The sequence below is a fragment of the Pseudomonas linyingensis genome, from assembly GCF_900109175.1.
Lineage (GTDB): Bacteria > Pseudomonadota > Gammaproteobacteria > Pseudomonadales > Pseudomonadaceae > Geopseudomonas > Geopseudomonas linyingensis.
Window position 1 is genome coordinate 1 of the sequence record NZ_FNZE01000009.1, and the last position, 109,490, is coordinate 109,490.

Genomic DNA, 109,490 nt, shown 5'->3' on the forward strand with positions numbered 1-109,490 from the left:
GCGCTGATGGAGCTGACCGAGAAGCTGACCCACCGCGGCATCACCGTGAAGTACGCCATCCACCCGGTGGCCGGGCGCATGCCGGGGCACATGAACGTGCTGCTCGCCGAGGCCGAGGTGCCCTACGAGCAGGTGTTCGAGATGGACGACATCAACGCCGAGTTCGGCCAGACCGACGTGGTGCTGGTGCTCGGCGCCAACGACGTGGTCAACCCGGCGGCGAAGACCGATCCGCACTCGCCGATCGCCGGCATGCCGATCCTCGAGGCGTACAAGGCGCGCACCGTGATCGTCAACAAGCGCTCGATGGCCAGCGGCTACGCCGGTCTCGACAACGAGCTGTTCTACATGGACAAGTCGATGATGGTGTTCGGCGACGCCAAGAAGGTCATCGAGGATATGCTCAAGGCGGTGGAGGCCTAGCCGGCTGTCTTGATAGCAGGGTGATCGCATGAACACCTGACAGTTTGAGTGCCCGTACTCCTCGCAGGCATCCTGAGCATATTTCGATTCGGGATGTCCTGCGCTGCGCCGCCATCTACCGATATCCGATGTACTGGTATCCATCAACGGTCCCCGTCAACAAACCAAGGTTCGTCACGACACGAGCTCATCGGATGCTTGGTGCAACATAGACAACAGCGCAGCCTTGTCTACCGATCCAAGCGGTGGGCAATCGCTGCGCGGGACCGCATGCATTACTGGCGAGAGCGGCCTTCGTCCGGCCACATCTGACGAATGACCGGCGGGTGGGCCCATGCCGGCCGGCGACCTGACCTATCTTCAGTAGTCGTCCAGTGACACAAGTGCCGGGCTCCGTACCTCGCTGAGCGGGGAGTTCATCCCTCACCCGAAGCCCCGACTCCCGGCATCGCTGCAACCCGCCCGCAAACGGGCGATCCCTCGCCAGGAGGTCACCATGAGTACTCCCTACAAGCGCCTCGACAAGAACCAGGCCGCCGTTCTGCTGGTCGATCACCAGACCGGTCTGTTGTCGCTGGTCCGCGACTTCGATCCGGACAAGTTCAAGAACAACGTGCTGGCGCTGGCCGACCTGGCCACCTACTTCCAGTTGCCGACCATCCTCACCACCAGCTTCGAGAATGGCCCCAACGGTCCGCTGGTGCCGGAGCTGAAGGCGCAGTTCCCCGATGCGCCCTATATCGCCCGGCCGGGACAGATCAATGCCTGGGACAACGAGGACTTCGTCACGGCGGTGAAGGCCACCGGGCGCAAGCAGCTGATCGTCGCCGGGGTGGTGACCGAGGTGTGCGTGGCCTTTCCTGCGTTGTCGGCCATCGCCGAAGGCTTCGAGGTGTTCGTGGTCACCGATGCCTCCGGCACCTTCAGCGAGGTGACCCGGCAAGCGGCCTGGGATCGCATGACTGCAGCCGGGGCGCAGCTGATGACCTGGTTCGGCGTGGCCTGCGAGCTGCACCGCGACTGGCGCAACGACGTCGAGGGGCTGGCGGCGCTGTTCTCCAACCATATTCCGGACTATCGCAACCTGATCAACAGTTACACCACCTTAACCGGCGGCAAGTAGGCTGGTTCGCTAGCCGCTGCCCTCAGGGAGAACGCCATGAGCACCCACGAATCCTCGTCCCGGCTGTCCTCGTCCTATGACTGCCCGCTGCGCGGCGGCGAGCGGCTGATCCAGCGCGTCGATGCGCGGGTGGCGCAGATCGGCGGTGGCATCCCGGTGAATCGCCTGCTGCCGTCGCGGCAGCGGCGCATGATCGGCGCCTGGTGCTTCCTCGATCACGCCGGTCCGGCGCGTTTCGAGCCGGGGGAGGGCATGCGCGTCGGCCCGCACCCGCACACCGGGTTGCAGACCTTTACCTGGATGATCGAGGGCGAGGTGCTGCATCGCGACAGCCTGGGCTCGGAGCAGGTGATCCGCCCCGGTCAGGTCAACCTGATGACCGCCGGCCGCGGCATCAGCCACAGCGAGGAATGCCTGGCCGACGAGCGCGTGCTGCACGCGGCGCAGCTATGGATCGCGCTGCCCGCCGCCGACAGCGAGTGCGCGCCGGCCTTCGACCACCATCCCGAGCTGCCGCGCTGGGAGCGCGATGGCTGCGGCTTCACCCTGCTGGCTGGCCGCTTCGACGCGCGGCTGGCGCCGGCCAGACTGTACTCGGCGCTGCTCGGCCTCGAGCTGCACAGCCCGGACGGCGCCCATCTGGATCTGCCGCTGGAGAGCAGCTACGAATACGGCGTTCTGCCTCTGGAAGGCTCGCTGCAGATCGGCGCCGAACAGTTCGCTGCCGAACAGTTCGCTGCCGACCAGTTGGCCTACCTGGGACGCGGTCGCGATCGCCTGCAACTGCATCTGGCGCCAGGCAGCCGGGTTCTGCTGCTGGGCGGCGAGCCGTTCGCCGAGGAAGTCCTCATCTGGTGGAACTTCGTCGGCCACAGCAAGGCGCAGATCGCCCAGGCCCAGCGCGACTGGGAAGCCGGCAGCCCGCGCTTTGGCGGCGTGCCGGCCTACGACGGGACGCCGCTGGTGGCACCGCCGTTGCCCTGGCGGGACAGCTGACCCACACCGCGGCTAGTGGCCTGTGCGGCTAGTTTGTTAACTCAAGTTCGGATGCCCGAGGTTCCGAGACAAGGCGCCGCGACGAGTCATAGCAGGGCTATGGCGAGGAGTGGCAACGCAGTATCGGGGCCGCGGGCGCCGAAATTGACTAACTGAACTAGCCAAACAGGCCACTAGTGATGGCTCTCGGCATGCAGGGCGATCTGGTCGGTGCGCGCCGCCATGATGAAGTCGTTGCGGTGCAGGCCGCGGATCTTGTGGCTCCACCAGGTCACGGTGACCTTGCCCCATTCGGTGAGCAGCGCCGGGTGATGGCCTTCCACCTCGGCGATGGCGCCGACCGCATTGGTGAAGTTGAGTGCGCGCTGGAAGTCGGGGAAGCTGAAGATCTTCTCCAGTTGCATGACGCCGTCACGCACCTCGATGTTCCAGTCGGGGATCTGCCGGATCAGCTCGGCCAGTTCGCTTTCGGACACCTGCGGCGCATCGGCGCGGCAGGCTTCGCAGTGGTCTTGGGACAGGGGGTTCATGGCAGGGCTCCTCCGCTTTCGCTGCCCACTGAGTGTAGGGCGCTCACGGCGGATTGCCGCCGCCCGCCGATGAATGCACCGGTGGCGTGGCGGCCCGCCAGGCCGCCACCACGATTCAGATGTCGGCGAGGCTGGCGACCAGGCTGGCGAAATCCGGCCGCTGGTCGATCCGCTCGCTCAGGCACTGCTCCTGCAGCTGGCGCAGACGCTGCTGGCGGCCGAGATCTTCGTCCTCCGGGCAGCGTTGCAGCAGCTCCTCCAGCAGACAGCCGAAGGCTTGCGCCTCGATGCGCTGCAGCGCCCGACCGCTGGCACTGTCCGGGTCGAAGAACGAGGCGGCGCCGAAGTCGCCGAGCAGGCAATCACCCTCCGGGTTGACCAGCAGGTTGTGGGCGTACAGGTCGCCATGCAGGATGCCGCGTTCATGCAGGTGCGCCACTGCGGCGGCCACGCCACGGGCAATGTGCAGCGCCTCGTCGACGACGAAGCGTCGTGCGCTCGGGTAGCAGTCGCGGGTGCAGCTGGCCAGCGACGGCGGCTCGGCCAGCGCCTGGAAGCTCGGGGCGATCAGCTCCAGCAACAGCCCCGGCGGGGCATCCGCCTGCGGGGCCAGCGGTCCGGCGACGCTGATCAGGTTGGGATGGGCGCCGGCGGCGATGCAGGCGGCCATCTCGCTGTGCGGCAGGCCGTCGCTGGTGACGTTGCCCTTGAACAGCTTGGCGGCCATGGCATGGGCCGGCTGGTCGTCAATACGCCAGTCCGCGCGGCGGATGACGCCGGAGGCGCCCTGTCCCAGCACCTCGCCCAACTCGATGCTGTCGCGGGCGATCGGCGGCAGCGGATGCTCGGCCAGTACCTGCGCCTCGCGGGTGTCGCTGAACGGGTTGCCGGCGAAGGCCAGCCAGGTCAGCCGCGGCAGTTGCAGGAGCATCTCTGGCAGTCGTTCGAGGCGGTTGGCGGCGATGCGCAGCAGCTCCAGGCTCTGCAGGTTGGCCAGGCTGTCCGGCAGGGCGCGCAGGCGGTTGCCGGACAGCGCCAGCTTCTGCAGGCGGGTGCAGTTGCCCAGCTCGGCGGGCAGGCTCTCCAACTGGTTGTCGGTGAGGATCAGCCAACGCAGCCGCGCGGGCAGGGCGGCGGCTGGCACCTGCTGCAACCGACATGACTTGAAGCCGACCATCTCCAGCTTCTCGCACTCGCCGAGCACTTCCGGCAGGCGGGTGAACGCATTGTCCGAGCAGAACAGCACGCGCAGCTTGCGCAGGCGCGGCAGGTCGGCCGGCAGGTCGCTCAGGCGGTTGCCGGAGAGGTTGAGCACCTCCAGGCTGTCGGCGAGGGTGAAGATCTCTTCGGGAAATTCGCTCAGTTCGGCGGACAGGTCCAGGCGGCGGATGCCGGCCAGTTCGCCGCGGCGCAGTTGTTCGAGAGTGTGCATGGATGTCTGGTAATGGGACCGGGGGAGGGGGCGTCAGTCGGCCTGCAAGCCCTGCTTGCGGGCTGCGAGTCGGACGAGAATGCCCTGGGTGATCGGGATGATGACGAACACCATGCCGACGATCATCTGCGGCACGATGATGGCGGCCACCTGCCACTCGGGCAGGCCGGCGATCACCGGTCGCCACAGCTTGAGCAGCAGGGTGATCAGCAGCCAGGCCGGCAGCATGATGGCGGCGGCCAGCCTGGCGCGGGCGAGAAAGATGCTCACGCTCAGATCGCCCGCTCGAAATAGGTGGCGGTCTCGGTCAGCCGCGCCACCTCCTCGACATAACCGCGCACCGCCGATGGGAAGGCCAGGCCCTTGACCATGCTCAGGTTGCGTAGGCCGGGGTAGAGCAGCACGTCGTCCCAGCCCAGGGTGTCGCCATGGGCGCTGGGCAGCGGGAGTGGCGGCAGGCTGGCCAGCATCGCTTCGACCACGGCCCGGTGCTCGGCGCTCTCCGCCAGGGCCTGGGCGAACGGGCGCTGGATGATCTGCTCCTTCTTGGCCTGGAAGTAGTCGCGGGCGGACTGGGTGGCGAACTCCGGCAGGCCGAGGGCGATGTCGCGGGGGAACAGCAGGCACAAGTTCGCCAGGCGCACCTGGTTGATGTGCTCCTGGCTCGGCAGGTAGTCGCCGTGCGGGCGGATCAGCCGTTGCGGGTTGCCCAGTTCGTCCAGCTTGCGCGCGATGTCCAGGCTCTCGCCCATGGCGCGGCCGTCGTCGAACTGCAGGATCGGCAGCTGCTTGGCGCCGATCAATTCGATGCAGGTCGCCTCGTCGTCATTGAGCAGGTAGACCTGCTCGACCGGCACCTGCTTGTAGTGGGCGACCATCTCGGCGCGCACGCAGAACGGACAGTGGTCGTACAGATAGAGCTTCATGCAGCCTCCTTGGTCGGGACAGGCTGCGGAGTTTAACCGTTCATTCAGCGCTTCAGCTTCTCGATGTTGTGCTTCATGACCTCCCTTATCGCTGCGGTCATCACCCCGGTGGAGATGCCGAGCATGAGCACGCCGTTGCCGGCCTCCAGCGCGCCGAGCAGGCGCCAGCGCTCGGACAGCACGATGTCGCCATAGCCCAGGGTGGCGAAGGTCACCCCGGAGTAGTAGATCGACGTGGCGAATGCGTCGAACTCGCCGAGCAGCATGAACAGCGCGGCCCACAGGGCGACCTGCACGAAGTAGCCGAGCATCATCAGCAGCATCACCAGGGCCAGCACCTGGAAATCCCACAGGAATCCCTGGCGTTGCGCCACGGTCTGGGCGGCACGGATGTTGTAGCGCACGTAGTAGCGTAGGCACTGCGCCACGATGAGCGCCTCCATGACCAGGCAGAGCAGCATCACGGGAAGGCCAACCAGCAGATTGAGCAGCATGGGTAATCTCCTCAGCAACCAGGCTGGCGCAGGTGGCGAAGCTGGCGGTAGCGGTCGAGCAGGTAGACCATCAGGCAGGCATACAGGCTGATGGCGATGAACAGGCCCATGCGCATGGCGAAGGCGCTGTAGACATCCTGGCCGTTGGCGCTGTCCTGCACCGACAGGCCGAGCAGGATGGTCATGGTCACCAGGCTGTTCAGCCAGAAGCCGGGGCTTTGCCGGGTCGGACTGAAGCCGTAGAGCTTGCGCGCCACCAGCAGGCCGAACAGCAGCATCCACAGGAAGAACATCCACAGGTGCACGAACAGGCCCAGCGCCCACCAGAACAGCACGGCCAGCAGGCCGCCGAGCAGGGTCGAGCCGATCAGCTCGCGCGCGGCAGTGCGCGCCGTGGCGCTGCAGCTCTGCTGGCCGAGGCCGACCGACTTGAGGATGATCGCCATGTAGCTGGCCGGATCGATCAACGCCAGCAGCCAGGCCGGCAGCACCACCAGCGCGGCGCGCAGCGCGACCCAGCCGGCCTCCGCCGTGGACAGGGCCGGCTCGGCGGGCAACGCCTGGGCGCCAGCCGGCTCGGGAAACAGCCAGTGGCCGACGGGCAGCATCAGCACGGCGAGCAGCAGGTTCTGCACCAGGGCGTTGATGACCAGCAGCGCCAGGCCGAAATCGGCGGTGCCGGCGGCGGAAATCATGGTCAGGCCGATCACCAGGAAGGTGGTGACCAGGCCGTTGCCCCCCGTCAGCCCGTGGCGGAAGGCCAGGAACAGGCACAGGCCCACCAGCAGCACGCCGCTGACCGCGGCGTAGCGCAGCAGAGGGATCAGCAGCAGGCCGCTGCCGGTGGTCAGCAGCACCACCAGGGTGAGGCCCAGCCCGGCCTTGAGCGACAGTGGGCGATTGAGCTTGGCGAGCAGGAACAGGGCGAACAGCGGGGCAATGAACGGCAGCGGCAGCCCCAGGGCGTAGCTGACCGCCAGGCACAGCGCGGTACCGCTGGCCAGGCGCAGCGCGCGCTGGGCGCGAGGCTCACGCCGGGTGGCCATGGCCGCGCTCAGTAGGCATAGGACAGCCAGCTCATCAGGTACAGGAACAGGCGACCGAGCGGATTGAGCGGGTTGCCCTTGCTGGGGAACGCCATGACATCGGCCTGGCCGCCGACGCGGATGCCGCGCAGCCTGGCCAACCGGGCCGCCTCGCCGGGGGCGAACTCGACGATCACTGGGAAGCGCTGCGCCGGGCGCAGCCAGTCGCGGCTGTTCTCGACGTTGGGCAGGGTGCCGGGAGCGGTGCTCTGGCCGACGCTTACGCCGTAGCCGACGCTGCGCACCCTTCCGGCGAACACCTCGCCGGGCAGAACGTCGAGCACGATGGCCACCGGGGTGTCGGGCTCGACCCGGCCGAGATTGTTCTCGGTCATTTCGGCATTGATCCACACATCCTGGATGGTGATCAGGGTCATCACCGGATTGCCCGCCACGGCGAACTGGCCGACATCGGTGCGCAGATCGGTGATCAGCCCGGCCGAGAGTGCGCGCACCTTGGTATTGGCCAAATCCAGTTCGGCTTTTGACAGGGCGGTGGCGGCGCTGCGCAACAGGGCGTTCTGCTCGTCGCTGCCGCCCTGCTGCTCGCGCGCCCGCTGCACTTCGGCGCGGGCGGCGGCGACCTGACTGATGGACTGCACATGGGTAGCCCGCGACACCTCGAGACGGCGCAGGGAAATGGTGCCCGGGTCCTCGCGGTACAACCGCTCGAGGCGATCCCGATCCTGCTGCGACTTGAGTTCGTTGGCCTCGGCGGCGCGCAGGGAGGCCAGCGCCGAGTCGATGCCGGCGGTGCTGGCGGCGATCTGCCGGCGGGTCGACTCGAGGTCGGCGCGCGCCCGCTCGACGGCGATCCGGTACTGCTCGGTATCCACCTCGAAGAGCACTTCGCCGGCCTCGACCATCTGGTTGTCGCGCACCAGCACCTTGGTCACCCGGCCGGCCACTTCCGAGGCCACCGGCACGACGAAGGCCTGCACCCGCGCCTGTTGCGTGTAGGGGGTGAAGCGGTCGGCCAGCAGGTACCAGAGCAGGCTGATGACGATCAGTCCGATTGCCCACCTCACGCCCTTGTTGACGGGGTCGGCGGGCGGCTTGGGCGCCGGGGGGGCCGGAACCGGGGGCGCGGGCTGCTCTGCGTCACTCATCTTGGCTGTCCTTGTTGGCATCGGGCGCCGGGGCGCTGGCCGTGGGCTCGTCGAGCAGGCCGCCCCAGTCGGTGCGCTGCTGCATCTGCGCGCGGCTGGCCGGATCGACCCGCGGCTGGGCGCTGTGCCAGCCGCCGCCGAGGGCCTTGTACAGGGCGATCAGGTTGCTCACCGCACTGTTGCGGGTGACCAGGTAGTTGTCCTGTTGCACCAGCAGGGCGCGCTGGGCATCCAGCACGCGCTGGAAGTCGGCGTAGCCTTCGCGGTACTGGGCGCTGGCCAGGGTCAGCGAGCGCTCGGCGGAGATCGCCGCCTCGCGCAGGATGAGTTCGCGCTCCAGCGCCTTGCTCAGGCCGCGGGCGGCATCGTCGGCCTCGCGGGCAGCCTGGCGCACGCTGTCGCGGTAGACCTCGATCAGTTGCTGCAGGCGGGCGTCCTGCACGCGCACGTTGTTGCGGATGCGGCCGTAGTCGAACAGGTTCCAGCGCAGGCTGGGGCCGCCGACCAGGTCGAGGGTGTCGGGCGCGCCGTCCAGCGAACTGGTGGACCAGACGATGCTGCCGAGCAGGCTCAGCGAGGGATAGAGATCGGCCTCGGCCACGCCGATCAGCGCCGACTGGGCGGCGACGTTGAGTTCGGCGGCGCGGATGTCCGGCCGGCGCCGCAGCAGGTCGGCCGGCACGTCCTGCAGCACGGCGCGGTCGACCAGCGGGATCAGCCCTTCGCGCTCGACCAACTCCGGCAGCGGGCCGGGCGGGCGGCCGACCAGCACGGCCAGGGCGTTGCGGGTGCGCGCCACCTGGTCCTCGAACTCGGGGAGGCTGCTCAGGGTGCCCAGGTACTGGGTCTTGGCCTGTTGCAGGTCGAGTTCGTCGCTCTCGCCGCTGGTGAACAGCCGCTCGGTGATCTCGAAGCTGCGCTTCTGCTGCTCGGCGTTCTCGCGGGCGACGCGCAGGCGCGCCTCGGTGGTGCGCAGGGCGAAGTAGGTATCCGCCACCTGGGCGCGCAGCAGCACCAGCACGTCCTCGTAGTTGGCTTCGGCGGCGAAGTAGGCGGCATCGGCCGATTCGATGGCGCGGCTGAAGCGGCCCCAGAAGTCCAGCTCCCAGCCGATGTCGAAGCCCAGGCTGTGCTGCCAGAAGTGGCTGTCCTGCGGGTTGCGCCCGCCGGACTGGTTGCGGTCGAGGTAGACGCTGTCGGCGGTGGCCTGCTGCAGTTGTGGGTAGCGGCCGCTCTGGGCGATGCCCAGCTGGGCACGCGCTTCCATCACCCGCAGGCCGGCAATCTTCAGGCTGGCGTTGTGGGCGTCGGCCTCGGCGATCAGCCGGTCGAGCAGCGGATCGTCGAAGACCCGCCACCATTCGCGGATGTCCAGCCCGGCGCGCTGCACGCTGGCCTGCGCGATGGCGGGACTATGCCACTGTTCGACCCAGGCCTCGCCGGGTGGCTGGAAGTCCGGGCCCAGGCGCACGCAGCCGCTCAGGCCCAGTGCGCCGAGCAGCAGCCAGTGAGCAGGGGACGCCGCGGGGGCCATGGGGCCGCTCAGGTTCGCTTCTCGGCGCCAGCCCCGCCGTTGCCGGGCTGGTCCCTGACCCACTGCCAGAACAACTGGTAACCGACCGCCAGCACCACCGGGCCGATGAACAGACCGATGACCCCGTTGGTGACCATGCCGCCGAGGGCGCCGATCAGCACCACCGGCATCGGCACATTGACGCCACGACCGAGCAGCAGCGGCTTGAGCACGTTATCGGCCAGGCCAGCGATAAAGACGTAGATGGAAAACACGATGGTCGCCGTGCTGGCCCCTTCGGTGGTGAAGACGAAGGCGATCACCGGGATGGTGATCAGGGTGGCCGGCAGCTGCATGATGCCGAGCAGCAGTACCGCCAGGGCGAGCAGGCCGGCGCCGGGGATGCCCTTGAGCACGAAGGCGACGCCGATCAGCAGCATCTGGATGAAGGCGATGCCGACCACGCCCTGGGCCACCGCGCGGATGGTGGCGGTGCACAGCTCGGTGATTTGCGATCCCTTGTCCGGGCCGGAAAGCCGCGAGGCGATCTCCACCGCGCTGCGGCTGCCGCCCTCGCCATAGGCCATGAAGATGCCCGCGATGATCAGGGCGACGATGAACACCAACAGGCCCATGCCGAGGCCGGCGAGCTTGCCCAGCAGGGTGAGGGTGAGTTCCCTGATCTGGGGGGTGAATTTCTGCGCCACGCCGGACAGGTCGGTGGAGGCTTGCAGCCAGAAGGCATGCAGCGGCTTGCCCACCAGCGGCCAGCTGGCTACCGATTCGGCCGGTGGACGAATATGGAAAGCGCCGCTCTTGACCGTGGTCAGGGCCTGCTCAACCGAGTCGGCCAACGAGGCGCCCAGCAGGTAGATCGGCACCATGAGGATGGCGATGGCTACCACCACGATCAGCGTCGCGGTGCGCCCCTCGCTGTTGCTCAGCATGCCCCTCAGCTTGAGGTGCAGCGGGTAGAGGGTGATCGCCATGATCAGCGACCAGAGCATCAGGTTGAGGAACGGGTGGAAGATCTGGAAGCAGAACATCACCAGTACGGCGATCAACCCGGCACGAATCAGGACATCGAGCAGGCCGCGAGACAGCGCCTTGTCGGAAGTGGGGGTGGGCTGCATCGATTCTCTCCTTGCCGGTGGCAACAACGCTGCGCGGGATAAGGAAACACTGAAGAAGTCATCACCCCCGCGCATGCGGGACAGCGGCTTCATCGCTGAACAGCGCTTGCGCTGGCCCGAAGGGGAATCATCCACAAGGCCGTAGCACCTAGGCTGCCGCCTTCGTGGGAGCGACGGTAAGTGGCTTGTTCAGGGTTTCCACAAGCCCAGCATAGTTACTCCTTTGGCAGTGGAGGGTTGCAATGGAGCCAGAAGTTGCTTTGCGCGATGAACACGGCTGTCTCCGTCCGGTTCTGAAACTGCGGCATCTTGTTCGTCAGCTTTGAGGCGGGGAATGCGCGACCTTGATTTTGATCATGATGGCTGGCGATTTATTGGCTGCCGTCTGCTTGTCGATTGGCCGTTCACTACTACCCTGCAAGATACCGGCATATAAACGGAGCATTGGGATGTCGCTTGCTATATCTGCGGCAGTCGTTCGACTGCCGCTATCCAGGGACGTGTGCTGCGTTTCCGGAAATGGATGAGAGCGCGGCTGCCTCGAATACCTGCTGCCACCGCGTACAAGAATGGCGACTGCCACTTCTGGTGCCTGAATAAAAACACGTGCAATCCCTGCCGCGCGCATGTCCTTGGCGACAGCCGCGGTCAGTCTTCAACCAGGTAGCAGGAGTTCCTCAATGAGTCACTCGCCAACGCCGTTGCCCCCGTCCCTCGCACAGCGCTACCCGGTGCTGATTGTGGCCAGCACCCTGGGCCAGGAGGGCAGCATCGTCACCCACAGCGCCCAGGATGTCGTGCGTGCTCTGCATGACCATGAGCTGGACGTGGAGCTGACCGCTTCCCTGGCGGACGCGGAAATCGCCTTCCGCGCCGGTCCCGCCTACTCCTGCGTGATCCTCGGCTGGGGCCTGTGCGAGCAGGATCTCGACAAGGCGCTGCAGGTCATCCGGCTGATCCGCCAGCGCACCGCCCAGCTGCCGATCATGCTGGGCATGAGTCAGGCTCACCAGAGCCGCGTCCCCCTGGAGTTCGTCGAGAACATCGACGGCTTCATCTGGCTGCCGGAAGACAGTCCCGAGTTCATCGCCGGGCGCATCGCGGCGGCTGCCAGCCGTTACCTCGACACCATCCTGCCGCCGTTCTTCGGCGCCCTGGTCAACTTCGCCGACACCCACGAATACTCCTGGCATACCCCCGGCCACACCGGCGGCACTGCCTTCATGAAGACCGCGGTGGGGCGCAGCTTCCTCGACTTCTACGGCGAGCAGATGCTGCGCTCCGACCTCAGCGTGTCGGTCGGCGAGCTGGGCTCGCTGAACGACCACTCCGGTCCGGTGGCTGCGGCAGAAAGCTACGCGGCCCGGGTGTTCGGTGCCGACTACACCTTCTTCTCGGTCGGCGGCAGCTCGGCCAGCAACCAGATGGTCCTGCACTCGGCGGTGACCGACGGCGACGCCGTGCTGGTCGACCGCAACTGCCACAAGTCGCTGAACTACGCGCTGAACCAGTCCGGCGCGGTGCCGCTGTACCTGCGCCCGCGGCGCAACGCGCGTGGTCTGATCGGCCCGGTGCCGCAGAGCGAGCTGACCCCCGAGGCGGTGGCCAGGAAGCTCGCCGAGAGTCCGCTGGCGCGCGACAAGCAGGCCCGCCCGGTGTTGGCGGTGCTGACCAACTCGACCTACGACGGCCTCTGCTACAACGTGCAGACCACCACCCGCGAGCTGAGCAAGAGCGTCGACCGCATCCACTACGACGAGGCCTGGTACGCCTACGCGCGCTTCAATGCGCTGTACGAGGGGCGCTACGGCATGCACCGCGGCGAGCGGCATGCCGACGACGCCACGGTGACCGTGACCCACTCGACCCACAAGCTGCTCGCCGCGCTGTCGCAGGCTTCGATGATCCACATCCGCTCGGGCAAGGTGCCGGTCAAGCCGGCGCTGTTCAACGAAGCCTTCATGATGCACACCTCGACCTCGCCGCAGTACAGCATCATCGCCTCCATCGATGTTTCGGCGAAGATGATGGACGATGCCGGCGAGTACCTCACCGACGAGTCGATCGGCGAGGCCATTGCCTTCCGCCAAGCCATGGTCCGCCTGGGCAACGAGATGCGCCTGCGTGACACCACTGACTGGTGGTTCGGCGTGTGGCAGCCGGACGAGGTCGATGGCGTACCGTTTGCCGATCTGGATCCGCTGGTGTTGCACCGTGGCGATGCCTGGGTGCTCAAGCCCGCCGCCAAATGGCACGGCTTCGGCGACCTGGGCGCCGACTACTGCATGCTCGACCCGATCAAGGTCACCGTGCTGACCCCGGGGCAGACCCTGGAGGGGGCGATGCAGGACAGCGGCATTCCCGCGCCGCTGGTGTCCTCCTTCCTCTCCAGTCGCGGCATCGTGGTGGAGAAGACCGAGCCGTACTCGATCCTGCTGCTGTTCAGCGTCGGCGTGACCAAGGGCAAGTGGGGTTCGCTGGTCGCCGGCCTGATGGAGTTCAAGAACCACTATGACGACAACACGTCGCTCGAGCAGGTGATGCCTGACCTGGTTGCTAGCCATGCCGAGCGCTACGCCGGCATGGGGCTGCGCGACCTGGCCGAGGAGATGCACCAGGAGATGCTGGCTTCGCAGTTGCTGCACAACATGGATGCGGCCTTCAGCCTGCTGCCCGATCCGGTGGCCTCGCCGCGCGCTACCTACGCAAGGCTGGTGAAGGGCGAGATCGAGCAGATCGCGGTGCGCGACATGCAGGACCGTACCGTCGCCGTGCAGATCGTCCCCTATCCGCCGGGCATCCCGCTGATGATGCCGGGCGAGAAGGCCGGCGCCGACAAGCGGGCCATCGTCGACTACCTGCTGGCGATGGAGCTGTTCGATGGCCGTTTCCCCGGCTTCGGGCATGACAACCATGGCATCGAGGTCGAGCGCGATGCCCAGGGGGGGATCACCTACAGGGTCTATGTGGTCAAGCAGTAACACCTGATCGGCCCGTCCGGCGGCGTGTGCTGCAGATCACCGGTTGCAGGGCCAGCATCGCGAACAGCGCAAGGAGTCTGGTATGGCTGATTCAAGCAAGAAAATGAGCCTGATGGGGCTCACCACCTTGGTGGCGGTGAACATGATGGGCTCGGGCATCATCATGCTGCCGGCGAACATGGCGCAACTGGGCGCAGTCTCGCTGCTGTCATGGCTCATCACCGCGGTAGGCTCCATGGCCATCGCCTACTGCTTCGCTCAGTGCGGCATCTTCTGCAATCGCTCGGGCGGCATGTCGGCCTACAGCGAGGAGGCCCATGGCAAGTCGGCGTTCTTTCTCTGTTCGTTCCTCTACTTCCTGTCGCTGGCGATCGGCAACGTGGCCATCGGTATTTCTGCGATCGGCTACATGTCGTCGTTCATCCCCTGGCTGAGCAGCGGCGCCATTCAGCTGTGCATCGGCCTCATCGTGCTGCTGTGGCTGACTACCTTCGCCAACTTCGGCGGGCCGGGCATCACCGGCAAGCTCGGCGCGATCACCGTCTGGGGGGTGATCATCCCGGTGGCCGGCCTCAGTGTGATCGGCTGGTTCTGGTTCGATCCGAAGATATTCAGCGCCGCCTGGAACCCGAACAACATCGCCGTCAGCGATGCCATCACCCAGAGCATCCCGCTGACCCTGTGGGCCTTCCTCGGCATGGAGTCGGCGGCGCAGAGTTCGGATGCCGTGGAGAATCCCAAGCGCGACGTGCCGCTGGCCTGCCTGTTCGGCACCCTCGGCGCTGCGGTGGTGTATGTGCTGTCGACCACGGTGATCCAGGGCATCGTGCCGAACGCCGAACTGGCCAACTCCTCGGCCCCGTTCGCCTACGTCTATGCCCAGATGTTCAACCCGCTGGTCGGCAACATCATCATGGCGCTGGCGGTGATGGCCTGCCTCGGCTCGCTGCTCGGTTGGCAGTTCACCCTGGCGCAGACCGCCAAGATGACCGCTGACCAGGGCATGTTCCCCAAGCTGTTCTCCAAGGTCACCGCGGCTAATGCACCGATCATCGGCATGATCGTCTGCGGCGTGCTGCAGACCGTGATGGCGCTGTCGACCATCTCGCCCAACGCCAGCGAGCAGTTCGGCAAGCTGGTCGGCCTGGCGGCGGTGACCAACCTGATTCCCTACGTAACCGCGCTCACCGGCCTGCTGGTGATCATGCACAAGGCCAAGGTCAGCCCGGCGGTCTATACCCGCAACGTCGCGGCGCTGTTGGTGGCGATGGCCTACTCGTACTACGCCATCTATGCCTCCGGCAAGGACGCGGTATTCGGTGCCACCATCGTCCTGGCGATCGGTTATCTGCTCTACGGGTTCATTGCCAAGAACTTTGTCGACGAGCGACCCGCTGCCGTGGCCGCAAGGTCCTAGGTGTTGCCTACCGGATTGCCAAGACCTCTGAATGTAGGGATCAGGATATGAACATGAAGCCGTACAAATCCGTCAGTCTGCTGCTCGCCGGCCTGTTCGCGCTGCTGCCGATGCTGGCCGGTGCCGACACGCTTGAGCGCGTGCGCACCAGCAACACCTTCACCATGGGCTACCTGCCCGACCTGGCGCCGTTCAGCAGCGAGGAGGGCGGCAAGGTCAGCGGCTACGCGATCGACCTGTGCCTGAAGATAGCCGACAAGGTGAAAACCGGGCTGGGTCTGAGCGACATGCAGGTGAGCTACAAGGCCCTCGAAACTGACACGGCCGTCGTCGCCATCAGTGCAGGCGAGGTCGACATCCTCTGCACCCCGACGCCGGAAACCCTGGAGCGACGCAAGTGGGTGAGCTACTCGCTGCCGGTGTACACCGCCGGTCTCTCCGTCGTGGTCCGCAAGGACGCACCGCCGTCGCTGGTGAACGCGCTCAATGGTGAAGCGGTGCATACCGGGCCGACCTGGCGGGCCACCATCAACCAGGGGCTGGCCAGTCACACCTTCGCGGCACTCAAGGGCAGCGTCACCGAAGACTGGCTGCGCGACAAGATGCGCAGGCTCGGGGTGATCGCCACCCTGGTCCAGGTCGACGACCACCAGCAGGGCATGCAGATGGTGGCCGAGGGCAAGGCCAGTGCGTTCTTCGCCGAGCGCATGCTGCTGGAGAACGACGTGCAGGAGCACCAGGCCGCCGCGCAGATGATGGTGCTGGATCGCATCTTTGAAATTGCCCCGGTGGCCATGGCCTTCGCACGGGGCGACGAGGAGTTCCGCCTGCTGGTGGATACCGTGCTCAGCGAGCTGTACCGCTCGCCCGAATACGAACAGCAATACACGAAATACTTCGGCGCGCCCGGCGATATGGCAAAGCTGCTGTTTCATGTCTATGCCTTGCCATAGCCAGGAAGTCCGGACAGCGGTGGGGATAATGCCGCCAGAGGCGTCATGCCTACCGCGCCATCCAGGTCCTCGGCGACTTCATCACCCTGGCATTACCGATCGACTCGTCAATACACAGGAGCAACACCATGAAGCGTTCCAGCATTGCCGTCACCGGGCTACTGTTTTCCGCACTGCTGCTCGGTGGCTGCGCGTCGCAAGTCACCAAGCCGGAGCAGTACTCCGGCTTCCTCTCCGATTACTCGCGCCTGCAGCCGGCCACGTCCCCCACCGGCCAACCGGTCATGCGCTGGATGGCGCCTGGCGTCAAGCTGGACAACTACCAGCACGTGATGGTGCAGTCGATTGGCTTCTATCCTGCCCCGACTCCGTCCGAGCAGATCGGCGCCCCGGCCCTGGCTGACTTGCAGGCGTACACCTCCGAGCAGATCAAGGCTGCCTTCGGCAAGCGCTTCCAGGTACATGAGCCGAGCACCACGCCGAAGGGCTCCCTGCCGGGCCCGCAAACCCTGGTCCTGCGTGCCGCCATTACCGGCGTGGATACCAAGGCCGAAGGCCTCAAGCCCTACGAGGTGATCCCGATCGCTCTGGTCACGGCCGCTGCCACCACCGCCAGCGGTGCACGCGACCGCACCACCGAGCTGTTCGTCGAGGCCGAGTTGCTCGACGCCAATACCGGCCAGCCGGTACTGCAGGTGGTGCGCAAGGGCTATGGCAAGGAGCTGGAGAACAAAGAGGAGCAGGTCACCCTGAATACCCTCAAGGGGGTGATCGACGGCATCGTGCGCGATATCGAAAAGTTCGAATAGCGCCGCCACGGCGTGCATGCCGCGAGGGAACGCTGAGGAAGTCGTCATTCCGGCGAAACCAGGTTCATGAGCGCGCCGTGGTTTGTCTGCGCGTCATTTGTGTGGCCGAGCCGAACGTTAACGGAAGACATCATGGCAAAGACAAAGCACTCACTCCTGTTTCTCGGCATGACTTTCGCTCTGGTGCAGACGCTGCTCAGTGGCTGCGACAGCAAGGCGCCGCCGGCGGCGGCCGTGCTGGAGGTGCCATTCGTCACCGTCGCCGCGCGTGACGTGAGCATTCCGCTGGATCTGATCGGCGAGACTATCGGCTCCACCGACGTGACCATCCGCGCGCGGGTCGACGGCTTTCTCGACGGCATCCACTTCAAGGAAGGCACCTTCGTCGACAAGGGGGCGTTGCTCTACACCATCGACCCGCAGCCGCTCCAGGCCAAGCTCGCCCAGGCCCGGGCGATGCTGGCGCAGGCGCGCACCAGCCTGGTCAAGACCAAATCGGATCTGGATCGCATCCGTCCGCTGGCCGCGATGAACGCGGTCAGCAAGCTGGATCTGGATGCCGCGGTGGCCAACTACGAGGCGGCGAAAAGCTACGTGGATGCGGCCAACGCCCAGGTCGAGCTGGCGCAGATCGAGCTGGGCTACACCCGCATCCACGCGCCCGAGCGCGGCCTGATCGGCCTGTCCGAGGCCGAGGTGGGCGACTTCGTCAGCCAGCGCACCAATGGCGGTCTTCTCAACGTGATCTCGCGCACCGATCCCATCGCGGTGCGGGTGTCGATCACCGAGCGTGGCTACCTCGATGCCGCGCGGCGGCTGGCCGACCAGCAGCAGGGGGGCCGATCCGCCGATGGCAGCATCGCGACCGCGAACCAGCGTCCGCTGTCGCTGATCCTCGCCGACGGCAGCCTTTACGAGCAACGCGGGGTGCCGACCAAGGTCGACCGCAACATCGACCCCACCACCGGCGCGCTGACCATCGAGGCCGAGTTTCCCAACGCCCAGGGCCTGCTGCGTCCGGGCATGTTCGCGCGCATCCGCTTCGATGCCGACCAGATCAAGGGCGCGCTGCTGCTGCCGCAACGGGCGGTCAGCGAATTGCAGTCGGTGCACCGGGTGTTCGTCATCAAGGCGGACGACACCGTCGAGGTGCGTCAGGTCCAGGTGGGGCAACGCCTGGGCAGCGACTGGGTGATCCAGTCCGGGCTGCAGCCGGGTGAGCGGGTCGCGGTGGCCGGGCTGCTGCGCCTGCGCCCGGGCATGACCGTCAAGCCGCACGAGGCCAACGCCAGCGAGCTGCCGCCGGCGGCCGAGGGCGGCAAGAATGGGTGAATTCTTCGTTCGCCGGCCCATCTTCGCGATGGTGATCTCGATCATCATCGTCATCGTCGGCCTGGTGGCGATGGGCAGCCTGCCGATCGCGCAGTACCCCGACATCACCCCGCCCGAGATCAAGGTCGAGGCCACCTACGACGGCGCCAACGCGGTGAACGTCGAGCAGTCGGTGGCCACGCCGCTGGAGCAGAAGGTCAACGGCGTCGAGAACATGCTGTACATGAAGTCGACCAACGCCGGCAACGGACAGATGACCCTGTCGGTGGCCTTCGAAGTCGGCTCGGATCTCGACATCTCCAACGTGCTGGTGCAGAACCGCGTGTCGGAGGGCTCCGCGCAACTGCCCGAGGACGTCAAGCGCCGCGGGGTGAAGGTCAAGAAGGCGCTGGCCTTCCCGCTGATGCTGGTGACCCTGCGCTCGCCGAACGGCAGCTTCGACGCCGACTTCCTCACCAACTACATGTCGATCAACGTGCTCGACGAGATCGCCCGCATCCAGGGCGTCGGCCAGGTGACCCTCTTCGGTGGCGCCGACTACGCCATGCGCATCTGGATCAAGCCCGACCAGCTCAGCCGGCTGGGGCTCAGCGTGCCGGACATCGTCACTGCCGTGCAGCAGCAGAACGTGCTGACTCCGGCCGGCAAGCTCGGCGGCCCGCCGGCCGCGCCCGGTACCGAGTTCGCCTACGCGGTGCAGACCCGTGGTCGCCTGGAGACGCCGGAGCAGTTCGGCCAGGTGGTGGTGCGCTCCAATCCCGACGGTTCCCAGGTGCTGCTGCGCGACGTGGCGCGCATCGAACTGGGCGCCGAGACCTACAACCAGATCGGTGCCTTCGGCTCCAAGCCGTCTGCCGTGCTGGCGGTCTACCAGTTGCCCGATGCCAACGGCCTGGAGGTGGCGGAGAACATCCGCGCCGCCATGGAGCGGATGAAGGAGCGCTTTCCGCAGGACATCGAGTACGTGATCTCGCTGGATACCACCAAGCCGGTTTCCGCCGGCATCGAGGAGATCGTCCACACGCTGTTCGAGGCCACCCTCATCGTCACCGTGGTGGTGTTCATCTTCCTGCAGAACGTCCGCGCCACCCTGATCCCCACCCTGGCGGTGCCGGTGGCGCTGATCGGCACCTTCGCGGTGTTCCCGCTGCTCGGCTTCTCGATCAATACCTTCTCGCTGCTCGGCCTGGTGCTGGCCATCGGCATCGTGGTGGACGACGCCATCGTGGTGGTGGAGGGCGTTTCGGAGAAGATGGAGCGGGGCATGCCGCGCCGCGAGGCCACCGTCGAAACCATGAAGGAGGTCAGCGGCCCGGTGATCGCCACGGCGCTGTCGCTGATCGCGGTGTTCGTGCCGGTGGCCGCCATGTCGGGCATCACCGGCCGGCTCTACCAGCAGTTCGCCATCACCATCGCCATCTCGGTGGGCCTGTCGGCGATAGTCGCGCTGACGTTGAGCCCGGCGCTGTCCAGCCTGCTGCTGCAACCCCCCGAGCACGGCAAGAAGGGCATGCTGTCGGGTTTCTTCACCCGCTTCAACCGCATCCTGGAGAAGGTGACCGATCGCTACATCGGCCTCACCAGCCGCTTCACTCATCGGCCGCTGCGCGCGCTGGGCGTGCTCGGCGTGCTGGTGGTGGCGCTGGTGCTGCTGTTCCGCACCGTCCCCGGCGGTTTCGTGCCGGAGGAGGACCAGGCCTACCTGATGGCCAACCTGCAGCTGCCCGACGCCGCCTCGCTGGAGCGCACCCACGCTGCCGCGGCCAAGGTCGAGGCAATCCTTGCCGCCGATTCGGCCATCGAGTCCTACACCACGGTGACCGGCTACAGCTTCCTCTCCGGCGCCTCGTCGACCAACAACGCGTTCTTCTTCATCCAGCTCAAGGACTGGGATGAACGCCCCGCGGCGCAGGACAAGGCGACCAACGTGGCGCACCGCCTCAACGGCAAGCTGGCGGCAATCAACGAGGGCATCGCCATCGCCTTCGGCCCACCGGCCATTCCGGGCCTGGGCACAGGTTCGGGCTTCTCGATCATGCTGCAGGACCGCGTCGGCAACAGCCCCGACTACCTCGCCGAGCAGACCGCGGCGTTCATGCAGGCGGCAGCCAAGCGTCCGGAGATCGCCGGGCTGTACACCACCTACCGGGCCACGGTGCCGCAGATCTACCTGGACGTGGATACCCAGAAGACCATGAAGCTCGGCGTCGCCCCGGCGGACGTCAACCAGACCCTGGGTTCCTTCCTCGGCGGCGCCTACGTCAACGACTTCAACCGCTTCGGCCGGCTGTACAAGGTCTACGTGCAGGCCGAGACCGACTACCGCAAGGACCTCGCCGACGCCTCGCTGTTCTATGTGCGCAACAGCGCCGGGGCGATGGTGCCGATGAACACCCTGCTCACCGACGAATCCACCAACGGCCCCGAGTTCACCTACCGCTTCAACATGTTCCGCGCCGCCGAGGTCACCGGCCGCCCGGCGCCGGGCTACAGCTCGGCGCAGGCGCTGCAGGCGCTGGAGGAGGTGGCGGCCGAGGTGTTGCCCAGCGACATGTCCTACGCCTGGAACGCCATGTCCTACCAGGAGAAGGCCGCCGAGGGCTCCGGCAGCATGGTGTTCGTCATGGCGCTGGTGTTCGTGTTCCTGATCCTCGCCGCGCAGTACGAGAGCTGGTCGCTGCCGTTCGGCGTGCTGTTTGGCACGCCGATCGCCATCTGCGGGGCGATGTTCGGCCTCTGGGTGGCGCGCTTCTTCAGCACCAGCTACGAGAACAACGTGTTCGCGCAGATCGGCCTGGTGATGCTCATCGGCCTGGCGGCGAAGAACGCCATCCTGATCGTCGAGTTCGCCCGCACCGAGATCGAGAAGGGCAAGGGGCCGGTGGAAGCGGCGTTGGCGGCGGCGCGACTGCGCTTCCGGCCGATCCTGATGACCTCGCTCGCCTTCATCCTCGGTGTGATTCCGCTGATCCTCGCCAGCGGCGCCGGCGCCGAGGCGCGCAAGATCATGGGCATGACCTCCTTTGCCGGCATGCTGACCGCGACCCTTGTGGGCGTCGTGCTGGTGCCGGGGCTGTTCGTGATCGTCGAGAAGTATCTGAGTGGCAAGAAGAACAAAGCGGCTGCAGCGGCCAGCGGCGAGGAGGCCAAGCCATGAAGGGATTCGCCAGGCGACCGCTGGTGACGGCCATGCTGTTGTCCGGGTTGCTGCTCGCTGGCGGCTGCATGGTCGGCCCCGACTACCAGCGCCCGCAGCTCGATGTGCCGATCACCTACAAGGAGCCGGCGTCGACCGACGCGGCCTTCGCCAACCTCGACTGGTGGAAGTTGTTCTCCGACGAAAAGCTCAAGTCTCTGGTCCAGGAAGCACTGGACTACAACCGCGACCTCGGCGTGGCGGTCTCGCGCATCGCCGAGGCGGCGGCGATCCTGCGCATCGAGCGGGCCAATCAGTACCCGTTCCTCGACGCCGAGGCTGGCGCCGGTCGCTCGTCGCAGAGTCGCAATATCCTGCCGACAGCCGAGACCGAGAGCAGCTACTACTTCAACGGTGCTGCCTCCTTCGAGGTGGACCTGTGGGGCAAGCTGCGCCGCTCGACGGAGGCGGCACGGGCGGAGTTGCTGAGTACCGAGGAGAGCGCGCGCAACGTGACCATTTCGTTGATCGCCGCCGTGGCCACCACCTACTTCCAGTTGCTCGACCTCGACGACCGTCTGCGTATCTCCATTCGCACGCTGAAGTCGCGTGAAGACGCGCTGGCCATCATCAAGGCGCGTTACGCCAAGGGCACGGTGCCGGAACTCGACGTCAACCAGGCCGAGATCGAGGCCGCCGATGCCCAGGCCTCGGTAGCGACCTTCGACCGCGCGGTGCGCCAGACCGAGAATGCCCTCAGCGTACTGGTCGGTTCGCGCCCGCGGGACATCGAACGGGGCAGCGAGCTGGCGCAGCAGGCCATGCCGGTCGAGGTTCCTGCAGGGCTGCCGTTGACCTTGCTGGAGCGTCGCCCGGACATCCTTGCCGCCGAGCAGCGGCTGGCCGCCGAGACCGCGCGCATTGGCGTGGCCCGCGCCCAGCGCTTGCCATCGCTGTCGCTGACCGCCAGCTTCGGATACGCCAGCCGCGATCTGAGCGACCTGGTCGAGGGCGACAGCGAAAACTGGGGCCTGTTCGGCGACATCCTCGCGCCCATCTTCAACGCCGGTCAGCTAAAGTCGGTGGAAGAGGCGCAGCGCCAGCGCGCCGAGCAGGCGCGTCTGGGCTACGAGCAGGCGGTGCTGAACGGTTTGCGCGACGTGGACGATTCGCTGACCGGCCTGCGCACTTCGCGTGACGAGCACATCGCCCGTCAGCGCCAGCTGGCGGCCGCGCGTAGTGCCGCGCGCCTGTCGCGGGCGCGCTACGACGGTGGCTTGGTCAGCTACCTGGAGGTACTGGACTCCGAGCGCAGCCTGTTCCAGGCCGAACTGCTCGAGTCGCAGACCCGCCAGCAGCAGCTGAGCGCGGTGGTCAGTCTGTACCGGGCGCTGGGCGGCGGCTGGTCGGCGGTGCAGGAGCAGACGCAGACGCAGGCGCAGTGAACCAGGTACGCATGAACAGGGTGGGCGGGGCTAGGGGGCGTTGTCCCTTGCGATGAGGTAGCCATGCTCGAGCGCTGGCGATTTGTGCTGGCCCTGACGTGGCTTGTGGCTGCTTGGCTGGGAGACGCCCAGGCGGGCGAGGTCATGGACAGCGTCAAGGCCCGCGGCGCGTTCTGGCTGACCCGCTAGTCGGAGGGCATGCGTGATGAAAGGAGTCCCGGTGGCGGCACTCGGTGTGGCAGCGATCTGGCTGGCCTGCGCTGGCTGCACGAGTATCGGGCCGGGTACGGTGGCGCGCGACCGCCTCGACTACTCGGTGGCCGTGGGCGATTCGTGGAAGAGCCAGATGCTGCTGAATCTGGTGAAGATCCGCTACGCCGACGCACCGGTGTTCCTTGAGGTCGGGCAAATCGTCGCCGGCTACTCGTTCCCGCGCAGTTTCGGCGCGGCTGCAGCGGTCAATCAAACTGACGGCACCCCGGTCATCACCAGCTCCGCAGGCTTGTCGGCCGGGGCCACCTTCAACGACAGCCCGACCGTCACCTACGCGCCAATGAGCGGCGAACGCTTCGCCCGTTCGCTGATGACGCCGATTCCCCCCGCGGTGCTCCTCAACATCATCCAGGCCGGCAACCCGGTGGAGGAAGTATTCCGCACCTCGGTGCAGTCGGTGAACGGCATCGACAACCGACGAGTCGGCCGCCTGTTCGTGCGCCGGGCCAACCCCGAGTTCTACGCCCTGCTGCCGAGCCTCGAGCGGCTGCAATCGTCGGGCGACATCGGCATGCGTCTGCAGCAGGGGGAGGGCGAGCCCAAGCTGCAGATGATCTTCCGCCCGAGGACCGCGGCCGCCGAGGAAAGCGCACTGCGCCATGTGGCGCAGCTGCTGGGCCTGGATTCCAGCGCCCGGGAGTATCAGGTCATCTACGGCACCGTGGCCAGCCACGACCGGGAAATCGCCCTGCTGACCCGCTCGATCTACGAGATTCTCGTCGACATCGCCTCGTACATCTCGGTGCCCGAGGCGCATGTGGCGGAGAAGCGGGTGCGGCCGACCGCGGAGGGCGATATCGGCCCCAGCGGGGCGATTCCTCCGCTGATCCGGATCGGCAGCTCAGCAGAACCTCCCGTCGACCCCTTCGTGGCAGTGCCCTATCAGGGCTACTGGTTCTACATCGACAACCGGGATATCCCTTCCAAGCAGATCTTCTCGTCCATCATGTTTCTCTTCACCTTCGTGGAGACCCGAAGCAATGAAGCGGCGCCAATCCTGACGATTCCGACGACCCGTTGAGGCGACCAAAGGAGAGCGCAAATGCGGTGCAGGCCTGCAATAGCGATGCTGCTCATCCTGCTGCTCCTGGCGGGGCAGGAAGCGGTGCGCGCCGGACCGCGGTCAACCGTTCGCGGCGCGCTGCCGATCAGCATCGGTTTCCAGTCGAACACCGACTGGCTGCTGCTGGTGGCCAGGGATCTGCACTTGTTCGAGCGGGTAGGCCTGAGGCCGAATTTCGTCAAGTTCGTCGCCGGGCCGCCGATGATCGCCGCGGCGCGGGAGAAGCGTATCGACGTGGCCTCCATCGGTAGCGTGCCCTTCATCGGTGGGCTCAGCCAGGGGGTCGACTGGGTGGTCGTCGGGATCAACCCGGAAAATGCCTATGGCGAGGGCCTGGTCGCCGGCGATGGCAGTGGCATAGCAACGGTCGCCGACCTGGCCGGAAAGCGCATCGGTTTCTTCCGCGGCTCGACGGCCCACTTCGGACTGATGATGGCCCTGCGCCAGCTCGGCATCCGCCGCGATCAAGTCGAGCTGTTGGGCATGACTCCGGCCGAGCAACTGAGTGCCTTGGCCGGCAAGCGGATCGACGCCGCCATGGTCTGGGAGCCTTGGCTGCAGAAAATGGTGCACGAAGCCAAAGGTCGACTCATCGTGACCGAGGGGGCGATGGGCATCTACACCTCGGTGTCGGTCTACGCGGCCCGCCGCGAGTGGCTCGGAAGCAACCGCGAAGCGGCGGTGCGCTTTCTGCGCGCGCTGCTGCTGGCCAGCGAGGTCATGCAGGAGAATCCGGAGATTGGCATCCGGTCGCTGGCTCGGGAGATGGGCATCAAGGAGGAGTGGGCCGAGGCAATCTACGAAAGCTCACCGCCGCCCGATCTGTCCCTCTGGGTGGACTCTCGCTATCGCTATTCGCTGGTCAAGAACGCGGAGTTTCATCGCCGCCTCAGCTATCTGGTGACCTTCCTGCTCGAAGAGGAGGTCATCGCCGAGGAAGTGGATGTACGCAACATCCTCGATGTATCGGTGATCGGCGAGGCCCTGCAAGCGCGGGAAGCCGGCCGCTGAGGCTTCGCTCGAAACGGTTTGTCGTGGCGAGGAACTACTCCTCCTCGACCAGCGCCTGCAGTCGTCCGGAGTTCACGGCCTCCACGAGGGCGGCGTGGTCCTTTTCCGTCTGGTCCGCGTAGGCGACGGCGAAGTCGCCCAGCGCCTCGTTGAAGTTGTCCGCCTTGCCCAGGTAGCCGCTGATGGTCGCGGCATCGCCGGCCTTGGCGTGGGCGCGGGCCAGGGTCCAGCCGCAGACCTCGGCGTAGCGCTTGAGCTGCACCGCGCTGCAGCCCTCGACCGGCAGGGAGAACTTCATGTCGCGCAACTGGCGCACGTAGAAGTCGTGGCCCTGCTTGCCGCGTGCCCAGCCGAGGAAGATGTCGCTGGACGACTGCATCAGCCGCTGGCCGGTCACTACCCGCTGGCCCTGCAGCTCGTAGCGGCTCTTGCCGGCATAGGGCTCCAGCACCGAGGGGCAGGCCTCCTTGAACTGTAGGAGCAGGGGATGGTTCTCCTCGGAGAAGAACAGGGCGACGAAGCAGCGGGTGCCGACGCTGCCGATGCCCACCACCTTCATGGCGAAGTCGTGCAGGCGATAGCGGTCGAGCAGCACGCGTCTCTCCTCGGGTAGCGACATCCGGTAGTCGGCCAGCCCTTGGCGTGCCCGTTCCTCGAAGTCCGCTTCGTTCACATGGAACAGCAGCGGTGGCTGGTCCATCAGCCGGTGCTGACCGGCCACCTGGGCGACGATCTTGGGAAAGATGTTCTCGTCGACCCGCTCGTGGGCCTTGTCGGCCAACTGCTGGCGCAACTTGCGGGCCTTGTCGTCGGGCGCCATCTCGATCAGCGTGTCCACGTCCAGGCGCGAGTACCACACCTCCAGCGGACTCATCTTCGAATATTCGCGCAGGTTTTCCCGGTAGGCGCGCACGCATTCCACCGCGGCATCGCGGGCCTCTTCGTCGGACAGCCGGTTGTCGCGCCCGGCGACCACGAAGCTGGCGGCCAGGCGCTTGACGTCCCACTCCCAGGGGGCGGGGAGGGTCTCGTCGAAGTCGTTGATGTCGAACACCAGGTTGCGCTCGGGGGTGGCGAAGAAACCGAAGTTGAGCAGGTGGCAGTCGCCGCAGGCCTGCACGCGGATGCCGGTGCTGGGCATGGTCGCCAGGTCGTGGGCCATCAGGCCGGCCGAGCCGCGCAGGAAGGTGAAGGGGCTGCGCAGCATGCGCCCGTAGCGGATCGGCACCAGCTCCTTCAGGCGGTCCTTGTTGGACTTCTCGAGGATGGCGATGGGGTCGCGGCCCTTGGCCGGCGGTTGCCAGGCGGCATGCTCGGCCCGTGGGAATTTCTCGCGCAGCGCACGCCCGGCGGCGATGCGCTCGTCGCGGGAGCGAAAGACGGGCGCCTCCTCTGCATCATGTTCGGCGTGGTGTTTGCTCTTGTCGCTGGCTTTTTTCTTGTCCGCCATGTCCGCCTCCTGTGTTGGTAGGGTGTTGCTGATCGATGCTCGCAGCCACCTAGTACGGTAGACCCAGATAGAAATAGAAGCTGTCGTTGCCGTCTTCCGCACGCCCGTAGCCCAGATACACCGGACCGAGCGGGCTGTCGGCGGCGATGAAGACGCTGGCGGATTTCAGCCAGTCCTCCGTGTTGCCCGGGACCAGCGGATTGCCGATCTGGGAGGCCTCGAGGGAGAACCCGCTGTAGGCGCCCTCGAAGATGCTGCCTTCGAGGATGCGGTGGTAATACATCACCCGGCCGAATTTCAGTTCCTCGCCCACTAGTTGGCCGGTGGCGTAGCCCGAGCCAACCAGGAAGCCGCCCCACTGGAACTGGTCGTAGCGCGGCAGGGGATTGCTGCCGGCCTTGTCGCCGACCTTCACGGCGAAGTTCAGGGTGTGGTTACCGAACGAGTAGACTGCACTGGCGTCGGCATCCCACTTGGTGTACTCGTCATCCGCGCCGAGCGAGTCCCTGGAGTCGAACACGAAGGCACCGGCGCGCCAGCCCGAGCGAGGGAAGCGCACGCTGTCGAGCTGGTCGAGCTTCAGCCGGGCGCGCAAGGCCCCTTGGGTGATGCGCGACTCGCCGGGCGACAGGCTTTCCGGCCCGGTGTCCAGTTGCGGCTTGAGGCGCCCGCCGACTGCACCGAGGCGGAATTCGCCGTAGCGGCTGAACTGGCTGCCCACATCCACCCCGCCGAGCATGGAGGTCATCTCGTAGCTGGCCACGCGGTCGTCGTCGCGGTAGAGGTCGGCGGTGCGTCGCTCGACGGCGGCATGCGGGGCGACGAAGAAGCGGCTGGTGGCGCTGAAGGGCTGGTAGAGCTCGGTATACAGGCCGCTGGTGTGGCCGAGCTGCACGTCGGTGCGCCACTCGGCGCCGCGCTCGTTCAGCCAGGTCTTGCGGTAGCTGCCGAGGATGTTGAAGAAGGCGTCGCCGCTGAAGTCGCTGGACAGGCCGAGGCCGAAGCGCAGGTAGTTGGGCCCCCAGGATTTCTCCACGGCGTCCACGGCGAGGATGCGCTTGCCAGGTTCCTCGATGAAGCGGTAGTTGACGTGCTCGAAGTCGCCGGTGCCGTAGATGCGGCGCATGTCGCTGTCGAGGGTGTCCTGCTCGATCTTCTCGCCGGGCTTGGTGTCCATGGCCGCCTGGGCGGTCTTCGGGTTGACGTGCTTGAGATTCTCGAAGCGGATCTCGTCTACCGGACGCAGGTCGGGCGCCACCGTGACCGTCTGGCCCTGGCGCAGCGCCGCGTATTCACCGGCCGGCAGGGATAGGCGGGCCAGCCGGTCGGCGACCTGGCGCGCCGCCGCCTCGCCGATCGGGGCGATCTGCTCCAGATGGTCGAAATCGCCGGTGGAGAAGTCGCCGAGCTCGGGGGAGATGAGGATGTCCTGCGGCTGCAGGGTGGCGAGCGAGGCCTGCACGTTCTGCTCGGTGAGGATGCTGAGCATCTGTCCGGTGACGCCGAAGATGCCGCTGAGCTGCTCGCGGGTAAGCAGGGGGGTGCCGACGTTCACCGCGATGACGATGTCGGCGCCCATCTCCTCGCGGGCAGTCTGGATCGGCAGGTTGCTGGTCAGCATGCCGTCGACCAGGATCATGCCGCCGAACTCCGCCGGGGCGACCGCGCCGGGCACCGACATGCTGGCACGCATCACGTTGGCCAGCTCGCCGTCGCGGAACACCACGGCCTTGCCGGTGACCAGGTCGGTGGCCACGGCACGGTAGGGAATGGGCAGGTTGTCGAACTGGTAGTGGCCCTTGGCCTTGCTCAGCCGGCGAAGCACGGTCTCGAGCTGGACGCCGGTGACGATGCCCTTGCCGAACTTGACCTGGCCGTTGTCCAGGCCGACCTCGGGGGTGAACAGGATGCCGTAGTCGTCCTCCTTGCGACGCATGGCGCGCTCCTGGCGCGGCGGGTCCTCTTTGAACAGCAGCTCGGTGGAGATGGTCTTGAGGATGGTGTCCATTTCCGCCGTGGAGGTGCCGGTCGCGTAGGAGGCGCCGACCAGGGCCCCCATGCTGGTGCCGGCGATGCAGTCGATCGGCACGCGGTACTCTTCGAGCACCTTGATCACCCCGACATGCGCCGCGCCCCGCGCGCCGCCGCCGGAGAGAACCAGGCAGATCCTTGGCCGTTTGAGACTGCCTGCCGATGGGGATGGGACAACGCTGTCCGCCGGTACGGCCATGGCAGGTGACATGGCGGACAGCGCCAGTGATAAGACGACAAGGGCAAACCGATCACGAAATTGCATCCCCATTACTCCCTGTTTGCGCTGGTCGCGAATGGTGCCGCTCACTGCTCTGTATCGATGTCGTCGCCGGCTACGTTGGCGGGTGACGGGGCAATCTCCTCGCGGATGCGCGTGGAGAAGTCCGCTGCACGATCCGCGGCCTGGGCGCGGGCGTTGACGTGTACCCGCTGCTGCAGTTCGGCGAACGGCAGGCCGTGGGTTTCCAGGCGCCCCTGCTCATAGAGGTATTCCGGTAGATAGCCGCTGGCGAGAATCTTCCAGTCGAAGGGCAGGTGGCTCGGGTTGACCCGGGTGTTCATCCAGATGACGGTGGTGCAGTTGGTGGTCAGGGTGTTGTAGAACTCCGGGCGCTCGTGCAGCGCATTGATGCGCTTCATGTACTCGAGGAACAGGCGCCGGCCGTTCTCGAGATCGCCCTGCAGCCGGTACAGGTAGACATCTTCCGGTGGGTCGCGGCGATAGTTGGTGCGCAGGCGGATCACGTCGCGCTCGTCGGCCACCACGTAGTACAGCTCGTACTGGCGGAAGAAGCCCTTGAGGGTGGAGTAGCCTTCGCCCTTTTCCTTGCGCGTCTCGATGGACACCGCCAGGTGATCACCGCCACCAAAGTCGAAGCTGAGGAAAATGTGGGCGATGGCGGGGCCCATCCAGTAAACGGCGACCAGGTCCACCCCTTGCAGCTTGCGCAGGTCGAAGCGCTTGTCGTACCAGGCGGGGGTGTAGTCGGTTTCGCTGCGGTACTCGAAGTTGCGGATGTTGTGCACCGTGATCATGTCGCCTTCGATGGAGGCATGCGGCAGCTCGGCGACGTCCGCCAGCCAGTCGCGCTGGTTGGAAGGCTCGATGCCGTGCCACCAGACGCCCAGCACCACGAGCACGGCGAGGTAGCTGCCCAGGGCGCGCCAGCGCCAGCGGCGCAAGGCCAGGGCCATCAACGTGGCCAGCGAGGCGAGGCCGAAGGCCGCAGCCAGGCCGTTGCGCAGTGTCTCGTCGGGTGGCCCCGAAAACAGGATGGCCAGCACGCCCCAGCACCCGACAGCAACAATCAGCAAGCCGAGCAGCACCAGGCCGACGATGATGACGCTGCGGATCCGAGCTTTTCTCATGAACGGCCTCCGCCGTGATGGTAGGTGCATTATCCACTGCTGGTGATCTGTACGGCTCAGGGTAGTGCGCTGGCGTGCGCGCATGAATCTAAATGGACTAATCGAACCCACGAGACAGGCCACTACTGACTATTGGAAGTCTGGCGGGTTTATGTGGCATGTCCAATCGCGGACTGCAGTTTTGGTGGCTGGAGGCTGGGCGGTGGCCTCGGAAGCACTGTCGAAGGCAAGACGAGCGGCGCATATCGTCGTTCCCGTCCACAGCGGCGAGAGGGTTCGCCTGATCAGCTCGGGTTCCAAACGCCTGGACTATGCTTTACCAGTTAGGAGTTGGCCTCGCCAAACCCGCTACAACCGAAGTGGTGCCTGCCATGAAAAAATTCTTCGTCCCCTGCATAGCCGCGCTCTTCCCGATGGTGTGTCTTCCCGCCGCTGCCGAGACGGTGACACCGCTCCAGGGTCAGTCTCCCGAGACCATCCAGCAGGACATCAGTGCCTGCCAGTCCCAGGCCGGCAGCACAAGCAGCAGTACGACGAGCCCGCAGACCGGGGGACGTGCCCGTGGCGCAGTTGCCGGCGCGGCTGCAGGTGCGGCAGCCGCCGAAGTGCGTGGACGCCAGCATGAGGAGGTGTATGACCGCGTCGACGAGGACATCCAGCAGGAGTACCGGCAGAACCAGGCCAGGGAGACGGCGGCAGCTGGGGCGGTAGTCGGCGGCTCCCGGCAGCGCCGGGATCGCCGCGAAGATCGCCGCAATGCCGAGCAGAACAGTGCGGCAGCTTCCTCTGCCTATACCAGTTGCATGCAGCAGCGCGGGTATCAGGTGACCCCCTGAGCTGGCGCTTTGCCGTGGGCTATGGGCGCTCTGGGTACTGCGGCAGCTCGTCGAGGATCTCGCACCACTCGGCCTTGGAGCCGACGAAGATGTGCGCGGTCGGCCGGCCCTCGATAGGGGTATCCAGAGTGCCGATACGCAGACGCAGCAGCTCCGGCATGGCCGGCCGGCGGCTGTACAGCGGCGAGCCGCACTTGCCGCAGAACACCCGGAACACGCCCGGCGAGGACTGGTATTCGGCAAGCGCATTCTGGCCGTGGATGAGGTGGAAGTCGGCGGCATTCACCGGGGCATTGGTGGCGAAGGCCGAGCCGTTGGCCTTGCGGCAGCGGGAGCAGTGGCACATCACGATGGGGCCAAGCTCGCCGTGGATTTCGTATTGCACCGAGTTGCACAGGCAACTGCCTTTCAGCATGGGAGCACTCCTTGGGTTGGACGTTGCGGGCCGGCTCCCGCCGACTGCGGGAGATCCCTGAGGAGTTTGCTTATAACGCAGTTCTATCGGCCAATACCAGACCGGAAGGATCGGGCAATGGCCGGTGCCAGGGTGGCGGTGGGATGACGCGTCGGACTGTCTCACTCGTTGCGGCGGATATCGCGGAGCAGGCGCATGACGGTTCCTTGTCGTGTGGCGGTATTCCCAAGCCCGCCATGCGCGCTTGCGGATTACCGGGCTGGTTCAGGCGCGATCACGGCAACACCGCCAATTCCTCGACCCAGACCAGCTCGCAGGCGCCACTGCCGGTGTCCTCTCGGCTCAGGGAGCTGACCCAGCGGAAGCCGTCATCGCCGTCGACGCGCACCAATTGGCCGGACAGGCGGATGCGTGCGCCTTCCTGCAGGCTGTCCAGCGTGGCGGCTACTGCGGCGCTGGCCGGGATCATGTGCATGTTGGCGCTGTGTCTCTCGATTTCCCGTCGCGGGATTGGCAACTCGTCGGCCCACCAGTAGTACCAGCGGTTGCTCTGGCGGATCTCGATCTGTCGGGATATGCCCAGGTCGGCCATGGGTCCCCAACCCAGCGCCAGATCGGTGGGCGAGACCTGTGCGCCGCGGTCGAAGCGGTAGTCCTCGCGGCCCAGCACCAGGGCCTCCTCGAGCTGGAAGGGCTGCAGTGCCTGCAGGCGATGATTGCCGAGCTGCAGCTGGCCGCCAGCCAGGTCGCCGTTCACCTGGGTCGTTTGCGGCGAGGGAGTCAGCACGATCCACGCCAGCCACAGGCCGGCCAGCCATACGGTCAGTTTGAAAAGGCGCTGCAGGTTCATGGCTCACGGGGGCGTGGAGGAGGAGGCCGAGTTTAACCGCGGCAGCGCAGCGAGAGCAGCGACTTCGTGCTATGTTCCGCGCCTTGCAACGTGCTCTGGAACCACCGATGAAATTCATTCACCAACGCGAGCAGCTCAACGAGGGCGACCTGATCGTCATCGAGAGCTCGCAACCCTGCAACATCCGCCTGATGAACGACTCCAACTTCCGCTCCTTCAAGAACGGCGCCCGGCACAACTACATCGGCGGTCACTTCGATCGCTTCCCGGCGAGGATCAACGTGCCGAGCAGCGGCTTCTGGAACATCACCCTCGACACCGTCACCCGCCGCCCGATCAGCGTGACGCGCAAGCCGAAGCTGGAGTATTCGATCAAGATCCGGCGGGCCAAGACGGATCACTGAGCAGCAGACAGCGGCTCGATGTGACCTGCCCAAATACAATGAGACCCGCTCTGGCGGGTCTCATTGTTTCTGCCGGGCGGTACGTCAGTCGTCGTAACCCAGATTCGGCGCCAACCAGCGCTCGGTCACGCTGAGCTCCTGCTCCTTGCGCTTCGAGTAGCTCTCCACCTGGTCCTTGTCGACCTTGCCCACGGCGAAGTACTGCGCCTGCGGGTGAGCGAAGTACCAGCCGCTGACGGCGGCGGCGGGGAACATGGCGTAGTGCTCGGTGAGGGTCACGCCACTGGTGCCCTGCGGGTCGAGCAGCTGGAACAGGGTGCCTTTCTCGGTGTGGTCCGGGCAGGCCGGGTAGCCGGGGGCAGGGCGGATGCCCTTGTACTGCTCCTTGATCAGCTCCTCGTTGGACAGCTGCTCGCCCTTGTCGTAGCCCCAGTAGTGGGTTCGCACCTCTTTGTGCAGCCACTCGGCGCAGGCTTCGGCGAGGCGGTCGGCCAGCGCCTTGACCATGATCGAGTTGTAGTCGTCGCCCTTGTCCTGGTAGGCCTTGGCCAGTTCCTCGGCGCCGATGCCGGCGGTGACGATGAAGCCGCCCATGTAGTCGGTCACGCCGGACTCTTTGGGCGCGACGAAGTCGGCCAGCGACAGGTTGGGCTTGCCGTCCGGCTTGATGGTCTGCTGGCGCAGGTGGTGCAGGCTGGCCAGCTTCTCGCCGTTGGCGCCGTAGACTTCCAGGTCGTCGTCCTGCACCTGGTTGGCCGGCCAGAAGCCGAACACCGCCTTGGCCCTGATCAGCTTCTCGTCGATCAGCTTCTTGAGCATCGCCTGGGCGTCGGCGTACAGCGCGGTGGCCGCCTCGCCGACCACCTCGTCAGTGAGGATGCGCGGGAACTTGCCGGCCAGGTCCCAGGAGATGAAGAACGGCGTCCAGTCGATGTACTCGGCCAGGGTGGCGAGATCGATGTCGTCCAGTTCCTTGACGCCGGTGAAGGAGGGCACCGGGGCCTGGTAGCCGGTCCAGTCGAACTGCGGCTTGTTGGCCACCGACTTCTCGTAGCTCAGGCGCTCGGTGCGCGAGCTGCGCGCGGCGGTGCGCTCGCGCACCTCGGCGTATTCCTCGCGCAGCTTGGCGACGTAGGCCGGCTTCATTTCCTTGGACAGCAGGGTGGTGGCCACGCCGACGGCGCGCGAGGCGTCGGTGACGTAGATGACCGCGTCGTTGCTGTACTGCGGGTCGATCTTCACCGCGGTGTGCGCCTTGGAGGTGGTGGCGCCGCCGATCATCAGCGGCAGCGAGAAGCCCTGGCGCTGCATTTCCTTGGCGACGTGGACCATCTCGTCGAGCGACGGGGTGATCAGGCCGGACAGGCCGATGATGTCGCACTTCTCTTCCTTGGCGACCTGGAGGATCTTCTCCGCCGGCACCATCACGCCCAGATCGACGATGTCGTAGCCGTTGCAGCCGAGCACCACGCCGACGATGTTCTTGCCGATGTCGTGGACGTCGCCCTTCACCGTGGCCATGAGGATCTTGCCCTTGGCTTCCGGCTTGTCGCCCTTTTCCGCCTCGATGAAGGGGATCAGGTGGGCCACCGCCTGTTTCATCACCCGGGCGGACTTGACCACCTGGGGCAGGAACATCTTGCCGGCGCCGAACAGGTCGCCGACCACGTTCATGCCGCTCATCAGCGGGCCTTCGATGACCTCGATGGGCCGCGCGCACTGCTGGCGGAACTCCTCGGTGTCCTCGACGATGAAGGCGGTGATGCCCTTGACCAGCGCGTGCTCGAGACGCTTGCCGACCGGCAGGCTGCGCCACTCCTCGGTTTCGGCTTCCTTGACGCTGCCGTCGCCCTTGTACTGGTCGGCGATGGCCAGCAGCGCTTCGGTGGCGCCGTCGTTACGATTGAGCACCACGTCCTCGACCGCATCACGCAGCTGCTTGGGGATCTCGTCGTAGATCTCCAGCTGGCCGGCGTTGACGATGCCCATGGTCAGGCCGTTCTGGATGGCGTGGAACAGGAATACCGAGTGGATCGCCTCGCGCACCGGGTTGTTGCCGCGGAACGAGAACGACACGTTGGACACGCCGCCCGAGGTCAGCGCGTAGGGCAGGTGGTCGCGGATGTAGGCGCAGGCCTCGATGAAGTCGACCGCGTAGTTGTTGTGCTCGTCGATGCCGGTGGCCACGGCAAAGATGTTCGGGTCGAAGATGATGTCTTCCGGCGGGAAGCCGACTTCGTTGACCAGGATGTCGTAGCTGCGCTGGCAGATCTCGCGCTTGCGCGCGGCGGTGTCGGCCTGACCGGCTTCGTCGAAGGCCATCACCACCACCGCGGCGCCGTAGCGCTTGCACAGGCGGGCGTGGTGCTTGAACGCCTCGACGCCTTCCTTCATGGAGATCGAGTTGACGATGCCCTTGCCCTGGATGCACTTGAGGCCGGCCTCGATCACTTCCCACTTGGAGGAGTCGATCATGATCGGCACGCGCGAGATGTCCGGTTCGCCGGCGATCAGGTTGAGGAAGGTGACCATGGCCGCCTTCGAGTCGAGCATGCCCTCGTCCATGTTGATGTCGATCACCTGGGCGCCGGCTTCCACCTGCTGCAGGGCGACTTCGAGGGCCTCGGTGTAGTTCTCCTCGCGGATCAGGCGGGCGAACTTGGCCGAGCCGGTGATGTTGGTGCGCTCGCCGACGTTGACGAACAGCGAGCTGCGGTCGATGGTGAACGGCTCGAGGCCCGACAGGCGGCAGGCCTTGGGGATGTCGGGGATGGCGCGCGGCGGGTACTTGGCCACCGCTTCAGCAATCGCCTGGATGTGCGGCGGGGTGGTGCCGCAGCAGCCGCCGATGATGTTCAGGAAGCCGCTGGCGGCGAACTCCTCGACCACCGCGGCCATCTGCGCCGGGGTCTCGTCGTACTCGCCGAAGGCGTTGGGCAGGCCGGCGTTGGGGTGGGCGGACACGAAAGTGTCGGCCTTGGTGGCCAGCTCTTCCAGGTACGGGCGCAGATCCTTGGCGCCGAGGGCGCAGTTGAGGCCCACGGAAATCGGCTTGGCGTGGCGCACCGAGTTCCAGAACGCTTCAGTGGTCTGCCCGGACAGGGTGCGGCCGGAGGCGTCGGTGATGGTGCCGGAGATCATGATCGGCAGTTCGACGCCTTCCTCTTCGAACACCTGCTGCACGGCGAAGATCGCCGCCTTGGCGTTGAGGGTGTCGAAGATGGTCTCGATCAGGATCAGGTCGGCGCCGCCCTCGATCAGGCCGCGGGTGGCTTCGGTGTAGTTCTCCACCAGCTCGTCGAAGGTGACGTTGCGATAGCCCGGGTTGTTGACGTCCGGGGACAGCGAGCACGTGCGGCTGGTCGGGCCGAGCACGCCGGCGACGAAGCGCGGCTTGTCCGGGGTCTCGGCGGTCTTGGCGTCGGCCACTTCCCGCGCAAGGCGCGCACCTTCGACGTTCAGTTCGTAGACCAGCGCTTCCATGGCGTAGTCGGCCTGCGACACGCGGGTGGCGTTGAAGGTGTTGGTCTCGAGGATGTCGGCGCCGGCGTCCAGGTAGGCCTTCTCGATGGCCTGGATCACGTCCGGGCGGCTGAGCAGCAGCAGGTCGTTGTTGCCCTTGACGTCCTGCGGCCAGTCGGCGAAACGCTCGCCACGGTAGTCCTCTTCTTCCAGCTTGTAGCTCTGGATCATGGTGCCCATGCCGCCGTCGAGGATCAGGATGCGTTCCTGGAGGGCGTGCTGGAGGGCCTGGAGGCGGGCGGCGCGATCGGACATGGGGACTACCTGGAGAGGGTGGATCGTAAAGGCGGGAATGATAGCAAAGCTGCATGGTTCTGGAGCGGCAGGGGCTTGGCCATGAATTTTCTTCAAGTTGGGGCTGCTCTGCAGGCGCAAATTCATTCGCGACCGGCCGCCAGGGTCGCGAATGAATTCGCTCCCACAGGTAGTGGCCTTAGAATGCTCCATTCCCTGCCACGGACAGCCCCATGCCCATTTTCTTCCTGCTGCTGGCCAGCCTCCTGCTCAGCCTGCCGCTGTCCGCTGCGCCGGTGTCGTATTCCCGTGAGGTGCAGCCGATCCTCACCCAGAAGTGCGTGGCCTGCCATGCCTGCTACGACGCGCCCTGCCAGCTCAACCTCGGCAGCGCTGCAGGTGCCCAGCGCGGTGCCACGTCGGTAGCGGTCTACAACGGCAAGCGCATCGAGGCGCAGGCGACCACGCGGCTGTTCGTCGATGCGCGGACGGAGGAGGGCTGGCGCGCCAGCGGCTTCCATTCGGTGCTGGCTGGCGGCGATGCCGCGCTGGTGGCGCGCATGCTCGAGCTGGGTCGCGCCCATGCGCCCGTGCCTGGCGCCCGGCTGCCGGATGACCTGGATATCGGCATCTACCGCGACAACCAGTGCCCGACGCCCGAGCAGTTCGACGACTTCGCCCGCCGCAATCCCGGTGCGGGCATGCCCTTCGCGGTCAGCGGGCTGAGCGATGCCGAGTACGCCACCCTGCGCCGCTGGCTGGCCGAGGGCGCGCGGCTGGATGGCGAGCCGGTGCTCGCCAATGCCTCCGAGGCGGCGCAGATCGCCGAGTGGGAGGCGCTGTTCAATCGCCCCGGCGCGCGCGAGCAACTGGTGGCGCGCTGGCTCTATGAGCACCTGTTCATCGCGCACCTCTACTTCGATGCCGGCGCCGGTGGCCGGTTCTTCGAGCTGGTGCGCTCGCGCACGCCCAGCGGCGAGCCTGTGGACGTGATCGCCACCCGGCGGCCCAACGACGACCCGGGGGCGCGCTTCTTCTATCGGCTGCGTCCGGTGCAGGGCGTGATCGTCCACAAGACCCATATCACCTACGCCCTGAGCCCGCGCAAGCTAGCGCGGGTCGAAGAGCTGTTCTTCGCGGGCGACTGGACGACGGATGCCGTGCCCGGCTACGGTCCGCAGCGCCGCGCCAATCCGTTCGAGACCTTCGCCGCCATCCCGGCGCAGGCGCGCTACCAGTTCATGCTGGATGACGCCGAGTACTTCGTGCGCACCTTCATCCGCGGCCCGGTGTGTCGCGGGCAGATCGCCACCGACGTGATCCGCGACCACTTCTGGACGCTGTTCCAGGCGCCGGCTCACGATCTCTACCTGCTGGATGCCGACTACCGCGAGCGGGTCACGCCGCTGCTGGCGTTGCCGGGGCAGGAGGATGACCTGGCCCGCCTGCCAATGGTCTGGCACGACTACCGGCGCAAGCTGTCCGCCTACGAGCGGGCGCGTAGCGAGGCCTACTCGCACCAGCCCTGGCCGAGCTGGTCGCATGTCTGGGCCGGCAACGACAATGCGCTGCTGAGCATCTTCCGCCAGCACGACAGCGCCTCGGTGCGCAAGGGCCTGATCGGTGCAGTGCCGCAGACCCTGTGGTGGCTGGACTTCCCATTGCTGGAGCGCACCTACTACCAGTTGGTGGTCAACTTCGACGTGTTCGGCAATGTCTCCCACCAGGCGCAGACCCGGCTGTACTTCGATCTGATCCGCAACGGCGCCGAGCAGAACTTCCTGCGCCTGATGCCGCCGGACGCGCGCCAGGCGATCCTGCACGATTGGTACCAGGAGGGTGGTCTGCTCAAGCTGTGGCTGAACTACGAGCGCATCGATGCCGAGACCCCCACTGGCCTGCGTCTGCCGTCTGACGACCCGAAGGGCGCCTTCGCCGCGCTGCTGCTGGAACGCTATGGCACCCTCAATGCCCGTCCCGATCCGCTCAACCGCTGCAGCAACGGGCGCTGTTATCGAGCCAAGGCCGCCCCCGCCGTGCGGCAGATCGACCAGCGCCTGAGCGCGCTGGCAGCCAGGCCGCTGGCCGAGCTGCCGGCCATCGAGTTCCTGCCCGAGGCGACCTTGCTGCGTGTCGAGCTGGATGGCGGCGAGCGCGAGGTCTACAGCCTGCTGCGCAACCGCGCGCACAGCAACGTGGCCTTCATGCTCGGCGAGTCGCTGCGCTACCAGCCGGAGAAGGACACCCTGACCCTGTACCCCGAAGTGCTGAGCAGCTACCCCAACTTCCTGTTCAGCCTGCGCGAAGGGGAGGTGAATGCCTTCGTGGCCTCGCTGCAGCAGGCGCGCAGCGCCGCCGACTTCGACCTGATCGTGCAGCGCTGGGGCGTGCGCCGCAGCGATCCGCGCTACTGGAACCTGTTTCACGACCTGAGCGCACACATCCGCGAAACGCAGCCGGTGGAGACGGGGGTGCTGGACATGAACCGCTATCAGAACCTGTAGGCCCGGTCGGCCGCAGGGTGCGCGCACCGACGGGTCTGCGGCTTATTCCTACTAAAACGCTGGGACTTTATCCGCGCCCCGGCATGGCGTACACTGCGCCCATATTTGCGAGGAGTCGCCATGAGCAACATCATCATCACCGAATCGGCTCAGGAATACCTGGCCGATCTGCTGCAGAAGCAGAACACCCCAGGTATCGGCATTCGCGTTTTCATCACCCAGCCGGGCACCCAGTACGCCGAGACCTGCATCGCCTACTGCAAGCCCCACGAGCAGAAGGCCGAGGACACCCCGCTGGCGCTGAAGGACTTCACCGCCTGGCTGGATGCGGTGAGCGTACCCTTCCTCGAGGATGCCGTGGTCGACTACGCCACCGACCGCATGGGCGGCCAGCTGACCATCAAGGCGCCGAACGCCAAGGTGCCGATGGTCAACGAGGACAGCCCGCTGCCCGAGCGCATCAACTACTACCTGCAGACCGAGATCAACCCGGGCCTGGCCAGCCACGGCGGCATGGTTTCGCTGGTCGACATCGACGACGAAGGCGTGGCCATCCTGCGCTTCGGCGGCGGCTGCCAGGGCTGTGGCATGGTCGACACCACCCTCAAGGATGGCGTCGAGAAGACCCTGATGGAGCGCATCCCCGAACTGAAGGGCGTGCGTGACGTCACCGACCACAGCAACAAGGAAAACGCGTACTACTGAGTGACGCCCATTCTTGATTCGGGATGCGAAGGGCGGGCCGCTGCCCTTCGTAATTTCGTTTATCAGGAAAGCATCTAAGTCGGTCTTTCGCGGTTTGCTAGTTTCATCTGTGCAACGCCAATCTTCCTTCGGGACGTATTAGCGAATAACCAGGATGGAACATGCACAAGTCAATGCTTCGTCGACTACTCGCCGTCGACCTTTCCGATGAATTGAATCCCCTTCTTTCCGAAATTCAAAACGCCGGCTGGGAAGTCGAGACCTGCTCCCTGGACGAGGCGTTAGCGCGTCAGGCCGATGTCGGGCTGATACGCCTGGGACCTTGTCTGGACACGATTGGCGAACTGTTGCGGCGTACGCCGACGCAATGGATCGCCGCCCTGCCGCCGGATACCTCGCTGGACGGCAGCCTTGGCCTGTTCGTTGGCGAGTGGTGCTTCGATTTTCACACGTTGCCGTTCGACCGTACGCGGCTGCTGAACTCCCTGGGCCACGCACTGGGCATGGCTTCGCTGCGCCGTGCGGAGCAGGTCGAGGGCGATGACGAGTTGCTGGGCAGTTCATTGTGCATGAGCGAGCTGCGCAAGCTGCTCGGCAAGCTCGGACCGACCGATTCGCCGGTATTGATCCGCGGCGAGAGCGGGACCGGCAAGGAGCTGGTGGCCCACGCCCTGCACCGCCTGTCGCGTCGCGCCGAGCAGGCCTTCGTGGCGATCAACTGTGGTGCGATTCCCGAGCAACTGATCCAGTCCGAATTGTTCGGTCACGAGAAGGGGGCCTTCACTGGTGCCCACCAGCGCAAGATCGGTCGGATCGAGTCGGCCCATGGCGGTACCCTGTTCCTCGACGAGATCGGCGACCTGCCGCTGGATCTTCAGGCCAACCTGCTGCGCTTCCTGCAAGAGGCGCAGATCGAGCGGGTGGGCAGCAACCAGCCGGTCGAGGTCAATGTGCGGGTGCTGGCGGCTACCCACATCGATCTCGAACAGGCGGTTGAGCGCGGGCGTTTCCGTGAGGACCTCTATTACCGGCTGAATGTCCTGCAGGTGCATACCAGCCCCTTGCGTGAGCGCCTGGAGGACGTACCGGAGCTGGCCCGCTATTTTGCCCGGCTGTACGCCGACGAGGTCGCCCGGCGTCCACGCTCGTTCAGCGAGGAGGCGCTGCGGGCGATGGGCGAGTACGCCTGGCCGGGTAATGTGCGCGAGCTGGCCAACCGTGTACGCCGCGGCCTGGTGTTGGCCGAGGGACGGCAGATCGAGGCGCAGGACTTGGGGTTTCATGGAGTTGGCGTACCGACGAGCCCGGATTACAGCCTGGAGAACTACAAGATGCAGGCCGAGAAGCAGGCGCTGAGCGACGTGCTGCGCCAGTACTCGGCCAACCTCAGTCGCGCGGCCCGGGCGCTGGGCGTGTCGCGGCCGACCTTCTACCGGCTGTTGAACAAGCACGGGATTCGCTAACGCACAGGAAAAGGCCTCGGCCGGGAGAGATCCCGTCCGAGGCCTTTGACTATGTACTCAGAAATAGTAGGGGAACTTGAGGCTGAAGGAGAAGTCCGGTGCGTCCTCGGTCAGGCCGATCGACAGGTTGGGCACCATGGTCAGCTGGTCGGTCAGGGCGAAGGTCATGCCCATGTTGAAGTAGGCGGCATTGGCATCGCTGCTGGCGACCGTTTGCCAGTCGCCGCCATCGGGTTTGATGCGGCTCTTCTGGCTGACCAGTTGCGAGTAGGAGAAGGACAGGCTCATGCGCTCGTTGAGGGCGAAGGCGGTACCCAGGCCGTACTGGAACCAGTTGCCCATCCTGACCTTGCCGCCCACCTTCTGGTTCTCGACGGGGCTGATGTCGTCGAACGACTCCTCGAAGTTGTAGGTGTAGGACAGGTTGGCGAACAGCACGGCCGGATCCACTGTCTTGACCAGCGCGACCCCCGGGGTAACGGCCCAGACGCCGTTGCCGGTCGGCAGGTCTTCCGGTACCGAGAGGTTGTCGTTGCCGGGCGACTGCCTCAGCTTGATGCCGTAGGGATCCTCGCCGGTGGGTGCCCTGACCCGCAGGCTGAATACCGTATCCGGCACCCAGTTGCTCTCGTCGAGGAACTTGTAGGACACGCCGAAGCTGACGTCGCCGAGCCTGGGGTCGCCGTCGACGCTTTCCGAGGAGACCTGCTCGGTGGAGCCGCTGGCTCCGGTGGATTCGTAGGTGGACTCCCGGTAGACGACGGGCAGGTTGAGGTCGAACTGCCAGCGGTTGCCCAGGTTGTAGCGGCCGGTCAGATCGAGGGTGAAGTTGTCTGAACGGATCTTGTCGACGTTGATGTTGCCGAGAAAGATGGCATCGAGCAGCAGCAGGCCGTTGAGGCCCAGCTGACGGGCATCATAGTGGCTGTAGGTCAGGCCGGTTTCCAGGCTGAACCGCCCTTCGCCGAAGAAGCCGCTGGCCTTGTCGTAGATGTCCTCGACGCTGCGCGACGGGGTGTTGTCCTCACGCAGGCTTTCGCCGTATCCGGAGGCGGGCTGGCTGGTGGCGGGCGAGCGGGCGAGACGCTGTGGCTGCGGTACGGCGGGCTGGGCCTCGACCTCGCGTACCCGCTGCTCCAGCACCATCAGGGCTCGCTGCTGGGCCTCGTAGCGCTGGCGCAGTTCGAGCAGTTGCTGTTGCAGGGCCTGCAGTTCGGCGTCAGTGGCTGCGTGCAGGGCCGCAGGGAGCAGGGCAGCTATCCCCACAGCCACGCGAAGAGAGAATGAGTGAAGCATGGGAAATCCCTGTCGCGTTTATAAGTCTTCTCGAAGCGTAGATCAGTAACCTGAAGTTCGCAGGGCACGTACTTGATCCAGGACTCCGCTCATCGAATGGGTCGGCAGCGGGCTGTCACGCAGCACTACATCCAGCTCGGTCAGGTTCCTGACCATATTGCCGGCGCCGCCGATGTTGGTGAGCTGTTGCAGGCCGCCCCCGCCCAGTTGCTGCCGGCTGGTGCCCTGGCCCAGCGCGTCGATGGCGATGCTGAAGCCGCCGTTGCTCGCGCTGATCTGGACATTGCCGGCATTGGTGCTGCCGATACTATTGGCGAACTGCTGCCCGGCGGATGCCGCCTCAGGCGCCGTGTTGCCACGCTTCACGTTGATGGCGAAGCTGTTGGCGGCACTGTTGAAGTCACCGGCCGAGCGGATGCTCTGCGTCACGCCATTCACGCTGGCCAGGCCGTCGCCGCCGTAGATCTGTCCGCTGCCGGCCAAGGGGGCGTTGCGGTCGCCGTTTTCCGTGATGATCGAAACATTGAATTGCGGCTGGAACATCCCTTCGCTGACGTTCATGCGCACCGAACCGCCGAGCACCTGGCCGTTGGCGTTCTCCCATTGGCTGCTCATGGTGACGCCGAAGTGGATGATGCGTCCCGGCATGACATAGCGGCCGCGCAGCTGGGACAGTTCCGCGTCGCTCAGCTCGACCGGCTGCATCGGGTTGCTGGCCTGGACGGAAAGGCTGGCGACGATGCAGCTGGCAGCCAGCAAGGCATGAATCTTCATGTCGACCTCCGAAGACTTCCTGTCCGTGATGTCAGAATGGTTTGTCCGTTCAGAAGAAATCGCTCTGGATGAATCCGTAATCCATCAGCTCGGCATCCTTGACGGGCTGGAATGCATTCAGGCGATCCCTGGCGGTCAGCGGCTCGGGGGGGCTGAGCAGGGCATTGGCCTTGTCGTATTCCCGGCCGATCACGGCGAACACGATGCCGTTCCAGCCTTTCAGGAAGTCATCGAGCCTGTAGCGCTTGTGGCCGAGCACCGGGTCGCCGATATAGACCCAGCCATTCTGGGTTCTCTGCAGCACCACGAAATGCTTGTAGCCGCGGACCTCCTGCAGCACGATGGCCGGCACCTTGAGCTGCACCAGTCCCGCGGCAGGAACGCGGTAGCCGCGAGCGCGCATGCCGAGGTTCTCCACATAACGCTTCATGTCGAGCATGGAAAAGCCCTGGGTGCGCACCAGTTCGTGGTCGGCGCCGGCGAGCATGCCGTTGATCACGAAGGCCTCGTCGACATCGAAGCGGTAGGCCTCGCGCAGGATGGTGGCCAGTGCCGCGGCACCGCAACTGAAGTCGGTCTTCTGCTCGACCAGGTTGCTGAAGCGCCGCTCGCGGACACTCTCCACCTGCTTGAAGACCATGGCGCCGCCGGGGAGCACGGCGAAGGGTAGCTGTGCGGCTTGCAGGGCACCGCTCAGGAAACACAGTACGGACAGGATGAGCAGACGCATGGGGCACACTCCCTATGACAGGAAGGGGAGTCCTGCTGGCGCAGGACTCCCTTCGCGTGTGGTTGCTCAGTTGCCGGTGTTGCAGGCATCACAGCCGACGGCAATAGCCAGCGTATTCAGCTGCTGGTTGCCGCTGCCGGCGGCCATGTTGACGCCGATGTTGCCGTCTACATCGTTGAGCGAGTTGCTGAGAGTGGCCGAGTTGACCACCGGGTTGGCGAAGGTGACGCTCTTGGTGAAGGTGACGCTGGCAGCCAGGCTGTGGCTGCCGACCTCCTCGATGGAGCTGTTGGCTTCGTGGGTTTCGTTCTTCTCTGCACTGGCCGAGGCGCTGGCCTCGTGAGTCTTGCTGTACTCGGCTTCGAAGCTCTTGTCGACCGAGTGGGAGTCATTGGCAGTGTAGGAAGACTCCGCATCCACGCTCTTGGTGAAGTCGGCCGAAGCGGAGGACTCCTGGCTCATGCTTCCGGATGCGCTGGCATCGACATCGACGGTGAGTTCTCCCTCGATCTCGAACTCGACCTCTCCACGACGACGCTCGCGTTCGATCTCGAGCTCGCCGTCGATACTGGCGTCGACCGTCAGGCTCCTGTCCCATTCGGCAGAAGCGCTGCGCGAGCGGTTCGCTTCCATGGAGGCGTCTACCGAGGCGCTGTAGGTGCGGTCGGAGCTGGAGGAGGAGTCATAGCTGGCCGAGAGCGAGGCTGAAGCTGTCGCCGACTTGGCACTCTGCGCCTGCCACGAAGCATCCCAGGAATGGCTTTCATCACTGGACTCCTCCCTCGAGTAGCTGTTATCCCAGTCCTTGGTGACCGCGAAGGTCTTCTCGACGGTGTAGCTGGCGGCCTTGTTCTCCACGTTGCCCTCGAGCCACTGTTCGCCGGTAGCATCGGCGTCGGCGTCCCAGCCGCGGGCGGTGGCGATCGCCAGGGCGTTCTGCTGCTGGTTGAGGCTGCCACTGGCGACGTTGACGCCGATGTTGCCGGAGGCATCGTTGCCGGAGCCATCCATCATTGCGGCACTGCCGCCGCCCATGTTGTAAGCGCGGGCATCGCTCCATTGATCAATGGAGGCGTCGGCCTCGGCGCTGCCGAAGACGAACTGCTCGTCGGCGGTGGCCACCGCCACGTTGTTGGCCTGCTGGTTCATGTCGCCGGCGGCCACGTTGGCGCCGATGTTGCCGCTGCTGCTCAGGGAGTCTTCGATGGTGGCGCTGTTCTCGGTGCCTTGGTTGGTGACCGTGGCATTGCCGATGTACTGGTCGCGCCCGGCGTAGGCGGTGGCATCACCGGCGCTGCGGTCGAGCAGGGGGTTGCGATCGTGATGGTGGCGGCCGTGGTACTGGTTGGCCTGGGCCGCCATCGCCATGGCGGCTGCCATGGCGAATACCAGCGGCTTGAGAGTCATCGATGCTTTCATGGTGTTTCTCCTTGCTATTTTTTGTGCAACACGTGTTGGTACTGCGTTGATCAATCCGTGATCCTGATGCTGACGGAGTTGGCCATCCGGTTGCCGACTCCGGCGCTCTGGTTCAGCTGAACTACACCACTGCTCCCGGCGAAGGCCCGTCTGTCGATGGCGACAGCACGCTCTCCCGGGCTCGACTCAGCCGCACCTGAGTTCTGTGAGAGCACCACGTTCTGTTGCGCGAGGACGCTGTCGTCCAGGCTTTGCGCTCCGGAACCGATGCTCAGGCGAAAAGAGTTGATCTGCTGGGTGCCGGCTCCCGCCGACTGATTGACGCCCAGCACGCCGGTGCCGTTGCTGAAGGCGCTGCCGTCGATGCTGGCCCCGGCATTCATGGACTTGTCGATGCCGTTCAGCACCTGGTATTGCCGGAAGTCGGTGGTGGCGCTGGCATTGCTGCCCATGGCCAGGGCGCGCCCATTGATCTGTTGCTGCCGGTCGCCGGCGGCCTGGTTGACCGACAGCACGCCCTGGTAGCCCTTGCCGCTGTTGTCGATGTTGGCGTGGTTGTTGACCTGCGCCTGGTCGGCGAGGGTGACGGTAGGGATGGTCAGAGCGATCAGCAGGGAGAGGCGGCGCATGTCAGCGATCTCCAGTCAGAATCTTCAGCGGGGCCAGGCCCTGCTGCAGGCTCCGATTGATCTGGTTGGACACATTGCTGCCAGACCCGCCGCCAGAGCCGGCGCGCAGGGTTGGCAGGCCGGGCGAAGCCCCCTGGGCGGGATTGCCCAGCCCCGGTAGTTGCCCGCCGGGCAGGATCTGCTGTTGCAGGCTCGAGCCACTGGTGACCCGGGCAAAGTCGGCATCCGTCAGCTCGTACGAGCTGGTTGCCCGGATGACGGTTTCCGAGGGGTTGGTATTGACCGTTCGGGGATTCGGATCAGGGACCAGGACAGGGGTGTTGACCAGCCGGGGATGGACATCGCGGCTGATGACGATGACCCCATCGGCGGCGTGGGCAGGCATTGCCAGGCCCATGACCGCGGTCAGCAGCAAGGTCGACATTGGAGAGGCGGATGTCCGTGAAGGGTTTCTATCCATGTCAGCAGTTCCTGCTCGATTCAGAGCCGTTTGCGTGCTGGATCTGTCGCAGGTGTCGTGCCAGTTTTGGGCAAGCCCAAGGAAATCAGTGGGTTGCGTATATATCGGGGGAAAGGGCTGGAGCGGCTGTTAACCTGCTGAAACAGGTAATGGCGCATGTTGCGGCGCCAGGGCCTGTAAATTGGCGTTATCCGTGGACTGGAAGTGTGTTGCGGCCTTGATACAGTCCGCGCTGAAGCGGTCGCCAGGACAGGCAGGAATGCAGATGGAAAACCGAGTCAATTGCCCAGACGCTGTTAAAAGCGGCTTGCATATATGCATACGTGCAGGAAAACCGGTTTTCCGGCGGCGTTTGCCCGGCTTTGGTGGTCAGGTCAATGTTTTTCGAGGGTCTGCCGATGCGTTCATCGCTGCTGGCGATCTGTATCATGCATGCAACAGTCGTCCGTCGCAGCCGCTCCGCAGGAGCGCCTGGCGCCCAGCACAAGGAGAGAACATGCATCCGTTCACCGCCACCCGCCCGCCGCACCTGGCCTGGCTGCTCGGGCTTGCCGGTCTGATCCCGTTCATCAGTGGTGCGCTGGGTATCTGGCTCACGCCGACAGGTTGGCGCCCCTTGGTTATCGCCGCGCTGCTCGACTATGCGGCGGTGATCCTCGCCTTCATGGGCGCGATTCACTGGGGGTTGGCGATGCGCGCCGAGCAGGACGATCTGCGCGCGCAGATGCAGTTGGGCATGTCGGTGATTCCACCACTGGTCGGCTGGGCGACCGTATCCTTCGGTCTGCCGGTGATGCTGGCCATTCCGCTGTTCGTCGTGGCCTTCATCGGCCTGTATCTGGCCGACCTGCGGGCGGTGCGCCTGGGGCTGGCGCCGATCTGGTACAGGCCGCTGCGCAGGGTGTTGACTGTCGTGGTCGTCCTCAGCCTGCTGCTGGCTTGGGCCGGCGTAGTGGCCGCCTGAGGCCTCGCGCCGGGCCGATCAGCAGGTCAGCTGGTCGGCCTGCCGGTACAGCATCAGCAGCTTGCGGGTGACGGTCTGCTGCAGGTCGTTGCGCTCGAAGGCGGACAGGTGCGGCAGGTTGACCAGTTGCAGGCGGTGCAGGTGCAGATAGGGCATGCGCTGGTCGAACTCGCGCAGGTCGCCCTTGACCAGTACCGGCAGGAACACATCGCCGTTCTGTTTCAGCTTGCTGATGATTTGTGCCAGGGCGCTCTTGAACGGGCGCGCCTGCAGCATCTCGCCATTACTCCCCAGTCGCGCCAGCAGCAGTCCCTTGTGGTCCTGGAACTGACCTGGCAGCACGCACAGGCCGGTCTTGCGTACCGACAGGGGCGAGATGTGATGCAGGGTGTCGTGAAACGCATAGGGGTTGGGCAGCACGACCATCTTGCGGCCGATCTCGCTCGGGAAGTGCAGGCCGTAGTTGGTGTACAGCTGGCTCACCGATTCGGAGTAGACGCACAGGCGGTTCTCGAACAGGCGGATGAAGCGTTCGGCCAGGTCGCGTTTTTCCACGCGATCCAGATCCCAGATCAGGTCTGGGTTGGATTTCTTGCTGAGGTCGACTTCCTGGAAGCTGATGGATGTGCTCATTGCGACGGCGCCGTGCAGGGTGGGAGTTGTTGCCGGGCGCAGGCGATTGGCTGCGGTTTCGGCCCTTCCATGGGCAGGCGACAACGGATAATTGCCGCAGTATGCGTAAAGAGCATGACAACTCACCAGTCGTGTTGAACAAATTTGCGAGCAAAGTCGGTCATCAGCAAGCAAGCGGACAGATTGACTGCTGGCACTGATCCCGATCAACACGCTTTTGAGCTGGACCTGCAGCCCGGCGGCCGGCTCTGGTAGGATGCCGCCCGGCCGCCGCGCAGCAATCCAGTCGAGCGCTCTAGTCGAGCAATCCAGTCGGGCGCTCCGGTCGGCCTTCATCAATCATGGAACAGCGCGCGACAGGCGCGTGACGGGGAGTTTTTGCATGGAATTCTGGACCGCCATTCAGGCGCTGATCCTGGGTATCGTCGAGGGGCTGACCGAGTTCCTGCCGATCTCCAGCACCGGTCACCAGATCATCGTCGCCGACCTGATCGGCTTCGGTGGCGACCGCGCCAAGGCGTTCAACATCATCATCCAGCTGGGTGCCATCCTCGCCGTGGTGTGGGAGTTCCGCCAGCGCATCTTCGACGTGGTCATCGGTCTGCCCCGGGAGAGTCAGGCGCAGCGGTTCACCATCAATCTGCTGGTGGCCTTCTTTCCGGCGGTGATTCTTGGTGTGGCCTTCGCCGACCTGATCGAACACTGGCTGTTTAACCCGGTTACCGTGGCCAGCGCGCTGGTGATCGGCGGGGTGGTGATGCTCTGGGCCGAGAAGCGCCAGCACACCATCGAGGTGGATACGGTGGATGACATGAGCTGGAAGCACGCGCTGAAGATCGGCTGCGCCCAGTGCCTGGCGATGATCCCCGGCACCTCGCGCTCGGCCTCGACCATCATCGGCGGGCTGATCTTCGGCCTGTCGCGCAAGGCGGCGACCGAGTTCTCGTTCTTCCTCGCCATGCCGACCATGGTCGGTGCCGCCGTCTACTCCGGTTACAAGCACCGCGCGCTGTTCGAGAATGGCGGCGATCTGCCGGTGTTCGCCCTCGGCTTCGTCACGTCGTTCATCTTCGCCATGCTCGCCGTGCGTGCGCTGCTCAAGTTCATCGCCAACCACAGCTATGCGGTGTTCGCCTGGTACCGCATCGGCTTCGGCCTGCTGATCCTCGCAACCTGGCAGCTGGGCATGATCGACTGGAGCACGGCGCAGGGTTGATGAAGGCCCGAGTCAGATTCGCAGGGCGCAAGCGGGAGCAGGGCCGGGGCGTTGAGCGGGCGCTCAAGGTGTCGGCCTTCCTGGCCCTGTGCGCGCTGCCGCTGGGCGGAGCGTTACGTCTGCTGCTGGATCTGGCGCAGTCGTGGGCCTTGCTGGCCTATGGCGGGGCCAGTCTGCTGGTCCTGGTGCTGTACTGGCACGACAAGCGCAGTGCCCGCCAGGGACAACGGCGCACGCCGGAAAACACTCTGCATGCCGTCGAGCTGCTCGGCGGCTGGCCGGGCGCGCTGGTGGCGCAGCAGGTGTTTCGGCACAAGACGCGTAAGGTCTCGTATCAGGTGGTGTTCTGGGGGATTGTCGCGCTGCACCAGGCGTTCTGGTTCGACTGGCTGCTGCTGGGCGGGAAGTTCGTTCGGCAAGTACTGCCGCAGTTGGCGGGGTTGCTGTAGGAGCGGGCTGGGCCTGCTCCCCGAGCAAGGCAGCCGGCCATTGCGGCCGGCTTGATTCTTTCAGACTAACAGTTCAGACCAGCACGCCCTGGCTGCGCAGGTAGTCGTCGTAGGTGCCGCTGAAGTCGGTCACGCCGTTCTCCGACAGCTCGATGATGCGGGTGGCCAGGGAGCTGACGAACTCGCGGTCGTGGCTGACGAAGATCAGTGTGCCCGGGTAGTTCTCCAGCGCCAGGTTGAGCGCCTCGATCGATTCCATGTCCAGGTGGTTGGTCGGTTCGTCCATTACCAGCACGTTGGGCTTCTGCAGGATCAGCTTGCCGAACAGCATGCGGCCCTGTTCGCCACCGGAAATCACCTTCACCGACTTGAGGATCTCGTCGTTGCTGAACAGCATGCGGCCGAGAGTGCCGCGCACCAGCTGCTCGCCACCCTGAGTCCACTGGCCCATCCAGTCGAACAGGGTCATGTCGTTCTCGAAGTCGGAGGCGTGATCCTGGGCGTAGTAGCCCAGCTCGGCGCTCTCGGTCCACTTCACCGAGCCGCTGTCCGGGAACAGCTCGCCGACCAGGGTGCGCAGCAGGGTGGTCTTGCCGATGCCGTTGGGGCCGATGATGGCCAGGCGCTCGCCGGCTTCCACGGTGAAGCCGAAATTCTTGAACAGCGGCTTGCCATCGAAGCCCTTGGACATGTCCTCGACGGTCACCGCATTGCGGTGCAGCTTCTTGGTCTGCTCGAAGCGGATGAACGGGCTGACGCGGCTGGACGGCTTGACTTCGGCCAGCTGGATCTTGTCGATCTGCTTGGCGCGCGAGGTGGCCTGCTTGGCCTTGGAGGCGTTGGCCGAGAAGCGGCTGACGAAGGTCTGCAGCTCGGCGATCTGCGCCTTCTTCTTGGCGTTGTCGGCCAGCAGCTGCTCGCGCGACTGGGTCGCCGCGGTCATATACTCGTCGTAGTTGCCCGGGAACAGGCGCAGCTCGCCGTAGTCCAGGTCCGCCATGTGGGTGCACACGCTGTTGAGGAAGTGGCGGTCATGGGAAATGATGATCATGGTGCTGTTACGCGCCGTGAGGATGTTTTCCAGCCAGCGGATGGTGTTGATGTCCAGGTGGTTGGTCGGCTCGTCCAGAAGCAGCACGTCGGGATTGGAGAACAGCGCCTGGGCCAGCAGCACGCGCAGCTTCCAGCCCGGCGCCACTTCGCTCATCGGGCCGAAGTGCTGGGCCAGCGGAATGCCCAGGCCGAGCAGCAGCTCGCCAGCGCGCGATTCGGCGGTGTAGCCGTCCATCTCGGCGAACTCGGTCTCCAGCTCGGCCACGGCCATGCCGTCTTCCTCGCTCATTTCCGGCAGCGAGTAGATGCGGTCGCGCTCGGCCTTCACCTTCCACAGTTCTTCGTGACCCATGATCACGGTGTCGATCACGTTGAATTCTTCGTAGGCGAACTGGTCCTGGCGCAGCTTGCCCAGGCGGGTGTTGGCATCCAGCATCACCTGGCCGCCGGAGGGCTCCAGGTCGCCGCCGAGGATCTTCATGAAGGTCGACTTGCCGCAACCGTTGGCGCCGATCAGGCCGTAGCGGTTGCCGTTGTTGAACTTGACGGAAACGTTTTCAAACAGGGGCTTGGCCCCGAACTGCATGGTGATGTTAGCGGTGGAAATCAAGAGGCTCTATCTCGCGGGTCTTAGCGTAGTGGGTTCAAGCTTGGGGCATTTTTGGGGCAAATTTCAGTTTTTCGAGCTCTGCCCAGTCGCCCTCGCTGTTGATCCAGTGGGCGTAGGTGGTGAGCAGCATCTGAACTGAATGACCCAGTTGCTGAGCAATGAAGGCTGGGGTCATCCCAGCCATTAGGCAAATTGTGGCATATGTGTGCCTCGCGTTATACGGTGGACGGTATCTGATCCCCAACGTCTTGACGGCCGGCCCCCATTGCTTGTGCAGATCGCTGGTCTGCTGGACGTACTCAGCGCTCTTGCTGGGAGGGAAGCAGTAGGGGAATTCCTTCAGCCGCCCATCGCCTTGGGCGCGGCGCTCGGCGTACTTCCTGGCGAACTCGAGGGCATGCAGTGCCCGCTCGTTCAGCAGGACATAGCGATCCTTGCCGGTCTTGGTTCTCTCGACGATCTCGCCCAGGGCCACTGTCCGACAGACGTGCGCCACCCTCTTGTCTAGGTCGATCTCTTCCCAGCGCAAGGCCAGGGCCTCGGACAGGCGCATCCCGGTGTAGAACACGAACTCGAAGTAGGCGCCGTAGATCTGGCTCGGCCAGTGCTCGGTTGCGTACAGGTGCGCGATGATCCGGTCTGCTTCCTCCTGTTTGAACGGGTCGATTTTCTTCTTGGCTCGCTTGGGCAGCTCCAGGCCGGCCATCGGGTTCCGCGGGATCAAACCGTCGGCGACCGCAGAAGACAGGATGGTGTTCATCTTGGTCATGGCGTTGTGCTTGACCTGGTCCGAGGTCCAAGGGATCCGCACTGTCAGCTTGCGCAGCAGGGCCGGGGTGATGTTGGCCAGCGGGGTGGTTGCCAGGTGCTCCATCCACCAGACGTTGAGCACCGACTTGTAGTTGTTGCGCGTGCCGCCGGCGATGTTCCTGCTGTCCAGCCAGAGCTGGGCGTATTCGCCGAAGCTGTGGCCTACGGTGGCGGGAGCGTTGGCCGAGTTCGGGAAGAACTCGGCGTACTTCAGCTCGTCCATCAGGCCCAGCTTGATCAGGCTCATTACCTGATCGCGTACACGGGATGCAGCTGCGATGCCCGCTTGCGTCGCGGGATGGGTGAGCGACTCGGAGCATCGCTTTCCATTCCAATTGAACCGGATACGGATTCTGCCGTTTCGGATTTCCAGACCGGCGGGCAAGTCCACTGGCTTTCGAGCCATTCGTCATATCTCCTGCGACTGTAGATGATGCTGCGCCCGATGCGATTCCAGACGCCTTCTGGGATCTCTTTTCGCTGTCTTCGCGCCTGCAAGGCACGGAAGGTGATGCCGAGCAGTTCGGCCATCTTCTTCTCGGGCACCTTGTCTTCCAGCTCTTGGCTCATGGCAATAGCTCTCCGTGCCACCCTGGTGGGCAGCATTCAGGTGTTGAGTGGGGGAGGAGTCGGGCCGCGGGCGGCCGGTGCTGATCAGTCGTTGCTATTGAGCTGGGTGTCGCTTAGGCAGTCCGGATCACTGCACTCGCAGGTGCTGGCGCCGACCTGCTCCCACCCGATGTCCTCATCGTCGATGCTGCCCAGCTTGGCGAACGGACCGACCTCGATCTGCTCGCGCGCCAGGCTGGCGGCCGTGGACTCGTCGACCTGGTCGAACGCCGCGTCGAGTTGGTCCCAGCCATCGTCGTCGTCCGGGTACCCGAGTTTGATGTCGCAGACGCTGTTGTTGGGCATGCGGAAGGTGATGGCCAGTTCCGGGCCGTCGTCGCCGCGGCGCTGGACGACCAGGATCTGGCCGATGCCGTCGACATCGAAGTGTTTGGCGAAGGGCTTGTTCATTCTTGGCTCTCCTTGGTCTTGCCTTGGTGTGCTGGCTGGCAGCGCAGGCACTTGCAGCTGCCGATTCGTTCGCCGCTGGTGCGGCAGTAGGTGGGGCGGTTCACGGGGCAGACTCCGGCAGCACGGGCACGTAGGCCGCAGTGTCGGAGATCTCCAGCCAGCCTCCGCAGCCCTTGTGCTGGTACTGCTCACCACGGATCTCGTCGAGGTCGTCGCCCTCAACGCCGATCACCTGGCTGCAGTGTGGGCAGCGGACGATGTAGGAGCGGTCGGTGTCGCGGCTGACCTGGCGGGCGAGCAGGATCTCGTCCGAGGCGGATTGGTTTTCTGTGGGCATGGGGATACCTCGCCGGGGTGGCGTGAATCGTCGAGTTGGTGGTATTGGTTATGTTCCGGCATGGAGCCGGATCAAGGAGAGATTGTGGATTATGCGTCAATTGCTACTTCGGCTTCGCTAGTTACCGGCTTGGCCTCGGCGGCCTGCTGGGTTTACGCGGCAGTGGTCAAAGTTGATCCGCCACCAGAGTTCAAGGGAAAGCCTGACAATATGTACTGGGGGCGCATCATTGCTAACGGTACAGACCTAATCCCAACCATAAGGGCCCAGTCTCGCTGGAACAGCTGGGCAGCGTTTGCAGCTGCCGCTACCGCGGTTCTGCAAGTCGCGGCTACTTGTCTGAAGTAGCCGAGATTCGCCCCCTGAATCTCACCCAGCGGTCCTAGAATGGCCTCTGCTCGTTCGGAGCCATGCTCAGCCCTACCGCCACCGGCCGAACCCAGATCGGCATGGCCGACAGCATGAAGGTCTCGCCGGCCCCTGCCAGCAACAGGGTGGTACCCATGACATGGGCGATGGCCTCGGCCGCTGCCGGCGGTACCGCGTTGCCGATGCGCTCTCGCCAGGCCTGATCGGACAGGCCGTCCAGCTCCAGCTGCTCTTCCGGATCGACCAGGCTCTGCAGGGCGGCCAGCTCGAGGGTGGTGAAAGGTCGGTGCCAGGTGCCATCGAGCGAGCGGATCACACAATTCAGGCGCTCGTCTGCCGCCGGCATGCGCGGATCGGCGACGCTCCAGCGGCCGTTGTCCTGGCGCGCGCTGGCCGACACGGCGCCGGCTTGGCCATTCCATGTCACCACGCCGTAGTGCCCACCAGTCAGGTAGGCATCGCCAGCGACGCGGCGCATTCCCGGCCGCGGGTCTGCAACGCACTGCCCGCCGGCACTGGGCGACTGGCCGCCGGTCACGGTGCCGGCAGCCTGGTCCATCGGCACGACGCGGTAGACGTTGTGGTGGTACTCGCGGGCTGGACGCGGATCCGCTACCGAGAACGTCCCTTGCCCCGGTGACTTCACGCCGATCACCGCCCCGCTGGTCTCGTCCCAACGGCGCACGCCGTACTGCTGGTACTGCAGCGCCTCAGCCGGCGCCCGCGGGTCGGCCACCGAGAATGCGCCGTTGGTGGGGCTGCTGCGGCCGGCGACGGTGCCCACCGCCTGATCCCAGTCCCGCACGCCCAGGTAACCGGCTTGGTACTCGGGCACGATGACGAAGTCGCGCAGATAGCCGTCCTCGATCGCCAGGCGGTTGAGCGATCGCCAGTCCTTCCCAGCCTCGACCAGGGCTAGGCGCACCCACGTCTTCCACTGCAGCGCCGGCACGCGGTGCATCGGGCCGGCCGCCTCGACGTCGCCGGCCAGCGGCATGCGGCCAAGGATGTCGCCCACCGAGCGCAGGGTCTTCTTCTCCGGCTCGTACAGGAACGGCGGCACCTTCTCGACGTGGCGCGCCACCAGCAGGAAGCGCTTGCGCGACTGCGCCAGGCCACCGAGCTCGCCGCAGTCGTGGGTGGTTTCCGCCACCGCGTAACCGTAGTGGCCAAGCAGCTTGCCGATCTGGTCCAGCAGGTGCCGGCCCCGGGTGGCCAGGCGCGGCACGTTTTCGAACACGATCAGGTCGACCGGGTTGTGCCGCCAGGCCTCGCACATCAGCCAGACGCAGCGCAGCGTCAGCTCGTTGAGCGCCTGGTACTTCGGGGTCTTGCTCATGCTCTCGGACAGCAGGCCCGAGGCCCCCTTGCACGGCGACGAGATGAACACCGCGTTCGGGTCTTCGTTCTGCGCGGCGCGGCGGATGTCCTCGGGTGTCGCCTCCCGCCAGCCTGCGGGCGGCTCTTGGCCGTGGAAACGGGTGTACTGGTCGCGGGTGAACAGATCCAGCAGGGTGCCCGGCACGCCGGCCAGGCGCTCGAAGTCGCGCAGCCCGGCCGGGTCGACATCGATGCCGCCGAGGCAGCGCCACTCGGCCTGCTGGTTGCCGACTACCGGCTTGGCTCGGTTGAAGCCCTTGGCGCCGCCGCCCAGGCCGCAGCAGAAGTGGAAGTGCTTGAAGATCCGCTTGAGCATTAAGAATCCTTACCGCGGTGAGCTGCGGATGAGAAGATGATTGGATTGCAGGCAAGGCCGAGGTGTGGCGTGACGGATGACGAAGAAGACATTTGGCTATGGGCGACTGAAATAATTGGCACCCTGTTCTATGCCTTCAGGGACGGCCACCCGGAACACCTCCCGCCTCTTGAGGAAATCCGCTCTGCCGTCGAGGGACTGATACTTCTGGCTGGCTGGAAAGGCTTGGAGCCTGAGGTTCGGCCTGTTCGACTCGCGCTACGGGGGCCGGATGTGCGGAGTTACGCAGAGCTGGTCCGACTGGTTGAGGGTTTTCTGGATGAGGTTAAGGAGCGCCTCCACCAGAAAGAGCTGGCGCGGCAGCCTTATGTGCCCAGAGACGATGATCTGTTCTAGCTGTACTCGTTGCCGCAGAAGCAAAACGATGCACCGCCGCCGGCGAGTACGGCGGCAGTGTGATGGGGGCGGGAGTTACGCTGCGCTCTGCAGCTTCTGCAGGGCGAAGTAGACCTTCACGCAGGCCTCGGCATCGATGCGGGCTCGGTGTGCGTTGACCAGGTCTTCGCCGGTCAGGTGCTTGAGCGCCTCGGCCAAGTTCGGGGTTTTGAAGGTGTTGCGGAACCGGCTGGCCTGCATCTTGGCGGTGGGCGGCAGCTGGCAGACTGGCTTGGCGTTGTTCGCCGTGCAGTAGCTGGCACCGCTGCGGAAGGAATTGGCGGCCTCTTCGCCGCGGAAGCGCATCAGGGCGATGCGCAGGATCCGGTCGTCGAACTGGCAGTTGTGCGCGACCCGTAGGGCTGCGCGCTCGTGGATGGCCATGAAGCCGTCGAGCGCTTCCGCCTCGGGAATGCCCAGGTCCATGGCCATCTCGTGGGTGATGCCGTGGATCTGGGCTACCTCGTCGGGGATGGTCCAGCCGTCCGGCCGGATGATCGCCTCGAAGCTATCGATCAGCTCGCCGGCGTCGTTGTAGAGCAGTGCCGCGATGTCGACGATGTGCGGCTGACGCGGGTCTTCGCTGGGCTCCTTGAACAGCGGGAACCCGGTGGTTTCGGTGTCGAAGGCGTAGAAGTTGGTCATGGCGTGGTCCTTGGTAGTAGGGGCTCGGTGGTGGCTTCTTGCGTGGGCCTGGGATCAGGCCAGGGCGGAGCTGCTCGGCGAGGAGGAGGGCGCGGCCTTCGGCGTGGGTCGCCTGCGCTTCAGCACCGTCTCGGGGTTAATGCGGCTGGTGCGCGGCGGCAGTGGCTCCGGCTTGAAGCCGTCCACTACTCGGACCTCGCCACCACTTTCCAGATGTCGGTCGAACAGGGAGGCGAGCCGTTGCCGCTCGGCCTCCTTGCTGCCGATGGTGTTGATCCGGTCGTAGGGCTGCGGATCGATCATGCGGCGGCCTCCATGGTGCTCCCGATCACTCCGCCCTCGACCCAGACTGCCTGCAGGCCCGGCGGGGTGGTGGCCATCGGTGCCTTCATGGTGCCGGCGATGATGGCGCTATCCAGGGTGCCGTCCTGGGTGCGGGCCATCAGCAGCTTGATGATCTGGCCGCGGCTCGGCAGGTCCAGGACGTCGTAGCGGTCCAGCACCACGAAACGCAGCCCGGACAGCGAGGCGATCGCGATCGACAGCAGCGCATCGCACCGCCAGCGCTCGGACTCGGACAGCAGGCCGTAGGCTCTACCGCCGAACTCGACGCCGATGTCGCTGCTGATCTGCACCGTCTGCCAGCTGGTGGCGGTGGACAGCTCAGCCAGCAGGGCATTTACCGGGGTGAGCGCGCCTGCCAGGATCTCGGCCGGGATGCCGGTCGGCGCCAGGGCGTCGGCGATCAGCGTCCAGTTCTTCACCGCGCTGTGGTGGCCGGCGGCCTCGGCGATGATCTTGTCGCGGCTGACCTGGGCGTGATGGGCTTCCTGCAGGGCCTGCTGCTTGGCCATCAGCTTGTCCCGTTGCTGGCGCAAGTCGTTGATGGCCTGCTCGGCGTTGGCCATGGCCTCCGCCAGCGGGATGCTGGCGGTCTCTGCTTCCAGCGCCTCCAGCTGGGCAGCGGCGTCTTGCGAGGCCTTCACGTCGCGCTGGTCGTTGGCGACAGTGCGGGACAGGTTGTCGACGTAGGTCCGGAACTCGGGGATGCGCTTGGCCAGCTGGGCGTCATCGGCGCCGGCGTCGGCCAGCGGGCCATGCTCCGTGGTGTAGCGCTCCAGCAGCAGCTTGGCGCGGTCCATTTCTTCAAGGACGGCCCAGGGTGTGGTGAGGCCGCTGTCGGCCGCCCGCACGCCGGCGGTGCGCTGGGCCAGCGCCTGCCAGTCGACCAGGTTACGCGCCATGTCGTGGACCAGGCCCTGCTTGCCGCCGGCTGCTGCAGCTTCGGCGGCGGCGAGCTGGTCCTGCCAGTGTTTCAAGTCGGCATTGTCGTTGTTCAGCTTGTGCTGGCGCCGCTGCAGCAGGTCGGCCGCCTCCCGCAGTTCAGCGATGCGCTGCTGGCGCTGCTCGGCTGCCGCCATGGCCGCCTTGTGGCCGCCGACGGTCTGCTGGGCTTCTGACAGATCGAGCTCAACCACTGAAAGCTCGCGGGCGACCTCCTCCAGGTCCTCCGACTGCACCTCGACGGCGACTGCTTCCGGCTCCCAGCCTTCGGCCTTCTCGCTGCCGTAGGCCTCGCCGGTGATCGCCTTCCAGGCGCCGCGTGCCTCGCTGGCATACTCCTTGGCCTGGCCGACGGCGGCATCAAAGCCGGCGCGCAGCATCGGCTTGATACGCTCGATCAGGTCGGCCCCGGCGCCCTTGTCGGTCAGGCGCTTGGCGATCTCGTTCGGGCTGGCGCTGGCGCCGGTGAGGCCAAACAGCGTGCGGCGGCGCTCCTTCTCGTCCAGCGCAGCGAACTTGCTGGCGTCCAGCACGAAGGGCAGGCAGGGCAGGTCGACCAGAGGCGCGCCCTTGCCGCTGGGCAGGGCCACCGCGGCGGACTCCTGCTCGCCGGCGGCGCCTATCCAGCTGACTACCGCCTCGCCCTTCTTGGCGCCCTCGGTGACCAGCTTGGCCATGTCCTTCCTCAGGCTGACGCGGCGCGGTTGGCCGGTGAGAGCCATGCTGATCGCATTCAAAAGGCTCGACTTGCCGGCGCCGTTGAAACCGGAGACCAGCAGCACCGGCTCAGAAACAGCAAGGGCCGCATGACGCAGCCCTTGGAAGTTGGTGACTTCGATGTTCGTGATTCGCATGGCTTGTTACTCCAGGTTGAGCTCCGCCGGCTTCTTCAGGACGCGGTACAGGTTTTCGTCCGGGTGCGCGCCTTCGGCCTTCAGAGCGACGGTCCCTGTCTCCAGCATCAGCAGGATGACGCGGCGCGCCTCGTCGTAGCTGAGGGCAAACCGCGACTGCAGGTAGGCGAGGTCGATAGTCTGCTTGCGGGTGACGACGGCGGCCTCCAGATCTACCAGCGTGTGGCCGCCGAAGGTTTCGCCGGTCGGCAAACTCAGGGGGTCGTCCGCGGCGGTGGTTCCGGTCTCGAGCGGGGCTTCGTTACCCCAGGCTCCAGGCTCCTGCATGTCCTGGTCGCCACCGTTCAGGTCCAGCGGGTTCTGGTCGGGATCCGCTGTCACCTCGTCCATGCCGCCCAGGTGGTCGGCCGCGCTGGCCACCACCAGCAGGCAGACCTTGTTCACCGAGTCGATCAGGTGGTGCCGCTCGGGATTGTGTTGGCTCACCTTGAAGGTGGCCTTGATGCCGTCTTTCACTGCTACCGACTCCAGCATGCCGTCGATGGTGGGGCGGTTGTCCGCGGCCAGGATCCGCACGGCTGCCTTTACCGAGGTGCTGACGCGGCTGGCCAGGCGCTCGATGACGGCGCTCTGGCGTTTCTCGCTCATCTTCGCCCAGGCCTCGGGCATGTCGCGCATCTCCTGCAGGCAGCCCTGCAGCAGGTCGCGGCCTAGGGTCTCGCTGGCCATCTGCAGCGGGGTGAGTTCCTCGGAGAGGTTGATGTCGGTGAGCAGGGCGGACTCAAGGACATCGTCCAGAGCCTCATCGATGATGGAACTGACGTGATTCATGCAGGGCTTCCTTAGTGTTCGGCGATGCGTTCAAGGGTTTCGAGCTGGGAGTCGCTCAGGTAGGTACGGGTGCCGTAGCGTTGGTAGTTCGTGCGCAGGTCCGCGGCGAACTGTTCTTCCCAGTCGTTGCCGGCGTTGAGCTCGGCAGCGCCGAGGAGCGCGGCGAACTCCTCGGGTCGGTCGAAGATTTCTTGGATGGTGCGTGATGCCATCGGCGGTTACTCGAAGCTCAGCCCGTCCAAGTCGGCGGCCTGCTGCTGCGCCTTGGGCTTGGCAGCAGGCTTTGCTGCCGGCTCGGTGGCTGCGGGCTCAGGCTCGGCGGCGTCTTGGTGGCTGCGGATCTCACCGGTCGAGGTGTCGACGTCGATCGGCTCGTCTTCGGCGTCCGGTACCGGCGGCGGTGCCGGCTCGTCGCCGGCCTGGCTGCGCAGGTTGTCCAGGTTGACGGCGAATCCGCCCTGGCCGTCTGGCTCGGCTTCGATGAAGTCGTTCGCTTCCTCGGCCGTCTGCAGCCCCATCAGCAGCTCGGGCGCGTACAGGCGACCGAAGAAGCTGGCGCAGCGATAGCGCAGCATCAGCTCCGGGATCGTCTGCCACTTGCTGCCGTTCTTGGTCAGCCAGCCTTCGTCGATGGCCATCTGGATGGACACGACAGGCGACTCGAGGCGCTCGCCGGTTTCCTTCTCGATAGCCCAGGCCTTGCAGGTCTGGTGGCGGACGGTGACCTTCTTTTTCACCTCCGTCTTGTTGTTGTTCTTCCACTCGATGGCGGTATAGGTCACCTCGGTGGGCTCGCCGGGCGCGCTGAGTTCAAAGCGCAACGATGAATAGCGGCCGCAGCTGTTGATCGCAGCGATGATGAAGGCGCTGGACCAGCTCGGCCGGCCTTCGATGATGTGCAGGTTCTGCATCACCATCAGCGGGTCGGCGCCCATGCGCTGGGCCATGTTCAGCGCCACGATGCAATTTGGCAGACCGGCGGCGTTCTGCTCGTAGCCGGTGACCTTGCCGTATTGCTTCACCTCCTTGAAGGCGCGGTAGGCGGTCGGCACCAGGGTGGAGCCGGCCAGCACCTTCGCGGCGCGCTGCATCAGCTCGAAGCTCTGCAGGCTGCCAAAGCCCATGGTGACGGTCGGCATGCTTACTTCACGCGGCGCAGGTTCGCGCATCTGCTGCAGGGTGGTGGGCTGGTTCATGCTGCTTGCTCCTTGTAACCCATGGATTTGCGGTAGTCAGCTTCGGAGGCCACCTCGACACGGCGCACGTCGGCGCCCTTGGCCTTCCGCTCGTGGGTATCGCGCTGCGCTTCAAGGAAGCGGGCGCGGTCGTGGACGCGGTGGTAGGTGATCACCGGCTGGTGCTTGCCAGTCGGATCAACCAGGCGGATGTACAGGTCTTCGGATTTCATGGGGCGACTCCGCTTACTCGTGATAGGGGCAGGTTTTCCAGCGCGGGCAGTAGCGCTCGCTGCAGAGAGGGCTTTGCGGGTTGGGCGGGAACAGGCCGGTGCGAAACATGTCCGCCGCGAACTGGATCAGCCCTGGGTAATCCTCGGTACCGACCATCAGCTCGCGGGCGCCGATGATTTCGCCGGTACCGGTTTCCGGCTTGCCCTTGGTCTTGAGTCCGATGATCTCGGCCGGCGCCGTGCAAGACTCGCCGGTGGTGTGCTCGTAGAGCAGCTCATAGGTGCCGAGCTGGGGCTTGTGACCCTTGGTCTTGGCGATGCCGTGGCTGACCGCGGCGCCGCCGGTCTTTACGTCGGCGATGCCGATTCCGTCGCAGTCGCGCTTGATGCGCGCCCGGTCCAGGGTCCCTGTGAGCCGCACGATGACCCCGCCACCGCAGTTGATCTCCAGCGGCTTGGTCTCCAGCTCCACCGCGACGAAGTGGTAGCGGGGGCTGATGTCCAGGCAGTAGCTGGTGTGCAGGGTCAGGCCGGTGGCCTCTGCTTCGCTCGGGGTGAGGTCAGAGCCGCGCCAGTCCACTTCGAACTCGGGGTGGCGCAGCGTCTCAACCAGGTGCTCTGCGGCATCGAAGGCCGACAGCTCCTGGCCAGCGATCCGGGCAGCGTCGAAGGCGCCAGTGCTGGCGTGGATGGCGGTACCGAGCAGGGCGCGCGGGCTGCTGGGCGACTTGATGCCCAGCAGGTGGATGCCCTGCCACTTGTAGGCGCAGTCGAACAGCGAGCCCCAGGACGAGGCTCGAACGGTGGTGGTGCTGGTCATGGGGTGTTCCGATCAGGAGGTGATGGCCTCGGCCAGGCCCAGGGCCGCGCAGTAGACGGCCATGCCCAGGAGGACGAGGGAGGCGCCGCACCAGGTGGCGCGGCGTCGGGCTTTCTGGTGGACGGAGGTCACGACCGCACCTCCCGCTCGATGTACCGGCGCCCTCCGCGGATGGTCAGCGCGCCACGGAGGCGGCAGTCGATGAGCCGGGTTTCCGGCGGAAGCCCCAGCGCCTCTGGCAGCGGCTGGGTGGTGAGCACGGTCACGGTGCGGATCTCGTCGAGCTGCTCGTCGACGATGCTGCGGACGGGGGAAGTGGTCATGCCGCGTCCGCCTTCAGCTGCTGAGCGGCGTGTTCGGCGATGAAGCCGGAGCGGTGTTTGTCCATGCAGATGCGCAGGCAGTCGAGCGGGCCGGACACCAAGTCCTCGCACAGCTTGTCGCGCAGGTGGCGCCACCTGCTGTCGGTGACGCGAAAGAGGGCGGCCATCGCATCGATGATCTCCGCGTGGCTCATCACTCCGTAGGCGTACTCGGCGAACGCCTCGGCGGTGCTCTGGTCGCCCTCGTTGAGCAGCTCGCCGATGCGTTCCTCGGCTTCCTCACGGGCATAGTCGTGTTCGGGTTCGGCGTGGTCGTAGGCGAACTGGCCGCGGCGCATGGCAGCGGCATTGCGAAGTGCTGGGGTCATGGCGTGCTCCTGCGTGCATGAGTCGACGCACCGCGCTGATGCGACGACCGATGAAGGCTGGGGGAGGGGAAAGAGGTGCCGGCAGTGCCACCACGGGATGCCGGCGTTGATGCAGGGCGCATCGGGGAGTGATCGGCTGGCCGGGCAATCCACCGCTATGCGCGTGGAGGTGGCCACCCCGCTGTTTGCTTCGGCGATCAACCGGTCACTCTCCGATCCGCCCTGGTGGGCGGTCAGGGCCGGGTACGCCGGCCAGGCGTCTGCTCTGTCGCCACCGGCGCAGCTGCCGGCATGGGGCCTCGTACGGGGCTGGCTTGCGGATTACTCGAACTGCTGGGGCGCTCCGCCGCGGCCGTGAGGCGCAGCGGTCGAGGGTGTCGGGCTAACCCCGCAGCGGTTTCAGGCATGCCGATCCGCCGACGGCTGCCCAGCCATCAGGCGACTGCCTGGGGCTCTTGCTCCTTCTCCTTCTGGATGCGCTCGTAAATTTCCTCGCGATGTACGGCGACTTCCTTCGGCGCTTCGACGCCGATGCGAACCTGGTTGCCCTTGACGCCCAGGACGGTGACTTGGATGTCGTCGCCGATGAAGAGGGTTTCGCCTACACGGCGGGTGAGGATGAGCATGGTGACCTCCTTGGTCGGTTTGGTTGGTTTCCCGGATGGCCCTGTCGCCAAGGCCATCGAGGAAATCGGGTCTTGCTGGGCGCTGTTTCTGGCCACCTGCGCCTGGGCCTGCTTTCGCATCTCGGGGAGCCTGAGGCTCCGACAGATCACCGCGCCTGCCCGGCCGTGATCACTCCTTTCTGCGGCGCTCCACGCTGCGCGCCCGGGGTGAGGCATCCCCTGTACCGGATTGAGGGCTCCGGCTCGCTGCCCTTGTCGGCCCTGCTAGGGCCTGCCGTGTGTGCGGCGTTGAGGTGAATTTAAGCATTCTGAAATTTAAGGTCAAGAAGAATTTTAAGGATGCTGAATTTGTAGAGTCAAAAAAGCCCGCTCAGCGGCGGGCTTCATGGAGGGGCGCCGATCACTCGGCGTTCGGCTTCACCCAGGTCAGGCGCACGGAGCCGTCCTCCTGCGGCACCAGGGTTACGCTCTCTTCTTCGCTCAGCTGCTCGAGCAGCAGGTCCCAGTCGGCTTCCAGCTCATCCGGCGCGCGGGTGATGACGACCTGGCGCTCCAGCTGGGCGCGCGGCACCAGGATCAGCTTCTGGATCCGGCGGGCGAGCAGCTCGTAGGAGCTGGGAGGGGTAGGGGCGGTTGCTTTCTTTGCCATGCAGGCATCTCCTATGCTGTATGTATATACAGTATTTGTGCAGGTGCTCGGGCGCAAGGTGTGTGCATGGAAAATCAGCGCCCAAAGGGCGGCGCGCAGGGATGGCTGATCAAGTAAGTACACATAGTGTGTATTAACCACTTAAAGTGTGTATGCTACACATCAAGCAGCATGAGGGGATGGCAATGCGAAGTAGGGAGGTAATCGAGCTGCTGGAGGCGGATGGCTGGTACGAGGTGGCGGTGAAGGGTAGTCACCACCAGTTCAAGCATCCGACCAAGCTGGGGAGGGTGACGGTTCCGCACCCGAAGTCGGATCTGCCGAAAGGCACCTACCAGAGCATTTTGAAACAAGCCGGCCTCAGATGAGGCCGGTAATGTCCGGGGAGGACTGCTTCATGAAATATCCCGTCGTCATTCACAAAGACCAGGGCAGCGACTATGGCGTGACCGTGCCTGATGTCCCAGGCTGCTTCTCCGCCGGCGAGACGATGGCCGAGGCGCTGGAGAATATCCGCGAGGCGCTTGAGCTGCACTTCGAAGGACTGGTGACCGATGGCGAGCCGTTGCCGCAGCCGCAGGAGATTGACGTACACGCGGCGAATCCGGACTACGCTGGCGGCGTGTGGGCGCTGGTCGACTTCGACGTGACGCCGTACCTGGGCAAGGCTGTGCGCTTCAACGCGACCCTGCCGGAGTACCTGCTGGCGCGGATCGACAACTACGTGAAGAACCACCCGGAGCAGAAGAGCCGCTCGGGCTTCCTGGCTGAGGCGGCATTGCGGGTGTTGCAGCACGGCTGAAGGCGGAAACAAAAAGCCCCGCTCGGTGGCGGGGCAAACAGGGGGAAAGCTCTCAGTCCCTGCAGGCTAGGGCTGCGAGCGTGAAGGTTTCGTCATGCAGATGTCGTGCAGATGTGTGCTCACCGCTGGCTCTGCAGCTGGCCAGCTTTCCAAGCGGCTTCGAACCTCTCACGGGCCTTGTTGGCTGATGCCTCGCAGACCAGCTTCCGCTGATTTGACTCCGGATACATGCACGCCCTGGACGGCTGGTAGAAGCGATCCCAGGCATCATCCTTCGCAGCAAGTTCGGCCTGCCTGAGACGCGCCGCCGTGACCAGTTCGGCATGTCGGCGCCGTTCTGCCGTCTCCTGTCGAGCGAGCTCATCTGGACTGAGTGTCGACCGCGGCGCTATCAGATTCTGCCGGACCTGCTGTTGCAGCTGGATCTTCTGGACAGCGGCCTGGGAGCGCTCGATCTGGCGCTGGGCCATGTTCTCGATGGCAGCGACGCGCACCTGGTAGACGATGTAGGCGCCCAAGACAGAGATGATCACGCCCAGAAGCCAGGCGATGGGGGAGAGTGGTTTGTGGCGGCGTCGTGCCATGGAGTGCGTCCGTTCGAAAACCAGATTTATTTATTATTTGTTTTTTGTCTCGGGTGGATCAGTTTATTATTGCTATTCATGGAGCTTGTATCCTAAGTAATAAAGCCCCCAGAAAGTGGCAACTATCATTTGGTAGAGTGCTGTGAAGAATGTGAATATTAGAAGAAAGAAAATTGCTTCTCCAGTGTAAGTGTTTAGCTTTGATAATTCGATTATCTCGCTCCCAAAGGTGGATAGGAATATGCTAAACAATATCAGGATGATGCTTTCTCCGGTCAGAAAGGCAAATAGCATCGCTAGAAATCTTCGCCTTGTTAGATCAACGAAACTCTCTTTTCCGAGTATTTTTATTTTTACCTTTGGTGTTGGTGATGGAATGACGCTGTCTATGTCTGATCTTCCGAATGTTGCAATTGCAGCAAGTGCTGCGATATAGAAGCCTGGTAGGGATTGGATAAATGAGAGGGTTAGCGAGACTATGCCGCCGGCACCTATGACTTTGTTTTTTTCGCCAAAGTAGTAAATCATCAGAACTGAAAGTGCAGCGAGAAAGATCGGGTAGCCCCAGTCTACGACCCACTTGTGCGGGTGTCGTATGGATAAGTAGCCAAAAGGTCGCATTAATTGATCTATCAGCATGAGTCACCCAATTAGTTCAAGCATTTTTTTGACTACGTAATTCTGGATATTATCAAAGCTGTTGCTATTTACAAGGGGTATTCCAAGTTGATGTTTCTTTACGTACTTCTCTGCTGCATATAGCTCGCCTGTGTCCGCAGATATTGTTGCATCCTTCTGGGTGCCCTCTGCTGTTATGAACTTTATCCTGAGTTGTTTGTATTCTCTGTGTTGTTTGGTGATTCTGTTTCTGACTCCGCGAATGCTGGACATGACGTCGCCAATTAGGTCTGAGCTTGGCTCTAGCTCCACTGTGCGCTTTCGCTCTTTGATAAAGCCGCGGTCATCCCATGTTGCACCTACCTGAGAGTAGCTAACGAGCTCGATGGATGAGAGCCGTCCGTCGCTTAGATCCTTCTGAAATTGGTCGCTCGGATGGCCTCGAAAGTCAACTTCATGGTTGTGATGAACCATGAGTGGGAGTCCTCTTGGAGTGCGTGCACCATTGATGTTTGGAGTTTTGTACAAGCTTGGTTTTTGCTTCTTGCAATGACGAATTATGTGCGCAAGATAGCTCTTTATTCTTGAGGCGTTCAATCCTGAGCCGTATGCGCTCTCAAATATGCATAGATAGTGATTGTCTCCCCTTACTGGTGGCAGGAAAATAATTACGTGTGCCGAGAACTCTCCTCCGTGGCCTTTTGGTTTCTCATGAACTACCCGGCTTTTGGTAAACGGATCGCTTGAGACGGAGTTTGGGGCTTTTGGGTCACTTCTATTTATAAGCAATATGACCTTTTCTTGATCGATGGAGAAGTCGGCAAGGTACAGGCTTTCGGCATCCGCTGTATAGCCTTTCTGCAGGATGTTGTCGCCGCCTTGTGTAAGGTCGCGAACATGTTCAAAAATTTCGCTTAATGGTTTTGGTGGCGTTACGAAGTCTGCTTCATTTCCCGCGGCGCGAGACTGGCCTTTTGCAGAAGTGATTATGTCGTAGAAATAAATTATCCGTTTCTGCATTGTTTCATCTCCGGCATCCTGCGGCCGCTTAGTGATAGCTTTGGGATATTGTTGAGTCTAAGCTTGTTTTTTTGTCTTGTGAGCCTCCAGACACCTCTTGGTGTCCGCCTGCTCATAGTTGTTCTCGGCGTTGCCGTAGGGCTCTCCAAGAACTTAAAACTCTATATCTTCATTGTCGGCATCAGGTCTTGAGAGGTGGCCATTTCCACCCTCCACCAGCTCCTCACGCAGAACCAGCAGCTCGCGCGGCGCCGCGATGGCAAGGCGCACGTGATTGTTGTTCTTGATGCTGACGACCTCGATATCGATACCGTCCTCAAGGAGGCGGCGCAACGCTTCTTGCGGATCTACGCCGGAATCGATGGTCAGACGGATTTTCTCGCCGACGCGGCGACCGAGAATGAGTGCCATGTTTCGCTTCCTTGCGTTGGGGGCTGGTCTGTTTACCGGCAGAGGGATTCGCAGGGGACCCCATCCGAGTTGCCGTCAAGTCGGCTGTTGCCACACTGCTGCAGGTGGAACTTCGCCTCCTCGCATGAGGACATCTGCCCACAGATCTTGCGCGTGGAGCAGCTGTAGCTGGATCCGCCGGCGCCGCCACCGATCGCACTGCCGCGGGCAGGCTTCTCGGTGATGTTTGTCGAATCGCGCTGTGCCTGGCGCTGTGCTGCGCCGGCGCGGCGCCACTCCCAGGGCGGCATGCGCTCAGATTCCGACAGGGCCCACAGGCCGCGCTTGGCTGCCCGGGCCTGGTCCTCGAGGGGTATCAGGCTTCGGTCCTTGCTGTATTGGCGGTATACCCACGCAGCGCCTTGGCTGACCAGCTGCGCATTGACGTCGGCACCGCCGACGTAGGCTCTGGCCACGGTGCGGCCATAGCGGTCAGTGTCCTGCACCTTGAGGGTCACGGTCTTGCCGAACACCAGGTCGCTGAGCGCCTGCTTGGACTTGGTGCCGTAGGGCTGTTTGGATTCGGGAGTGTCTATTTCGGCCATCCTCACTTTCACCTGTTTGTTGCCGGCGGCCAGGCAGGTGAAAGTGTCGCCATCGCTGATGCCCACCACCTTGCAGGAGATGTCGGCGGCCAAGGCCAGCGGAGAGGCGAGGGCGAGCAGCAGGGTGGCTGCGAAGAGCTTGGATTGCATGGCGCGTCCTTGCATGATCATGGCTGGAGGGGGCTGCGGTGGAGCACGTATCTCAGCATTACTGAGAAGTCTGCTCCTCAAGGCTTTGTCGGTAGGCCGTCCATTCAGCAAGGCGCCTTGATTCCTTTACGGCTCCATAGGCTGCGATGCTTGCACCAATGAGACTGCCAAGCGCGCCAAAGACCATCGGCCACGCTAGGGCACCTGAATACCACGCAAGCGTCATCATTCCGCCGGTCACTAGGAATAGCAGCCCAGTCGCTGCCAGGGCCAAGCCCGTTTTGTATCGCGGCGCCATCCATTGTGTGGCCATCACTCCAATGCCTGCACCGACCAAGTCCGGCATGAACGCGATAGCAATCTCGGTTAGCAGTGAGTCGCCCAAGGCTGACGAGATAGAAATGTGCGAAAGGGCGACAGCTGCAAACCAAGCCACAATCCCAACGGGCAGGGCAAGGATCAATCTGGCGTAGTATTTGAAAGTCTGCATGGCGCCTCCTTGCGTTGTGGTTGCTAGCCGATTCCGCCGCCGCGCCAGATGACGCGGCCGAGGATGGGCATTTCGTGCAGCGTTGCCTGAGAAACCGGCTCGTCCGGGTAGGCGGTCTTGTCCGGGTTGTCGCTGCGGATCATCCAGGCGCCGGATAGCTGCTGAATGATGCGCTTGATGCTGATGCCGCCATCAGGCCGCCGGATGGCATAGACCTGGCGGTCGCGTGGTTCGGTATCCGAGCCATCGAAAAGCACCACATCGCCTTCGAAAATGTAGGGCTCCATGCTGTCGCCATCGGCGTAGATGACGTACAGGTTGTCGGCTTTGACCCGCATCTTGGCCAGCCAATCTCGCTTGAAGGCCAGGCCGCCTTTTACTTCGACGTGGCCGTTGAGGTATCCGGCGCCGCAGTCGCCCTTGATGGCGTACTGGGGGATCAGAGCGTAGTCGTCTTCGTGCGGAGTGCGATGGCTCTCGTAGGTGCCTCCCACTTCCTGCGTGACGAGTTCCTGCTTGGGGCCCATCCCTATAGCCAGCCACTCCGCTCTGTAACCAGTTGCCTTCGCGAGGGCGTAGAGATTCTCTGGCTTCAGGCTTTTGCTGTCGCCATTGATCCACTGGGTGACGGCCGAGTTTGCGACGCCGCATTCGGCGGCGATCTCGCCCTTTTTCTTCCCGCTGGCGGCAATCGCCTCGGCTATGCGTTCGTGTCGTTCCATGGCTCGGATATTAAGCTAGCTGAATTTAAGCATGTATCTGCCTCGGGTTGGCCTTGACTCTTAAATTTAAGAATGCTGAAATTCCGGCATCACCAACCCGAGATCGTCGCAATGAAGACGCAAGAAGTGGCCGATTACTTCGGCGGCAAGAAGAAGCTCGCGGCAGCGCTGGGGGTTAGCCCAAGCGCCGTGAGCATGTGGGGCGAAACCATCCCAGAGACCCGCCAGTACCAGATCCAAGTCATCTCCAAGGGCAAGTTCAAGGTCGACCAGAAGCCTGACGCCCATCCCGCCGCCTGACCCAGCCCCGCCCCACAACTGAGGAATCACCCCATGACGAAACTCCGCGAAGACCGGCGCCGCAAGGCGCCCGGATCGCACCTGACCGAAGAGATCAAGGTGCGCGTGTGCACCGATGACTACCGCGAGCTGATCGATGCCTCGCGGTTGAGCCACGCCGAGAACCTGACCGGCTACGCCCGCGACTGCATGTTCATCGGTCACCGCCTGCAGCAGGGCAGCCAGCGGGAGCAGATCCTGGCGGCGCTGGCGCTGCAGCAGAAGGCGCACACCCTGGCGGCGCTGTTCCGCGGCGAGCAGCTGGATCCGGAGCGCCTGAGCGAGCTGCTGGCGGAGTTGGTGAAGCAGGCCGGCGAGGCCAGTGTGCGGAAACGGAAAAGCGCCTGACAGGGCCTAGGAGGATTCGATGTTTGCGAACGATGTGTGTGATGCGGCCATGGAGAGGCTCAGCCCGGCCGAGCGGCAGGAACTCGGTCGGGAGGCAGTCCAGCGTGGCTGCAATCTCAGCGAGGCCCTGGTGGCCGTGGCGCTGGAGAACCTGCAGCAGCAGCTCTATGCGCTGAGCGTAGCAAGTGGCCGGCGCCTGACGCTGGTCAAGGGATAGGTCGAGAGGCCTCGCGAGAGCGGGGCTCTTCGGCTTGGGAGGCCCTACCAGGGCGCAATGGGATTGCCGAATGCCAAGTTTTCAGATCAACGACGAAGAGTGGGATGCGCTTTTCGACGAGCCGCACCACCTGCTCAAGGTGTACTGCGCGATCCGCAGGCACATGGACTTCACCACCGGTATTGCCGGCGTGAAGCGCCGCTTGAGTGAGCAGATGCTGCGCGAGCTGTTGAGCACCCCGGCGTCACCTGGACGGCCTGGTCACACAGCTACCCGCAAGGAGGTCCGCTATGCCGTGGACTTCCTGGTTCGAATTGGCCTGCTGGCTCTTCTGCCGAGCATGGGGCCGTTCGTTTTCGAGCTTCCTCTGGCGACCCGCGATATCTCCGTCTCGGGGAGGTGGGGCCAGGTTTTCGACCAAGGTGGGGCCAGAGGTGGGGCCGCAGGTGGGGCCACAGAAAAATCGCTAGAGCCAACGGAATACGGGGCTTTCAGCGAGGAAGAGGGGGGTGGCGGGGCCGTAGGTGGGAACGGAGGTTTGTCGGAGGCAGGGCCAGAGGTGGGGCCTACCTCCGGTCCTCCTCCTGATCTTCCTACTACTTCTTCTCCGCGCGAGGACTTCGCCTCGATCTGCCGGTTCCCGATGCGTGACGGCTGGGTACCCAGCGCGAAAGGCTGGAAAGCCACGACGACCCGGAACGGCCTCTCCCCCGAGGCGCTGACCGACGAGGCCCTGATGGAGTTTCGCTCCTACTGGGTCAACCGCCCCGAGAAGAACCAATCCCAAGGCCAGTGGGAGCATGAACTGGCACAGGCACTGAAGCGCTCAATCCGCAGAACTCAATCGAACAGGGAGAGGCACCATGAACAACCAGCAGAACCATCCGCAGCGGGTAACCAGCGACCTCGTCGACAAGGTTCTCTCTCAGCCGTCGACCGAGTCCGAGCAGCAAACGCAGCCGCAGAAGCTGCCCGACAGGCTGCTGGAGCGGCTCTGGCTGAAGATGGCGGAGATGTACGGTCACCGCTGGACGGCGAATTTTGGCGAGAGGGCTGATCCGGAAGGCGCCTGGGCAAACGTGCTCAAGGGGCTCACGGGCCAGCACCTGGCCAACGGCCTGAACGCGTTGGTGGACAAGGGCGAGGAGTACGACTGGCCACCGCCGGCGAACGTGTTCCGGGCGCTCTGCCTGGAAGTACCGGGGCTGCCGACCGAAGACGATGCCTGGGGACAGGCGCTGCGCGGTACCTACGGCCACCTGGCCGTGAAGATCGCCGCCGAGGCCACCGGTACCTACGACCTGCGCACGTCACGGCTCGATGACCGGTCACTGCGCAAGGTTTTCTCCCGCAACTACGCCATCGTCCGCGCTCGGGCCGCGATGGGTAAGCCGCTGGACGGGGAGATCCCGAAAGCGATCGAGCACCAGCAGAAGACCCCAATGCAGGTCCAGTTCGCCCACTCGCACCGGGAGGCTCGTGACCTGATCACCGCCCAGGGGCTGCCGACCGATCCGAAACAGGCCCGCGCGCTGCTGCTGGCCAAGATGGGTATCTGCCGCGGAGGGCAGGCACATGGCTGAGCTGCGCATGCTGCCGTTGCAGAGGTTTCTGGACGCGAGAATTTGCCGAAACATGGCCGACTTCGATCTGCGCGAGTGCCGTAGGAACATTGCGTTGGCTCGTCAGCATCCCGAGCGGGCCGGTAAGCACCTAGCCACTGCTCGGGAGATGCTCAGGAGTGCTGAAGGCATCCTGAAGCACGCAAGGGGCACCCATCTTTCCGCGGCATTGGTGGTCGGCGTAGTCAGCACTCCGGATATGGAGGCCGCCAATGTCTGACTTCCGTCCCATCGTGTTCACCGTCCCGGGCGAGCCCCAGGGCAAGGGGCGTCCGCGGATCGGTCGGGTCGGTTCGCATGCCCGGATGTTCACGCCGGCCAAGACCGTGGCCTACGAGGGACTGGTAGCGCTGGCCGCCCAAGAGGCGATGCAGGGCCGCGACATGATCACCGGTCCGGTGCTGATCGAGCTGCACATCCTGCATGGGGTACCTCAATCCATGTCGAAAAAGCGGAAGGTCCAGGCGCTCGCCGGCGAGCTGCTGCCGATGAAGAAGCCCGACACGGACAACGTGCTCAAAGCCATCTGTGACGGCTGCAATGGGGTGGTCTGGAAGGACGACGTGCAGGCGACCGACGGGGTTTTCCGGCGCCGGTACAGCGAGACGCCCGGTGTCAGGGTGCGGATCGTGCCGCTGATGGAGGGCGCGTAGTGCGCAGCTACGCAGTTGCGCAAGGTGCGCAGGCGCGTACTGCGCGCATGGGGGATGTGGGCTTGGCGCCGGCAATTCGTGCCTGGCGCTTATTTTCGCGATCTGCGCGGGGGATTGGGGAATGAAATTGCTGAGTGCGCGGCAGGCGTGGCACGACTGCATGTACCAGGGTGGGAAGTGCATGCTGGAGTCGCTGGTGGAGCAGGCTTTCTGGGGGCAGGTGCAGTTTAGCGAGATCGATCGGTCGTTGGACAGAATCGCTCATCAGGCGCTGGCTGGACGGTTCCAGTGCGCCATTGCGTCACTGCCAGCCGATCTGCGGGCGTTTGGGCACCACCTGTATGCGCCGGAGATCAACATCGAGACGTCCAACGCTTGGCTGGGGATCGCGCATGCGCTGCTGTGGCTGCGCTGGGGGAAGCGTGACCAGCTGAGCGCCGAGAAGCAGGCGGTAGGCTACTGGGTGGCACGCGGGGTGCTGTACCGGTACCGGATGATGGTGCAGGGCGGGATGGGTAACCCGGATCCGCTGGAACGCCCTGGGACGTTCCGGGCCTGGCTGTTCGATCATCATGGTATCCGGCTGGAGCGGCGCAACTGGTCGCGCGAGTGGGGCTGGATCGTGCAGGAGCTGTTTCGGGTGTGCGACCGGCTGGACGTGCGAGCGCTGGAGCCGGTGGCGCGGGTGTTGGAGGAGGAGCGGGGGATAGCGACCGCTGCATAGCTATGGCATCTTGCTTTGCCATCACTACAACAATAGGGAGTTGGCCCTTCATGGAGCCGAGAGTTCTATTCGATAAGTTCGCCGAACGGATATTCCAGTTGTCGCTGCTGCAAGGAGCAACCAAACGGCTTATTGACAATGAAGTTCGCGATCTAAGGCGGATTAATGTGTCTGAGGGTGACTGCATATCAGCCCAAAGATTTTTATACTACAGACCTTCGAATGGGGCCCCTATAGCCCCGTTGGGAAGGGAGGCAGATGTAGGGCAAGCTCTGGTGGACTGCCGGATCCACAAGATCAAGCAGTATCAATGGATACTTGCCGAAGCGTATGAGGCCTTGGAAGACTTTCTCGAAGAGTCATATGCAGCTGCAGCGATGCGTAGTCCGAGCGTCTGGTGGATGTCAGATTTCGGTGATGTCGTGCAGGAGGATGTCGACAAAAAAGACTTCCAATGGTTATTAGGTCGCGCTAGAAGGAAGAAAGATCGACCTTATAGCATAATCGAACGTTTTCGTGCTTCTTCCGAGAATTTTGCGCGGTTGGAAGTTGAAGATGCTAGGGGTGTAAACTATCGAGTCGTGCTGCTTCTGATAGAGAAGTTTCGTCATGTGATTGTCCACAATAATGGGTGTGTCGATAATCTTGATGAGATAGTGAACAAGGCTTTTGGGAAGAGTGGTGAGGAAGGAAAATTTAAGGCTGACTTTAAAGCATTTTTCGAGGGGTACCTTGAGTTACACGACGGTAGAAATATCGTCTGCCTGCTTGAGACGCCTCTTTCGCAGGACAACCCCCTGAGCAGGCTTGGTGGATATGGCGACACGTTAGGGAATCTGTTGAAGCTGCTTGTTAGCTTCGCCGACCTTGTAACGGAGACGGTGGAAAGTTTCGGACAGGAATCCTCTTGACGCGCTTGTGCCGTATTAGGCACGATATTCCCATCGTGCGAAATTCCGCATGAAGCACAGAAACCCGGCCATCGCGCCGGGTTTTTGCGTTTCTGGGGTGCGCCACCGGCTCACGGTGGTCCCGCATCAGGGCGGCCCTTCGGGGATAGCCTGGACACTCCCGGCCGGCGGTGGGGTGGTCATGGAAAACACCGGCAGCTCGCGCAGTTCCCCTCCGGTTACTCGGGATCTGGCGCGTTGATCGAACGGCGAGACCGATGCATTGGGGTGTCGGCGCCGCCGATCATGTGGCGGGCAGGCTGGGAAGACAGCCATCAGATTGATAGGGCCTCGCAGTGTTGCGGGGCCTTCTTGTTTTGGCCTCGTCGAGAGACGCGCCAGGGCAACGCCGGGAGGCGTGGCCACAATCGCCCGGGCAACCGGGCACCTATTCAGCCCATGCGGGCCGCGAGGACTCGATGAACGAGCAAGCAGACACCCTGGCCAACCTGATCGGGTGGTTGCAGTCCATCTCTCCGGCGCTGGCTGCGGTCGTCCTGTCGATCATCACCGCGGTGCTGCGCGTGGTCTACGGCGGCGGCAGCATCCGGCAGATGCTGCTCGAGGGCGCTTTGTGCGGCGCCGTTACCCTTGCGCTGGTGCCGCTGCTGCAGTGGCTCGGCCTGCCGGACAACATGGCGACGTTCGCTGGCGGCATGACCGGATTCGTCGGGGTTGAGGAACTCCGTCGCTGGGCGATCCGGCTCGGCCAGCGCAAGTCGGAGGGGCAGTGATGATCCGCGAGATTCGCGCCCAGGCCATCGCTCCGGCGCTGGCACTGCTGCCGTCCAACATGGCCAGCCCCGAGGCTGTGGCGCAACTGCTCGCCATCGGCTTGCAGGAGTCCGGCCTTGTTCATCGCCGCCAGATCGGTGGCCCCGCGCGCGGTCTGCTCCAGTTCGAGACCGGCGGCGTGCGCGGCGTGCTGACCCATGAGGCCAGTCGCAGCCACGCCCTGGCGCTCTGTGCTGCCCGCGGCATCGAGCCGACCACCGCCGCTGTCTATGCCTCCCTTGAGCGTGATGACGTGCTGGCCATGGCCATCGGCCGCCTGCTTCTGTGGACCGACCCCAAGCCCCTTCCCGGACTCGGCAAGGCCGACGAGGCCTGGGCGCTCTACCTGCGCACCTGGCGCCCGGGCAAGCCGCATCGCAACCGCTGGGATGCCTGTTACGCCTCAGCCCTGCGCGAGATCCGGGAGTCGGCATGATTCGTCTGCTGCTGGCCGCCCTTGCCGTCGTCTCTCTGCTGGCGCTGTGGCTGACCAGCGAACGCAGCGGCCTGCAGCGCGATCTGGCGACAGCAGAGGGCCAGGTCGAGCAGCTGCAGCAGTCTGCTCGCCTGGCCGAACAGGCCTTCGCCGCCCGCGACGCCGTCGACCAGCAACATACCGAGGAGTTGAGCCATGCCCGCGCCGAGAACGACCGCCTGCGCGCTGACGTTGCTGCTGGCGGCCAGCGGCTGTTCGTCAAGACAGCCTGCCCCGCAGTGCCCGCCTATTCCGGCGCCGCCGGCGTGGCTGATGCAGGCGCCGCCGAGCTCGCAGCAGACGCTCGACCGGATTATCACGCCCTCCGGGACGAGCTCGCGCTGAGTCGTCAGATGATCCTCGGCCTGCAGCAGTACGTGCGCGAGGTATGTGTGCGATGACCGAGAAGAAACGCCCCACGGCCCGTTATGACTGGGCCGCCATCGAGCGCGACTACCGCACCGGCCAGTACAGCAACCGCGAGCTGTCGCGCATGCACGGCCCGAGCGAGGGTGCGATCCGTGCCCGGGCCAAGGAGGGCAACTGGCAGCGTGACCTGTCCGAGCAGATCCGCCAGCGCGTCCGCGAGAAGACCGGCAGGGCCATCGCCCAGGAGGTCGTGAAGGCGGAGACCGACGCCGAGATCGTCGAGCAGGCAGCGGAGGTTGGCGCCGGCATCGTTCGTGGCCACCAGCACCTGCTGCGCAAGGCCAAGACGCTGGCAGAGAGCCTGATGGATCTGCTGGAGCGGCAGCTGGAGAAGGGCACGGTCACCGTGCAGCTCAAGGGCGGCGACACCGCCGAGGTCGACGTGCCGCTCGACTATGCCGGCAAGACGCTGGGCAATGCCACGATGGCACTGGAGCGGGTGGTCCGGCTGGAGCGTCAGGCCTACGGGCTGGACGATGACGGCGCCGGCAAGGCGGTCGGCAAGACGCTGGACGAACTGCTGGCCGAGGTGGTCGAGTAATGGCCGACCGGGTTCGCGCCCGGATCGTCGAAGAGGGCGACCGCTACCTGGCCATGCACCGAGCCGGCACGCTCAAGGACAAGAAGGATCTGGTCCTCGCGCTGGGCAACAAGTGGTATCGGCTCAACGCGCTGTACAAGATCAAGGACAAGTCGGGGAAGGTGAAGACCTTCCGGCCGAACAAGCAGCAGCGGCAGCGATTCATCGAGCGCCACTGCCGGGACGTCATTCTCAAGGCGCGACAGCTCGGGTTCACCACGTTCGAGATGATCGACTCGCTGGACGACTGCCTCTGGACGGCAAACTTCGCGGCCGGCTGCATTGCCCACACGCTGGTCGATGCCCAGGACATCTTCCGCAACAAGATCAAGTTCGCCTACGACCAGCTGCGCCAGTCCGCGGCCTGGCAGGCGATCTTCCAGCTGATCGGCCTGAAGATGCCGGCACCCAAGAGCGACAAGGGCGACAGCTACGTCTTCGACAACGGCTCGAGCATTCGCGTCTCGACCAGCTACCGCGGCGGCACCCTGCAGCGCCTGCACGTCTCCGAGTTCGGCAAGATCTGCCGCAAGTTTCCTGACAAGGCGCAGGAGATCGTCACCGGCGCCTTCGAGGCGGTCGGCCTGGGCAACCAGGTGACGCTGGAGAGCACCGCAGAGGGGCGGGAGGGCTACTTCTTCGACTACTGCGCCATCGCGCAGAAGCTCAAGGAAGCCGGCAAGACGCCCACCGAGATGGACTGGCAGTTCCACTTCTTCCCGTGGTGGGACGAGCCGGCCTACCGGCTGGATGCGGCAGGCGTGGTGATCCCGTCATGGCTGCATGACTACTTCGGCGAGCTGGCCGACAAGTACGGCATCAAGACCACGCCCGAGCAGCAGGCCTGGTACGCGAAGAAGGTCGAGACGCTCAAGGACGACATGAAGCGGGAGTACCCGTCGACCCCTGATGAGGCGTTCGCCCAGTCGGTCGAGGGCGCCTACTACCTGCAGCAGATGCGCTTCCTGCGCAAGCACGGCCGGATCACCCGGCGGGTGCAGTACAACCCGAGCCTGCCGGTCATCACCGCCTGGGACCTGGGCATGAGCGACAACATGTCCATCGTGTTCGCCCAAGTGGTCGGCCGCGAGGTGCACGTCATCGACTACCTCGAAGGCAGCGGCGAGGGGCTGGAGTTCTACGCCGACGAGCTGCGCAAGAAGGGCTACATCTACGGCGCCCACTACGGCCCGCACGACCTGGCAGTGCGCGAGCTGGGAACCGGCATGGCGCGGATCGACAAGGCGGCCGAGTTCGGCATCCGCTTCGAGATCGTCCCGCGGATCAGCAACCACGCCGAGGGGATCGAAGCCGTTCGCCAGTTCCTGCCGCTGTGCTGGTTCGCCGAGAACCCCGCGCAGGACGAAGAGAGCGAGGAAAGCGGCAAGAAGGTGGGTGTCGACCGCCTGGTCGACTGCCTGGACAACTACCGGAAGGACTGGGATGACCGGCTGGGCGTGTACCGCTCGACGCCGCGTCACGACTGGGCGTCGCACGGCGCCAAGGCCTTCGAGACGCTGGCGCGGTGCGGGCTGTTCGAGCGCGCGACCGGAGCCATCAACACACCGCCGGCGGCGAACACCAGCCGGGGCCGAGCACGCTGGGGCGCGCACACATGAGCACCACCACCATCACAGTGAACGCCGCCCAGGTGGCGGCCTTCGTTGCCGGGAAGCTGGCTCCGCTGGCTGTGCCGTCGCCGCGCCTGCGCCCGGACATCGGGGCCATCCAGATCGACCGCGGCATCATCGTCGAGCACTACGAGGAGCACCCGACCGTGCGCCTGCAGTTCGACACCGCCGCCGGCATGGGCGTCGAGCTGAATGTGCGGCTGGCCGAGTTCGCAGCGGATCCGGCGACCTACATGCGTGACCTGCTAGAGAACCTGCAAGGCATCCAGCACGCTGCCCAGCTGCGCCGGGCCGGGCGTCAGACCGAGATCGAAGCCATGCACGAGCACATCACCCTGCTGAGGGGCGCCGATCCGATGAGGGGCAGCCGATGAACCTGGGTCTCCTGCAGTTCAAGCCGGCCAGTGCGCTCAAGGCCGACGAGCTGATCGAGCAGCAGCGCCGCGAGCAGGCCCTGCGGCAGCAGGCGGTCGAATCCTCCCTGAGCGCCCACATCCGTCGCTGCTTCGAGAGCGCCAAGACCGCCAAGCAGCCGATCGAGCGCCGCCTGCTCGACTGCGCGCGTCGGCAGAAGGGGCTCTACGAGCAGGACAAGCTGCGCAGCATCGCGGAGGAGGGCGGATCGACCCTCTACCCGAAGCTGACCACCACCAAGACCCGTGCCGCGGCGGCCTGGATCCGCGACGTGCTGATGCCGGCCAGTGGCCGGCCGTGGGGGCTGGACCCGACACCGGTGGCTGAGATTCCGCCGGAGTACCTGCAGCGCTTCGCCCAGCAGATGGGAGAGCAGGCGCAGCAGATGAGCCCCGAGCAGGTCGAGGAGGCCATGCGCCGCTACCTGCAGGAGACCGCGCGCAAGATCGCCGACCGCCACGAGCAGGTGATCGACGACCAACTGACCGAGGGCGGCTGGTACGAGGCGCTGGAGGCGTTCATCGACGACTTCTGCGTCTACCCGGCCGCGTTCATCCGCGGTCCGCTCCTGCAGCGGGTGCCGGAGCTGGCCTGGCGGGAGGGCTGGCAGATGCTCGAGGTGGAGGCGATCAAGCCGCAGTTCGCCCGCGTCTCGCCCTACGACATCTACCCGTCGCCGGACTCCAGCGACATCGATGACGGGGCATATCTGATCGAGCGCGAGCGCTACACCCGCGGCGGGCTGAATCGGCTGCGCGGCGTGCCGGGCTACTCGAGCGAGGCTCTGGAGGCGGTGCTGACCGACTACGGACGCGGTGGCCTGCGCGACTGGCTGGCGACCGACGCCGAGCGCGCCCGCCTGGAGGACCGCGAGAACGAGTGGCTGAACAAGGGCGAGACCATCGAGGGCCTGCACTACTGGGGCAGCGCCCAGGGCCTGATGCTGCTGCAGTGGGGCCTGCAACCCGAGCAGATCTCCGACCCGCTGGCCGAGTACGAGATCGACGCCATCCTGATCGGGCAGCACGTCATCCGCTGTGTGATCAACCAGGCGCCGATGGGGGAGCGGCCTTACCACAAGGCCAGTTTCCAGCTGGTGCCGGGCAGCTTCTGGGGAATCGGCATCCCCGAGCTGATGGCCGACATTCAGGACATGTGCTGTGCCGTCGCTCGCGCCCAAGCCAACAACATGGCGTTCGCCAGCGGCCCGCAGATCGAGGTGGCCACCGACCGTCTGCAGCCTGGGGAAGACCCGAACGAGATCTTCCCGATGAAGCGCTGGCGGACCAAGACCGACCGCACCGGCACTGGCACGCCTGCACCGGCGATTCGCTTCTACCAGCCAGCCAGCCTGGCCGGCGAGCTGATGCAGGTCTACTCCCAGTGGGAGCAGCGCGCCGACGATGCCACCAACATCCCGCGCTACGCCTATGGTAACGAGCAGGTGGGTGGCGCCGGCAACACCGCGCGCGGCCTGTCCATGCTGTTCGAGAGCGCGAACAAGGGCATCAAGGACGCCATCCGGCACATCGACCGCGGCGTCACCCGCCGGGTGATCAGCGCTCTGTGGCTGCACAACATGCGCTACAGCGACGATCCATCGATCAAGGGTGACTGCCGTGTGGTGGCTCAGGGCGCGACGGCCCAGCTACTGCGCGACCAGACCCAGCAGGCCCGTCAGCAGTTCCTGCAGGGCACGGCCAACGACCTGGACATGCAGATCCTCGGCATCGAGGGCCGCGCCAGGCTCCTGCGTTCGGTGGGCGAGCAGCTGGACATGCCCGACCTGATTCCAGACGAGACCACGATCAAGGCTCGCGTCGAGCAGCAGAGCCAGCAGCAGGCCCAGCAGGCCGAGCAGCAGGCGCAGCTGGAGGCCGGAAAGGCCCAGGCCGAGGCCGCACAGAAGCATGCCGGCGCCGAGAAGACGCAGGCCGAGACGCAACGCATCCTGCTGGAGATCCAGTCCCTGCTGGGCCAGCTACAGACCATGGGAGCACTCAATGCAGCTATCGGCGGACCAGTACAAGGCCCTGTCCCGGTTGGAGTCCAGCAACAGCCCGGACTGGAAGGTGTTCAAGGAGTGTCTGCGCCAGGCCCGGGGACGGGCGCGTGACCAGCTGGAGCAGCATGGCGACCCGGCGGTGATCTACCGCCTGCAGGGCCGCGCCGCGGCCTTGGCCGAGTTGCTGGAGGAGATCGAGAACAGCCGCGAGGTGGCGCGCGAACAGGCCCAGCGCGGCCAGTGACGCTACCGCAGTGCGCATAACCAAGCCGCCTGCGGGCGGTTTGCTTATGGGCGACTGCTCGTCGTGCCCGGCCATGCACGACGAACCCATGAACCCGAAACGTGAACCCCGGCGACCGCCGGCTCACTCAACGCCGAGAGGCGTCAAGGAGACACCCGAATGCTACCCCGCTCCGTGCAAGACCAGATCGACGCCGCCCAGCGCCTGCAGAGCCAGCTGAACAAGCCGGCCGAGGCCGAGAATCCCGCCGACCAGGCGACTCCCGAGGCCAAACCGCAGGACGCCGCACCCGTCGATACCGCGCAATCCGCTGAGCCGACGCCGCCTGCACAGGCCGAAACCCGGGACGCCGCTTACTGGCGCCACCGCTTCGACGTGATCCAGGGCAAGTACAACGTCGAGGTGCCTGCGCTGCGCAAGGAAATCGACACCCTCAAGCAGCAGATCGCCGCCGCGCCAAGTGCCCAGCAAGGCTCTGCCGTGCAGCGCGCCCAAGAGGCTATGGCCGACCTGACGCCGGAGGAGATCGACGAGTTCGGACCTGACCTGGTCAACCTGATCAAGCGCGTCGCCGGCAGTGCTGCCGCTGCGCAGGCCTCCAAGGCCGACCAAGGCGACCTGCAGACCATCAAGAGCGAGCTGAGCCAGCTGCGCGAGGAGAAGCAGCAGGACGCCGAGGCTCGTTTCTGGGCAACACTCGAAGAGCAGGTACCGAACTTCCGTGCGATCAACGCCAACCCGGACTTCCTGGCCTGGCTTACCGAAATCGACCCCATGAGCGGGGCAGCTCGCCAGCAGTTGCTGGCCAGCGCGCAGCACTCCCTCGATCCGTACCGGGTTGCGACCATCTTCCGGTCGTTCGCGGGCGCTGCGCCGAAGAAAACCACCATCCCCGACGAACTGGTACAGCCGCGCCAGTCCCGCGCCGCGCCCGCCGAGCCTTCGGCGGCGAAGGTGTGGACCCGCGGCGAGATCAGCCAGTTCTACCGGGACAAGGCGAGCATGCCGGCCGACAAGGCTGCCGCGCTCGAAGCCGACATCTTTTCCGCCCAGGCCCAGGGCCGTATCCGCTAAGGCGGCCCGATAACGCCGAGAGGCGTCACGTTTCAGGAGAATCATCATGGCAGGCCCGACCCGCGCTGGCAGTCACCCCGACTACAGCTCCAGCGGCACCGCTGGCTTCATCCCCGAGATCTGGTCCGGCAAGCTGGTGGAGAAGCTCTATGCCTCCACCTGCTTCGGCGAGATCGCCAACACCGACTACGAGGGCGAGATCAAGAACCAGGGCGATACCGTCCAGATCCGCACCGTGCCCAACATCACCATCCGCGACTACCAGATCGGCGGCGGCCTGACCTACGAGAAGCCGACCTCCGGCAAGGTCGAGCTGCAGATCGACAAGGCCAAGTACTTCGCGTTCGAGGTCAACGACATTGACCGCTACCAGGCCGACATCAAGCTGATGGACGAGTTCTCGGACGACGGCGGCGAGCAGATGAAGATCGCCATCGACACCGACATCCTCGCCCGCCACTACGCCGACGTGCATGCCGACAACGCCGGTGCCACTGCCGGCGCGAAGTCCGATGCGATCAACCTCGGTGTCGCCGGTACGCCGGTGGCGGTCAGCAAGACCAACGTGCTCGATCTGATCGTCGACTGCGGCACCGTGCTGGACGAGCAGAACGTGCCGGAGACCAACCGCTGGATCATCCTGCCGGCCTGGATGGGCGGCATGCTGAAGAAGTCCGACCTGAAGGACGCCAGCATCATGGGCGACTCCGTTTCGGTGTTCCGCAACGGCAAGCTCGGCCAGCTGGACCGCTTCACCGTCTACCTCAGCAACAACCTGTCGGTGGTGAACGACGTGGCGGCCGGCAACAAGAAGTGCACCAACGTCATGTTCGGCCACAAGAAGGCGCTGACCTTCGCGAGCCAGATGACCCAGATGGAGACGCTGAAGAACCCGAGCGACTTCGGCAACCTGGTGCGCGGCCTCAACGTCTATGGCTCCAAGGTCATCGACCCGAAAGCCATCGGCCACCTGTACGCCACCCGCGGCTGACCCACCCCTTGAGCAGAGCCCCCACATCGGGGGCTTTGCCGTTTCTGGAGACCACCATGGAACTGCATGAACTGATCGAGGCGGTGAAGGCTGCGGCGGACAAGGGGGCGCTGGAAGCCCTGGTGCTGGCGGAACTGGGCCTGAACATCGACAAGCGCAAGAGCCTGGAGACGCTGCGCGCCGAGGTTCTGGCGGGGCTCAATGCAGCTGACGGCGATCCGGTGCCCCAGCCGCCCGTCACCGCGCAGGTACCTGCACAGGCACCTGCGGCGATCCCTGTTTCGTTGGAATCGCTTGAGCAGCTGGAGTCGCTGGAGCTGCCGGAGCTGCCCAAACTCGCGGAGGAGTCCGAGTCGGCCGCGCCTGCGCCTAACCCCATCCCGGAACTGCCGGAGCTCGAGGACGAGCCAGAGCCGGTTGCGCCGGTACCGAAACAGCGCCTGCTGCGCCACAAAGACAATGGCCGCCTGCTGGTCTGGACGTCGGCTCTCGCCGGGCTGACCGAGCTGGAAGAGGTCTGAGCCATGGCAGCGACTGTCGGCCAGCTGCTGACCCGAGCGCGCACGATCCTGCAGGAGATCACCCAGGACGGCACGCGCTGGACGAATACCGAGCTGCTGGACTGGCTCAACGAGGCCTACGCGGTGGTGGTGGACGTTCGCCCCTCGGCGAATGCGGTGACCGCCGAGCTGGCCTGCGCGGCCGGTACCCGGCAGGGAGTCCCGGCTGACGCCGAGCGGCTGATCGACGTCATCTGCAACCGCGCCGGCAGTGCTGCAGGCCTGGCCGTGATCCGGATCGCCCGCGAAACCCTCGACGCGACCCGCCGCCGCTGGCATGGCGAGGCGCAAACCGAGGCCATTGAGCACTTCGCCTTCGACGAGCTCGACCCGCGGAGCTTCTTCGTCTACCCGCCGGCCAAGGCTACGGCCAGGCTGGAGGTCGTGTACTCCAAGGTGCCGGCGCCGCACCTCTCCAGCGAGGCATCGCCCGCGTCGATCGAGTCGCTGCGGCTGCCCGACAGTTATGTGCCGATCCTGCTGGACCTGGTGCTGGCACGGGCGTTCTCCAAGGATGCCGAGACGGCGGCCAACCTCAGCCGGGCCGCGCTGCACTCGCAGTCCGCACAGGCGGCCCTCGGCCTGAAGATCCAGGCTGACGGCGCGAGCAGCCCGAACGGAGGCGCGCCGGCATGAACACCCAAGAGCTGGCCGAGAGCCTGAGCCCCGAGCTGCCCGGCTGCCCGCTGGCGACCATCCGCGACATGCTGCGTTGGGCCCAGCGCGAGCTGTGCGCCGAGGGCAATGTCTGGATCGTGCGCGACGGCCCGGTGGTGGTCGCCGCCAACACCCCCTATGCCGAGGTCGAGGCCCCAGCCGGTGCCGAGGCGCTGCGCATCATCCGCCTGTTGCTCGACGGGCGCCCCCTGCGGCCGGGCGTCGACTACCGCCAGCACGACACTGGCGTCGAGTTCCTGTGCGGCATGCCGGACAGCAGCACCCTGCTGGGGGCCATCGCCTGCCGGCCGGCCTACGGCCAGGACATGCCGGCCGAGCTGATCGCCCGTTGGGAAGAGGCGCTGCTGGACGGCGCCCGCTACCGCCTGCTGAGGCTGCCGCAGCCGTGGCGTGACCCCGAGCTCGCCGAGTTCCATCGGCGCCGATTCCTGGATGCGCAGAGCGATGCCCGGCAGATGGCCGTCGACGGCATGCAGCACGGCAGCATCCGCATGCGCACGAGGAGGTTCACCTGATGCAGACCACTACGCTGCGGGTCAGGGTCTCCACTCCATCCGGTCTGCCTGCTGCTGGCGCGAGCGTCACGGCGCGCCTGTCGGACGTGGGTATCAGTCTGGTCGACGGCTACATCGACCGCAGCCAGGTCGAGGCCGTGGCCGATGCGGAGGGCGTTGCGGAGCTGGTCCTGTGGCCCAGCGCCGTCGGCATGACCGGCGTCGAGTACCGCATCACCGCGCGCGGCTCGGATGGCGCGAGGCTCCTGGATGAGCTGGTCACAGTGCCGGAGTCCGGCATCGAGGTCTGGCTGCACGACATCGTGATGTTGCCGGCGCCGACGCCGAAGCCCTACGACGAGGCGTCCATCGCCCTCATCCAGCAGAACCGCATCCAGGCGGCGGACGCCGCGACCAACGCAGTCGAGGCGCGCGACGCTGCACAGGCGCACGCCATCGAAGCCGCTTCGAACATCGCTGCAGCACAGACGCTGCGGGTCGAGGCGCAGACCGCGGCCCTGGCGGCGGCCGACGCTGCCGAAGCCGCCGAAAGCGCCCATCAGGCAGCCGAACTGTCCAGCCAGGTCGCCGCCCAGTCGGAAAGCGCGGCCACCGCCAGCGCCCAGGAGGCCGCCGAGAGTGCGGCCGGCGCCCAGGCCGCCACCCAGTCGGCGCTGTCACTGTTCGGCGGGCTCGAGGCTGTTCAGGCCGCCGTGGCCGCCGCCGAGGACGATGCGGCCGCAGCCGCCACAAGCCGCACCGCCGTCGAGGATGCCAGCGTCGCTGCTGGCAGCAGTGCAACCGCCGCTCAGCAGTCGGCAGTGCTGGCGCAGACGCGTGCGGGCGCCGCCCAGATCAGCGCGAACGACGCCAGTGCCGCCGCCGGGGCTGCTGCTGCAGACCGAGCCGCCGTGGCGGCAGATCGCACTGCCGTGCTAGGCGTCGCGGCCCAGGTGTCTGCGGATCGCATGGCGACCGAGGCCGCTGCCGAGGATGCCGTCGAGGCCGCCACGGCCTCTCTGGATCGCAGCGCGGACCTGATCGTCCACGCCGAGAACCTGCGCAGTGAGATCGATGCGGATCGTGTGGCTGCTGAAGCGGCCCGCACTGGCGCCGAGTCGCTGTACGGCGACCTCGCGGCCATCGATGAAGCCGTGCAACTCACTTATGCCAACCGTCTGCAGTCGGATCTGCTGTTCACGGTGCACGCGGCGCGCTCCCTGGCGCTGCTGACCGAAGCTGCGGAGCATGCCGAGCGCAGCGACGAGGCGTCCCAGCAGGCGCAATCCCACAGCGCCGCCGCCCAGGCGTGGGCCGACGAGGCGCAAGAGTCCGCCGTTGCCGCCGAGGCGACGGTAGGCGTTGTTGCCGCTTCCGCGCTGACGGCAGACGCGAATGCCCAGGCCGCCGCCCAGTCGGAGGCGCAGGCCGAGGCTTCCCGACAGGCGGCGGACGCGGCTGCATCGCACGCCAGTCAGCAGCAGACCGCAGCCGCTGGGCATGCCGGTGTGGCTGCCGCCGAGCGCGGCGCCGCCGAAACCGCCCGGACCGCAGCCGAGACTGCAGCTTCCGGTGCCGAAGCCCTGTACGGGGATCTGACTGCCATCGACGAGGCCGTCCAACTGACCTACGCCAACCGCGCCATCGTCGATGTGGCGCTTACCAACAACCTGATCGTTCTCACAACGAGGTAGTCCGATGAGCTACGAAACCCTGGAGGCGGCGGTCCAGTCCCTCGTCTCTACCAATGCTTCGCTGGTAGCGGCCGTCACGAGCACCCAGCAGCAGGCCAACGAGGCCATCGACGAGGCGGCGGCCAGCATCAACGTCACCTCCGCCAACGTGACGGCCGCCCAGGCCCACGCCAACAATGCGGCAGCCAGCGCGGGCACCGTTACCGGCGTGCAGACTGCCGTGGCCACCAGCGTCGCCACCGCTACCAGCAAAGCCGGCGAAGCTGCGGCCAGTGCTGCTGCTGCGGCCAGCGCCGTGCTCGGCCAGACCACCAGCAAGCTCGACTTGGCCGCTATCGACCAGACCGTGTTCGCCTCGACGACCCTGGTCGACGCGGTGATCTACGACACCAGCAAGGACTCGGACGGCGGGGCCTGGCGCAAGCGCTGCCAGCACGCGTCTTGGTACCGGGAAGCGATCTATGGCAAGTGGCTGGGGTCAGCAGCCAGTGAGGCGGCGGCCCGCGCGATCAGCGGCGCGACTACCAACGACTACTACTACGACACCACCAACGCGAAGTTCTACGCCCTGAACGAGGGCAGCGGCAGGACCGAGGTGTTCCGGGGCAATGTGCGGGAGTTTCCGGCGCGGGCGCTGATCACGCTCGAGGATACCCGGCTGGTAGTCTGGGACCTGACTCAGCCGGGCTCCCCCATGTGGGCCGTATTCATCTCCGGAAATGCAATCTGGTTCAAGGCGGCTGTCGCTGTGTGCGCAGGGCAGGGTCGGATTCTGACGGCACACAACGATGCGAGCGCGTCCGATTATGACGGGCTGCGCGAGTTCGATTTGCTCAACAACAGGTGGTTCTGGGTCTGGGGCAGCAACTTCTACTACGAAACTCGTCTGGTCAGCGGTCCCACTCCCGCAGCAATTAACGGGCGCCCGACGTGGCTACCGAGTTCCTGGGCGCTGGCGAACCGTGCGGTCAACGATGTGGCTCTGACCGTCCTCCCCGACTCCCCCATCGACCCGGTCACTGAGCTGCCGGTGCCGACGATTGCCGTGGCGACCGACGGCGGGGTGTCGGTGATCAAGCACGATGGGACGGTGGGCAGTTTCGGTAGCACCAAAAGCCGCACTGTGCATTTAGACAGCGATGGGCTGTTGTTCTACTCCGCTACGGATAGCGGCGCAGGAGGCGGCGAAGGTAACCCAACAGTCAACTTATGGGACGTACCGAATTGGTCGTTTGTCGCTGGCAGATCCTATGCCACAGTACCTTCGCATTATTTGAGTGGATGGGGCACAACTGTAAAGGTTGCTGGCCGCCCCGCTGGCAAATCCGCCTTTGCAGTTTCGGGGGCCGCCGCTGCGTACAGCCGCGTGATCCATTTGCGCGAAAACGTAGCGGGACCCACAAAAGCAATGGCGGCCATAAGTGCGCATAGTTATGCCAGCGGCTGGATGCCCGGCGACATTCGCGGCGCTTGGATCAACCGAGCCGATGGCGTGACCGAGACGTTGGCGGATACCGAGCTGGTGACCAATGGTGGGTTCGATACGGACACCACGGGTTGGACGGCAGATAACGCGATTTTGTCGGTGGTTGGCGGCGCGCTACGGGTCACGGCCGCGGCAGGCGGGGCGTTCGCCGATGCGACGCAGCAGCTCAGTGTGGTTGCTGGGAAGTCTTACCGTTTCAGTCTCGGCAGCGGTAGCAACGATGCAAACGGGCGGGCTTACTTCACGGTAGGTGGCTCGGCGACGATTGCTGTCGACGCGGGGAAGACCTACGAATTTACCGCGACTACTACGGGGGCGACCACAGCCCGCCTACGTGTTGCGGCCCCGGCTTCGGCAAGCTTCCCGAATGCAGGCAACTATGCCGACTTCGATAACGTCTCTGTCCGAGAAATCATCACCGACCGATCGGTCAAGAACATTGGCCTGGGGGTCAAAGGTGCTTTGTCCCGTGCCCCGGTGGCCACGGGTGCCGGCCTCGGCGCGATCTCCGGTTTCTCGACCGCCAACTACCTGGAACGCCCCTACAGCAGCGACCTGGACTTCGGCACCGCCGCCTTCGCATTCCTCGTGCCGCTGAAAGAAGCCGCCAACTCGGCCGACGAGGTGGTGTTCGAGCGGGGTTACTACACCGGCGGCGCCTACTCGGGCGCGCGCATCCGTCTCGAAGTGCTGGCCGCTGGGACGCTCAAGGCGACGTTCAGCGACGGCACCAACGCCATCACCCTGACCAGCTCTACGGTGATTGATGACTCGGTCTGGCGCACCGGGCTGGTTATGGGCTTCGATGGCACCAACTTCCGCCTGGTGAGCGCGGGCGGGAAGGATCTGGCCACCCCGGTGGCCCGTGGCTCGGTCGGCTCGCTCAACAACAGCAACGCGGTGCTGCGCGTCGGTCTTGGCGTCGACGGCACCCTACCGCTCACCAACGGCGCTCTGGCCATGCTGCGCGCCACGGCGATGTGGCCGAGCGCCGATCAGCTCAAGTACATCTACGAGACCGAGCGCAAGTTGTTCGAGGATAACGCCCAGTGCGCTCTGGCCGGCACTTCCAGCGCGGTCACTGCGCTGACCTACGACGAGGACACCGACCTGCTGCACGTCGGCACCAGCTGGGGGCGCAGCGCCTTCCAGGGCCTGGTCCGTGTCGCCAGCGAAGCCACCTCGGTGGGTGCCGTCAAGGCGCTGTCGGCCAGCGGCGGTGCGGTCGCCCAAGCGGGTGCATCGGCCGTCGACATCTACGTCCCTGCCTACTCGCTGCGCGAGGAGGTTGAGCGGCTGGACGATGCAGCCCGCGCGCTGGGCTCCCGTCCCGTGTTCCACGAGTTCGACGCCATCACCGGCCAGACCGCGTTCATCCTGCCGATCGGCGTCCGTGTGGTCGGCGTCTACTCGGCCGGCGTGCTCAAGCGTAACGGCAGCACCAAGGACTACACCCTGGCATTCGACGGTTTCCGCTGGACCGTCAACTTCGCCGTGGCGCCGGGTAACGGCGCCTGGGTTTCGATCATGACTGTGAGGGCCTGACCATGAGCTGCGTGGATCTGTTGAGCAACGACGTGTGGAGCGAGGCGGACATCGTCCGCCGTACCGAGGCGCTGGTACGCAGCGAGGTCTCGGCCGAGGCCGAAACCATCCTGGTGCGCAAGCTGCAGGGGGTCGCTCTGGGCGTTCCGCTGTCGGCCGAGGACGAGATCGAAGTGGAAGCCTTCCGGGCCGTTGTTGTCGCAGCTCAGGAAGAGGGCGTCGCGGCGCGTGCCGACATGATCAAGCTGCAGGCGGTGCTCGATCACGAGGCCGCGCTGGCTCGCCTCGCGCTGTCGGCGGTCGAGGGTAATGCCGAGGATGCCGCCGAGCGCGCCGCTGCCCAGTCGCTGGTGGATGGGGCGAGCGCCGAGACGCAGTACCTGTACGCGCTGCGTCACCCGGCGCCTGTGACCGAGGGCGAGCCGGATGCTTAACCTGCTGATCGCCATCGATCAGCTCGTCAACGTGCTGTTGGCCGGCTGGCCGGACGAAACCCTGTCCAGCCGCGCCTACCGCATGGACGGGCGCAAGCGCCGCTGGAGTCTGGCCCGCCGAGTCATCGACGGGCTGTTCTTCTGGCAAGCCGACCACTGCCGTCGGGCGTTCGAGTCCGAGCGCGAACGCCGGCATCTCCCCCCGGAGGCGCGTACATGATCCGTTTTCTGCTGGCCGCGTGCCTGTTGCTGGTCGGCTGCGCCGGCCCTGTGCCCCTGCAGAAAGGGCAGGCCATCGACCCGCCTTGGGGTTGTGTGGACCTGCGTCAACGTGGGGGTAAGTGCTGATGGACCTGGAAACAATTCTCCAGGACGTACTGGACAAGGCCCACCGCGGCCACCGCTACGTCGCTGACCGTGAGCAATACCAGCGGCCGGAGCACTGGCAGACCGGTCTTATCGGCGACTGCGAGGACTTCGCGCTGTGGTGCAGGAATCAACTGGCGGTGCGCGGGGTTTCTTCCGAACTGCTCTGGTGCCGCACCGAGACTGGGGAACAGCACATGGCCCTGTACGCCCAGGGCTGGGTGCTGGACAACCGCTCGAAATGGGTGCGACGCAGCCAAGACGTGAACTACACCTGGCTCGGTCTGGGCGAACCCGACGGCACCTGGCGGGAGGTCACTGCATGAAGCTCGCCCTTGCCGGGTTCCGCGGCGAACTGCCGATCATCGATGAGCGGCTGCTGCCCGAGGCCAACGCCCAGGTAGCGCGCAACGTCTATCTGCGCCGCGGCACCCTGAAACCTGAGCGCGCGCCCGGCGCCGTGACCGGCTTGCCGGGGATCATCGCGCCGTCGTCCCTGTACAGGTACCCGAGCGGCAACAACGGAGCCGGGTTCTGGATGGCCTGGGGCAGCGGCAAACGCGTGCATGCCGTGAAGTCGATGCTGGCTGACGATGCCTGGAGCCGGGTCTACTGGACCGGCGATGGCGCGCCGAAGGTGGGTGGCATCGGCGAGATCACCGCCGGCGCCCAGCCATGGCCGAGCAGCAGCTTCCGCCTGGGCATTCCGGCACCTGCCGCAGCACCGACCACCAGCGCACCAGCGGGCCGCGTGCCGCTCGACGAGCAGCCGATCACGGCCGTGCAGGCCTACTACGTGGTGACTCTGATCAGCCGCTTCGGCGAGGAGGGGCCGCCCAGCCCGCCGAGCGGCGCCATCGTGCGCTGGGACATGGTTGAAGATGCGCCGGCAGGCGGCAACGTCGAGATCGCGCTGCCCGGGGTGCCCAGCGGCGCGCACGACATCGTCAGCAAGCGGATCTACCGCGCCGAGTCCGCCGGGGTCTACCAGTTCGTCGGCGACGTGACGGCGGCCGCCGGCAGCTTCACCGACAGCGTGCCCAGCGAGAACATGGGCGTCGCCCTGCCTTCCATCGAGTGGGACATGCCCGACAGCCGAATGGTCGGCTTGACCGCGCTGCCGGGTGGCTTCATGGCGGGTTACTTCGACAACACCCTGTGCTTCTGCGAGGCATATCGGCCGCACGCCTGGCCGGTGTCCTACCAGTTGGCGTTCACCGAGGACATCGTGGGCATCTCCGCAGTTGCCGGCGGGTTGGTGGTGGCCACCAACGGACGTCCGCACATGGTTACTGGCTCGTCGCCGGCCGCCATGGCCGACTCGCACCTCGACGAGGATCAGCCGTGCCTGTCCGGGCGGTCCCTGGTGGATATGGGCGAGTTCGCCGTCTACGCCTCGCCCAATGGGCTGGTAGCGGTGGGTGGCGGCCAAGCCCGCCTGCTGACGGCCGGCATGATCGGAAAGGATCAGTGGCTCGCCCTGCAGCCGGAGACCATCCACGGCTACCGCTACGACGGACGCTACCTGGCGTTCTACCAGGGCGGCTGCTTCACGTTCACCCCGGGCGAGGGCTTCGAGTTCTTCGACATCGGCGCCGAGAGCGGCTACTACGACCTGGCCGACGACACGCTGTACCTGATCCAGGGCGGCAGCATCACGGCCTGGGGCAAGGGTCAGCCGATGACCCTACGCTGGCGCTCCAAGGTCCACGAGATCCCGCCCGGCGCCGCTGGCTTCACCTGCGGCAAGCTCATCGCCAGAGAGTACCCGGCCACTCTGCGGCTGTTCGCCGACGGCGCCAAGGTGTTCGAGCTGGCCGTACCGGATGCCCGGCTGTTCCGCCTGCCCGCCGGCTACACCCTGAGCCGGGACTGGGAAATCGAGATCGAGGGCGAGACGGAAGTGCTGTCCGTGCAGATCGCTTCCTCGCCCAGCGAGATCGTCTAGCTCGCCCACCCGCTTGCCGTGAGGCACCGATGAACACTCGACGCAAGACCTTGCCGCCGGTCCCCGCCAAGGCGCCGGCCGAGCTGCGCCCGCTGATCGCCGCCATGACCGAGATGCTCGAGACGGGCGAGGGCGTGCGTGGTAACCCGCTGGACCGCAAGCCGACCATCCGCGACCTGCTGGACGGGGGCGTGGCGCGCCTGCGGATCGCCGGCAACCCTGGCTCGGGCCTGGTGCCAGGTAATGCTCCGCCTGACCTGTCAGTGCCGCCGGCGCCGACTGGCTTCGCCGCAACCGGCAGCTTCTTCGGCATGGTCCATCTGTCCTGGGATCCGCCGCACGAGCGGTACCGCAATCATGCGTACGCGAACATCTACCGCTCGGAAACGGACAACTTCGCCAATGCGGCGCTGGTCGGTCGCGAAGCGGGGATGTTCTACAGCGACCGGGTGCGCAACGACATCACCAGCGTCAGCGATCCACTCAGCCTGCCCGGCTACTACTACTGGGTCACCTTCAGCTCCACCGCCAACATCGAGGGCCCACCCAACTCGCCGGACGGTGCTTTCGCGCAACCGCTGCCAGATGGCAGCTACCTGCTGGCGCAGCTGTCGGGAACGCTCGGCTCGTCGCAGCTCGACAAGACCCTGCGCGACCGGATCGACAAGATCGACGGCCCGACAACGCTGGCTGGCTCCGTTGCGCAGCGGATTTCGGCTGAAAGCGCGGCCCGCGCCGCAGCGCTGGCCAGCCAGAACAGCGCGCTGTCGGCCAGCATCGCCGCCGAGCGCGACGCGCGCATCGCCGGCCTGGCCAGCGCCCAGGGCTATACCGACGCCAAGATCACCGCCGAGCAGACGGCGCGCGCCGACGGCTTCTCGGCGCTGGCCACGCAGATCGAGCAGATCGAGGCGGGGCTGGGGGGCGACTACACCGTCGGCATGGCCATCGAGCGGCAGGCGCGGATCGACGGCGACGGCGCGCTGGCATCGAGCATCGCCACACTGACCAGCTACGCCCAGGGCGTGGCCGCCGACGTGGTGAGCGAGCAGCAGGCGCGCGTCAGTGCCGACGAGGCGTTGGCCTCGGACGTGAGCGCGCTGTACGTCGAGACCGGCGAGCTGCAGTCCAGCATCTACGTCGAGGCCCAGGCCCGCATCAGTGGGGACAGCGCCCTCAGCGCCGTGCAGCAGGTCATCGCCGCGGCGAATGCCGTCGGCTCGGCGGCGCACAAAGTGTCGAGCGAGGTGTTCATCAGCGAGAACGAGGCGATGGCCACGCGCATCGAGGAGTTGCGCGTTGAGATCGGCGACACCGAGGCCGCAATCCGCACGGACATGGCCGTGCTGGCCACAGCCGACACCGCCCTGGCCAGCAGTCTCGCGACGGTGCAGAGCACGATGGCGGGCAACACCGCAAGCATCCAGCAGCATGCCGAAAGCATCAACGGGCTGTCTGGCGCCTACACCCTGAAGCTCGACGTGAACGGCTACGTCAGCGGCTTCGGCGCCTACAACAGTGGCACGCAGGCCGACTTCGCCGTGCTGGCCGACCGCTTCTGGGTCGCCCGGCCGGGGGCGGCCAACTCGAAGGTCAAACCGTTCATGGTGGTCGACGGGAAGGTCTACATGGACTCCGCGTTCATCCGCGACGCCTCGATTCAACAGGGTCAGCTGGGCCCCATCGGCTTCGGCAAGATCTTCGATGGCGCTGGCAGCCCGGTCACCACCGTTGCGGGCAAACTGCGCGCCGACATGCTGGACGTGGACAGCCTGCGGGTCGGCGACGCCAACATCAGCGGGGTCATCCAGTCCAGCGCCGTCAACGCGGCAGGCCTGCGCCGCTGGGTGCTCGACAAGAATGGGGGGCTGACCCTCAACGGCGCGGGGGCCGGCGGGCGCATGGAGATCCGCGACACCGTGATCAAAGTGTTCGACAGCGCCGGGCGCTTGCGCGTGCATATCGGGGATCTCAACGCATGAACCCGGGGTTCCGCACCTACGACGCGCAGGGGCGCGAGACCTTCAACATCTTCATGCCGGTTATCAGGCAGGAGTCGCTGCAGTACCTGCCTGCCAACAGCTCCGGCGCGATCGACCTGTCGGCCTACCTGGGCAGCTCCGCCGCGGTTCGCTTCGTGCCAGCCGATTACCACACGTTCCAGGACGTTATCGCGCCATATGCCTACATGGACGGCAAGCTGCTGCGCTGGACGACAGCAGCCCACGCCCACTACGCGATCGTCACAGGGGTGGTGCGATGAGCTACGGCTTTGCGGTATCCAACGACCTTGGACGCAAGGTGATCGACGAGACGCACAGCCTGCACGTTGTAGTGCCGGCAACGGTCACCAAGGAGCACCTGCAGTTCAGCGAACCCTACGGCGTCGGTTGGCGCTGGTACGAGCGCGTCGGCGTGCGGATCACCTACGTTCGCCCCTACAAGGGGCTCGAGCCGCCGATGGTCTTCATGCGGGGCAACGGCTCGCACCCGTCGACCTACGCGAGCGACTGGACACGTAACATTGGCCCGTCCTGGTACAACGAGCTGCGCTACCAACACCTTGGCGGCCCCGGGCGCTGGACCGGCGCATTTATCGGCGCCGTCATGTACACCGGCTTCAGCTATAGCGCTACTCCTCCAGCAAAACAGTATTCCGGCTGGGATCTGCGCAGCTACTTCATGGTCGCCGGCACGGCGGTGGATCCAGGTCCGGACGGCTACGGCACTGTCGTCTACGATGCGGCCGGCCGGGTGGTGTTCAACTCCAACGACAACTTCGTCGAGGTCACCGGCTACAGCAACGACTGGCAGTACCGTGGGCGCAACGAGTACGGGGCCGAGTACATCGAGCTATGGGAGAACCCTGGCGTAGTGGTGCCGTCGGCGAGCGGGCACTGGGTTTCCCTGCTGCCCTTTGGGCGGTACCGGCGCTACAACGGCGAGACGGCCACCGTGTTCCCGAGCAACGTGACGCGCAGCTACTCGCCTCATGTCTGCGTGATCGGCGGGCGCTCCGGAAGCCCCTTTCATCTGCCGCTGCTGACCGTCAAGACTAAGCTTCCGCTCAGCTACACCTACCCCTGATGCGGCGGTAAACTGAACCCCTATCCTTGTCGGGAGACAACGATGCCACAGCCCAACGAAAGGGCCTTCCTGCAGCATATGCTGCAAGGGCAGGCCGCCCCCATCCTGTTCTGCGAATCCCTGTTTCGCATCTCGCAAACCCTCGATGACCTCATCGACGGCGACAAGCCGGTGACCGGCAATGCCGTGTATCGCGCCTTCTGGGAGGCGCTGATCGACCTGCCAGGCAATCCCTTCTATCGCCAGCACGAGAGTGTTCTGCGCCCGCTGATGGCCGCTGCACTGCAGGACTGGCGCGACAGCGTGACCCTCGAGCGTACGGGCGACCATCACGGACGCACCCTGGCCTTCGTCCTGCGCGACCAGCTCACCAGTCTGGTGGTCCAGTGCGCCGGCATCGTCGGCGGTTTCGACTGGATGCAGCAGGTGTCGGCCGAAATCCGTCGGCACTTCCACGAGGACGCCCTGGATGACTACCTGGGCGAGTTCAAGACCGGAGCCGAGGAGGTGCAAGCATGAGCGGCGGCGGCGGGGATAGCGACAACACGGTCAAGGACACGCCCGAGCAGCGCTACGCGGCGCAGGTTGCGGCGGAGAAATGGAACTTCGCCCAGTCCACCCTGGCGCCGCTCGAAAACGAGTACATGGCGCGCGTCGAGGACATGGACTCCGAGGGCCGCAAGAGCTATGTCCGCGGCGTGGCCAGCCAGGCGTCACAGGCGCAGCTGGGCAACGGCTTGGCCGAGGTCGGCAGCCAGCTCGGCCAGGGCGGCATCAACCCCAACAGCGGGCGCTGGAACGGCACTCAGGCCGACTATGCCGAGGGCGTGGCGCAGGCTGGCGGCGAAACCATGGGGCGAGCCCAGTTCCAGAATGCCAGCGAGCAAGTGCGCGGGCTGCAGAACATCGTCGCCATCGGCTCCGGGCAAGAGGGGCGAGCGCAGGCCGGGCTCGGGCAGATTGCCGCGCAGTCGGCCTCCGATGCGCGCGGTGACGCCACCAACAGCTTCAACCGGCGCAGTGCCAACCTGCAGCTGCTGGGCGCGGTGGGCGGCGCGGCAGCCAGCTATGGGTTGAGCGTAGGAGCGAATGGCGGATTCACCGGCGGTGCCGTCGACAACGCGCTGGGTGCCGGATATGCCAAAGCGACAGGCTCCTTCGATACCAACTACGGCACGGCTGCACCGCTGAGCTGGCAACTGGGGATCAAGTAATGGCGTTCTACATCAACCCGAATGCGGCATTTTCCGGTGACCAGGGCGCTTCCACGGTGCTCGGTCAGCTCTATCGCGCGCAGTGGGACGACTGGAAACTGCGCTTCCAGCCCTACATCAACCAGCTGGCGAACCTGGCAGACGATCCGGACTATGCGGCGGGGCAGGGGGCCAATGCCGCGGCGGCCGTCGGTACCAGCTACACCAACACCGCACTGGGCCTGCAGCAGCAGCGCGCTGGGCTGGGCGTCAGCCTAACTCCGGCGCAGCAGCAGGCCGAGGACCGCAAGCTGGCACTCGGCCGCACCGCCGATTCCGCCGGCGCCTACAACCAGGCCAAGATTTCCGCCCGCGACCTGCAAGACCAAGTCCTCGCCGGCGGCATGGGCCTGTCCAACATGCCATCTACCGGACAGCAGGGGTAATCGCCATGTCCTATGGACTTCTCGGTCTCAAGAACCAGATGGAAGGCCAGGCCATCCAGGGCCTGCAGGATCTTTCCCAGCAGCAACAGCAGAACAAGGCGCTGGAGGAGCAGATGGAGCAGCAGCAGAAATCGCAGCGCAAGCAGTCGCAGGTAGGCATGGCCACCTCTGGCGCGATGCTAGGCGCCACAGTCGGCGGCCCTGTAGGCGCTGTTGTCGGTGGCGTCGCAGGCCTGTTGGCCGGCTCCTTCATGTAACAGGGCCTTCGGCCACACGCATATTGCCGGGAGGCAACATGGCAGGATTAGACACGCGCGGCGTGATGGATGGGTTCGCCCAGGGCTTCGGCCTGGTGGACGGTTACCTCAACCGGCAGGCTGCGCAGCAGCGCTCCGATCAGCAGATGGCGATGCAGGAGCGCGGGCTGCAGATGCGCGAGCAGGAGTTTTCCGCGCAGCAGGAGCAGCACCAGCAGCAGCGGGATCAGCAGATGATTGGCCAGTTCTACACCGGCTGGGCCAGCGGCATCGAGGCGCCGATTTCCGAGGAGCTGGCCGGCGCCTTCGAGCGCAACAAGATGGCCGACCCGCGGCACCTGTTCAATCCGCGGACCGAGCAGGCCGTCGAGTACGCCAACAAGCTGTCCAGTGGCGAGGGCAGCCTGTTCAGCCCGGAAACCGTCGAGCGCATGAACGACTTTTATGCGCCGCGCGTGAGTCGAGGCCAGGGCGGAAAGAAGCGCCTGGCCGGCATGTACCCCGGGCAGCGCGAGGGCACCCTGGTGTTCGAGCTGGAGGTCGAAGACGAGCAGGGCGGCAAGCGCCTGGTGCCGATGACCAAGAATCGCGGCATCGCTGGCGAGGACGACGAGGTCGCTCAGTACGACATCGAGCAGGCCATCGGCCCGGTGATGGGCGCCAAGTCGCTGTACCAGGCGCTCGGCCAGAGCCGCGAGAAAATGCTCGGCTACCTGCGTGCCTCTGGCTACCTCGCCAAGGATGCCGAGAAGTGGGAGCAGGTCGATGGGCCGGATGGCTCGATCCTGCAGCGGAACACTGCCACCGGCGAGATGAAAAGCGTTATCGGCCGCCCGCGCGTAGCTGGCAATGGTGGCGCTGGCGGCGGCCTGACGTCGCAACAGAAGAACTACCACTTCCTCCGCGACGAGATGGACTACCCGGAAGACAAGGCTTTTCAGGCGTCCTTTGGCGGCACGGGGGCGGTGAACGGCCGTGTCTCGGATGGCGCGAAGATGGGGCTTCAGCTGCTGAATGCCCAGATCAAAGAGGTCGATGCGAGGCTGAACGGGAAAGGCGCCCTGGCCATGGAGGAAGACGAGCTCGCAGCGCTCAGGCAGGAGCGCGCCGACCTGACCGCGCAGCGCAGCTCGCTGGCCGAAAGCCTCGGGCTGGCCGGTGTGCCGCAGAAAAAGGCCGGCAGCGAACCCGCTCCGCAGCCGCAACAGCCGACCGCCCAGCAGTCGCAGCGGGACGCGCCTACCGATCCGCGCCGACAGGCAGCTGACGACATCCTTGCCAGTGTCCTCGGAGGCGGTGCAGCGCCGAGCCCGGCCGAAGCGCGCCAGGATCAGCAGCCAAGGCAGGCTGTACCTGACCCGGCCAGCGGTCTGCTCAGCTGGGAGCAGCAAATGCAGGCAGCGATGCAGGAGCAACAGCGCAGGCAGCTTGCCTACGAAGAGGCCCGCCGGTATCAGCCGGTGACGCGCACAGGGCTGCAGCTGCCGGCGCAAATGCAAGGTCCGCAGCCCTGGCAGGGTGTTGGGCTTGATCCGAACCTTGTGCCGCGATAGGCGACCAGGGAGGCGTGTGGCGACGGCTGGCTGCGCGATGGCCAGCCGCCGCTGCAGTTGGTAGGCTCTGGACGACTTCAAGAGAAAAGGGATTTACATGAACATTGAAGAAGCCATTGAATTCACGCTGTACGCAATCTTCGGGATAGTCCTATTTATTTTCGGATACCCGTTGTTTATTGGTGCTTTTGCAGGATACGGCGCGCGCTGGGTTGCAGATGGCAGGCCGGAGATAAGTTCTGGTGCGGCTGTCGTTATTGGATGGGTAGTTGGTCTGGCCGTGGCGTTCGCCACGCTTAAACTTGGTCTCTTTCTCGGACTTCATTGGGAGTTCGGCGGCGGCGATGGATGTACTGGCGCCAAATACCAGTGCTGATCCCGTGAAACAACAAGGCCCGCGCAATGCGGGCCTTCGTTCTTGGGTCATGGCTGCGCGGCGTTTCGCTTCAGCATCGCCACCTGCTGCATCTTCTTCATCCTGAGCACCTCGACCTCGGCGATCCGTGCGGACAGCTCGTCTGCCTGGCGGATCAGGCGAAACCGCTCCTCGTCCGTTTCCGCCTGCACGATCTGCTTCTGGATGATGCTCAGCTCGTAGGTCAGGTGGTAGCTCTGCACGCTCAGGTCGGTCAGCTCGCGCTCCAGCTCCGCCGGCCTGGCTGCCTCGATGGCGTCCATGGTGCGCGGGATGAGGCTTTCTTCCAGGCGCGCGACGATCTCGGCCGTCAGGGAGCGGTGGTTTTCTTTGGCGACCGCCTCTAGCCGGGCTTTCAGGTCAGCCGGCATGCGGAAGTTCACTTGTAGGTCGATTTTGCTCATGGCGTAGATTCTGTAGCACATTGCTATAGACGGCAACAAAGCAGAATGCTTTAATCTGCTCACGACCAAGCAAAATGCTATACAAGGAGGTCGAGGTGAGCAGGAAAGACCCGCAGGTGAACATGAGGATTCCGGCTGATCTGCTGGACTACCTCGCCAAGACGGCAGAGGCGAACCACCGCAGCCGCACGGCAGAAGTGATTTACAGGCTTGAGCAATCGAGGATTCAGGATGAACAGGGCAAGCAGGCAAGCGCCTGAAATGAAGAAGCCCCGGCGAGGTGAGAGTCGCCAGGGCTTCGATAACGAGATCACCGAACAGGAAATCAACGTCATGAACAAGAATACCACCGAACCAGCCCAAGTCATCCCCTTCCAGTTCGAGGCCAGCGAGGTCCGCACCCTGCTGATCGATGATCAGCCGTGGTTCTGCGCCGCCGATGTGTGTGCCGTTCTTGGCTACGCGAACAGCCGCAAAGCCATCACCGATAACTGTCGTGCATCTGGTGTAACTGCCAGTGACATCAGGTCAGGAGGCCAGAAGCGTAGCGTCACCTTCATCAGCGAGGGCAATCTCTACCGCCTGATCATCAAGAGCCGGAAGGAAGAGGCCCAGCGCTTCGAGGCCTGGGTGTGCGACGAGGTTCTCCCGGCGATCCGCAAACACGGCCGCTACGTCGACGGGGCTGGCAAGCTGGACACGCTGCTCGGCTCTACCATCGGCACCAACGGCTTCAACATGCTGGGCTCTGTCATCAAGGGCAAGGTCGCCATGCTGCCCAAGGAAGCGCGCCGCCGGGCGACGATGAAAATCTGGTCGCAGACGCACACTGCCTTCGGCGTGCGCTCCGCCCAGGACATTCCAGCCGACCAGCTCGACGCCGCGCGCAACTTCGTCGCCGCCTACGCACTGGAAGGCGATTGGCTGCCGAAAGCGAAGGAGGAGGCCGGCGTCTTCATGATCGACCATGATCTCTACCGGGTCTGGTTCATCTGCCGGCACTTCGACGTGCTGAACAGCGTGCAGCGGCAGGCGGGGCTTTGCCGGCTCCTGTCCGGCCTTGGCTCTCGCCTCGGCGCCGAGATGATCGACCACTTCAGGGATGGCGGAGCCGCCGTTCACGTCCTGCTCAATAAATACGGCCCGGCGATGAACGAGGCGGCCGACCGCCTTGGCCTGAACCGCAGCACGCACTGAGCGCCGAAGCCGCCATAGCCCGCGGCTTGCCGTAACATGTCCAGACGGGCAGGCCAGAACGCCTGCCCGTTTTGCTTTCAAGATCATTGTCGGGAGACAACGATGCAGCAGAAACAGCAAGGCGAGGCTCCCCGCTGGGAGATCGTCGCCGGTTCCGAGCAATTCCAGTCCGCGCCCGCCGAGGTGCGCGAAACCGTCCGCCAGCGATTCTATGAACAGTACGTCGCGCCATCCGTGCCGCAGGGCATGGAGCAGGACGTGTGGGCACGCTTCACCGAGCGAACGTCGGCTGATGTGCTGAGCGCGGCGCCGGCGCCGGCTAGGAATCAGATGGAGCAGGACACTCCAACCCTGGGCGAGCAGGCCGGCGGCCTGGCGCTGGGCGGCCTGAAGGGCGCCATGCGCTCGGTGAAGTGGGCGCCGGACCTGGTGCAGATGGTCGCGCCCAACCCGGTCACCCAGGCGGCCTCGGACTTCTTCCAGCGCGGCATCGAGGCCGCCGACCAGCTCACCCCCGAGGCTTACCGCGCCCAGCAGCAGCGCCCGATCCTCTTCGAGGACGAGCAGGGCAATCTGGACTGGCAGATGCCGAGCATCGGCCAGACCGCCGGGGTGATTGCCGAGAGCCTGCCGCAGATTCCGTCGATGCTGGTGGCCGGCGGGGCCGCGGCCAGAGGCCTGCAGGGACTTGGCCTGGCCAAGGGTGCGGCGCAGGCCGTTGGCTACGGCGCGGCGAACTCGGCGATGGTCACCCCCCTGCAGCACGATGAGGTGCTGCGCGAAGCTCTCGCCGAGGGGCAGCGTCAGGGCCTGACCGGCGAGGCGCTCGAGCAATACGCCAACGAGCGCGCCAATGCGCTGGCGCAGATCGTCGGCCCGCTGTCGTTCGCCACCGGCGCCGCCGGCCTCGGCCTGGCCGCGCGCCTCGGCGAGGGCTCCGGCAATGTGCTGTCTGGTTTCGCCAAGGGCGTGACGGCCGATACGCCGTTCGAAGCCATCGAGGAGGGCGGGCAGCATGTCGCCGCCGATATCGCCATGCGCCGCCAGGTCGACGCCACCGGCGCGCTCAATGCCGGCGCCATGGGCGCCTTGGCTGGCGGCGTCACCGGCGGCGCGCTGGGCGCGGTCAGCAGCGGCCCGGTCGTCGGCGCTCCTGACGTCGACACCACCCAGCCCAGCCAGAACACCCGCGGGGGCCGCGAGCTGGACCTGCTGCTGGAGGAGGAGATCGACAATGCCAATCCGGGCGGCGACCCCGAGTCGCTCGCGATCCAGGCGCTTGACCCGGAGAGTGCGCAGCTGCACCAGGATGGCCAGCTGGCGGCGAGCGAGCCGTCCACCAGCCTGGATCTGGCCGCCCACGAGGCAGCCACCTCGCCGAACAATGATCTGCGCGAGCCGACCCAGGCACAGAAGGAGGCCGGAAACTACAAGAAGGGCCGGATCCGCGTGCAGGGGATGGACATCTCAATCGAGAACCCGCGTGGTTCCGAGCGCAGCGGCGCCGGGCCGGATGGTGCCGAGTGGCGCCATACCATGAGCGACCACTACGGCTACATCAAGCGCACCACTGGCGCTGACGGCGAGCAGGTGGACGTTTATGTCGGCCCGCAGCCAGATAGCGCCCAGGTGTTCGTCGTCGATCAGCTGAACCAGCAGGACGGCAGTTTCGACGAGCACAAGGTCATGCTCGGATACCCGGACCAGGCGTCGGCCATCGCGGCCTATCGCGCGAACTTCGACGAGGGTTGGCAGGTCGGGCCGGTGACTGCCATGCCGGTGGGTCAGTTCAAGGCCTGGATCAAGGATGGCGACCTTTCCGGACCCATGGCCCAGAAGCAGCCCGAGGCGTCCACCGCCCAGCCAACTACTCCGGGTATTACTGCCCCCGCTCCGAATATTGCGGGCGCAGCTCCGGAGGTAACGGGGCCGGCTCCGAACACTGTAGGTCAGGTGCCCCTGGTCAGGAGCTCTGTGGGTGAGCCCTTGTCAGGCGAGAGCGAACCCGTCGTTCCACCGCGATCGCCGCCTGTTGCGCCACCGACCGTCGGCCATCAGCTCAAGGCTCCGCCGGCCAACTGGCGCCGCAACTACATCCAGGCCCGCCAGTACGCCAAGACGCTGGGCGTTCCGCTGAAGGCGGGGCAGAAGCTGGCCGAGATGGTGGCGGCAATTGATGAGCGGATCGACGGGCCTGACTCAAGCCAGCCTTTCGCCCAGCCAGAGCAGGCCGCAGCCCAACCAACCCCGCCGGCCAGCGGCCGAGTACAGACGCAGGCCGAGACCTTCAAGCGCTGGTTCGGCGACAGCAGGGTGGCGGATGCCGACGGCAGGCCGCTGACGGTGTATCACGGCACCAGCGCCGATTTCTCGAGCTTCGATCCCGGGCGCAGTGGCAAGGCCAATGGACTGATGTTCGCCCGCGGCATCTACCTGACCGCCAACCCCGAGTATGCCGGGGCGATGGCGCAGGGCGACGGCAGCAACCTGATGCCGGTCTACGCGAGCCTGCAGAACCCGGCAGTGTTCGATTCTTATGCAGAGGCCAACACGCTCGGCAGCGCCGAATGGAAGCGCATCGAGTCCGACGGAGTGCATGACGGCGTGATCATCATGGATCGGGGCGCCATGTCCGAGGTGATCGCCTTCCGTCCCGAGCAGATCAAGTCCGCCGTCGGCAACAGCGGCGACTTCGATCCGACCAATCCCGACATCCGCTACCGCCTGGATGGCGAAGAGGGTGGCCACCTGCAGGCTTCGGCCGCTGTCGAAGCCCTCGCCGCCGCCCCCGAGCTGGCCGGTATTCAGGTTGTGCAGTCCTTCGCCGACCTGCCGCTGTCGGTCAGGACCCGCGCCGAGCGCGATGGGGTGGCGCCGAGCGACCTGCGCGGCGTGTTTCGCCAGGACGCCCAGTATCTGGTCGCCGACAATCTCGACAGCGTCGACGATGCCGTGCACACCGCAGTGCACGAGATGGTCGGCCACCTGGGGGTGCGCGGCGTGCTGGGCAACGAGCTGGATGCCACCCTCGAGCGCATCTACTCCAGCGAGGCGGCGACCGCCAAGGGTCGCCAGCGCATCGCCCAGATCCGCGAGGTCTACGCGTCACCGCTGCAGCGCAGAAGCGCCGCCGGGCAGCGCCTGCTGGTGGCCGAGGAGATCGTCGCCCACCTGGCTGAGTCGGGCGACCGAGCGGGGGCGCTGCAGCGCTTCGTGTCGAAGGTCCGCGCCATGTTGCGCAAGCTGTTCCCGCAGGTCCGTTGGACCTACAACGACGTCCTGGGGCTGGTCGATCAGTCGCGCGCCTGGCTGCGCCGACAGGGCGGTGATGTTCCGGTGAAGGGCGAGCAGCGCTATGCCCTGGTCGCGCCGGCCGCAACCGCCGACGCGCCGCCCAGCCAGGGCCGACTGAGTGCCGACGCCACCCAGGAGTCGGCAGGTGTCGAGTTGCCTGCCGAAACACTCGCCCGCAGGGGGCAGCGCCTCTGGCAGGACAAACTCAACCGCTTCACCGTGATCAAGGAGTGGCTGGCAGAGCGCGGCGTCGAGCTGAGTGAGCAGGCCGACGTGTACAGGGCCGAGGAGCGCATGCACTCGCGCTTCGCCAACAAGGCCAAGGATTTCCGCGAGGGCACAGTGCGCCCGATGGTAGAGAAGATTCAGCAGGCCGGCTTCGGTATGGACGAGGTCGCCCAGTACCTTCACGCCCAGCACGCTCAGGAGCGCAACGCGCAGATCACCAAGATCAACAAGCAGATGCCCGACGGTGGCTCCGGTATGAGCAATGCCGAGGCCCGGGCGATCCTCGCTGCCGCCGACCCGCAGCTGGTGCGCCTGGCCAACGAGCTGCGCGCGATCACCGACCGCACCCGCAAGGTGCTGCTGGACTTCGGGCTGATCGGCAAGGAGCAGGCAGACGCCTGGCAGAAGGCCTACCAGCACTATGTCCCGCTCAAGGGTGGCCCGGACGGGCAGGCGCAGGCCGGCACAGGAAAGGGCCTGTCGGCGAGCCACAAGACCAAGCGTGCCCTCGGGCACAAGGTTCGCGAGGAGGGCGAGTGGATCGTCGAGAACATCATCGCGGACCACGAGCGCGCGCTGATGGCCGCCGAGAAGAACCTGGTCGGCCGGCACCTGCTGAAGATGGCCATAGATGTCGGCATGGACGAGATCATGACTGTCGGCAAGCCGGAGAAGCGTGGCGTGCTGCAGAACCGGACCAGCTATGAGGTGTTGTATCAGGGTCGTCCGATTGGCGCCTTCGAGACGCTGGAGGGTGCGCGCACCTTCAAGACGGCAGCCCCGCTAACCATGAAGAAGGCAACCCTATCGGACTTCACCATCCGCCAGAGCAACGACCCGAGCGTGGTCTACATGGCCAGCCCGATGCCGGCGCCGAACGAGGCGCTGGTCTACGTCGACGGCCAGGTGATCCGCGTCCAGATCAACGACGACCTGCTGGCCCGCGCCTACAACAATCTGGGTGCCGATGCGCTCGGTACCTTCCTGTCAGTTGGCCGCGCCCTAAACCGCTGGTTCTCCACCGTCTACACCGGCTACAACCCGGAGTTCCTGGTGACGAACATCATCCGCGACTTCACCACCGGCCTGGCCAACGCCACCGGTGAGGAGGGCGCGCTGTTCGCGGCGAAGACGGCGAAGAACTACTTCGCCTCGTTCGGCGCACTGCTGCGCTACGCTCGCAAGGGCATGGCCGATCAGTGGATCCGCCAGTACCGCGAGGACGGCGGCAACACCGGGGCAGCCTACCTGTCCGACCTCGAGCGGCTGGGCGCCGACGTACAGGCCGAGTACGCCGCCTATCAGGGCGTGATGGCCAACCTGCGCAAGGGCAGCCTCAAGGGAGCAGCGCGGGCTGCTGGCCGGCGCGCCTTCAACGCCACCCTGCGACACATCGAGGCGTGGAACGAGGCGGGCGAGAATGCCATGCGCCTGGCGCTCTACCGCACCTCCATCGAGCAGGGCAAGAGCCGCAACCGCGCCGCCAGCCTGGCCAAGAACACCACGGTGAACTTCAACCGCAGGGGCGAGCTTGGCGCCCAGGCCAATGCGCTGTACCTGTTCTTCAATGCCGGCGTGCAGGGTACCGCCTCGCTCGCGCACGCCCACTTCAAGGGCCGGCACAAGCGTCAGGCCTGGGCAGTGTCCGGCGCCATGGCGGCGCTGGGCTACAGCCTGGCGCTGCTGGCTGCCGGTGAAGATGAGGACGAATACGAGAAGACCCCGGACCACGCCAAGGCGCGCAACCTGGTGATCCCGCTCGGCGACGGCAAGCCGCTGACGATTCCGATCCCTTATGGCTACGGCTTCTTCTTTAACTTCGGGCGGCTGGTGGCGGATGCCCAGCGCACGGGCGAGACCGACGGCACGGCGTGGAAGTTGGCAGCATCCTTCGTTGGCGAGTTCACCCCGTTCAGCGGCGCCGTGGCCGGCGACGAGCCCGAGCTGGCGCAGGCCGGACTGTTCCTGCTACCAACCGTGGGGCAGATTCCGCTGTCGGTCGCCTTCAACCGCACCAGCTTCGGCGGGCCGATGTACCCGGAAAACAGCTTCAAGGAGTTCGAGCCCGACCGGCTGAAGATGTGGCGCGGCACCGAAGGCACCTGGGCCGACAGCTTGGCCGGCGCGCTGGAGGGCGTCGGCATGGACGTGTCGCCGGAAACCCTGAAGTACCTGAACCGCACCTTCACCGGCGGGGCCGGCAACTTCGTCGGCTCGACGGTGGATGCCGCGGCGCTTGGCGCCCAGGGCGCGGCTCCGGAAATTCGGGAGATCCCGTTTCTGCGCAAGTTCTATCGGGAGAATGGTGTTGGCGACGCCCGGGCGCGCTTCTGGCGCTACCAGGCCAAGGCCAAGAAGGCAGCCGAGGAGCTGGATCGGGCCATCGATGCCGGCGACCGCGGTCGTGTGCGGGCGCTGGTGGGTGAGAGCCGCGAGCTGATCGCCATGGCTGAGGTCGCCCAGGCCTTCAGTGAAGCATCCGGAGCCGTGCGCGACCGGGTGCAGGAGATTCGGTTGGGCGACCTGCCGGTAGCGGAGCAGCGCGATCAGATTCGCCGGATCGAGCAGCGCGAAACCGAGCTGTACGACCGCTTCATCGGGATCTTCAAGGCGCGCGTGCAGGCGCAGTGAGCGCGGGCGGCAGGGAGGCCGCCGCTCAGGGCAGGACTATCTCGGGGTCCGAGCAGTCTATAGCGGTCGAGAGGCCGTGCACGATGATGCACTGCCGGACCTCGGGCACACCTTCGATGGTGCCTGGCACCGGCACCGAGACGACCTCGACCACCGAGCCGTCGACCTTGGTCGAGCTGATCAGCCGGGCGCCTTGCTGGAGCAGGCGGTCGGCTCGGGCCTTGTCGCGGGCGAGAGACTCGGCGCGCTCTCGGCGTTCGGCTTCCTTGTCCACGCAGCCGATCAGTGACGCAGAAGCGGCGAGGATGATGGCGAGGGCTGCAGGTTGGACTTTCATGAGAGGGGCTTCCATGCGATGCAGGGGCTGGGAGGATAGCCACGGAAGCTGGCGATATGCCAGGGCCTGATTTCGGCGCCGGCGAAGAGCTGGAGGGAAGTTTCGCTGCCCAGAACGGGCGGGGAGGGAGCCTTTCTCAGCCGTGCGCTTGGGGCACGTTTTGGGGCAAGCGGGGTGTTTTGGTGTGTTCTGATGTGGCTGAAAGCCCCGTAATTCCTACACACCCAGCACCATGAGAACCCCTAGGGAACTGCATGGTGATATTGGCGGTGGAAATCACAAATCTGTCCCGGAAGGAGCGCGCTGGTGCGCAAAAAAGGCGCAATTGTAGCGCTTTGCGTCAGCCGCGGCAGCCCAAAGGATCGACGGTTTCTCAATCCTGATAACCGTGATGGGCGTCACGCCTTGCTTGATGCAGAATGATGGCCTTTTAGATCAACCTGTTACGGCGTTTATCTCGATGAACATCACGGAAATGCTGCGCATCCTGGCCAGCCAGGATGGATCCGACCTCTACCTTTCGACCGGCGCGCCGCCCTGCGCCAAGTTCAACGGCGTGCTGCGCGCCCTGAGCAAGGACGTGCTGATGCCGGGCGACGTGGCGAAGATCGCCGCCGAGGTGATGGATGCCGAGCAGCGGGTCGATTTCGAGCGCGAGCTGGAGATGAACCTGGCCATCTCGCTGCCCAACATCGGCCGTTTCCGGATCAACATCTTCAAGCAGCGCAACGAGGTGTCCATCGTCGCGCGCAACATCAAGCTGGATATCCCTCTATTCGATGATCTCAAGCTGCCGCCGGTGCTGCTTGACGTGATCCTCGAGAAGCGCGGTCTGGTGCTGTTCGTCGGCGGCACCGGCTCGGGCAAGTCCACCTCGCTGGCGGCTCTGATTGACCACCGCAACCGCAATCACAGCGGTCACATCATCACTATCGAGGACCCGGTGGAGTACGTGCATCGGCACAAGAAGTCGATCATCAACCAGCGCGAGGTCGGCGTAGACACCCGCAGTTTCCAGGCGGCGCTGAAGAACACCCTGCGCCAGGCGCCGGACGTGATCCTGATCGGCGAGATCCGCGACCGAGAGACCATGGAGCACGCCCTGGCGTTCTCGGAAACCGGACACCTGGCGATCTCCACCCTGCACGCCAACAACGCCAACCAGGCGCTGGACCGCATCATCAACTTCTTCCCCGAGGAGCGTCGTCCGCAACTGCTCAACGACCTCGGCAACAACCTCAAGGCCTTCGTCTCCCAGCGTCTGGTGAAGACCGTCGACGGCAAGCGTCGCGCCGCGGTGGAGATCCTGATGGGTACCGCGACCATCCGCGACCTGATCAAGCGGGGCGACTTCAACCTGATCAAGGAAGTCATGGAGAAGTCGCGACCGCTGGGCATGCAGACCTTCGACCAGGCGCTGATCGATCTGGTCAACGAGGGCGCGATCAGCGAAGAGGAAGCGGTGAAAAACGCCGACTCGGCGAACAACGTGCGCCTCAAGCTGAAGCTGCATCGCGACGGCGAGGGCGGTCAGGCCAAGCCCGACGATACCTCGACCTGGAGCCTGGAGCCGACCATGGAAGAGGAAGAGGAACAGCCCTTCGTCTGACCCCTGCCAGCGCCGTCGTGATGACGGCGCCCGCACCCCAAGGAATGCCGGAGCGGACGCGAGTCGACTCCGGCATTCCTGTTTCAGCTGCGCAGGTAGACCAGCACCAGATGCCAGCCGAACTGGGTCTTCAGCGGACCCTGCACCTGGTGCAGCGGTTTGCGGAACACCACGTTCTCGAACGGCTTGACCATCTGCCCCGGACGGATCTCGCCGAGATCGCCGCCGCGCTTGCGCGAGGGGCAGAACGAATGCCGGCGGGCCAGGGTGGCGAAGTCCTCGCCCTTGGCCAGACGCGCCTTGAGCTGCTCGGCTTCGGCGGCGGTCTTGACCAGGATGTGGCGGGCCATGGCGATGGGCATCGGCGGACTCCTCGAGTGGATGGCGAAGGGCGCGCAGTTTAGCGCGTGAGCCCCGTTCGGTCATGCCCGCTCGGGAACAAAAAGGCCACTGCGCCTGGGGCGGCAGCGGCCTTTGTCATCCGGTGCAATGATGGATCAGTAGACCCAGACTTCCACGCGGCGGTTCTTGCGGCGGCCGTCCTCGCTGTCGTTGGCGGCGACCGGCAGGGCATCGCCCAGGCCGCTGATTTCGCGGACCAGCACGCCGCCCTTGACCAGTTCGCGCTGCACCGCCATGGCACGCAGCTTGGACAGCAGCAGGGCGCGGTCGCGGTTGTCATGCTTGGGGTCGCCAAAACCGACCAGCACCACCTGGCTCATCATCTTGTTGTTGTCGCGCAGATAGCTCAGCACCCGACGCAGGTCGCGCAGCGCCTTGTTGTCGAGTTCGGAGCTGCCTTCAGCGAAGCGGAAGTTGACCGCCAGACGCTGGGCGTTGTTCGCCAGAGCGCTGTAGCTGTCCGGCATCTCGCCATGGGCATCGACCTTCATGGCCTTCACGGTCTGGGCGATGAAGCCGGTCTGCGCGACGATTGCCTGGCCACGCGGGCTGTGGGCGAAACGCACCAGCTGCTGGGCCCAGGGATTGCCTTCACCCGGCTTCATGTACAGGAACAGGCGGCGCGACAGCGGATAGTCCTCGGTGGCCACCAGTTCGGTGCTCGGCAGCATCGGCTGCGAGTCGCCGGTGCTGACCGCCAGCGC

At 65.3% G+C, this 109,490-nt stretch carries 116 protein-coding genes and 1 pseudogene (1 of these 117 running past the window's edge); 65 read left to right on the plus strand and 52 right to left on the minus strand.

From position 1 onward, the window contains the following. From BMZ19_RS12055 to BMZ19_RS12065, 3 genes are all read left to right on the plus strand, one after another. The coding region (locus BMZ19_RS12055) for an NAD(P)(+) transhydrogenase (Re/Si-specific) subunit beta (protein WP_139214664.1) at window positions 1-423 on the plus strand (423 nt) is incomplete at its 5' end. 496 nt (window positions 424-919) lie between these two features. Beyond that, entirely contained in the window at window positions 920-1,546 is a 627-nt protein-coding gene (gene ycaC / locus BMZ19_RS12060; RefSeq protein ID WP_090311225.1) for an isochorismate family cysteine hydrolase YcaC, read from the plus strand. Between the two features lie 36 nt (window positions 1,547-1,582). After that, window positions 1,583-2,542, plus strand: a complete 960-nt coding sequence (locus BMZ19_RS12065; RefSeq protein WP_090311226.1) for a pirin family protein — start codon at window positions 1,583-1,585, stop codon at window positions 2,540-2,542. A gap of 173 nt (window positions 2,543-2,715) precedes the next feature. Here BMZ19_RS12065 and BMZ19_RS12070 read toward each other — a convergent pair whose 3' ends face one another. The 9 genes from BMZ19_RS12070 to BMZ19_RS12110 form a co-directional block, all read right to left on the minus strand. Next, window positions 2,716-3,072 (minus strand): 4a-hydroxytetrahydrobiopterin dehydratase, encoded by a 357-nt coding sequence (locus BMZ19_RS12070; protein ID WP_090311228.1) that lies wholly within the window; start codon window positions 3,070-3,072, stop codon window positions 2,716-2,718. 115 nt (window positions 3,073-3,187) lie between these two features. Then, window positions 3,188-4,504: a leucine-rich repeat-containing protein kinase family protein gene (locus tag BMZ19_RS12075; protein WP_090311230.1), complete on the minus strand. Its 1,317-nt coding sequence runs from the start codon at window positions 4,502-4,504 to the stop codon at window positions 3,188-3,190. A gap of 33 nt (window positions 4,505-4,537) precedes the next feature. Continuing rightward, window positions 4,538-4,774, minus strand: coding sequence for a hypothetical protein (locus BMZ19_RS12080; protein WP_090311232.1), 237 nt, complete (start codon window positions 4,772-4,774; stop codon window positions 4,538-4,540). 2 nt (window positions 4,775-4,776) lie between these two features. Further along, complete coding sequence (grxB, locus tag BMZ19_RS12085; RefSeq protein WP_090311234.1) at window positions 4,777-5,430, minus strand: glutaredoxin 2; 654 nt, start codon at window positions 5,428-5,430, stop codon at window positions 4,777-4,779. Window positions 5,431-5,474: 44 nt separating this feature from the next. Further along, complete coding sequence (locus BMZ19_RS12090) at window positions 5,475-5,924, minus strand: potassium channel family protein (RefSeq protein ID WP_090311236.1); 450 nt, start codon at window positions 5,922-5,924, stop codon at window positions 5,475-5,477. An 11-nt stretch (window positions 5,925-5,935) separates the two neighbouring features. Next, window positions 5,936-6,970, minus strand: a complete 1,035-nt coding sequence (locus BMZ19_RS12095; protein ID WP_090311238.1) for a DUF2955 domain-containing protein — start codon at window positions 6,968-6,970, stop codon at window positions 5,936-5,938. A gap of 8 nt (window positions 6,971-6,978) precedes the next feature. Next, entirely contained in the window at window positions 6,979-8,118 is a 1,140-nt protein-coding gene (locus BMZ19_RS12100) for an HlyD family secretion protein (protein ID WP_090311240.1), read from the minus strand. Further along, complete coding sequence (locus BMZ19_RS12105) at window positions 8,111-9,652, minus strand: efflux transporter outer membrane subunit (protein ID WP_090311242.1); 1,542 nt, start codon at window positions 9,650-9,652, stop codon at window positions 8,111-8,113. The genes BMZ19_RS12100 and BMZ19_RS12105 overlap by 8 nt, the downstream gene beginning before the upstream one ends. A gap of 8 nt (window positions 9,653-9,660) precedes the next feature. Then, the gene (locus BMZ19_RS12110; RefSeq protein WP_090311244.1) at window positions 9,661-10,764 is read right to left on the minus strand and encodes an AI-2E family transporter; all 1,104 of its coding nucleotides are present in this window, start codon (window positions 10,762-10,764) and stop codon (window positions 9,661-9,663) included. A 680-nt stretch (window positions 10,765-11,444) separates the two neighbouring features. Between BMZ19_RS12110 and BMZ19_RS12115 the strand changes: the two genes are divergently transcribed. The 10 genes from BMZ19_RS12115 to BMZ19_RS12155 all read left to right on the plus strand — a co-directional run bounded on the left by BMZ19_RS12115 (window position 11,445) and on the right by BMZ19_RS12155 (window position 25,184). After that, window positions 11,445-13,745 carry an Orn/Lys/Arg family decarboxylase gene (locus tag BMZ19_RS12115; RefSeq protein ID WP_090311246.1) on the plus strand — a complete coding sequence of 767 codons (2,301 nt, stop codon included), beginning with the start codon at window positions 11,445-11,447 and terminating at the stop codon, window positions 13,743-13,745. A gap of 82 nt (window positions 13,746-13,827) precedes the next feature. Beyond that, the gene (potE, locus tag BMZ19_RS12120) at window positions 13,828-15,162 is read left to right on the plus strand and encodes a putrescine-ornithine antiporter (protein ID WP_090311248.1); all 1,335 of its coding nucleotides are present in this window, start codon (window positions 13,828-13,830) and stop codon (window positions 15,160-15,162) included. 47 nt (window positions 15,163-15,209) lie between these two features. Then, window positions 15,210-16,115: an amino acid ABC transporter substrate-binding protein gene (locus BMZ19_RS12125; RefSeq protein ID WP_090311250.1), complete on the plus strand. Its 906-nt coding sequence runs from the start codon at window positions 15,210-15,212 to the stop codon at window positions 16,113-16,115. Between the two features lie 128 nt (window positions 16,116-16,243). Beyond that, entirely contained in the window at window positions 16,244-16,924 is a 681-nt protein-coding gene (locus tag BMZ19_RS12130; RefSeq protein WP_090311252.1) for a DUF3313 domain-containing protein, read from the plus strand. A 132-nt stretch (window positions 16,925-17,056) separates the two neighbouring features. Continuing rightward, entirely contained in the window at window positions 17,057-18,256 is a 1,200-nt protein-coding gene (locus BMZ19_RS12135) for an efflux RND transporter periplasmic adaptor subunit (protein ID WP_170847753.1), read from the plus strand. Then, window positions 18,249-21,413 (plus strand): efflux RND transporter permease subunit, encoded by a 3,165-nt coding sequence (locus BMZ19_RS12140; RefSeq protein WP_090311256.1) that lies wholly within the window; start codon window positions 18,249-18,251, stop codon window positions 21,411-21,413. Before BMZ19_RS12135 ends, BMZ19_RS12140 begins: the two co-directional genes overlap by 8 nt. After that, window positions 21,410-22,837, plus strand: coding sequence for an efflux transporter outer membrane subunit (locus BMZ19_RS12145; protein WP_090311258.1), 1,428 nt, complete (start codon window positions 21,410-21,412; stop codon window positions 22,835-22,837). The genes BMZ19_RS12140 and BMZ19_RS12145 overlap by 4 nt, the downstream gene beginning before the upstream one ends. A 63-nt stretch (window positions 22,838-22,900) precedes the next feature. After that, complete coding sequence (locus BMZ19_RS22810; protein WP_280142157.1) at window positions 22,901-23,026, plus strand: hypothetical protein; 126 nt, start codon at window positions 22,901-22,903, stop codon at window positions 23,024-23,026. Window positions 23,027-23,057: 31 nt separating this feature from the next. Then, on the plus strand, window positions 23,058-24,131 hold the full coding sequence (locus BMZ19_RS12150) for a hypothetical protein (RefSeq protein ID WP_090311260.1): 1,074 nt from the start codon (window positions 23,058-23,060) through the stop codon (window positions 24,129-24,131). A gap of 45 nt (window positions 24,132-24,176) precedes the next feature. Then, window positions 24,177-25,184 (plus strand): ABC transporter substrate-binding protein, encoded by a 1,008-nt coding sequence (locus BMZ19_RS12155; RefSeq protein WP_170847754.1) that lies wholly within the window; start codon window positions 24,177-24,179, stop codon window positions 25,182-25,184. Between the two features lie 34 nt (window positions 25,185-25,218). Here the strand turns inward: BMZ19_RS12155 and BMZ19_RS12160 are convergent, their stop codons facing one another. The 3 genes from BMZ19_RS12160 to BMZ19_RS12170 are packed head-to-tail and all read right to left on the minus strand — an operon-like array spanning window position 25,219 to window position 30,036. Next, window positions 25,219-26,634 carry a DUF2252 domain-containing protein gene (locus BMZ19_RS12160; RefSeq protein ID WP_090311263.1) on the minus strand — a complete coding sequence of 472 codons (1,416 nt, stop codon included), beginning with the start codon at window positions 26,632-26,634 and terminating at the stop codon, window positions 25,219-25,221. 49 nt (window positions 26,635-26,683) lie between these two features. After that, entirely contained in the window at window positions 26,684-28,930 is a 2,247-nt protein-coding gene (locus tag BMZ19_RS12165; RefSeq protein WP_212633227.1) for a patatin-like phospholipase family protein, read from the minus strand. Between the two features lie 41 nt (window positions 28,931-28,971). Next, on the minus strand, window positions 28,972-30,036 hold the full coding sequence (locus BMZ19_RS12170; RefSeq protein ID WP_090311267.1) for an Lnb N-terminal periplasmic domain-containing protein: 1,065 nt from the start codon (window positions 30,034-30,036) through the stop codon (window positions 28,972-28,974). A gap of 371 nt (window positions 30,037-30,407) precedes the next feature. Between BMZ19_RS12170 and BMZ19_RS12175 the strand changes: the two genes are divergently transcribed. Beyond that, window positions 30,408-30,872, plus strand: coding sequence for a YMGG-like glycine zipper-containing protein (locus BMZ19_RS12175; protein ID WP_090311269.1), 465 nt, complete (start codon window positions 30,408-30,410; stop codon window positions 30,870-30,872). Between the two features lie 19 nt (window positions 30,873-30,891). Here BMZ19_RS12175 and BMZ19_RS12180 read toward each other — a convergent pair whose 3' ends face one another. After that, window positions 30,892-31,287 carry a GFA family protein gene (locus BMZ19_RS12180; RefSeq protein WP_090311270.1) on the minus strand — a complete coding sequence of 132 codons (396 nt, stop codon included), beginning with the start codon at window positions 31,285-31,287 and terminating at the stop codon, window positions 30,892-30,894. 274 nt (window positions 31,288-31,561) lie between these two features. Then, window positions 31,562-32,137: a hypothetical protein gene (locus tag BMZ19_RS12185; protein WP_090311272.1), complete on the minus strand. Its 576-nt coding sequence runs from the start codon at window positions 32,135-32,137 to the stop codon at window positions 31,562-31,564. A gap of 107 nt (window positions 32,138-32,244) precedes the next feature. Between BMZ19_RS12185 and BMZ19_RS12190 the strand changes: the two genes are divergently transcribed. Then, the gene (locus BMZ19_RS12190) at window positions 32,245-32,541 is read left to right on the plus strand and encodes a DUF1883 domain-containing protein (RefSeq protein WP_090311273.1); all 297 of its coding nucleotides are present in this window, start codon (window positions 32,245-32,247) and stop codon (window positions 32,539-32,541) included. 84 nt (window positions 32,542-32,625) lie between these two features. Here the strand turns inward: BMZ19_RS12190 and metH are convergent, their stop codons facing one another. Next, on the minus strand, window positions 32,626-36,318 hold the full coding sequence (metH, locus tag BMZ19_RS12195) for a methionine synthase (RefSeq protein WP_090311275.1): 3,693 nt from the start codon (window positions 36,316-36,318) through the stop codon (window positions 32,626-32,628). 212 nt (window positions 36,319-36,530) lie between these two features. On the opposite strand from metH, the gene BMZ19_RS12200 reads away from it, so the two are divergent. The 3 genes from BMZ19_RS12200 (at window position 36,531) to BMZ19_RS12210 (ending at window position 40,969) form a co-directional block, all read left to right on the plus strand. After that, the gene (locus BMZ19_RS12200; protein ID WP_090311276.1) at window positions 36,531-38,801 is read left to right on the plus strand and encodes a fatty acid cis/trans isomerase; all 2,271 of its coding nucleotides are present in this window, start codon (window positions 36,531-36,533) and stop codon (window positions 38,799-38,801) included. Window positions 38,802-38,921: 120 nt separating this feature from the next. Continuing rightward, window positions 38,922-39,506 carry a Fe-S biogenesis protein NfuA gene (gene nfuA, locus BMZ19_RS12205; protein WP_090311278.1) on the plus strand — a complete coding sequence of 195 codons (585 nt, stop codon included), beginning with the start codon at window positions 38,922-38,924 and terminating at the stop codon, window positions 39,504-39,506. 161 nt (window positions 39,507-39,667) lie between these two features. Then, complete coding sequence (locus BMZ19_RS12210) at window positions 39,668-40,969, plus strand: sigma-54 dependent transcriptional regulator (RefSeq protein ID WP_090311280.1); 1,302 nt, start codon at window positions 39,668-39,670, stop codon at window positions 40,967-40,969. A gap of 57 nt (window positions 40,970-41,026) precedes the next feature. Here BMZ19_RS12210 and BMZ19_RS12215 read toward each other — a convergent pair whose 3' ends face one another. The 7 genes from BMZ19_RS12215 to BMZ19_RS22145 form a co-directional block, all read right to left on the minus strand. Next, window positions 41,027-42,265: a transporter gene (locus tag BMZ19_RS12215; protein WP_090311282.1), complete on the minus strand. Its 1,239-nt coding sequence runs from the start codon at window positions 42,263-42,265 to the stop codon at window positions 41,027-41,029. A gap of 42 nt (window positions 42,266-42,307) precedes the next feature. Then, window positions 42,308-43,039 (minus strand): hypothetical protein, encoded by a 732-nt coding sequence (locus BMZ19_RS12220; RefSeq protein ID WP_090311284.1) that lies wholly within the window; start codon window positions 43,037-43,039, stop codon window positions 42,308-42,310. Window positions 43,040-43,088: 49 nt separating this feature from the next. Further along, complete coding sequence (locus BMZ19_RS12225) at window positions 43,089-43,769, minus strand: C39 family peptidase (RefSeq protein WP_090311286.1); 681 nt, start codon at window positions 43,767-43,769, stop codon at window positions 43,089-43,091. A 66-nt stretch (window positions 43,770-43,835) separates the two neighbouring features. Continuing rightward, window positions 43,836-45,188, minus strand: coding sequence for a hypothetical protein (locus BMZ19_RS12230; protein WP_090311287.1), 1,353 nt, complete (start codon window positions 45,186-45,188; stop codon window positions 43,836-43,838). A 50-nt stretch (window positions 45,189-45,238) separates the two neighbouring features. Next, window positions 45,239-45,817 (minus strand): adhesin, encoded by a 579-nt coding sequence (locus BMZ19_RS12235; protein WP_090311289.1) that lies wholly within the window; start codon window positions 45,815-45,817, stop codon window positions 45,239-45,241. Window position 45,818: 1 nt separating this feature from the next. Then, window positions 45,819-46,241, minus strand: a complete 423-nt coding sequence (locus tag BMZ19_RS12240) for a hypothetical protein (RefSeq protein WP_090311290.1) — start codon at window positions 46,239-46,241, stop codon at window positions 45,819-45,821. A 223-nt stretch (window positions 46,242-46,464) separates the two neighbouring features. Continuing rightward, on the minus strand, window positions 46,465-46,707 hold the full coding sequence (locus BMZ19_RS22145) for a hypothetical protein (protein WP_139214665.1): 243 nt from the start codon (window positions 46,705-46,707) through the stop codon (window positions 46,465-46,467). 66 nt (window positions 46,708-46,773) lie between these two features. Between BMZ19_RS22145 and BMZ19_RS12245 the strand changes: the two genes are divergently transcribed. After that, entirely contained in the window at window positions 46,774-47,241 is a 468-nt protein-coding gene (locus BMZ19_RS12245; RefSeq protein WP_090311292.1) for a DUF3429 domain-containing protein, read from the plus strand. Window positions 47,242-47,259: 18 nt separating this feature from the next. On the opposite strand, the gene BMZ19_RS12250 is transcribed toward BMZ19_RS12245, so the two are convergent. Continuing rightward, the gene (locus tag BMZ19_RS12250; RefSeq protein ID WP_090311295.1) at window positions 47,260-47,874 is read right to left on the minus strand and encodes a hypothetical protein; all 615 of its coding nucleotides are present in this window, start codon (window positions 47,872-47,874) and stop codon (window positions 47,260-47,262) included. 382 nt (window positions 47,875-48,256) lie between these two features. Between BMZ19_RS12250 and BMZ19_RS12255 the strand changes: the two genes are divergently transcribed. Continuing rightward, entirely contained in the window at window positions 48,257-49,090 is an 834-nt protein-coding gene (locus BMZ19_RS12255; RefSeq protein ID WP_090311296.1) for an undecaprenyl-diphosphate phosphatase, read from the plus strand. Between the two features lie 65 nt (window positions 49,091-49,155). Next, a pseudogene (locus tag BMZ19_RS12260) lies at window positions 49,156-49,539 on the plus strand (DUF1294 domain-containing protein); the annotation flags it as partial. 73 nt (window positions 49,540-49,612) lie between these two features. Here BMZ19_RS12260 and BMZ19_RS12265 read toward each other — a convergent pair. The 6 genes from BMZ19_RS12265 to BMZ19_RS12285 all read right to left on the minus strand — a co-directional run bounded on the left by BMZ19_RS12265 (window position 49,613) and on the right by BMZ19_RS12285 (window position 55,434). Beyond that, on the minus strand, window positions 49,613-51,202 hold the full coding sequence (locus BMZ19_RS12265; protein WP_090311301.1) for an ABC-F family ATPase: 1,590 nt from the start codon (window positions 51,200-51,202) through the stop codon (window positions 49,613-49,615). A gap of 34 nt (window positions 51,203-51,236) precedes the next feature. Next, entirely contained in the window at window positions 51,237-52,364 is a 1,128-nt protein-coding gene (locus tag BMZ19_RS12270; protein ID WP_244517204.1) for a tyrosine-type recombinase/integrase, read from the minus strand. Then, window positions 52,259-52,582, minus strand: a complete 324-nt coding sequence (locus BMZ19_RS22655) for a hypothetical protein (protein ID WP_244517187.1) — start codon at window positions 52,580-52,582, stop codon at window positions 52,259-52,261. Before BMZ19_RS22655 ends, BMZ19_RS12270 begins: the two co-directional genes overlap by 106 nt. Before the next feature lie 84 nt (window positions 52,583-52,666). Beyond that, the gene (locus BMZ19_RS12275) at window positions 52,667-53,032 is read right to left on the minus strand and encodes a hypothetical protein (RefSeq protein WP_090311304.1); all 366 of its coding nucleotides are present in this window, start codon (window positions 53,030-53,032) and stop codon (window positions 52,667-52,669) included. Window positions 53,033-53,132: 100 nt separating this feature from the next. Further along, window positions 53,133-53,369, minus strand: a complete 237-nt coding sequence (locus BMZ19_RS12280) for a hypothetical protein (protein ID WP_090311306.1) — start codon at window positions 53,367-53,369, stop codon at window positions 53,133-53,135. Window positions 53,370-53,751: 382 nt separating this feature from the next. Beyond that, window positions 53,752-55,434 (minus strand): DNA cytosine methyltransferase, encoded by a 1,683-nt coding sequence (locus tag BMZ19_RS12285; RefSeq protein WP_090311308.1) that lies wholly within the window; start codon window positions 55,432-55,434, stop codon window positions 53,752-53,754. Window positions 55,435-55,470: 36 nt separating this feature from the next. Between BMZ19_RS12285 and BMZ19_RS12290 the strand changes: the two genes are divergently transcribed. Next, complete coding sequence (locus BMZ19_RS12290; protein ID WP_090311309.1) at window positions 55,471-55,830, plus strand: hypothetical protein; 360 nt, start codon at window positions 55,471-55,473, stop codon at window positions 55,828-55,830. Between the two features lie 75 nt (window positions 55,831-55,905). Here BMZ19_RS12290 and BMZ19_RS12295 read toward each other — a convergent pair whose 3' ends face one another. The 12 genes from BMZ19_RS12295 to BMZ19_RS12350 all read right to left on the minus strand — a co-directional run bounded on the left by BMZ19_RS12295 (window position 55,906) and on the right by BMZ19_RS12350 (window position 63,677). Next, a complete protein-coding gene (locus BMZ19_RS12295) occupies window positions 55,906-56,514 on the minus strand; it encodes a 3'-5' exonuclease (protein WP_090311310.1) in 609 nt (202 codons plus the stop codon). Window positions 56,515-56,568: 54 nt separating this feature from the next. Next, window positions 56,569-56,817: a hypothetical protein gene (locus BMZ19_RS12300; protein WP_090311311.1), complete on the minus strand. Its 249-nt coding sequence runs from the start codon at window positions 56,815-56,817 to the stop codon at window positions 56,569-56,571. Beyond that, window positions 56,814-58,652 carry an AAA family ATPase gene (locus tag BMZ19_RS12305; RefSeq protein WP_090311312.1) on the minus strand — a complete coding sequence of 613 codons (1,839 nt, stop codon included), beginning with the start codon at window positions 58,650-58,652 and terminating at the stop codon, window positions 56,814-56,816. Before BMZ19_RS12305 ends, BMZ19_RS12300 begins: the two co-directional genes overlap by 4 nt. Before the next feature lie 6 nt (window positions 58,653-58,658). After that, window positions 58,659-59,483 (minus strand): hypothetical protein, encoded by an 825-nt coding sequence (locus BMZ19_RS12310; RefSeq protein WP_090311313.1) that lies wholly within the window; start codon window positions 59,481-59,483, stop codon window positions 58,659-58,661. Between the two features lie 11 nt (window positions 59,484-59,494). Then, on the minus strand, window positions 59,495-59,695 hold the full coding sequence (locus tag BMZ19_RS12315; RefSeq protein WP_090311314.1) for a hypothetical protein: 201 nt from the start codon (window positions 59,693-59,695) through the stop codon (window positions 59,495-59,497). A 6-nt stretch (window positions 59,696-59,701) separates the two neighbouring features. Further along, window positions 59,702-60,679: a recombinase family protein gene (locus BMZ19_RS12320; RefSeq protein ID WP_090311315.1), complete on the minus strand. Its 978-nt coding sequence runs from the start codon at window positions 60,677-60,679 to the stop codon at window positions 59,702-59,704. Beyond that, a complete protein-coding gene (locus BMZ19_RS12325; protein WP_090311316.1) occupies window positions 60,676-60,891 on the minus strand; it encodes a hypothetical protein in 216 nt (71 codons plus the stop codon). Before BMZ19_RS12325 ends, BMZ19_RS12320 begins: the two co-directional genes overlap by 4 nt. A 13-nt stretch (window positions 60,892-60,904) precedes the next feature. Beyond that, entirely contained in the window at window positions 60,905-61,711 is an 807-nt protein-coding gene (locus BMZ19_RS12330; RefSeq protein ID WP_090311317.1) for a RecB family exonuclease, read from the minus strand. Window positions 61,712-61,839: 128 nt separating this feature from the next. Further along, window positions 61,840-62,034, minus strand: a complete 195-nt coding sequence (locus tag BMZ19_RS12335) for a hypothetical protein (protein ID WP_090311319.1) — start codon at window positions 62,032-62,034, stop codon at window positions 61,840-61,842. After that, entirely contained in the window at window positions 62,031-62,402 is a 372-nt protein-coding gene (locus BMZ19_RS12340) for a hypothetical protein (RefSeq protein ID WP_090311321.1), read from the minus strand. Before BMZ19_RS12340 ends, BMZ19_RS12335 begins: the two co-directional genes overlap by 4 nt. A 434-nt stretch (window positions 62,403-62,836) precedes the next feature. Continuing rightward, entirely contained in the window at window positions 62,837-63,028 is a 192-nt protein-coding gene (gene csrA / locus BMZ19_RS12345) for a carbon storage regulator CsrA (RefSeq protein ID WP_090311322.1), read from the minus strand. Window positions 63,029-63,428: 400 nt separating this feature from the next. Next, on the minus strand, window positions 63,429-63,677 hold the full coding sequence (locus tag BMZ19_RS12350) for a DUF1654 domain-containing protein (protein ID WP_090311324.1): 249 nt from the start codon (window positions 63,675-63,677) through the stop codon (window positions 63,429-63,431). Window positions 63,678-63,862: 185 nt separating this feature from the next. Here BMZ19_RS12350 and BMZ19_RS12355 point away from each other — a divergent pair, with 185 nt between their 5' ends. Both BMZ19_RS12355 and BMZ19_RS12360 read left to right on the plus strand, forming a co-directional pair. Continuing rightward, a complete protein-coding gene (locus BMZ19_RS12355) occupies window positions 63,863-64,045 on the plus strand; it encodes a type II toxin-antitoxin system HicA family toxin (protein WP_090311550.1) in 183 nt (60 codons plus the stop codon). Between the two features lie 29 nt (window positions 64,046-64,074). Beyond that, window positions 64,075-64,479: a type II toxin-antitoxin system HicB family antitoxin gene (locus BMZ19_RS12360; protein ID WP_090311553.1), complete on the plus strand. Its 405-nt coding sequence runs from the start codon at window positions 64,075-64,077 to the stop codon at window positions 64,477-64,479. Between the two features lie 119 nt (window positions 64,480-64,598). Here BMZ19_RS12360 and BMZ19_RS12365 read toward each other — a convergent pair whose 3' ends face one another. The 7 genes from BMZ19_RS12365 to BMZ19_RS12390 form a co-directional block, all read right to left on the minus strand. Next, a complete protein-coding gene (locus BMZ19_RS12365) occupies window positions 64,599-65,063 on the minus strand; it encodes a hypothetical protein (protein WP_090311326.1) in 465 nt (154 codons plus the stop codon). Between the two features lie 72 nt (window positions 65,064-65,135). Continuing rightward, complete coding sequence (locus BMZ19_RS22150) at window positions 65,136-65,702, minus strand: hypothetical protein (protein WP_139214666.1); 567 nt, start codon at window positions 65,700-65,702, stop codon at window positions 65,136-65,138. 3 nt (window positions 65,703-65,705) lie between these two features. Beyond that, complete coding sequence (locus BMZ19_RS22155; RefSeq protein ID WP_139214667.1) at window positions 65,706-66,701, minus strand: hypothetical protein; 996 nt, start codon at window positions 66,699-66,701, stop codon at window positions 65,706-65,708. Between the two features lie 153 nt (window positions 66,702-66,854). Further along, entirely contained in the window at window positions 66,855-67,112 is a 258-nt protein-coding gene (locus tag BMZ19_RS12375; RefSeq protein WP_090311329.1) for a carbon storage regulator, read from the minus strand. A gap of 32 nt (window positions 67,113-67,144) precedes the next feature. Further along, complete coding sequence (locus tag BMZ19_RS12380) at window positions 67,145-67,846, minus strand: thermonuclease family protein (protein ID WP_090311332.1); 702 nt, start codon at window positions 67,844-67,846, stop codon at window positions 67,145-67,147. Between the two features lie 58 nt (window positions 67,847-67,904). Continuing rightward, a complete protein-coding gene (locus BMZ19_RS12385) occupies window positions 67,905-68,336 on the minus strand; it encodes a hypothetical protein (protein ID WP_090311334.1) in 432 nt (143 codons plus the stop codon). Between the two features lie 23 nt (window positions 68,337-68,359). Further along, the gene (locus BMZ19_RS12390; protein ID WP_090311336.1) at window positions 68,360-69,058 is read right to left on the minus strand and encodes a LexA family transcriptional regulator; all 699 of its coding nucleotides are present in this window, start codon (window positions 69,056-69,058) and stop codon (window positions 68,360-68,362) included. Between the two features lie 111 nt (window positions 69,059-69,169). Here BMZ19_RS12390 and BMZ19_RS12395 point away from each other — a divergent pair, with 111 nt between their 5' ends. From BMZ19_RS12395 to BMZ19_RS22160, 37 genes are all read left to right on the plus strand, one after another. Continuing rightward, window positions 69,170-69,358 (plus strand): Cro/CI family transcriptional regulator, encoded by a 189-nt coding sequence (locus tag BMZ19_RS12395; RefSeq protein WP_090311556.1) that lies wholly within the window; start codon window positions 69,170-69,172, stop codon window positions 69,356-69,358. A 33-nt stretch (window positions 69,359-69,391) separates the two neighbouring features. Then, entirely contained in the window at window positions 69,392-69,745 is a 354-nt protein-coding gene (locus BMZ19_RS12400) for a hypothetical protein (protein WP_090311338.1), read from the plus strand. A 19-nt stretch (window positions 69,746-69,764) separates the two neighbouring features. Continuing rightward, a complete protein-coding gene (locus tag BMZ19_RS12405; RefSeq protein WP_090311340.1) occupies window positions 69,765-69,962 on the plus strand; it encodes a hypothetical protein in 198 nt (65 codons plus the stop codon). Between the two features lie 643 nt (window positions 69,963-70,605). Beyond that, the gene (locus tag BMZ19_RS22660) at window positions 70,606-71,019 is read left to right on the plus strand and encodes a DnaT-like ssDNA-binding domain-containing protein (protein ID WP_244517207.1); all 414 of its coding nucleotides are present in this window, start codon (window positions 70,606-70,608) and stop codon (window positions 71,017-71,019) included. Continuing rightward, window positions 70,976-71,545, plus strand: coding sequence for a hypothetical protein (locus BMZ19_RS12415; protein WP_244517189.1), 570 nt, complete (start codon window positions 70,976-70,978; stop codon window positions 71,543-71,545). Before BMZ19_RS22660 ends, BMZ19_RS12415 begins: the two co-directional genes overlap by 44 nt. After that, window positions 71,538-71,804 (plus strand): hypothetical protein, encoded by a 267-nt coding sequence (locus BMZ19_RS12420; protein ID WP_090311345.1) that lies wholly within the window; start codon window positions 71,538-71,540, stop codon window positions 71,802-71,804. The genes BMZ19_RS12415 and BMZ19_RS12420 overlap by 8 nt, the downstream gene beginning before the upstream one ends. After that, window positions 71,797-72,237: a RusA family crossover junction endodeoxyribonuclease gene (locus tag BMZ19_RS12425; RefSeq protein WP_090311347.1), complete on the plus strand. Its 441-nt coding sequence runs from the start codon at window positions 71,797-71,799 to the stop codon at window positions 72,235-72,237. Before BMZ19_RS12420 ends, BMZ19_RS12425 begins: the two co-directional genes overlap by 8 nt. Window positions 72,238-72,358: 121 nt before the next feature. After that, window positions 72,359-72,961: a hypothetical protein gene (locus BMZ19_RS12430; protein WP_090311349.1), complete on the plus strand. Its 603-nt coding sequence runs from the start codon at window positions 72,359-72,361 to the stop codon at window positions 72,959-72,961. 50 nt (window positions 72,962-73,011) lie between these two features. Continuing rightward, complete coding sequence (locus BMZ19_RS12435) at window positions 73,012-73,872, plus strand: hypothetical protein (protein ID WP_212633228.1); 861 nt, start codon at window positions 73,012-73,014, stop codon at window positions 73,870-73,872. A 458-nt stretch (window positions 73,873-74,330) separates the two neighbouring features. Next, a complete protein-coding gene (locus BMZ19_RS12440; protein WP_090311354.1) occupies window positions 74,331-74,645 on the plus strand; it encodes a phage holin, lambda family in 315 nt (104 codons plus the stop codon). After that, window positions 74,645-75,121, plus strand: a complete 477-nt coding sequence (locus tag BMZ19_RS12445) for a hypothetical protein (RefSeq protein ID WP_244517191.1) — start codon at window positions 74,645-74,647, stop codon at window positions 75,119-75,121. The genes BMZ19_RS12440 and BMZ19_RS12445 overlap by 1 nt, the downstream gene beginning before the upstream one ends. After that, a complete protein-coding gene (locus BMZ19_RS12450; protein ID WP_090311358.1) occupies window positions 75,118-75,561 on the plus strand; it encodes a lysis system i-spanin subunit Rz in 444 nt (147 codons plus the stop codon). Before BMZ19_RS12445 ends, BMZ19_RS12450 begins: the two co-directional genes overlap by 4 nt. Continuing rightward, window positions 75,558-76,130 carry a hypothetical protein gene (locus tag BMZ19_RS12455; RefSeq protein ID WP_090311360.1) on the plus strand — a complete coding sequence of 191 codons (573 nt, stop codon included), beginning with the start codon at window positions 75,558-75,560 and terminating at the stop codon, window positions 76,128-76,130. Before BMZ19_RS12450 ends, BMZ19_RS12455 begins: the two co-directional genes overlap by 4 nt. Before the next feature lie 53 nt (window positions 76,131-76,183). Beyond that, complete coding sequence (locus BMZ19_RS12460) at window positions 76,184-77,788, plus strand: terminase (protein WP_425287171.1); 1,605 nt, start codon at window positions 76,184-76,186, stop codon at window positions 77,786-77,788. Then, window positions 77,785-78,174, plus strand: coding sequence for a hypothetical protein (locus BMZ19_RS12465; protein ID WP_090311364.1), 390 nt, complete (start codon window positions 77,785-77,787; stop codon window positions 78,172-78,174). The genes BMZ19_RS12460 and BMZ19_RS12465 overlap by 4 nt, the downstream gene beginning before the upstream one ends. Beyond that, window positions 78,171-80,330 carry a portal protein gene (locus BMZ19_RS12470; RefSeq protein ID WP_090311366.1) on the plus strand — a complete coding sequence of 720 codons (2,160 nt, stop codon included), beginning with the start codon at window positions 78,171-78,173 and terminating at the stop codon, window positions 80,328-80,330. Before BMZ19_RS12465 ends, BMZ19_RS12470 begins: the two co-directional genes overlap by 4 nt. Then, entirely contained in the window at window positions 80,287-80,463 is a 177-nt protein-coding gene (locus BMZ19_RS22395; protein ID WP_170847755.1) for a hypothetical protein, read from the plus strand. Before BMZ19_RS12470 ends, BMZ19_RS22395 begins: the two co-directional genes overlap by 44 nt. A gap of 159 nt (window positions 80,464-80,622) precedes the next feature. Then, window positions 80,623-81,537, plus strand: coding sequence for a hypothetical protein (locus BMZ19_RS12475; protein WP_090311368.1), 915 nt, complete (start codon window positions 80,623-80,625; stop codon window positions 81,535-81,537). 46 nt (window positions 81,538-81,583) lie between these two features. After that, window positions 81,584-82,528: a phage major capsid protein gene (locus BMZ19_RS12480; RefSeq protein WP_090311369.1), complete on the plus strand. Its 945-nt coding sequence runs from the start codon at window positions 81,584-81,586 to the stop codon at window positions 82,526-82,528. Between the two features lie 56 nt (window positions 82,529-82,584). Beyond that, the gene (locus tag BMZ19_RS12485) at window positions 82,585-83,049 is read left to right on the plus strand and encodes a hypothetical protein (RefSeq protein ID WP_090311371.1); all 465 of its coding nucleotides are present in this window, start codon (window positions 82,585-82,587) and stop codon (window positions 83,047-83,049) included. Window positions 83,050-83,052: 3 nt separating this feature from the next. Then, window positions 83,053-83,724, plus strand: a complete 672-nt coding sequence (locus tag BMZ19_RS12490) for a phage adaptor protein (RefSeq protein WP_090311373.1) — start codon at window positions 83,053-83,055, stop codon at window positions 83,722-83,724. Next, window positions 83,721-84,281 (plus strand): hypothetical protein, encoded by a 561-nt coding sequence (locus tag BMZ19_RS12495; protein ID WP_090311375.1) that lies wholly within the window; start codon window positions 83,721-83,723, stop codon window positions 84,279-84,281. Before BMZ19_RS12490 ends, BMZ19_RS12495 begins: the two co-directional genes overlap by 4 nt. Beyond that, a complete protein-coding gene (locus tag BMZ19_RS12500) occupies window positions 84,281-85,954 on the plus strand; it encodes a hypothetical protein (RefSeq protein WP_090311376.1) in 1,674 nt (557 codons plus the stop codon). Before BMZ19_RS12495 ends, BMZ19_RS12500 begins: the two co-directional genes overlap by 1 nt. A 4-nt stretch (window positions 85,955-85,958) precedes the next feature. Next, window positions 85,959-88,985 (plus strand): hypothetical protein, encoded by a 3,027-nt coding sequence (locus tag BMZ19_RS12505; protein WP_090311377.1) that lies wholly within the window; start codon window positions 85,959-85,961, stop codon window positions 88,983-88,985. A gap of 2 nt (window positions 88,986-88,987) precedes the next feature. Next, complete coding sequence (locus tag BMZ19_RS12510; RefSeq protein WP_090311380.1) at window positions 88,988-89,419, plus strand: hypothetical protein; 432 nt, start codon at window positions 88,988-88,990, stop codon at window positions 89,417-89,419. Further along, window positions 89,412-89,639 carry a pseudouridine synthase gene (locus tag BMZ19_RS12515; RefSeq protein ID WP_090311382.1) on the plus strand — a complete coding sequence of 76 codons (228 nt, stop codon included), beginning with the start codon at window positions 89,412-89,414 and terminating at the stop codon, window positions 89,637-89,639. The genes BMZ19_RS12510 and BMZ19_RS12515 overlap by 8 nt, the downstream gene beginning before the upstream one ends. A 127-nt stretch (window positions 89,640-89,766) precedes the next feature. After that, on the plus strand, window positions 89,767-90,111 hold the full coding sequence (locus tag BMZ19_RS12520; RefSeq protein ID WP_090311384.1) for a transglutaminase-like cysteine peptidase: 345 nt from the start codon (window positions 89,767-89,769) through the stop codon (window positions 90,109-90,111). Next, window positions 90,108-91,733, plus strand: coding sequence for a hypothetical protein (locus BMZ19_RS12525; protein ID WP_170847756.1), 1,626 nt, complete (start codon window positions 90,108-90,110; stop codon window positions 91,731-91,733). Before BMZ19_RS12520 ends, BMZ19_RS12525 begins: the two co-directional genes overlap by 4 nt. Window positions 91,734-91,762: 29 nt before the next feature. After that, complete coding sequence (locus BMZ19_RS12530) at window positions 91,763-93,715, plus strand: phage tail tip fiber protein (protein WP_090311385.1); 1,953 nt, start codon at window positions 91,763-91,765, stop codon at window positions 93,713-93,715. After that, window positions 93,712-93,996 carry a hypothetical protein gene (locus BMZ19_RS12535; protein WP_090311387.1) on the plus strand — a complete coding sequence of 95 codons (285 nt, stop codon included), beginning with the start codon at window positions 93,712-93,714 and terminating at the stop codon, window positions 93,994-93,996. The genes BMZ19_RS12530 and BMZ19_RS12535 overlap by 4 nt, the downstream gene beginning before the upstream one ends. Then, complete coding sequence (locus BMZ19_RS12540; protein WP_090311389.1) at window positions 93,993-94,820, plus strand: hypothetical protein; 828 nt, start codon at window positions 93,993-93,995, stop codon at window positions 94,818-94,820. Before BMZ19_RS12535 ends, BMZ19_RS12540 begins: the two co-directional genes overlap by 4 nt. Before the next feature lie 42 nt (window positions 94,821-94,862). Beyond that, on the plus strand, window positions 94,863-95,339 hold the full coding sequence (locus BMZ19_RS12545; RefSeq protein ID WP_090311391.1) for a hypothetical protein: 477 nt from the start codon (window positions 94,863-94,865) through the stop codon (window positions 95,337-95,339). Continuing rightward, complete coding sequence (locus BMZ19_RS12550; RefSeq protein WP_090311392.1) at window positions 95,336-96,034, plus strand: hypothetical protein; 699 nt, start codon at window positions 95,336-95,338, stop codon at window positions 96,032-96,034. The genes BMZ19_RS12545 and BMZ19_RS12550 overlap by 4 nt, the downstream gene beginning before the upstream one ends. Then, window positions 96,034-96,459: a hypothetical protein gene (locus tag BMZ19_RS12555; protein ID WP_090311394.1), complete on the plus strand. Its 426-nt coding sequence runs from the start codon at window positions 96,034-96,036 to the stop codon at window positions 96,457-96,459. The genes BMZ19_RS12550 and BMZ19_RS12555 overlap by 1 nt, the downstream gene beginning before the upstream one ends. Before the next feature lie 5 nt (window positions 96,460-96,464). Beyond that, window positions 96,465-96,716: a hypothetical protein gene (locus BMZ19_RS12560; RefSeq protein ID WP_212633229.1), complete on the plus strand. Its 252-nt coding sequence runs from the start codon at window positions 96,465-96,467 to the stop codon at window positions 96,714-96,716. 38 nt (window positions 96,717-96,754) lie between these two features. Continuing rightward, window positions 96,755-98,269, plus strand: a complete 1,515-nt coding sequence (locus BMZ19_RS12565; protein ID WP_139214669.1) for a hypothetical protein — start codon at window positions 96,755-96,757, stop codon at window positions 98,267-98,269. A 97-nt stretch (window positions 98,270-98,366) separates the two neighbouring features. Continuing rightward, the gene (locus tag BMZ19_RS22160; protein ID WP_139214670.1) at window positions 98,367-98,645 is read left to right on the plus strand and encodes a hypothetical protein; all 279 of its coding nucleotides are present in this window, start codon (window positions 98,367-98,369) and stop codon (window positions 98,643-98,645) included. Window positions 98,646-98,692: 47 nt separating this feature from the next. Here the strand turns inward: BMZ19_RS22160 and BMZ19_RS12570 are convergent, their stop codons facing one another. After that, window positions 98,693-99,088: an Arc family DNA-binding protein gene (locus BMZ19_RS12570; protein ID WP_090311397.1), complete on the minus strand. Its 396-nt coding sequence runs from the start codon at window positions 99,086-99,088 to the stop codon at window positions 98,693-98,695. A 95-nt stretch (window positions 99,089-99,183) separates the two neighbouring features. Between BMZ19_RS12570 and BMZ19_RS12575 the strand changes: the two genes are divergently transcribed. The 3 genes from BMZ19_RS12575 (at window position 99,184) to BMZ19_RS12585 (ending at window position 106,438) form a co-directional block, all read left to right on the plus strand. After that, entirely contained in the window at window positions 99,184-99,348 is a 165-nt protein-coding gene (locus BMZ19_RS12575; RefSeq protein WP_139214671.1) for an Arc family DNA-binding protein, read from the plus strand. Between the two features lie 73 nt (window positions 99,349-99,421). After that, window positions 99,422-100,285 (plus strand): BRO-N domain-containing protein, encoded by an 864-nt coding sequence (locus BMZ19_RS12580; protein WP_170847762.1) that lies wholly within the window; start codon window positions 99,422-99,424, stop codon window positions 100,283-100,285. 102 nt (window positions 100,286-100,387) lie between these two features. Further along, window positions 100,388-106,438, plus strand: a complete 6,051-nt coding sequence (locus BMZ19_RS12585) for an LPD38 domain-containing protein (RefSeq protein WP_090311403.1) — start codon at window positions 100,388-100,390, stop codon at window positions 106,436-106,438. A gap of 25 nt (window positions 106,439-106,463) precedes the next feature. On the opposite strand, the gene BMZ19_RS12590 is transcribed toward BMZ19_RS12585, so the two are convergent. Beyond that, a complete protein-coding gene (locus BMZ19_RS12590; RefSeq protein WP_090311405.1) occupies window positions 106,464-106,775 on the minus strand; it encodes a hypothetical protein in 312 nt (103 codons plus the stop codon). Window positions 106,776-107,235: 460 nt separating this feature from the next. Here BMZ19_RS12590 and BMZ19_RS12595 point away from each other — a divergent pair, with 460 nt between their 5' ends. Continuing rightward, window positions 107,236-108,384 carry a PilT/PilU family type 4a pilus ATPase gene (locus BMZ19_RS12595; RefSeq protein ID WP_090311407.1) on the plus strand — a complete coding sequence of 383 codons (1,149 nt, stop codon included), beginning with the start codon at window positions 107,236-107,238 and terminating at the stop codon, window positions 108,382-108,384. An 83-nt stretch (window positions 108,385-108,467) separates the two neighbouring features. Here the strand turns inward: BMZ19_RS12595 and BMZ19_RS12600 are convergent, their stop codons facing one another. Both BMZ19_RS12600 and BMZ19_RS12605 read right to left on the minus strand, forming a co-directional pair. Then, the gene (locus BMZ19_RS12600) at window positions 108,468-108,746 is read right to left on the minus strand and encodes a peptidylprolyl isomerase (RefSeq protein WP_090311409.1); all 279 of its coding nucleotides are present in this window, start codon (window positions 108,744-108,746) and stop codon (window positions 108,468-108,470) included. A 135-nt stretch (window positions 108,747-108,881) separates the two neighbouring features. Then, a protein-coding gene (locus tag BMZ19_RS12605; RefSeq protein ID WP_090311412.1) for a substrate-binding domain-containing protein crosses the window boundary here: on the minus strand, window positions 108,882-109,490 show its 3' end. It continues 759 nt past the right edge of the window; 609 of the gene's 1,368 nt are visible here — the last part of the coding sequence; the start codon falls outside the window, past its right edge; it ends in the stop codon at window positions 108,882-108,884.

Bases quoted from the DNA above. Each gene is read 5' to 3' on its own strand.
- BMZ19_RS12255 (WP_090311296.1), top strand. From the start codon at position 48,257: ATGGAATTCTGGACCGCCATTCAGGCGCTGATCCTGGGTATCGTCGAG.
- metH (WP_090311275.1), bottom strand. From the start codon at position 36,318: ATGTCCGATCGCGCCGCCCGCCTCCAGGCCCTCCAGCACGCCCTCCAG.
- BMZ19_RS12325 (WP_090311316.1), bottom strand. From the start codon at position 60,891: ATGAAATCCGAAGACCTGTACATCCGCCTGGTTGATCCGACTGGCAAG.
- BMZ19_RS12290 (WP_090311309.1), top strand. From the start codon at position 55,471: ATGATTGGATTGCAGGCAAGGCCGAGGTGTGGCGTGACGGATGACGAA.
- BMZ19_RS12315 (WP_090311314.1), bottom strand. From the start codon at position 59,695: ATGGCATCACGCACCATCCAAGAAATCTTCGACCGACCCGAGGAGTTC.
- BMZ19_RS12475 (WP_090311368.1), top strand. From the start codon at position 80,623: ATGCTACCCCGCTCCGTGCAAGACCAGATCGACGCCGCCCAGCGCCTG.
- BMZ19_RS12375 (WP_090311329.1), bottom strand. From the start codon at position 67,112: ATGGCACTCATTCTCGGTCGCCGCGTCGGCGAGAAAATCCGTCTGACC.
- BMZ19_RS12190 (WP_090311273.1), top strand. From the start codon at position 32,245: ATGAAATTCATTCACCAACGCGAGCAGCTCAACGAGGGCGACCTGATC.
- BMZ19_RS12450 (WP_090311358.1), top strand. From the start codon at position 75,118: ATGATTCGTCTGCTGCTGGCCGCCCTTGCCGTCGTCTCTCTGCTGGCG.
- BMZ19_RS12365 (WP_090311326.1), bottom strand. From the start codon at position 65,063: ATGGCACGACGCCGCCACAAACCACTCTCCCCCATCGCCTGGCTTCTG.
- BMZ19_RS12275 (WP_090311304.1), bottom strand. From the start codon at position 53,032: ATGAACAAGCCCTTCGCCAAACACTTCGATGTCGACGGCATCGGCCAG.
- BMZ19_RS12145 (WP_090311258.1), top strand. From the start codon at position 21,410: ATGAAGGGATTCGCCAGGCGACCGCTGGTGACGGCCATGCTGTTGTCC.
- BMZ19_RS12355 (WP_090311550.1), top strand. From the start codon at position 63,863: ATGCGAAGTAGGGAGGTAATCGAGCTGCTGGAGGCGGATGGCTGGTAC.
- BMZ19_RS12245 (WP_090311292.1), top strand. From the start codon at position 46,774: ATGCATCCGTTCACCGCCACCCGCCCGCCGCACCTGGCCTGGCTGCTC.
- BMZ19_RS12200 (WP_090311276.1), top strand. From the start codon at position 36,531: ATGCCCATTTTCTTCCTGCTGCTGGCCAGCCTCCTGCTCAGCCTGCCG.
- BMZ19_RS12140 (WP_090311256.1), top strand. From the start codon at position 18,249: ATGGGTGAATTCTTCGTTCGCCGGCCCATCTTCGCGATGGTGATCTCG.
- BMZ19_RS12320 (WP_090311315.1), bottom strand. From the start codon at position 60,679: ATGAACCAGCCCACCACCCTGCAGCAGATGCGCGAACCTGCGCCGCGT.
- BMZ19_RS22155 (WP_139214667.1), bottom strand. From the start codon at position 66,701: ATGCAGAAACGGATAATTTATTTCTACGACATAATCACTTCTGCAAAA.
- BMZ19_RS12535 (WP_090311387.1), top strand. From the start codon at position 93,712: ATGAACCCGGGGTTCCGCACCTACGACGCGCAGGGGCGCGAGACCTTC.
- BMZ19_RS12405 (WP_090311340.1), top strand. From the start codon at position 69,765: ATGTTTGCGAACGATGTGTGTGATGCGGCCATGGAGAGGCTCAGCCCG.
- BMZ19_RS12285 (WP_090311308.1), bottom strand. From the start codon at position 55,434: ATGCTCAAGCGGATCTTCAAGCACTTCCACTTCTGCTGCGGCCTGGGC.
- BMZ19_RS12065 (WP_090311226.1), top strand. From the start codon at position 1,583: ATGAGCACCCACGAATCCTCGTCCCGGCTGTCCTCGTCCTATGACTGC.
- BMZ19_RS12175 (WP_090311269.1), top strand. From the start codon at position 30,408: ATGAAAAAATTCTTCGTCCCCTGCATAGCCGCGCTCTTCCCGATGGTG.
- BMZ19_RS12555 (WP_090311394.1), top strand. From the start codon at position 96,034: ATGGCGTTCTACATCAACCCGAATGCGGCATTTTCCGGTGACCAGGGC.
- BMZ19_RS12485 (WP_090311371.1), top strand. From the start codon at position 82,585: ATGGAACTGCATGAACTGATCGAGGCGGTGAAGGCTGCGGCGGACAAG.
- BMZ19_RS12500 (WP_090311376.1), top strand. From the start codon at position 84,281: ATGCAGACCACTACGCTGCGGGTCAGGGTCTCCACTCCATCCGGTCTG.
- BMZ19_RS12170 (WP_090311267.1), bottom strand. From the start codon at position 30,036: ATGAGAAAAGCTCGGATCCGCAGCGTCATCATCGTCGGCCTGGTGCTG.
- BMZ19_RS12310 (WP_090311313.1), bottom strand. From the start codon at position 59,483: ATGAATCACGTCAGTTCCATCATCGATGAGGCTCTGGACGATGTCCTT.
- BMZ19_RS12360 (WP_090311553.1), top strand. From the start codon at position 64,075: ATGAAATATCCCGTCGTCATTCACAAAGACCAGGGCAGCGACTATGGC.
- BMZ19_RS22655 (WP_244517187.1), bottom strand. From the start codon at position 52,582: ATGAGCCAAGAGCTGGAAGACAAGGTGCCCGAGAAGAAGATGGCCGAA.
- BMZ19_RS12390 (WP_090311336.1), bottom strand. From the start codon at position 69,058: ATGGAACGACACGAACGCATAGCCGAGGCGATTGCCGCCAGCGGGAAG.
- BMZ19_RS12300 (WP_090311311.1), bottom strand. From the start codon at position 56,817: ATGATCGATCCGCAGCCCTACGACCGGATCAACACCATCGGCAGCAAG.
- BMZ19_RS12520 (WP_090311384.1), top strand. From the start codon at position 89,767: ATGGACCTGGAAACAATTCTCCAGGACGTACTGGACAAGGCCCACCGC.
- BMZ19_RS12105 (WP_090311242.1), bottom strand. From the start codon at position 9,652: ATGGCCCCCGCGGCGTCCCCTGCTCACTGGCTGCTGCTCGGCGCACTG.
- BMZ19_RS12560 (WP_212633229.1), top strand. From the start codon at position 96,465: ATGTCCTATGGACTTCTCGGTCTCAAGAACCAGATGGAAGGCCAGGCC.
- BMZ19_RS12585 (WP_090311403.1), top strand. From the start codon at position 100,388: ATGCAGCAGAAACAGCAAGGCGAGGCTCCCCGCTGGGAGATCGTCGCC.
- BMZ19_RS12525 (WP_170847756.1), top strand. From the start codon at position 90,108: ATGAAGCTCGCCCTTGCCGGGTTCCGCGGCGAACTGCCGATCATCGAT.
- grxB (WP_090311234.1), bottom strand. From the start codon at position 5,430: ATGAAGCTCTATCTGTACGACCACTGTCCGTTCTGCGTGCGCGCCGAG.
- BMZ19_RS12470 (WP_090311366.1), top strand. From the start codon at position 78,171: ATGAACCTGGGTCTCCTGCAGTTCAAGCCGGCCAGTGCGCTCAAGGCC.
- BMZ19_RS12135 (WP_170847753.1), top strand. From the start codon at position 17,057: ATGGCAAAGACAAAGCACTCACTCCTGTTTCTCGGCATGACTTTCGCT.
- BMZ19_RS12110 (WP_090311244.1), bottom strand. From the start codon at position 10,764: ATGCAGCCCACCCCCACTTCCGACAAGGCGCTGTCTCGCGGCCTGCTC.
- BMZ19_RS12250 (WP_090311295.1), bottom strand. From the start codon at position 47,874: ATGAGCACATCCATCAGCTTCCAGGAAGTCGACCTCAGCAAGAAATCC.
- BMZ19_RS12155 (WP_170847754.1), top strand. From the start codon at position 24,177: ATGCTGCTCATCCTGCTGCTCCTGGCGGGGCAGGAAGCGGTGCGCGCC.
- BMZ19_RS12215 (WP_090311282.1), bottom strand. From the start codon at position 42,265: ATGCTTCACTCATTCTCTCTTCGCGTGGCTGTGGGGATAGCTGCCCTG.
- BMZ19_RS12590 (WP_090311405.1), bottom strand. From the start codon at position 106,775: ATGAAAGTCCAACCTGCAGCCCTCGCCATCATCCTCGCCGCTTCTGCG.
- BMZ19_RS22660 (WP_244517207.1), top strand. From the start codon at position 70,606: ATGCGTGACGGCTGGGTACCCAGCGCGAAAGGCTGGAAAGCCACGACG.
- BMZ19_RS12495 (WP_090311375.1), top strand. From the start codon at position 83,721: ATGAACACCCAAGAGCTGGCCGAGAGCCTGAGCCCCGAGCTGCCCGGC.
- BMZ19_RS12515 (WP_090311382.1), top strand. From the start codon at position 89,412: ATGCTTAACCTGCTGATCGCCATCGATCAGCTCGTCAACGTGCTGTTG.
- BMZ19_RS12235 (WP_090311289.1), bottom strand. From the start codon at position 45,817: ATGCGCCGCCTCTCCCTGCTGATCGCTCTGACCATCCCTACCGTCACC.
- BMZ19_RS12165 (WP_212633227.1), bottom strand. From the start codon at position 28,930: ATGCAATTTCGTGATCGGTTTGCCCTTGTCGTCTTATCACTGGCGCTG.
- BMZ19_RS12280 (WP_090311306.1), bottom strand. From the start codon at position 53,369: ATGCCCACAGAAAACCAATCCGCCTCGGACGAGATCCTGCTCGCCCGC.
- BMZ19_RS12070 (WP_090311228.1), bottom strand. From the start codon at position 3,072: ATGAACCCCCTGTCCCAAGACCACTGCGAAGCCTGCCGCGCCGATGCG.
- BMZ19_RS12505 (WP_090311377.1), top strand. From the start codon at position 85,959: ATGAGCTACGAAACCCTGGAGGCGGCGGTCCAGTCCCTCGTCTCTACC.
- BMZ19_RS22150 (WP_139214666.1), bottom strand. From the start codon at position 65,702: ATGCTGATAGATCAATTAATGCGACCTTTTGGCTACTTATCCATACGA.
- BMZ19_RS12430 (WP_090311349.1), top strand. From the start codon at position 72,359: ATGAAATTGCTGAGTGCGCGGCAGGCGTGGCACGACTGCATGTACCAG.
- BMZ19_RS12115 (WP_090311246.1), top strand. From the start codon at position 11,445: ATGAGTCACTCGCCAACGCCGTTGCCCCCGTCCCTCGCACAGCGCTAC.
- BMZ19_RS12100 (WP_090311240.1), bottom strand. From the start codon at position 8,118: ATGAGTGACGCAGAGCAGCCCGCGCCCCCGGTTCCGGCCCCCCCGGCG.
- BMZ19_RS12565 (WP_139214669.1), top strand. From the start codon at position 96,755: ATGGCAGGATTAGACACGCGCGGCGTGATGGATGGGTTCGCCCAGGGC.
- BMZ19_RS12580 (WP_170847762.1), top strand. From the start codon at position 99,422: ATGAACAAGAATACCACCGAACCAGCCCAAGTCATCCCCTTCCAGTTC.
- BMZ19_RS12395 (WP_090311556.1), top strand. From the start codon at position 69,170: ATGAAGACGCAAGAAGTGGCCGATTACTTCGGCGGCAAGAAGAAGCTC.
- BMZ19_RS12600 (WP_090311409.1), bottom strand. From the start codon at position 108,746: ATGCCCATCGCCATGGCCCGCCACATCCTGGTCAAGACCGCCGCCGAA.
- BMZ19_RS12210 (WP_090311280.1), top strand. From the start codon at position 39,668: ATGCACAAGTCAATGCTTCGTCGACTACTCGCCGTCGACCTTTCCGAT.
- BMZ19_RS12480 (WP_090311369.1), top strand. From the start codon at position 81,584: ATGGCAGGCCCGACCCGCGCTGGCAGTCACCCCGACTACAGCTCCAGC.
- BMZ19_RS12400 (WP_090311338.1), top strand. From the start codon at position 69,392: ATGACGAAACTCCGCGAAGACCGGCGCCGCAAGGCGCCCGGATCGCAC.
- BMZ19_RS12550 (WP_090311392.1), top strand. From the start codon at position 95,336: ATGAGCGGCGGCGGCGGGGATAGCGACAACACGGTCAAGGACACGCCC.
- BMZ19_RS12415 (WP_244517189.1), top strand. From the start codon at position 70,976: ATGTACGGTCACCGCTGGACGGCGAATTTTGGCGAGAGGGCTGATCCG.
- BMZ19_RS12420 (WP_090311345.1), top strand. From the start codon at position 71,538: ATGGCTGAGCTGCGCATGCTGCCGTTGCAGAGGTTTCTGGACGCGAGA.
- BMZ19_RS12335 (WP_090311319.1), bottom strand. From the start codon at position 62,034: ATGACCACTTCCCCCGTCCGCAGCATCGTCGACGAGCAGCTCGACGAG.
- BMZ19_RS12305 (WP_090311312.1), bottom strand. From the start codon at position 58,652: ATGCGAATCACGAACATCGAAGTCACCAACTTCCAAGGGCTGCGTCAT.
- csrA (WP_090311322.1), bottom strand. From the start codon at position 63,028: ATGCTCATCCTCACCCGCCGTGTAGGCGAAACCCTCTTCATCGGCGAC.
- BMZ19_RS12225 (WP_090311286.1), bottom strand. From the start codon at position 43,769: ATGCGTCTGCTCATCCTGTCCGTACTGTGTTTCCTGAGCGGTGCCCTG.
- BMZ19_RS12425 (WP_090311347.1), top strand. From the start codon at position 71,797: ATGTCTGACTTCCGTCCCATCGTGTTCACCGTCCCGGGCGAGCCCCAG.
- BMZ19_RS12595 (WP_090311407.1), top strand. From the start codon at position 107,236: ATGAACATCACGGAAATGCTGCGCATCCTGGCCAGCCAGGATGGATCC.
- BMZ19_RS12075 (WP_090311230.1), bottom strand. From the start codon at position 4,504: ATGCACACTCTCGAACAACTGCGCCGCGGCGAACTGGCCGGCATCCGC.
- BMZ19_RS12445 (WP_244517191.1), top strand. From the start codon at position 74,645: ATGATCCGCGAGATTCGCGCCCAGGCCATCGCTCCGGCGCTGGCACTG.
- nfuA (WP_090311278.1), top strand. From the start codon at position 38,922: ATGAGCAACATCATCATCACCGAATCGGCTCAGGAATACCTGGCCGAT.
- BMZ19_RS12180 (WP_090311270.1), bottom strand. From the start codon at position 31,287: ATGCTGAAAGGCAGTTGCCTGTGCAACTCGGTGCAATACGAAATCCAC.
- BMZ19_RS12295 (WP_090311310.1), bottom strand. From the start codon at position 56,514: ATGACCAACTTCTACGCCTTCGACACCGAAACCACCGGGTTCCCGCTG.
- BMZ19_RS12125 (WP_090311250.1), top strand. From the start codon at position 15,210: ATGAACATGAAGCCGTACAAATCCGTCAGTCTGCTGCTCGCCGGCCTG.
- BMZ19_RS12385 (WP_090311334.1), bottom strand. From the start codon at position 68,336: ATGCAGACTTTCAAATACTACGCCAGATTGATCCTTGCCCTGCCCGTT.
- BMZ19_RS12460 (WP_425287171.1), top strand. From the start codon at position 76,184: ATGCACCGAGCCGGCACGCTCAAGGACAAGAAGGATCTGGTCCTCGCG.
- potE (WP_090311248.1), top strand. From the start codon at position 13,828: ATGGCTGATTCAAGCAAGAAAATGAGCCTGATGGGGCTCACCACCTTG.
- BMZ19_RS22145 (WP_139214665.1), bottom strand. From the start codon at position 46,707: ATGATACAGATCGCCAGCAGCGATGAACGCATCGGCAGACCCTCGAAA.
- BMZ19_RS12095 (WP_090311238.1), bottom strand. From the start codon at position 6,970: ATGGCCACCCGGCGTGAGCCTCGCGCCCAGCGCGCGCTGCGCCTGGCC.
- BMZ19_RS12490 (WP_090311373.1), top strand. From the start codon at position 83,053: ATGGCAGCGACTGTCGGCCAGCTGCTGACCCGAGCGCGCACGATCCTG.
- BMZ19_RS12570 (WP_090311397.1), bottom strand. From the start codon at position 99,088: ATGAGCAAAATCGACCTACAAGTGAACTTCCGCATGCCGGCTGACCTG.
- BMZ19_RS12330 (WP_090311317.1), bottom strand. From the start codon at position 61,711: ATGACCAGCACCACCACCGTTCGAGCCTCGTCCTGGGGCTCGCTGTTC.
- BMZ19_RS12220 (WP_090311284.1), bottom strand. From the start codon at position 43,039: ATGAAGATTCATGCCTTGCTGGCTGCCAGCTGCATCGTCGCCAGCCTT.
- BMZ19_RS22810 (WP_280142157.1), top strand. From the start codon at position 22,901: ATGCTCGAGCGCTGGCGATTTGTGCTGGCCCTGACGTGGCTTGTGGCT.
- ycaC (WP_090311225.1), top strand. From the start codon at position 920: ATGAGTACTCCCTACAAGCGCCTCGACAAGAACCAGGCCGCCGTTCTG.
- BMZ19_RS12350 (WP_090311324.1), bottom strand. From the start codon at position 63,677: ATGGCAAAGAAAGCAACCGCCCCTACCCCTCCCAGCTCCTACGAGCTG.
- BMZ19_RS12090 (WP_090311236.1), bottom strand. From the start codon at position 5,924: ATGCTGCTCAATCTGCTGGTTGGCCTTCCCGTGATGCTGCTCTGCCTG.
- BMZ19_RS12455 (WP_090311360.1), top strand. From the start codon at position 75,558: ATGACCGAGAAGAAACGCCCCACGGCCCGTTATGACTGGGCCGCCATC.
- BMZ19_RS12380 (WP_090311332.1), bottom strand. From the start codon at position 67,846: ATGCAATCCAAGCTCTTCGCAGCCACCCTGCTGCTCGCCCTCGCCTCT.
- BMZ19_RS12130 (WP_090311252.1), top strand. From the start codon at position 16,244: ATGAAGCGTTCCAGCATTGCCGTCACCGGGCTACTGTTTTCCGCACTG.
- BMZ19_RS22160 (WP_139214670.1), top strand. From the start codon at position 98,367: ATGAACATTGAAGAAGCCATTGAATTCACGCTGTACGCAATCTTCGGG.
- BMZ19_RS12465 (WP_090311364.1), top strand. From the start codon at position 77,785: ATGAGCACCACCACCATCACAGTGAACGCCGCCCAGGTGGCGGCCTTC.
- BMZ19_RS12230 (WP_090311287.1), bottom strand. From the start codon at position 45,188: ATGAAAGCATCGATGACTCTCAAGCCGCTGGTATTCGCCATGGCAGCC.
- BMZ19_RS12510 (WP_090311380.1), top strand. From the start codon at position 88,988: ATGAGCTGCGTGGATCTGTTGAGCAACGACGTGTGGAGCGAGGCGGAC.
- BMZ19_RS12340 (WP_090311321.1), bottom strand. From the start codon at position 62,402: ATGACCCCAGCACTTCGCAATGCCGCTGCCATGCGCCGCGGCCAGTTC.
- BMZ19_RS12435 (WP_212633228.1), top strand. From the start codon at position 73,012: ATGGAGCCGAGAGTTCTATTCGATAAGTTCGCCGAACGGATATTCCAG.
- BMZ19_RS12185 (WP_090311272.1), bottom strand. From the start codon at position 32,137: ATGAACCTGCAGCGCCTTTTCAAACTGACCGTATGGCTGGCCGGCCTG.
- BMZ19_RS12540 (WP_090311389.1), top strand. From the start codon at position 93,993: ATGAGCTACGGCTTTGCGGTATCCAACGACCTTGGACGCAAGGTGATC.
- BMZ19_RS12240 (WP_090311290.1), bottom strand. From the start codon at position 46,241: ATGTCGACCTTGCTGCTGACCGCGGTCATGGGCCTGGCAATGCCTGCC.
- BMZ19_RS12160 (WP_090311263.1), bottom strand. From the start codon at position 26,634: ATGGCGGACAAGAAAAAAGCCAGCGACAAGAGCAAACACCACGCCGAA.
- BMZ19_RS12545 (WP_090311391.1), top strand. From the start codon at position 94,863: ATGCCACAGCCCAACGAAAGGGCCTTCCTGCAGCATATGCTGCAAGGG.
- BMZ19_RS12440 (WP_090311354.1), top strand. From the start codon at position 74,331: ATGAACGAGCAAGCAGACACCCTGGCCAACCTGATCGGGTGGTTGCAG.
- BMZ19_RS12530 (WP_090311385.1), top strand. From the start codon at position 91,763: ATGAACACTCGACGCAAGACCTTGCCGCCGGTCCCCGCCAAGGCGCCG.